Origin of the sequence: Actinocatenispora comari (assembly GCF_017312725.1) — a bacterium.
Taxonomy (GTDB): Bacteria; Actinomycetota; Actinomycetes; order Mycobacteriales; family Micromonosporaceae; genus Actinocatenispora; species Actinocatenispora comari.
The window spans coordinates 1-115343 of sequence record NZ_BOPO01000002.1 but is presented as its reverse complement, the minus strand read 5'-3'; the positions used below and the strand labels follow the sequence as shown (position 1 = coordinate 115343).

The 115343-nt window shown below is 74.6% G+C and carries 95 protein-coding genes (1 of these 95 running past the window's edge); 47 read left to right on the top strand and 48 right to left on the bottom strand.

The window, feature by feature from the left end:
• Positions 1-73: the start of a 2-phospho-L-lactate transferase gene (gene cofD, locus NUM_RS00955; protein WP_207122546.1), read on the bottom strand. Its footprint begins 887 nt before the window's first position; the window shows 73 of its 960 coding nt (coding positions 1-73); it begins with the start codon at positions 71-73; its stop codon lies off the left edge, out of view.
• A 224-nt stretch (positions 74-297) separates the two neighbouring features.
• Between cofD and NUM_RS00950 the strand changes: the two genes are divergently transcribed.
• The gene (locus tag NUM_RS00950) at positions 298-1461 is read left to right on the top strand and encodes a hypothetical protein (protein WP_207122545.1); all 1164 of its coding nucleotides are present in this window, start codon (positions 298-300) and stop codon (positions 1459-1461) included.
• Between the two features lie 485 nt (positions 1462-1946).
• Positions 1947-2204, top strand: a complete 258-nt coding sequence (locus NUM_RS00945; RefSeq protein ID WP_030445781.1) for a WhiB family transcriptional regulator — start codon at positions 1947-1949, stop codon at positions 2202-2204.
• Between the two features lie 186 nt (positions 2205-2390).
• Here NUM_RS00945 and NUM_RS00940 read toward each other — a convergent pair whose 3' ends face one another.
• Positions 2391-2765 (bottom strand): metallopeptidase family protein, encoded by a 375-nt coding sequence (locus NUM_RS00940; protein WP_225918244.1) that lies wholly within the window; start codon positions 2763-2765, stop codon positions 2391-2393.
• Positions 2766-2976: 211 nt separating this feature from the next.
• On the opposite strand from NUM_RS00940, the gene NUM_RS00935 reads away from it, so the two are divergent.
• The 7 genes from NUM_RS00935 to manA all read left to right on the top strand — a co-directional run bounded on the left by NUM_RS00935 (position 2977) and on the right by manA (position 9630).
• On the top strand, positions 2977-3333 hold the full coding sequence (locus tag NUM_RS00935; protein ID WP_030445779.1) for a DUF3499 domain-containing protein: 357 nt from the start codon (positions 2977-2979) through the stop codon (positions 3331-3333).
• A gap of 167 nt (positions 3334-3500) precedes the next feature.
• Positions 3501-4223 carry an N-acetyltransferase gene (locus NUM_RS00930; RefSeq protein ID WP_207122544.1) on the top strand — a complete coding sequence of 241 codons (723 nt, stop codon included), beginning with the start codon at positions 3501-3503 and terminating at the stop codon, positions 4221-4223.
• A 114-nt stretch (positions 4224-4337) separates the two neighbouring features.
• Positions 4338-5699, top strand: coding sequence for a phosphomannomutase/phosphoglucomutase (locus tag NUM_RS00925; protein WP_207122543.1), 1362 nt, complete (start codon positions 4338-4340; stop codon positions 5697-5699).
• A gap of 190 nt (positions 5700-5889) precedes the next feature.
• Positions 5890-6096 carry a Trm112 family protein gene (locus NUM_RS00920; protein ID WP_030445776.1) on the top strand — a complete coding sequence of 69 codons (207 nt, stop codon included), beginning with the start codon at positions 5890-5892 and terminating at the stop codon, positions 6094-6096.
• Between the two features lie 49 nt (positions 6097-6145).
• On the top strand, positions 6146-7354 hold the full coding sequence (locus NUM_RS00915) for an SIS domain-containing protein (RefSeq protein ID WP_207122542.1): 1209 nt from the start codon (positions 6146-6148) through the stop codon (positions 7352-7354).
• Positions 7355-7409: 55 nt separating this feature from the next.
• Complete coding sequence (locus tag NUM_RS00910) at positions 7410-8351, top strand: cation diffusion facilitator family transporter (protein ID WP_207122541.1); 942 nt, start codon at positions 7410-7412, stop codon at positions 8349-8351.
• Positions 8352-8463: 112 nt separating this feature from the next.
• On the top strand, positions 8464-9630 hold the full coding sequence (manA, locus tag NUM_RS00905; protein ID WP_207122540.1) for a mannose-6-phosphate isomerase, class I: 1167 nt from the start codon (positions 8464-8466) through the stop codon (positions 9628-9630).
• A gap of 103 nt (positions 9631-9733) precedes the next feature.
• Here manA and NUM_RS00900 read toward each other — a convergent pair whose 3' ends face one another.
• The 3 genes from NUM_RS00900 to NUM_RS00890 form a co-directional block, all read right to left on the bottom strand.
• On the bottom strand, positions 9734-10315 hold the full coding sequence (locus NUM_RS00900; RefSeq protein ID WP_207122539.1) for a dihydrofolate reductase family protein: 582 nt from the start codon (positions 10313-10315) through the stop codon (positions 9734-9736).
• Between the two features lie 64 nt (positions 10316-10379).
• Positions 10380-11180 (bottom strand): class I SAM-dependent methyltransferase, encoded by an 801-nt coding sequence (locus tag NUM_RS00895; protein ID WP_207122538.1) that lies wholly within the window; start codon positions 11178-11180, stop codon positions 10380-10382.
• 36 nt (positions 11181-11216) lie between these two features.
• Positions 11217-11789: a TetR/AcrR family transcriptional regulator gene (locus NUM_RS00890; RefSeq protein ID WP_207122537.1), complete on the bottom strand. Its 573-nt coding sequence runs from the start codon at positions 11787-11789 to the stop codon at positions 11217-11219.
• A 145-nt stretch (positions 11790-11934) separates the two neighbouring features.
• Between NUM_RS00890 and NUM_RS00885 the strand changes: the two genes are divergently transcribed.
• Positions 11935-13251, top strand: coding sequence for a cytochrome P450 (locus tag NUM_RS00885; protein WP_370466915.1), 1317 nt, complete (start codon positions 11935-11937; stop codon positions 13249-13251).
• A 73-nt stretch (positions 13252-13324) separates the two neighbouring features.
• Here the strand turns inward: NUM_RS00885 and NUM_RS00880 are convergent, their stop codons facing one another.
• Positions 13325-13726, bottom strand: coding sequence for a nuclear transport factor 2 family protein (locus NUM_RS00880; RefSeq protein WP_207122536.1), 402 nt, complete (start codon positions 13724-13726; stop codon positions 13325-13327).
• A gap of 143 nt (positions 13727-13869) precedes the next feature.
• Here NUM_RS00880 and NUM_RS00875 point away from each other — a divergent pair, with 143 nt between their 5' ends.
• Positions 13870-14406, top strand: a complete 537-nt coding sequence (locus NUM_RS00875) for a TetR/AcrR family transcriptional regulator (protein WP_207122535.1) — start codon at positions 13870-13872, stop codon at positions 14404-14406.
• Between the two features lie 41 nt (positions 14407-14447).
• Here NUM_RS00875 and NUM_RS00870 read toward each other — a convergent pair whose 3' ends face one another.
• The 4 genes from NUM_RS00870 to NUM_RS00855 all read right to left on the bottom strand — a co-directional run bounded on the left by NUM_RS00870 (position 14448) and on the right by NUM_RS00855 (position 18338).
• A complete protein-coding gene (locus tag NUM_RS00870; RefSeq protein ID WP_207122534.1) occupies positions 14448-15332 on the bottom strand; it encodes an MBL fold metallo-hydrolase in 885 nt (294 codons plus the stop codon).
• 79 nt (positions 15333-15411) lie between these two features.
• Positions 15412-16203 carry an ABC transporter permease gene (locus tag NUM_RS00865; protein WP_207122533.1) on the bottom strand — a complete coding sequence of 264 codons (792 nt, stop codon included), beginning with the start codon at positions 16201-16203 and terminating at the stop codon, positions 15412-15414.
• Entirely contained in the window at positions 16200-17177 is a 978-nt protein-coding gene (locus NUM_RS00860) for an ABC transporter ATP-binding protein (RefSeq protein WP_225918243.1), read from the bottom strand. Before NUM_RS00860 ends, NUM_RS00865 begins: the two co-directional genes overlap by 4 nt.
• Positions 17178-17453: 276 nt before the next feature.
• A complete protein-coding gene (locus NUM_RS00855) occupies positions 17454-18338 on the bottom strand; it encodes an RDD family protein (protein ID WP_207122532.1) in 885 nt (294 codons plus the stop codon).
• Positions 18339-18432: 94 nt separating this feature from the next.
• Here NUM_RS00855 and NUM_RS00850 point away from each other — a divergent pair, with 94 nt between their 5' ends.
• The gene (locus tag NUM_RS00850; RefSeq protein ID WP_207122531.1) at positions 18433-19428 is read left to right on the top strand and encodes a stage II sporulation protein M; all 996 of its coding nucleotides are present in this window, start codon (positions 18433-18435) and stop codon (positions 19426-19428) included.
• Between the two features lie 5 nt (positions 19429-19433).
• Here NUM_RS00850 and NUM_RS00845 read toward each other — a convergent pair whose 3' ends face one another.
• A complete protein-coding gene (locus NUM_RS00845; protein ID WP_207122530.1) occupies positions 19434-20582 on the bottom strand; it encodes an epoxide hydrolase family protein in 1149 nt (382 codons plus the stop codon).
• A gap of 190 nt (positions 20583-20772) precedes the next feature.
• On the opposite strand from NUM_RS00845, the gene NUM_RS00840 reads away from it, so the two are divergent.
• The gene (locus NUM_RS00840; RefSeq protein WP_207122529.1) at positions 20773-21312 is read left to right on the top strand and encodes a TetR/AcrR family transcriptional regulator; all 540 of its coding nucleotides are present in this window, start codon (positions 20773-20775) and stop codon (positions 21310-21312) included.
• A gap of 125 nt (positions 21313-21437) precedes the next feature.
• Here the strand turns inward: NUM_RS00840 and NUM_RS00835 are convergent, their stop codons facing one another.
• The 3 genes from NUM_RS00835 to NUM_RS00825 are packed head-to-tail and all read right to left on the bottom strand — an operon-like array spanning position 21438 to position 24514.
• Positions 21438-22082 (bottom strand): response regulator transcription factor, encoded by a 645-nt coding sequence (locus NUM_RS00835; protein WP_207122528.1) that lies wholly within the window; start codon positions 22080-22082, stop codon positions 21438-21440.
• Entirely contained in the window at positions 22073-23227 is a 1155-nt protein-coding gene (locus tag NUM_RS37575; RefSeq protein WP_207122527.1) for a sensor histidine kinase, read from the bottom strand. Before NUM_RS37575 ends, NUM_RS00835 begins: the two co-directional genes overlap by 10 nt.
• A gap of 9 nt (positions 23228-23236) precedes the next feature.
• Entirely contained in the window at positions 23237-24514 is a 1278-nt protein-coding gene (locus NUM_RS00825; protein WP_225918242.1) for a VTT domain-containing protein, read from the bottom strand.
• A 278-nt stretch (positions 24515-24792) separates the two neighbouring features.
• Here NUM_RS00825 and NUM_RS00820 point away from each other — a divergent pair, with 278 nt between their 5' ends.
• Positions 24793-25545: a DUF2306 domain-containing protein gene (locus NUM_RS00820; protein ID WP_207122526.1), complete on the top strand. Its 753-nt coding sequence runs from the start codon at positions 24793-24795 to the stop codon at positions 25543-25545.
• Positions 25546-25659: 114 nt separating this feature from the next.
• Here the strand turns inward: NUM_RS00820 and NUM_RS00815 are convergent, their stop codons facing one another.
• Positions 25660-26289 (bottom strand): VOC family protein, encoded by a 630-nt coding sequence (locus NUM_RS00815; protein WP_207122525.1) that lies wholly within the window; start codon positions 26287-26289, stop codon positions 25660-25662.
• 136 nt (positions 26290-26425) lie between these two features.
• Here NUM_RS00815 and NUM_RS00810 point away from each other — a divergent pair, with 136 nt between their 5' ends.
• Complete coding sequence (locus tag NUM_RS00810) at positions 26426-29278, top strand: ATP-binding protein (protein ID WP_225918241.1); 2853 nt, start codon at positions 26426-26428, stop codon at positions 29276-29278.
• 14 nt (positions 29279-29292) lie between these two features.
• Here NUM_RS00810 and NUM_RS00805 read toward each other — a convergent pair whose 3' ends face one another.
• The 3 genes from NUM_RS00805 to NUM_RS00795 all read right to left on the bottom strand — a co-directional run bounded on the left by NUM_RS00805 (position 29293) and on the right by NUM_RS00795 (position 30907).
• Complete coding sequence (locus NUM_RS00805; protein ID WP_207122523.1) at positions 29293-29772, bottom strand: hypothetical protein; 480 nt, start codon at positions 29770-29772, stop codon at positions 29293-29295.
• A gap of 9 nt (positions 29773-29781) precedes the next feature.
• Complete coding sequence (locus NUM_RS00800) at positions 29782-30270, bottom strand: peroxiredoxin family protein (RefSeq protein WP_207122522.1); 489 nt, start codon at positions 30268-30270, stop codon at positions 29782-29784.
• A gap of 76 nt (positions 30271-30346) precedes the next feature.
• On the bottom strand, positions 30347-30907 hold the full coding sequence (locus NUM_RS00795; RefSeq protein ID WP_207122521.1) for an RNA polymerase sigma factor: 561 nt from the start codon (positions 30905-30907) through the stop codon (positions 30347-30349).
• 134 nt (positions 30908-31041) lie between these two features.
• Here NUM_RS00795 and NUM_RS00790 point away from each other — a divergent pair, with 134 nt between their 5' ends.
• Positions 31042-31953 (top strand): sigma-70 family RNA polymerase sigma factor, encoded by a 912-nt coding sequence (locus NUM_RS00790; protein ID WP_225918240.1) that lies wholly within the window; start codon positions 31042-31044, stop codon positions 31951-31953.
• 51 nt (positions 31954-32004) lie between these two features.
• Here the strand turns inward: NUM_RS00790 and NUM_RS00785 are convergent, their stop codons facing one another.
• Positions 32005-32994 (bottom strand): hypothetical protein, encoded by a 990-nt coding sequence (locus NUM_RS00785; protein ID WP_225918239.1) that lies wholly within the window; start codon positions 32992-32994, stop codon positions 32005-32007.
• Positions 32995-33277: 283 nt separating this feature from the next.
• Here NUM_RS00785 and NUM_RS00780 point away from each other — a divergent pair, with 283 nt between their 5' ends.
• Positions 33278-33748 (top strand): carboxymuconolactone decarboxylase family protein, encoded by a 471-nt coding sequence (locus NUM_RS00780; RefSeq protein ID WP_207122520.1) that lies wholly within the window; start codon positions 33278-33280, stop codon positions 33746-33748.
• A 143-nt stretch (positions 33749-33891) separates the two neighbouring features.
• Here NUM_RS00780 and NUM_RS00775 read toward each other — a convergent pair whose 3' ends face one another.
• Positions 33892-35262, bottom strand: coding sequence for an MFS transporter (locus tag NUM_RS00775; protein WP_207122519.1), 1371 nt, complete (start codon positions 35260-35262; stop codon positions 33892-33894).
• 62 nt (positions 35263-35324) lie between these two features.
• Entirely contained in the window at positions 35325-35708 is a 384-nt protein-coding gene (locus NUM_RS00770; protein ID WP_207122518.1) for a YybH family protein, read from the bottom strand.
• Between NUM_RS00770 and NUM_RS00765 the strand changes: the two genes are divergently transcribed.
• The 3 genes from NUM_RS00765 (at position 35707) to NUM_RS00755 (ending at position 37618) form a co-directional block, all read left to right on the top strand.
• Positions 35707-36135 carry a VOC family protein gene (locus NUM_RS00765; RefSeq protein WP_207122517.1) on the top strand — a complete coding sequence of 143 codons (429 nt, stop codon included), beginning with the start codon at positions 35707-35709 and terminating at the stop codon, positions 36133-36135. The genes NUM_RS00770 and NUM_RS00765 overlap by 2 nt on opposite strands.
• A 74-nt stretch (positions 36136-36209) precedes the next feature.
• Complete coding sequence (locus NUM_RS00760; RefSeq protein ID WP_207122516.1) at positions 36210-37082, top strand: alpha/beta fold hydrolase; 873 nt, start codon at positions 36210-36212, stop codon at positions 37080-37082.
• Between the two features lie 89 nt (positions 37083-37171).
• Positions 37172-37618 (top strand): hypothetical protein, encoded by a 447-nt coding sequence (locus NUM_RS00755; protein ID WP_207122515.1) that lies wholly within the window; start codon positions 37172-37174, stop codon positions 37616-37618.
• Here the strand turns inward: NUM_RS00755 and NUM_RS00750 are convergent.
• On the bottom strand, positions 37528-39861 hold the full coding sequence (locus NUM_RS00750) for a HelD family protein (protein ID WP_225918256.1): 2334 nt from the start codon (positions 39859-39861) through the stop codon (positions 37528-37530). The two genes, NUM_RS00755 and NUM_RS00750, sit on opposite strands and share 91 nt — an antisense overlap.
• A 430-nt stretch (positions 39862-40291) precedes the next feature.
• Between NUM_RS00750 and NUM_RS00745 the strand changes: the two genes are divergently transcribed.
• Complete coding sequence (locus tag NUM_RS00745; RefSeq protein WP_370466913.1) at positions 40292-40906, top strand: NADAR family protein; 615 nt, start codon at positions 40292-40294, stop codon at positions 40904-40906.
• Here NUM_RS00745 and NUM_RS00740 read toward each other — a convergent pair.
• Complete coding sequence (locus NUM_RS00740) at positions 40869-41543, bottom strand: DNA alkylation repair protein (protein WP_207122514.1); 675 nt, start codon at positions 41541-41543, stop codon at positions 40869-40871. The genes NUM_RS00745 and NUM_RS00740 overlap by 38 nt on opposite strands.
• 116 nt (positions 41544-41659) lie before the next feature.
• Positions 41660-42007: an RNHCP domain-containing protein gene (locus NUM_RS00735; protein ID WP_207122513.1), complete on the bottom strand. Its 348-nt coding sequence runs from the start codon at positions 42005-42007 to the stop codon at positions 41660-41662.
• Positions 42008-42271: 264 nt separating this feature from the next.
• Between NUM_RS00735 and NUM_RS00730 the strand changes: the two genes are divergently transcribed.
• The 4 genes from NUM_RS00730 to NUM_RS00715 all read left to right on the top strand — a co-directional run bounded on the left by NUM_RS00730 (position 42272) and on the right by NUM_RS00715 (position 45648).
• The gene (locus NUM_RS00730) at positions 42272-43129 is read left to right on the top strand and encodes a CPBP family intramembrane glutamic endopeptidase (protein ID WP_225918238.1); all 858 of its coding nucleotides are present in this window, start codon (positions 42272-42274) and stop codon (positions 43127-43129) included.
• On the top strand, positions 43126-44403 hold the full coding sequence (locus NUM_RS00725) for a sensor histidine kinase (RefSeq protein WP_207122512.1): 1278 nt from the start codon (positions 43126-43128) through the stop codon (positions 44401-44403). The genes NUM_RS00730 and NUM_RS00725 overlap by 4 nt, the downstream gene beginning before the upstream one ends.
• Positions 44400-45059 (top strand): response regulator, encoded by a 660-nt coding sequence (locus NUM_RS00720; protein ID WP_207122511.1) that lies wholly within the window; start codon positions 44400-44402, stop codon positions 45057-45059. Before NUM_RS00725 ends, NUM_RS00720 begins: the two co-directional genes overlap by 4 nt.
• A 145-nt stretch (positions 45060-45204) precedes the next feature.
• A complete protein-coding gene (locus tag NUM_RS00715) occupies positions 45205-45648 on the top strand; it encodes a nuclear transport factor 2 family protein (RefSeq protein ID WP_207122510.1) in 444 nt (147 codons plus the stop codon).
• A 19-nt stretch (positions 45649-45667) separates the two neighbouring features.
• On the opposite strand, the gene NUM_RS00710 is transcribed toward NUM_RS00715, so the two are convergent.
• The 11 genes from NUM_RS00710 to NUM_RS00660 all read right to left on the bottom strand — a co-directional run bounded on the left by NUM_RS00710 (position 45668) and on the right by NUM_RS00660 (position 58591).
• Entirely contained in the window at positions 45668-46954 is a 1287-nt protein-coding gene (locus NUM_RS00710) for an RNA polymerase sigma factor (protein ID WP_207122509.1), read from the bottom strand.
• Positions 46955-46968: 14 nt separating this feature from the next.
• Positions 46969-47388: a YciI family protein gene (locus NUM_RS00705; RefSeq protein ID WP_207122508.1), complete on the bottom strand. Its 420-nt coding sequence runs from the start codon at positions 47386-47388 to the stop codon at positions 46969-46971.
• Positions 47389-47792: 404 nt separating this feature from the next.
• Positions 47793-49169: a lipopolysaccharide biosynthesis protein gene (locus NUM_RS00700; protein WP_207122507.1), complete on the bottom strand. Its 1377-nt coding sequence runs from the start codon at positions 49167-49169 to the stop codon at positions 47793-47795.
• A 6-nt stretch (positions 49170-49175) separates the two neighbouring features.
• Positions 49176-49979 carry a DUF1616 domain-containing protein gene (locus tag NUM_RS00695; protein WP_207122506.1) on the bottom strand — a complete coding sequence of 268 codons (804 nt, stop codon included), beginning with the start codon at positions 49977-49979 and terminating at the stop codon, positions 49176-49178.
• Between the two features lie 149 nt (positions 49980-50128).
• Positions 50129-51991: a hypothetical protein gene (locus tag NUM_RS00690; protein WP_207122505.1), complete on the bottom strand. Its 1863-nt coding sequence runs from the start codon at positions 51989-51991 to the stop codon at positions 50129-50131.
• A complete protein-coding gene (locus tag NUM_RS00685; protein WP_207122504.1) occupies positions 51988-53391 on the bottom strand; it encodes a glycosyltransferase family 2 protein in 1404 nt (467 codons plus the stop codon). Before NUM_RS00685 ends, NUM_RS00690 begins: the two co-directional genes overlap by 4 nt.
• The gene (locus NUM_RS00680; RefSeq protein ID WP_207122503.1) at positions 53388-54344 is read right to left on the bottom strand and encodes a glycosyltransferase family 2 protein; all 957 of its coding nucleotides are present in this window, start codon (positions 54342-54344) and stop codon (positions 53388-53390) included. Before NUM_RS00680 ends, NUM_RS00685 begins: the two co-directional genes overlap by 4 nt.
• A 1-nt stretch (position 54345) precedes the next feature.
• Entirely contained in the window at positions 54346-55149 is an 804-nt protein-coding gene (locus NUM_RS00675) for a glycosyltransferase family 2 protein (RefSeq protein ID WP_370466912.1), read from the bottom strand.
• 414 nt (positions 55150-55563) lie between these two features.
• Positions 55564-56793 carry a hypothetical protein gene (locus tag NUM_RS00670; protein WP_207122501.1) on the bottom strand — a complete coding sequence of 410 codons (1230 nt, stop codon included), beginning with the start codon at positions 56791-56793 and terminating at the stop codon, positions 55564-55566.
• Positions 56790-57785, bottom strand: a complete 996-nt coding sequence (locus tag NUM_RS00665; RefSeq protein ID WP_207122500.1) for a glycoside hydrolase family 26 protein — start codon at positions 57783-57785, stop codon at positions 56790-56792. The genes NUM_RS00670 and NUM_RS00665 overlap by 4 nt, the downstream gene beginning before the upstream one ends.
• The gene (locus NUM_RS00660) at positions 57782-58591 is read right to left on the bottom strand and encodes a polysaccharide deacetylase family protein (RefSeq protein WP_207122499.1); all 810 of its coding nucleotides are present in this window, start codon (positions 58589-58591) and stop codon (positions 57782-57784) included. Before NUM_RS00660 ends, NUM_RS00665 begins: the two co-directional genes overlap by 4 nt.
• Positions 58592-58945: 354 nt before the next feature.
• Between NUM_RS00660 and NUM_RS00655 the strand changes: the two genes are divergently transcribed.
• Together NUM_RS00655 and NUM_RS00650 are read left to right on the top strand one after the other, a co-directional pair.
• Positions 58946-60010, top strand: a complete 1065-nt coding sequence (locus tag NUM_RS00655) for a questin oxidase family protein (RefSeq protein WP_225918237.1) — start codon at positions 58946-58948, stop codon at positions 60008-60010.
• Between the two features lie 141 nt (positions 60011-60151).
• Positions 60152-62101 (top strand): aconitate hydratase, encoded by a 1950-nt coding sequence (locus NUM_RS00650; protein ID WP_207122498.1) that lies wholly within the window; start codon positions 60152-60154, stop codon positions 62099-62101.
• A gap of 57 nt (positions 62102-62158) precedes the next feature.
• Here NUM_RS00650 and NUM_RS00645 read toward each other — a convergent pair whose 3' ends face one another.
• Entirely contained in the window at positions 62159-62776 is a 618-nt protein-coding gene (locus NUM_RS00645; RefSeq protein WP_207122497.1) for a TetR/AcrR family transcriptional regulator, read from the bottom strand.
• Positions 62777-62814: 38 nt separating this feature from the next.
• On the opposite strand from NUM_RS00645, the gene NUM_RS00640 reads away from it, so the two are divergent.
• Together NUM_RS00640 and NUM_RS00635 are read left to right on the top strand one after the other, a co-directional pair.
• Positions 62815-63558, top strand: coding sequence for a VC0807 family protein (locus NUM_RS00640; RefSeq protein ID WP_207122496.1), 744 nt, complete (start codon positions 62815-62817; stop codon positions 63556-63558).
• A 55-nt stretch (positions 63559-63613) separates the two neighbouring features.
• On the top strand, positions 63614-64036 hold the full coding sequence (locus NUM_RS00635) for a DoxX family protein (RefSeq protein ID WP_207122495.1): 423 nt from the start codon (positions 63614-63616) through the stop codon (positions 64034-64036).
• 55 nt (positions 64037-64091) lie between these two features.
• On the opposite strand, the gene NUM_RS00630 is transcribed toward NUM_RS00635, so the two are convergent.
• Both NUM_RS00630 and NUM_RS00625 read right to left on the bottom strand, forming a co-directional pair.
• The gene (locus tag NUM_RS00630) at positions 64092-64817 is read right to left on the bottom strand and encodes an alpha/beta fold hydrolase (RefSeq protein ID WP_207122494.1); all 726 of its coding nucleotides are present in this window, start codon (positions 64815-64817) and stop codon (positions 64092-64094) included.
• 32 nt (positions 64818-64849) lie between these two features.
• Complete coding sequence (locus NUM_RS00625; protein WP_207122493.1) at positions 64850-65596, bottom strand: SDR family oxidoreductase; 747 nt, start codon at positions 65594-65596, stop codon at positions 64850-64852.
• 17 nt (positions 65597-65613) lie between these two features.
• On the opposite strand from NUM_RS00625, the gene NUM_RS37875 reads away from it, so the two are divergent.
• Complete coding sequence (locus NUM_RS37875; RefSeq protein ID WP_207122492.1) at positions 65614-66201, top strand: FAD-binding protein; 588 nt, start codon at positions 65614-65616, stop codon at positions 66199-66201.
• On the opposite strand, the gene NUM_RS00615 is transcribed toward NUM_RS37875, so the two are convergent.
• Positions 66179-66547, bottom strand: coding sequence for a VOC family protein (locus NUM_RS00615; protein ID WP_207122491.1), 369 nt, complete (start codon positions 66545-66547; stop codon positions 66179-66181). The two genes, NUM_RS37875 and NUM_RS00615, sit on opposite strands and share 23 nt — an antisense overlap.
• A 63-nt stretch (positions 66548-66610) precedes the next feature.
• Between NUM_RS00615 and NUM_RS00610 the strand changes: the two genes are divergently transcribed.
• From NUM_RS00610 to NUM_RS00595, 4 genes are all read left to right on the top strand, one after another.
• The gene (locus NUM_RS00610) at positions 66611-67060 is read left to right on the top strand and encodes a MarR family winged helix-turn-helix transcriptional regulator (RefSeq protein ID WP_207122490.1); all 450 of its coding nucleotides are present in this window, start codon (positions 66611-66613) and stop codon (positions 67058-67060) included.
• 150 nt (positions 67061-67210) lie between these two features.
• Positions 67211-67786, top strand: a complete 576-nt coding sequence (locus tag NUM_RS00605) for an ArsR/SmtB family transcription factor (protein ID WP_207122489.1) — start codon at positions 67211-67213, stop codon at positions 67784-67786.
• 11 nt (positions 67787-67797) lie between these two features.
• Positions 67798-69042, top strand: coding sequence for an MFS transporter (locus tag NUM_RS00600; RefSeq protein ID WP_225918236.1), 1245 nt, complete (start codon positions 67798-67800; stop codon positions 69040-69042).
• 35 nt (positions 69043-69077) lie between these two features.
• Positions 69078-69998, top strand: coding sequence for an alpha/beta fold hydrolase (locus NUM_RS00595; RefSeq protein ID WP_207122488.1), 921 nt, complete (start codon positions 69078-69080; stop codon positions 69996-69998).
• A 15-nt stretch (positions 69999-70013) separates the two neighbouring features.
• Here NUM_RS00595 and NUM_RS00590 read toward each other — a convergent pair whose 3' ends face one another.
• Positions 70014-70646, bottom strand: a complete 633-nt coding sequence (locus NUM_RS00590) for a TetR/AcrR family transcriptional regulator (protein WP_225918235.1) — start codon at positions 70644-70646, stop codon at positions 70014-70016.
• A gap of 69 nt (positions 70647-70715) precedes the next feature.
• Between NUM_RS00590 and NUM_RS00585 the strand changes: the two genes are divergently transcribed.
• The 3 genes from NUM_RS00585 to NUM_RS00575 all read left to right on the top strand — a co-directional run bounded on the left by NUM_RS00585 (position 70716) and on the right by NUM_RS00575 (position 74568).
• Positions 70716-71891 carry a serine hydrolase domain-containing protein gene (locus NUM_RS00585; protein WP_207122487.1) on the top strand — a complete coding sequence of 392 codons (1176 nt, stop codon included), beginning with the start codon at positions 70716-70718 and terminating at the stop codon, positions 71889-71891.
• Positions 71892-72024: 133 nt separating this feature from the next.
• The gene (locus NUM_RS00580; RefSeq protein ID WP_207122486.1) at positions 72025-73362 is read left to right on the top strand and encodes an aspartate aminotransferase family protein; all 1338 of its coding nucleotides are present in this window, start codon (positions 72025-72027) and stop codon (positions 73360-73362) included.
• Between the two features lie 141 nt (positions 73363-73503).
• The gene (locus NUM_RS00575; RefSeq protein WP_207122485.1) at positions 73504-74568 is read left to right on the top strand and encodes a potassium transporter TrkA; all 1065 of its coding nucleotides are present in this window, start codon (positions 73504-73506) and stop codon (positions 74566-74568) included.
• A gap of 318 nt (positions 74569-74886) precedes the next feature.
• Here NUM_RS00575 and NUM_RS00570 read toward each other — a convergent pair whose 3' ends face one another.
• Together NUM_RS00570 and NUM_RS00565 are read right to left on the bottom strand one after the other, a co-directional pair.
• On the bottom strand, positions 74887-76161 hold the full coding sequence (locus NUM_RS00570) for an ATP-grasp domain-containing protein (protein ID WP_207122484.1): 1275 nt from the start codon (positions 76159-76161) through the stop codon (positions 74887-74889).
• 442 nt (positions 76162-76603) lie between these two features.
• A complete protein-coding gene (locus NUM_RS00565) occupies positions 76604-77164 on the bottom strand; it encodes a TetR/AcrR family transcriptional regulator (RefSeq protein WP_207122483.1) in 561 nt (186 codons plus the stop codon).
• 80 nt (positions 77165-77244) lie between these two features.
• Between NUM_RS00565 and NUM_RS00560 the strand changes: the two genes are divergently transcribed.
• Complete coding sequence (locus NUM_RS00560) at positions 77245-78192, top strand: NADP-dependent oxidoreductase (protein WP_207122482.1); 948 nt, start codon at positions 77245-77247, stop codon at positions 78190-78192.
• Positions 78193-78207: 15 nt separating this feature from the next.
• On the opposite strand, the gene NUM_RS00555 is transcribed toward NUM_RS00560, so the two are convergent.
• The 3 genes from NUM_RS00555 to NUM_RS00545 all read right to left on the bottom strand — a co-directional run bounded on the left by NUM_RS00555 (position 78208) and on the right by NUM_RS00545 (position 90302).
• On the bottom strand, positions 78208-83733 hold the full coding sequence (locus NUM_RS00555) for a non-ribosomal peptide synthetase/MFS transporter (protein ID WP_207122481.1): 5526 nt from the start codon (positions 83731-83733) through the stop codon (positions 78208-78210).
• A gap of 73 nt (positions 83734-83806) precedes the next feature.
• Positions 83807-90103, bottom strand: a complete 6297-nt coding sequence (locus tag NUM_RS00550; protein ID WP_207122480.1) for a non-ribosomal peptide synthetase — start codon at positions 90101-90103, stop codon at positions 83807-83809.
• A complete protein-coding gene (locus tag NUM_RS00545) occupies positions 90096-90302 on the bottom strand; it encodes an MbtH family protein (RefSeq protein ID WP_207122479.1) in 207 nt (68 codons plus the stop codon). The genes NUM_RS00550 and NUM_RS00545 overlap by 8 nt, the downstream gene beginning before the upstream one ends.
• 297 nt (positions 90303-90599) lie before the next feature.
• On the opposite strand from NUM_RS00545, the gene panD reads away from it, so the two are divergent.
• From panD to NUM_RS00510, 7 genes are all read left to right on the top strand, one after another.
• The gene (gene panD / locus NUM_RS00540) at positions 90600-90959 is read left to right on the top strand and encodes an aspartate 1-decarboxylase (RefSeq protein WP_207122478.1); all 360 of its coding nucleotides are present in this window, start codon (positions 90600-90602) and stop codon (positions 90957-90959) included.
• 53 nt (positions 90960-91012) lie between these two features.
• Complete coding sequence (locus NUM_RS00535) at positions 91013-92362, top strand: DUF6002 family protein (RefSeq protein ID WP_207122477.1); 1350 nt, start codon at positions 91013-91015, stop codon at positions 92360-92362.
• A complete protein-coding gene (locus NUM_RS00530) occupies positions 92359-95445 on the top strand; it encodes a non-ribosomal peptide synthetase (protein WP_207122476.1) in 3087 nt (1028 codons plus the stop codon). Before NUM_RS00535 ends, NUM_RS00530 begins: the two co-directional genes overlap by 4 nt.
• 130 nt (positions 95446-95575) lie before the next feature.
• A complete protein-coding gene (locus tag NUM_RS00525) occupies positions 95576-97015 on the top strand; it encodes a beta-ketoacyl [acyl carrier protein] synthase domain-containing protein (protein ID WP_207122475.1) in 1440 nt (479 codons plus the stop codon).
• The gene (locus NUM_RS00520; RefSeq protein WP_207122474.1) at positions 97005-102506 is read left to right on the top strand and encodes a type I polyketide synthase; all 5502 of its coding nucleotides are present in this window, start codon (positions 97005-97007) and stop codon (positions 102504-102506) included. The genes NUM_RS00525 and NUM_RS00520 overlap by 11 nt, the downstream gene beginning before the upstream one ends.
• Complete coding sequence (locus tag NUM_RS00515; protein ID WP_207122473.1) at positions 102503-105712, top strand: thioesterase domain-containing protein; 3210 nt, start codon at positions 102503-102505, stop codon at positions 105710-105712. The genes NUM_RS00520 and NUM_RS00515 overlap by 4 nt, the downstream gene beginning before the upstream one ends.
• Complete coding sequence (locus NUM_RS00510) at positions 105705-109061, top strand: non-ribosomal peptide synthetase (RefSeq protein ID WP_207122472.1); 3357 nt, start codon at positions 105705-105707, stop codon at positions 109059-109061. Before NUM_RS00515 ends, NUM_RS00510 begins: the two co-directional genes overlap by 8 nt.
• Before the next feature lie 25 nt (positions 109062-109086).
• Here NUM_RS00510 and NUM_RS00505 read toward each other — a convergent pair whose 3' ends face one another.
• A complete protein-coding gene (locus tag NUM_RS00505; RefSeq protein WP_207122471.1) occupies positions 109087-110211 on the bottom strand; it encodes a phospholipase D-like domain-containing protein in 1125 nt (374 codons plus the stop codon).
• 106 nt (positions 110212-110317) lie between these two features.
• Positions 110318-110848, bottom strand: a complete 531-nt coding sequence (locus NUM_RS00500; RefSeq protein WP_207122470.1) for an NlpC/P60 family protein — start codon at positions 110846-110848, stop codon at positions 110318-110320.
• A gap of 190 nt (positions 110849-111038) precedes the next feature.
• Here NUM_RS00500 and NUM_RS00495 point away from each other — a divergent pair, with 190 nt between their 5' ends.
• Positions 111039-111578 carry a hypothetical protein gene (locus NUM_RS00495; RefSeq protein WP_207122469.1) on the top strand — a complete coding sequence of 180 codons (540 nt, stop codon included), beginning with the start codon at positions 111039-111041 and terminating at the stop codon, positions 111576-111578.
• Between the two features lie 348 nt (positions 111579-111926).
• Here the strand turns inward: NUM_RS00495 and NUM_RS00490 are convergent, their stop codons facing one another.
• Positions 111927-114944 (bottom strand): AfsR/SARP family transcriptional regulator, encoded by a 3018-nt coding sequence (locus NUM_RS00490; RefSeq protein WP_207122468.1) that lies wholly within the window; start codon positions 114942-114944, stop codon positions 111927-111929.
• A 208-nt stretch (positions 114945-115152) separates the two neighbouring features.
• Here NUM_RS00490 and NUM_RS00485 point away from each other — a divergent pair.
• Positions 115153-115343: helix-turn-helix domain-containing protein (locus tag NUM_RS00485; RefSeq protein WP_207122467.1), on the top strand; the 191-nt coding region annotated here is incomplete at its 3' end.

Below are 115343 nucleotides of genomic sequence, written 5' to 3'. Positions count from 1 at the left end.
CCGCGGCGAAGGCACGCACCCCCGCCAGGAACCGGGCGCCACCGATGCCACCCGCGAGTACCACGATGCGCATACCGGCAATCCTCCCGCATGCCCCCGGCGCTGCACCGATGCGGTCCGGCGGCGGCGCGGTCGAGCGTTGCGCGCACGTCCCGGTACGGTGCGTGTACCACCGGCGTGGCGCCGCGCTGGCCATGCTGGGTACCGCGTGATACCACGGGGGGCGCGCCGCGGTTAGTCTCGTCGGGACACGGATGCCCACGAAACCACTGCGCTGTGCTACCCGAAGGGGGAGCTGTGACAACCCAGACGGCGGCCGACGAGAAGGACCCGACGGCCAGTCAGTACACGAAACCCATCCGGCTCATCGCCGCGTTCATTCTGCTCGGCGCCGCTGCTCTGCTGCTGCTGGCGAACATCATCCAGCTCGTCCCGACCGACCAGACCTCGTTCACGGTCCGGGCCGGCAGCGGCGTGTCCGGCTTCCTCGGCTGGGCGACGGTGCTGCCGCCGGTGCTGGCGGTGCTGCTGGTCAGCCACTGGCGGCCGATGCTCGCCCAGACCAAGATCGTCGCCCTGATCGCCATGATCGAGTACGGCGTGATGCTGCTGCTCGGCCTGATCGGCACGATCGCCGGTGCCTACCACAACTTCACCAACACCGGGGCGTACGCGGGCATCGGAGACGCGGCCGGCATCCTGCTCGGTGACCTGGCACTGCTCGCCCTGGGCGGCGCCGGCGGGCTGGTGACGTTCCTGGTGTTCCGCGGCCTGGCGGCGCCCAAGCCGGCGGCGCTCGGGCAGTACGGACAGGCCGGCTACGGCCAGCAGGGCTACCCGCAGCAGGGCTACGGCCAGCAGCAGTACGGCCAGGCCCAGCAGCAGTACGCGCAGCAGCAGGCCCAGGCCGCGCAGTACGGCCAGGCGCAGCAGGCGGCCGACCCGGCGGCGCAGCAGGCGGCGGCCCAGCAGGCGGCGCAGCAGGCCGCCCAGCAGCAGGCCGCCCAGCAGGGTGCGGCCCAGCAGTACGGCCAGCAGGCGTACGGCCAGCAGGCCCAGGCCGGGTACGGCCAGCAGGCCGGCTACGGCCAGCAGCAGGGCTACGGCCAGCAGCAGTACGGCGCGGCGGCGCCGACCTCGGGTGCGGCCGCGCCGACCTCGGGCGCCGCGGCCCCGACCTCCGGTGCCGGCCAGGCCCAGCAGGGGCAGCACGCCCAGCAGGGTGGGTACGGCTGGCCGAACCAGTCCGGCGGCGCGTCCTGGCCGGCGGGCCAGCAGGGCCAGCAGGCCCAGCAGCAGCCGCCGGCCGCGCAGGGCCCGGCGACCGCCGCGTGGCCGACCACGCCGGCGGCCGGCAACTGGCAGCAGCAGGCCGAGCCGGCGGAGCCGGAGAACCCGGACGAGGGGCAGCGCACCCAGCTGATCACTCCGGAGATGCGGCAGCGCCAGCAGAACCAGTGACCTGGGGCGGGGCGGCCCGAGGCCGTCGCGTCGAACCTTCGTGGCCCGGCCGGGATCGGCCGGGCCACGCTCGTTGCCGGCCGGACCCGGTGATCCGCGCCAGCCGTTGCCGGCCGGACCCGGTGATCGACGATGCTGACGGCCGGACGGGGTCCGCGGCCGTCCGTTGCCGGCCGGTCCGCGAACTCGGTGAATCTCGTCCGGAAACGGCCGCGACTGGGTAGCCTGGTTGCCGCTCCTACCCCAGTTCCTGTCGGTCCGCACGAAACGCACGCCGAACGGGCCTATTTATCAGGTTCGGCTTGACGACGCACGCATTACACGCGTGTAATTTTGGTGGCGGACATTGGTTGGCCCGGTGCCGTGGTGGGACGCGGCGTCGCGTCCGGCGGCAAAAGTCCGTGCGCAACAACTGAACGGGGCCTTCCGCGTGGGGGGTGAGCATCGGTGTTCGTGGCCGATGCGCGGAGCTAGGAGGCACGTAGATGGACGGCCGGGAGACGGTGGCCGACCTGATGGAGGACGCACCGGAGTGGCAGGAGCGGGCCTTGTGCGCGCAGACCGATCCGGAGGCGTTCTTCCCGGAAAAGGGGGGGTCGACCCGGGAAGCGAAGCGCATCTGCTCGCGCTGCGAGGTGCAGGCGGAGTGCTTGGAATACGCATTGGGCAAGGACGAGCGGTTCGGCATCTGGGGCGGATTGTCGGAGCGCGAACGGCGAAAGTTGAAGCGCCGGGCCGGCTGAGGTCGACCGCGGCGAGATGCAGAAGGCCCGGTGATGGCGGGGGCGCCACACCGGGCCTTGCCGTATCCGAAACGGCACGGAATCCGAGCCGTGCAATTCCCGGCGCGGCCCGGTCCGGCGCGGCCCGGCGGTCCGGGGCGGCACGTGCCGGGGCGGCCCGCACCAGGGCGAACTCAGCCCGGGGGATCAGTCCGGGTCGACGTCCTCCGGGTCGAGCCCGAGCAGGTTCGCGACCTGCTCCACGATCACGTCCTTGACCAGATCGGCCAGATCCTCCCGGTCCACCGCGCGCAACTCCAGCGGCCGGCGGTACAGCACGATGCGGGGCGGGACGCTGCCGGACCCGCCGGCCCGGCCGGGCAGCAACCGGGCGATCGGGACCTCGCCGTCCTCCAGCACGTCGGCGTCGTAGACGTTCAGCGCCGGCGGCACGTCCTCGACGGCGAACTCGACGCCGCTGAGCTCCTGGGTGAACCGGTGATCGAGCAACTCGACGGCGTCCCGGACCATCTCGTCGAACAGTTGCGCGCGGGTGCGCGACAGCGGCAGCGAGGCCGGCACCAGGCGTCCGCGCAGGCCACGACCGCGCCGGTCCCGGTGCGGGCCGGCCGGCCGGCTGGTTTGACGTGGTCGCGTGCTCACGCAGTCAGCGTAGTGCGCCGGTCGCTCCCGGCGGCACACCGGCACGGCCGGAGCGGGTGGGCATTGTCGCTCGGCGTGTCGAGGGCCAACCGGACGAACGACGCAGCGGCGGGCGTTAACGTGATCGGTCGTGAGGTCTCCACGGCGTTGCACCAGAACCGGCTGCCCCAACCCGGCCGTCGCGACGCTGACCTACGTCTACGCGGACTCCACCGCGGTCGTCGGCCCGCTCGCGGCCTTCGCCGAACCCCACTCGTACGACCTGTGCGAGCAGCACGCGTTGCGGCTGACCGCGCCGCGCGGCTGGGACCTGGTCCGACACGAGGGCGAGTTCGAGGCGCCGGCGCCCACCACGGACGATCTGGTCGCGCTGGCCGAGGCGGTGCGCGAGGCGGGCCGGCCGGTGCGGCGGGAGGAGCCGGAGCGGGACGACGAGCGCGAGGTGGGGCGACGTGGCCATCTGCGGGTGATCCCGCCGCCCGCCTGAGCCACCGTTCCCCCCCCGGCGGCCCCCGGGACGGAATTGCCCGGGCGACAGGGCTGCCCGAGTGGCCCGGGTTCGTGCCACTCTGAATTCATGAGCGAGCGCGAGCGAGCGAATCATGGGCATCGTGTGTCGTGCCTCGTCGGTGTTCCGACGAAGGAGGAACGCCGATGAGTATCGAGCCCGCTCCGCTGACGGTCACCGAGGTGCGGCGCACCGGTCCGCTCGTCGACGCGGTGTACACGGACATCCTGCAGCCCTCGTTCCCGCCGGCGGAGCTGGTGTCGCTGGCCGGGTTGCGGGACGCGATCACGGCCCGGCGGGCCACGCTGACCGTCGCGCTGGACCCCACCGGCGTGCCGTGGGGCGCGGCCGTCGGCGAGTGGTACGAGCCGGCCCGGGTGATGCTGCTCGGCTATCTCGCGGCGCGGCCGGGCAGCCGCGGTCACGGGGTCGGCGGCCAGCTGCTGGAGCAGGCGATCCGCACCTGGTCGCAGCGGTACGACCCGTGCGTGGTGCTCGCCGAGGTGGAGCGGCCGGACCGGCACCGGGCCTCGCTGGCGCACGGCGATCCGGTCGGCCGGCTGCGGTTCTACCAGCGGTACGGGGCGAGCGCGTTGGACCTGCCGTACTTCCAGCCGGCGCTGCGGGCCGACGAGGACCGGGCGTACGGGATGCTGCTGATCGCGCTGCACGTCGAGCAGCGGTACCGGCGGGAGGGGCAGGCGGTCGACGCCGAACCGGTGCGCCGGTTCTGGTTCGACCACCTGAGCGCCACCGAGGGCGCCCCGGTCGACGGCGCGGCCCGGCGGATGGCGACCGCGCTCGCCGCCGAGCGGGTCACGGTGCGCCCGCTCGACGAGTACCGGCACATCCCGGTGGCCGCCGGCTGACCTGCCGGTGCGCCCGCATTCGGCGGTCGGTGCCGCACACCTACGTCGTGGCCGGTCGGCCCGGGTCGGTACCCTTCGGTGCATCCGACTCCGCAGGACGGACGGGAGCGTGCGGTGGACCTGACCGAGATCGTCAAGGCGTACGACGTGCGCGGTGTGGTGCCCGACCAGCTCGACGAGCGGGTCGCGCGGGCGGTGGGTGCCGCGTTCGTCCGGGTGACCGGGGCGGACCGGATCGTCGTCGCGCACGACATGCGTACCTCGTCGCCGCTGCTGGTGGCCGCGTTCGCGGCGGGCGCGACCGGCCAGGGCGCCGACGTGGTGGACGCCGGGCTCGGCCCGACCGACATGCTCTACTACGCCTCCGGGTCGCTCGACCTGCCCGGCGCGATGTTCACCGCGAGCCACAACCCGGCCCGGTACAACGGCATCAAGATGTGCCGGGCGGGTGCCCGGCCGATCGGCCAGGAGACCGGGCTGGCCGACATCCGCGACCTGGCGCAGCAGTTCCTCGCCGAGTCGCCGGAGCCGGCCGCCACGACCGGCACGGTGACCGAGCGCGACCTGCTGACCGACTACGCGAAGCACCTGCGGTCGCTGGTCGACCTGTCCGGGATCCGCCGCCTCAAGGTCGTGGTGGACGCCGGGAACGGGATGGGCGGCTACAGCGTGCCGACGGTGCTCGGTGACGAGAAGCTGGCGGCGCTGCCGCTGGAGATCGTCCCGATGTACTTCGAGCTCGACGGCTCGTTCCCGAACCACGAGGCGAACCCGCTGGAGCCGAAGAACATCGTCGACCTGCAGGCGAAGGTCCGCGAGGTCGGCGCCGACGTCGGGCTGGCGTTCGACGGTGACGCCGACCGGTGCTTCGTGGTCGACGAGCGGGGCGAGCCGGTGCCGCCGTCGGCGATCACCGCGCTGGTGGCGACCCGGGAGCTGGCGAAGGTGCCGGGCGCGACGATCATCCACAACCTGATCGTGTCGCACGCGGTACCGGAGATCGTGCGGGAGCACGGCGGGGTGCCGGTGCGTACCCGGGTCGGACACTCGTTCATCAAGGCGGAGATGGCGTCCACCGGCGCGGTGTTCGGCGGCGAGCACTCGGCGCACTACTACTTCAAGGACTTCTGGTTCGCCGACACCGGGATGCTGGCCGCGATGCACGTGCTGGCCGCGCTGGGAGGGCAGAGCCGGCCGCTGTCGGAACTCGTGGCCGAGTTCAGCCGGTACGTGGCGTCCGGCGAGGTGAACTCGACCGTGGACGACCAGGCCGCCCGGGTGGCCGCGGTCAAGGCGCGGTTCGCCGACGCCGAGCTGGACGAGCTGGACGGGCTGACCGCGCAGTTCGACGACGGGTCCTGGTTCAACCTGCGCGCCTCGAACACCGAGCCGCTGCTGCGGCTCAACGTGGAGGCCCGGGACGAGCAGCGGATGGCGCAGCTGCGCGACGAGGTACTGGCCGTCGTCCGCGACTGACCAGGCGACCGCCGGCCGACCCGGCCGGTGAAGCGGCGGCGCCAAACGGGCCGGCCGAGCCGGTGGTGAGGATCAGCCGGCGCGGCCGGCAACGAGAAGCAGCGGCGCGGCCGGTGACGAGGATCAGCCGGCGCGGCCGGTGAGGACGATCCGCCGGCGGTGCCGGCGGGAACAACGGGAGGTGAGCGTCATGTCCGAGACCACCCCGGCGGTGCTGGACGATGACCTGCTGTCGATCCTGGCGTGCCCGGACGAGCATCACGCGCCACTGACCTACGACGCCGCGGCGCAGACGCTGACCTGCACCGAGTGTCACCGGGTCTTCGACGTGGTGGACGGCATTCCGGTGCTGCTGCTGGACGAGGCGCACGGCGGCCCGGCCGAGTCCGAGTCGTGACCGCGCAGCCTGGTGGCGCGCGACGCCCGCGCGCGGCGGAGGTGGCGGCATGACCGAGCCCGGTACGGAGGGGGTCAGCGGCTACCGCGACATCGACGAGGCGCTGCTGGACGACCCGGCCCGCATCGACGCCGCGGATCCGGGGTTCATGCTGCGGGCGATCGCGTCCGGCGGACCGCAGCTTCGGGAGGCGATGTCGCTCGCGGCCGAGGCCGACCTGGCGTCGCTGGCCGACGAGGGCCGGCCGCGGTCGCTGGTGGTGGCCGGCGCCGGTACCGCCGCGCGCACCGGTGACGTGCTCGCCGCGGTGGCCGGTCCGCGCTGCCCGGTGCCGGTCGTCGCGCACCGCAGCGCCGGCGTGCCCGGCTGGGTCGGCGCCGCCGACACGGTACTGGCGGTGTCGGCGTCGGGCCGCAGCCCGGAGGCGCTGGCGGCGGCCGAGGCGGCGGCGCGGCGCGGGGCCCGGCTGGTGGCGATCGGCGCGCCCGGCTCCGAGCTGGCCGCGGTCGCCGAGCGCGCCCGGGCACCGTTCATCCCGGTACCGCGGCGGGCACCGGCGCGCGCCAGCCTGTGGGCGCTGACCGTACCGGTGCTGCTGGCCGGCCGGGCGCTGGGGCTGCTGCGGATCGCGGAGGCCGATCTGGCCGAGGCGGCGACCCGGCTGGACGACGACGCGGAACGCTGCAAGGTCGGCAACGACGCGTTCACCAACCCGGCGAAGGCGCTCGCCCTGGACCTGGCCAACTCGCTGCCGGTGGTGTGGGGGTCCACCCCGCTCGCCGCGGTGGCGGCCGGCCGGTTCGCCGAGATGCTGGCGGCGAACGCGCGGTACCCGTCGGTGGCCGACTCGCTGCTGGAGGCCGGGCGCGGCAGCGTCGGCCTGCTCGACGGGGTGTTCGGCGCGCTGGCCGAGTCGCAGCGCGACATCTTCGCCGACGAGCCGTCGGGCGGCGGGACCCGGCTGCGGCTGGTGATCCTGCGCGACGACGGTTTCGAGTCCGGTACCCCGGCGGAGGACAGCGACGGCGAGGAGCCGCCGGCGGTGGAGAGCCGCCGCGCGGAGGCGGTGCAGTCGCTGGCGGAGCGGCGCGGGGTGCGCTGCACGGTGCTGCGGGCCGAGGGTGCGTCGCCGCTGGAGCGGCTGGCGTCGCTGACCGCGATACCCGACTTCGCCTCGGTGTACCTGGCGCTGGCGCACGGGTTCGACCCGATGGCGGTGCCGGCGGTGTCGGAGATGAAGGACTTCGTCACGCCATGATTCGTCACCCGATGACTCGTCACTTCGTGGCTCGTCACCCGAGGAGAGGCAGCTCGTGAGCTCGTCCGGCGGTACCAAGGCGGTGTTGGCGGCGCTGGGAGCCAACCTGGGCATCGCGGTGGTGAAGTTCCTCGCGTTCCTGCTGACCCAGTCGTCGTCGATGCTGGCCGAGTCGATCCACTCGGTGGCCGACTCGGGTAACCAGGTGTTGCTGCTGGTCGGTGGCCGGCGGGCGCGTCGCGACCCGGACCCGGAGCACCCGTTCGGGTACGGCCGGGAGCGCTACATCTACGGGTTCATCGTGGCGATCGTGCTGTTCGCGGTCGGTGGCCTGTTCGCGCTGTACGAGGGCTACCACAAGGTGATCCACCCGGAGGCCATCCACTCCTGGCAGTGGGTGCCGATCGTGGTGCTGGTGGTCAGCATCGTGCTGGAGGGCAACTCGTTCCGGACCGCGTTGAAGGAGTCGGCCACCGAGCGGCGCAAGGTCGGGTTCCTCGGCTACATCCGGCGGGCGAAGAACCCGGAGCTGCCGGTCGTGCTTTTGGAGGACTCGGCGGCGCTGCTGGGCCTGATCTTCGCGCTGTTCGGGGTCGGGTTGACGCTGCTGACCGGCAACGGCGTGTTCGACGGCATCGGTACCCTCGCGATCGGCGCGCTGCTGGTGTGCGTCGCCGCGACGCTCGCGGTGGAGACCAAGAGCCTGCTGCTCGGCGAGTCGGCGACGGTGGCGAACGTGCGGGCGATCGAGGCGGCGGTGCTCGACGGGCCGGAGGCCGAGCGCATCATCCACATGCGCACCATGCACCTGGGCCCGGAGGAGTTGCTGGTGGCGGTGAAGGTCGCGGTGCACCACGACGACACGGCGCGCGAGGTGGCCCGCGGCATCGACGCGATCGAGGCTCGGATCCGGGCAGCGGTGCCGATCGCGCACGTCATCTACATCGAGCCGGACCTGTACCGGACGGCCGCCGCGAAGCAGTCGGAACAGTCCTGAGGCCGGCGGCGTCGGAGCGGGTACCGGCGCGGGCGGCGTGGCGGGTCGTGACGTCGGAGGCGTCGAGGCCGCGCCGGCGCCGGGCGGCGTCGGCGTCGAGGGGGAGCGGAACATGCGGGCACTGACCGGCCGGATCCAGCCGTACGCGTGGGGGTCGCGCGCCGCGATCGCCGCGATCCAGGGCCGGCCGGTGCCGTCCGAGACGCCGGAGGCGGAGCTGTGGCTCGGTGCGCACCCGGCCGCCCCGTCCACAGTGGATGGTGGCGACACGCTGGCGGACCTGATCGCCGCCGAGCCGGCCGCGATGCTCGGCCCGGCACAGCGGTTCGGGCGCTTGCCGTTCCTGCTCAAGCTGCTCGCCGCGGACCAGCCGCTGTCGCTGCAGGTGCACCCGAACGCGGACCAGGCGCGGGCCGGTTTCGACGCAGAGAACGCCGCCGGGGTGCCGCTGTCCGCGCCGCAGCGCAACTACAAGGACCCGTACCACAAGCCGGAGATGATCGTCGCGCTGACCGACTTCGACGCGCTGTGCGGGTTCGCGCCGCCGCAGCGGTCGGCGGAGCTGCTCGCCGGGCTGGCCGTACCGGAGCTGGATGCGGTGGTGGCGGCGCTGCGGTCGGACCAGGCGGCGAACGGGATCCGGGCCGCGGTCGCCGCGCTGCTCGCGGTGCCGGTGCGTACCGTCGAGGTGGCGGTGCACGCCGCGTCCGGCCGGACCGACCGGGCACCCGGGTACCGGCTGATGGTGGAGCTGGCGCGGCGGCATCCGGGTGACCCCGGCGTGCTGGTCGCGGTGCTGCTCAACCAGGTGCGGCTGCGCCCCGGGCAGGCGCTGTACGCGCCGGCCGGCTGCCTGCACGCCTACCTTGCCGGGGTCGGTGTCGAGCTGATGGCGGCCAGCGACAACGTGTTGCGCGGCGGCCTGACCCCCAAGCACGTGGACGTGTCCGAGCTGCAGCGGCTGCTGCGCTACGAGCCGGCGCCGCCGCCGATCGCCGACCCGGTGCCGGTCGCCGGCGGGCTGGAGAGCTACCCGCAGCTGCTGCCGGGGGTGGCGGAGTTCGCGCTGTCGGTGGCGCGGGTGGGTGGGCCGCACCGGCGGGTCGAGCTCGCCGCGGACGGGCCGCGGGTGCTGCTCTGCGTGCACGGCCGGGTGATCGCCGACGACGGTGCGGGCGAGCTGTCGCTCGGCCCGGGCGAGGCGGCGTTCGTCGCGGCCGACCACCGCACCGTCCGGCTCTCCGGGTACGGTGCCGTCTTCCAGGCGACCACCGCCTGACGCCGCGCCGGCCGCGGCCACCGGTACCACCCGGGCGGCGGTGCGGGTGCTGCGCGGCGAAGACGGGCCCGACCGGCACGCGACCGGGTCGCGGGCCTACCGGCTACGCCGCCGGCAGCGCACCGGTGACCTGGTACCGGCTCAGGACGACCCCGGCGGGGGTGGTCGTGGTCTCGGCCAGCGCGAGTGACCGGCCCGGCGTGCCCTCGGCGACGAAGCGCTTCCCGGTACCCAGCACGATCGGGTAGACGATCAGCAGCAGCTCGTCGACCAGCCCGTTCCCGAGCAGCGTCGAGGTGAGCGTGGAACTGCCGCAGAGCACCAGATCCGGGCCGTCACTCGCCCTGACCCGACGCACCCCCTCGGCCACGTCCGGCCCCAGCGGCTCGACCGGGCCCCACTCCAGGCTCTCCGGCCGGTGCGTGGCGACGAACTTCGTGGCCGCGTTGATCCGGTCCGCCATCGGGTTGCCCGACACCGTGGACCAGAACCGCGCCCACAGGTCGTAGGTGTGCCGGCCGAGTACCAGGTCGAAGCGGTCGCCGTGCATGGCGAGCACCGCGTCCCGGCCCTCGGGTGTCCGGAACGGCACGTTCCAGTCGGGGTACGGGAAGTCGTCGCCGTCGACGGAGTGCTGCACCACCCCGTCCAGCGAGACGTGTTCGATGACCTTGAGCCTTCGCATGTGAGCCCCTCGGGTTCCGGCATTCGGGTGCGTCCGGCGGGTAGACGCCACGCCGGAGCGAAACTCATCGCCGCTGCGGGCCCGGTGCGGTGGCCGCTTCGGCGCGGGCGAGCAGGTGGAAGACCCGGCTGAGCCGGCGGTACGGGTCGCGCCGGCTCGCCGCGAGCTCCACCTCGGCGATGTCGGGCAGCTCGGGGTCGTCGGCATCGAGCGTCAGCCAGTCGCTGAACAGCCAGAGCCCGTACCAGGCCAGCGGGCTGGCGCCGTGCCCGGTGAACAGCGCGGACAGGCCCTCGACGGTGTCGGCCCGGGTGTCGAGCCCCAGCACGCCGCGCTCGCCGGCGGCGTCGAACGCCGCCAGCGCGTCCCGCCAGCGGTGCGCGAGCGCCGGCCGTACCGCCAGGGTCGCGGCGTTGAGGCCGAGCACCGAGACGATGCCGCCGGGCGCGACGCAGCCGCACAGCGCCGCGATCATCGGCGCCGGGTCGGGCAGGTACATCAGCACGCCGTGGCAGAGCACCGCGTCGTAGCGGTGCGCGCCGGCCAGCGTCACCGCGTCCTCACCGCGGCCGGGCAGCAGTCGGACCCGGTCTCGTACCGCGGCGGGTTCGGCGGCGAGCCGCCGCCGCGCGGCGGCCAGCATGGCCTCGGACGAGTCGAGCAGGGTGATCCGGTATCCCCGGCGGGCCAACGGAAACGACTGGTGACCGGCGCCGCCGCCGACGTCGAGCACGGTGGCCGGTGGCGGGGGCAGGTGGGTGAGCAGGTGCCGGTGCAGCACGTAGGTGCGCACCGTGCCCTTCACCGTCGCGTACGCGCCCTCGACGAACGGATCGGCCAGGCTCGCCCACACATCGTCGACCATCCCGCCATCCTCCCGTACGCGGCGACGGGGTGGCGGTCACGGCGTGGCGGCGAGGCCGGCGAGGGTGGCGCGGACCAGGCGGCGTACCGCGGCGGCGCTTCGGCCGCGGGCGGCCTCCAGCGCGTGCAGGCAGAAGCCGGCGAGCTCGTCGGCGTGCACGTCACCGGGCAGGTCGCCGGCCGCGGCGGCGTCGACGATCAGCTCCCGGACGAACTCGTGCAGGCGGTGGTGCGCGGTGGTGACGTGCGCGCCGCGGTGCAGCATCGCGGCGGCCGGATCGGCCGGCGGGTGCCCGGCGCGGTTCGCCTTCGCGTATGCGGTCAGGACGGCGTCGAGGCGGGGGCCGGCGCCCTCGGTGCGGTCGCGCACCCGGACCAGCTCGGCCAGCTGGGCGTCGATGCGCCGGTCGTGCCAGGCGACGAGGATCGACTCGACGTCGGGGAAGTACTTGTACAGCGTGGCGCGGCCGATGCCGGTGTCCTTGGCGATCTGCGACATCGTGACGCCGCTGAGCCCGTGCTCGGCGACCAGCGCGGCGGTGGCGGCGATGGTCGCCTCGCGCACCGCGTCGCGGTGTGCCTCGATCGTCTGGCTCCAGATCTTCGGCATGCCGGTAGCGTACACGATGGACAGGTAGAAGACATCTGGCTTGACAGAGACAATGTGTATTGAAAAACTGGGGTGACCAGGGCGGTGCGTCGCCGCCGAACCCCGATCGTGCCGAGGTGCCGCCGTGTCCCAGCCCGAACCGCAGATCCCCGACGGCTCCGCCGCGACCGCCTCCCGAGGCCCGAGCGGTGCGGCCGCGACGCTCGTCGAGCGGTTGCTCGCGCCCGCCGGCCGGGCCGACCCGTACCCGCTCTACGCCGAGGCGCACCGGCTCGGCCCGGTGGCCCGGATCGCCGACACGCTGTACCTGGTCACCGGGTACCAGGCGGTCGACCAGCTGCTGCGCGACCCGGGCTTCGGGCTGTACACGATGGCGACCGGGCAGGGCGGCGACGGCCCCCTCGACCTGCTGAACCGCTCGATCCTGCGCGCGAACCCGCCGGACCACCCGCGGATGCGGTCGCTGATCGGGAAGGTGTTCACCCGGCGCCGGGTGGCCGCGCTCGCCCCGCAGGTCGAACGGGCGGTCGACGACCTGCTCGACGAGCTCGCCGCCGAGCGCGGGCCGGTCGACTTCATGGACCGGTTCGCGTTCCGGTTGCCGGTCACGGTGATCTGCGCGCTGCTCGGCGTCGAGGCGCGCGACCACGCCCGGTTGCGGCCGCTGGCCGCCGACCTGACCGAGGTCCTCGAACTGACCGGGCCGACCACGCCGGCGGCCGAAACGGCCGCGAAGGACCTCGCCGGACGGTTCGCCGGGCTGGTCGCCGCGCGCCGGGCCGAGCCGCGGGACGACCTGGTCAGCGCGCTTGTCGCGGTACGCGACGCCGACGACGGGCGGCTGTCGGACGCCGAGCTGCTGGGCAACCTGATCCTGCTGCTGGTCGCCGGGTTCGAGACGACCACCAGCCTGCTCGGCAGCGGCCTCGCGCTGCTGCTCGACCGCCCGGAGCTGCTCGCCACCCTGCACGCCGCCACGTCGGCCGCCGCGACCGCTCCCTCGACCGGCGCCGCAACCGCTCCCTCGGCCGGCGCCGCGACCGAGCCTGGTACCGGCGACGCGGCGGTCGCCGGGTTCGTCGAGGAGGTGCTGCGGTACGAGTCGCCGGTGCAGGTGCTGACCCGCACCGCGCTGGTCGACGGGCGGTCCGTCGCCGACCAGCCGGTACCGCGGGGTGCCGACCTGATCGCCCTGGTCGGCGCCGCCAACCGGGACCCGGCCCGCTATCCGGACCCGGACGTGTTCGACCCGTCCCGTGCCGACGTGCGGCCGCTGAGCTTCGGTGCGGGGGCGCACGTCTGCCTGGGCAACAGCCTGGCCCGGCTGGAGGCGACGGTGGCGTTCACCCAGCTGGTACGCCGGTTTCCGGCGATCCGCGCCGCCGGCGATCCGGTGCGGCGGGACCGGCTCGTGCTGCGCGGCCTGCAGTCCCTGCCGGTCCGGCTCGGCGCCGCCGGCTGACGGTCGGTGCGGCACTGCTCGCCGGTACGGGTCGCGGTGCTCGCCGGCACGCGTCGGTGCCGCGGGCCGACGCTCAGGGCTGCAGCGGGACGCGGCGGGCGCGCACCGTACGGTGGCTGATCCGCCAGCCGTCCGCGGTGCGCACCACGGTGTCCTCGTAGGTGGCGCTGCCGCAGCTGTGGTCGGTGTGGATCGCGATCGCCTTGGACCACGCGCGTACCTGGCCGTCGGCGAACTCGGTGAGCACGGTGTTGGTGACGTGGTGGCCGAGCGGGTTGGCGGCGCCGAGGGCGTACCCGGCGTCGATGACGGCCGTGACGCCGTGCAGCACGCCACCCCCGACGTCGCTGACGTCGTACGCCACGTCGGCGGTGAACAGCTCGCGGAGCCGGTCCAGCTGTCCGCTGTCCGCGTACAGCCCGTGCAGGTTGATCAGGTCGGTGATGGCGACCCGGTCGTCGGTGGTCAGGCTCATCGGCGTTCCTCCTGCCCCGGCACGCCGCCGCGGGCACGACGCACCATGCTGATGATTCGCTCGGTCATGGCTACACTGGCACTATCCGGGGAACTCCCCGTTTCAACGTACTGGGGAGATCCCCACTTGTCCAGGAGGCGCCCGTGGCCGCACGCCGGGTCGACGCGACCCGCAACGCCGAGCGGCTGCTCGCGGCCGCGCGGGAGCTCTTCGACGAGGCCGGCCCGGACGTACCGCTGGACGAGGTGGCGCGGCGGGCCGGCGTCGGCAACGCCACCCTCTACCGCAACTTCCCGACCCGCGGCGACCTGCTCGTCGCGGCGTACGCCGACGAGGTGGCGCAGCTGTGCGCCCGCGGCGACGCGGCGACCACCGCGGACCCGGCGGAGGCGCTGTTCGACTGGCTCGGTGAGTTCGTCGCGCACGTCGCCACCAAGCGCGCGCTGGCGCACGCGGCCACCAGCGGCGAGCAGCGCACCGAACGGTTCGACGAGTGGCACGCGGCGATGCACCGGACCGCGGCCGGGCTGGTCGACCGGGCCCGCCGGTCCGGCGCCGTCCGCCCCGACCTCGACCCGGCGGACCTGCTGGCCCTGGCCAGCGGGGTCGCACTGGCCAGCGGATCGCCCGCGCGGCTGCTCGACCTGGTCCGGTACGGCGTCGAGACCCGGCCGGGCTGACCGGTCGGCGCGCGGCGGCGACGTGCCGCCGCGGTGACCGGTCAGCGGGACAGGCGACGAAGCGGGCAGCGGGTGGTGGCCGGCAGCGCGACCGGCCGGTGCGCGGTCGGGGTCAGGTCGGCGGCGACGTCGAACGGGTCGCGCAGGTGCGCGGGGGCGAGCGGCACGCCGTGCTCGGCCGCGTACCGCAACACCCGGCGCCGGCTGTCGGCCGCGGTGCCGGGCCGCGTCTCGTACCGGTAGGGCAGCTCCGGCCAGCGCGCCTGGGCCGGGTGCACCAGCACGTCGCCGGCCAGTACCGCGCCGTCGGTGAGCACGCTCTGGTGGCCCGGCGTGTGGCCGGGCGTGGGCAGCAGCCGGTAGCCGCCGGGCATCGTGGTCTCGCCGTCGACCACCCGCAGCTGGCCGGCCGCCCGCACCGGCGCGACCAGCCGCGCGTACGTGCCGGTCCCGGCGACGTGGTCGAGCTCGGCGCGCTGCACCACGTACTCGGCGCGCGGGAACAGCGGCCCGCCGGCACCGGCGTCCCCGCCGGCATCCGCGTTCCCGTCGGCGTCGGAGCCGGGGGCGGGGTGGGGAGCGACGTTCCAGCCGGCGTGATCGAGGTGGACGTGGGTGAGGACCACGGTGTCGATCTCGGCCGGGCGCACACCGGCCTCGGCCAGCAGCGCCGGCAGCCGCCCGGTGGTACCCAGCCAGTCCGCGCCCGGTGCGCCGGCCGGCCCGACGCCGGTGTCGACCAGCGCGGCCCGGCCGCCGTCGGTGAGCAGGAAGCAGTGCACGTGCAGTACCCAGCCGGCCGGTGCGGCGTTGCCCGGTGCGGCGCCGGCGGTCCAGTCCCGGTGCCGCGCCGCCCATCCCGGCAGCGCCTCCTCGACCGGCTCGGGAAACACCGCGACCGCGTCGCACAGCATCGTCACGTCCACGGCCCGTTCCTACCGCAGGCGCGGGCGGGCCGGCATCCGCCGTGCGGCTCCTGCCGGACCCCGGGACACGTCCCGGCGGTCAGGTGAGGCGGGTGGTGCGGGTGGCGACCGCGGCCGGCAGCACCGTCCAGAACGCCAGCACCAGGTACGGGCCGGGGCCCGGCGCGGTGCCGGCGGCGAGCGCGTCGGTCAGGCCGTTCGCGAGCGCCCCCGAGGGCAGCAGGCCGACCACGTCGGCCAGCCCCGCCGGCAGCGACGACGCCGGCACCGCGATGCCACCGGCGAGCAGCAGGACGAACCACACCGCGTTGGCGACGGCCAGCACGATCTCGGCCCGTACCGACCCGCCGAGCAGCACGCCGAGCGCGCCGAACGCGAGGGCACCCAGTACCAGCAGGGCGATCGACTCGCCGACCCCGGCCAGCTGCGGGGACCAGCCGAGCAGCGCGGCCACCGCGCCCAGCACGATCAGCTGCACCACGATGACCAGTACGCCGGACAGCACCCGGCCGGCGACCAGCAGCCAGCGCGGCAGGGCGGTCGCGGCGAGCCGCTTGAGCACCCCGTACCGCCGGTCGAAGCCGAGCGAGATCGCCTGGCTGGTGAAGCCGGTGGACATGATGGCGAGCGCGATGACCCGCGGGGTGACCCAGTCGACCCGGGGCGTACCGACGTCGATGATCGGCAGCTCGGTCAGCCCGACCAGCAGCGCCAGCGGGATGATCAGGGTCAGCAGCAGCTGCTCGCCGTTGCGCAGCGCCAGCTTCGTCTCGGTCGCCGTCTGCGCGAGCAGCATCCGGCCGAGCCGGCCACGTCCCGGCGCCGGCGTGAACGTCCCCACCGCGAACCGTGGCTGAACATGTTCGGTCATCGCAGCTCCCGGCCGGTGAGGTCGAGGAAGACGTCCTCCAGGCTGCGGTACGCCACCCGCAACTCCTGTGCCAGCACGTCGTGCTCGGCGCACCAGGCGGTCACCGCGGACACCTCCGCCGGGCCGATCGGACCGACCAGCTCGTATCGGCCGGGGGCGGGTTCGGTGCCGGTGCAGCCGGCCGGCAGCCGGTCCAGCAGTTCGGCGATCGGCAGTCCGGAACTGGCGCGGAACGCCAGCCGCTGCCGGCCGCCGCTCTCGCCGGTCAGCTCGGCCGGGGTACCGGCGGCGACCAGGCTGCCGTGGTCGATGATCACCACCTGGTCGGCGAGCGTCTCCGCCTCGTCCATCAGGTGCGTGGTCAGCAGCACGCCGACGCCGTCGGTGCGCAGCGCGTCGACCAGCTCCCAGACCAGCCGGCGGGCCTGCGGATCGAGCCCGGCGGTCGGCTCGTCCAGGAACACCAGCTCGGGGCGGCCGACCACGGCGCAGGCCAGCGACAGCCGCTGCTGCTGCCCGCCGGACAACCGCTTGTACGGGGTGCGCAGCGCGTCCCGCAGGCCGAGCACGTCGAGCAGCCAGTCGGGGTCGAGCGGGTGTGCGGCGCAGGCGGCGACGAGCCGCAACATTTCACCGGCCCGTACGCCCGGGTAGGCGCCGCCGCCCTGCGGCATCACGCCGATGCGGGGGCGCAGCGCGGCGCCGTCCCGGTTCGGGTCCAAGCCGAGCACCCGGACCCGGCCGCCGTCGGGGCGCTGGAAGCCCTCGCAGATCTCCACCGTGGTGGTCTTGCCGGCGCCGTTGGGGCCGAGCAGGGCGAGCACCGTACCGCCGGGCATGGTCAGGTCGAGCCGATCGACCGCGGTGCTGGTACCGAACCGTTTGACCAGGTTGGACACGGCGAGGGCCGGGGTGTCGGTGGAGTCCGGCCCGGCGTGGACAGTCGCGCCGTGTGGCGTCGCATCCTCGCTCACCGTCGCAGCGTATGCCGGTGCGTACCGGTGACCGGCGTCGGGGAGCGCCGGGTGCCGACCTGGTCACTCGGGGGCCGGCTCGACCGGACCGCCCGGTCGGCGCCCCGTTCGCGTGGCGAGAGTCTGCAATCCGCGCCGTGAGCCGCAACAAATGGTGGAAGATCGGCGAACCCGCTTGACACCATCATGATTCTCAGTAACTCTACGACTACGGAACGTGAATCGGTGGTTCGGGTGCGGCACGAACCACGGTGAAGGCGCGGGGCGGACGAGGTTTCACGGTACGGGGGGCACTGTGAAGCCACGACCGCCCCGCGCGCCGCTCCCCGCCCCGGCCAGCTCGGCCGCCGGATCCGGCGCCGGCTCGGCCAGGATCCGGGCCGCGATGCCCCGGCGCACCGCCTGCCGGTGCAGCGACCGCCGATGCCGCTCCGCCACCACCGCGGCAAGGTACGCCCAGCCCGGGGTGCCGGGCGGCGCCGGCGGCGTCGTCTGCGCCGCCACCTTCGAGGCCAGCGCCAACCCGAGCCTGGTCCGCGCCGGCTCACCGATCCGCCGGTTGCGGGCAAGGTAGTGCCGCACTGTGTTGGCCAGCTGGTCGTCCAGCCCGGTCAGGTCCAGCCGCTGCGCCCAGCCGGCCAGCCGCGGCGGCATCGTCGGCACCCACCCCCACGACTGCGGGCTGCGCTCGTGCACCACCAGGGTGCCGGCGGCGAGATCGCCCAACCGCCGGCCGGACCGCTCGCCGACCATCACCGCCAGGCACAGCAGCCAGCTCAGCGGCGGGACCAGCAGCCCCGGCCACTCCACCGCGAGCCCCACCAGCGCCCGGGTCAGCGCGTGCCGGAACCCGATCGGGCCGCCGTCGACGCGCACCACCCGCAGCCCGAGCGCGAGCTTGCCGACCGACCGGCCACCGGTGAGCGTCTCCACCAGTACCGGCGGGGCGAGGAAGACCAGCACCGTGGCGACCACCACCACGCCGTGCGCGAACGCGCTGGAGCGCGACAGCATCAGCGGCACCGCCACCGTCGCCACCAGCAGAGCGAACGGCACCTGCAGCGACAGGTCGAGCACGAACGCGAGCGTCCGGGACCCGAGCCGGGCCGGCCGCAGCTCGACCGCGACGGCCTCGCCGTCCACCACCGTCCCGTCGCCCATCCGCACATCCTGCGGCATCCCGTCCAGTCCCGACAACCGCCGCACGGCCGATCGGCGGCGGCCCGGCATGGCGGTGCGACCGTATGCTGCCGGGGTGGATCTGGACGCCTTCGTCACCGAGCACCGGGACGAGTGGCGCCGGCTGGAGGCGCTCTCCGGCCGGCACCGCCCGGACGCCGGCGAGGCGGACGAGCTGATCGCGCTCTACCAGCGCACCGCCACCCACCTGTCGATGGTGCGCAGCCAGGCGCCCGACCCGGCGCTGGTGGCGCACCTGTCCCGGCTGGTGCTGCGGGCCCGGGCCAGCATCACCGGCGGCCGCTCGTTCCACCCGAGCGACCTGCTGCGCTTCGTCACCGTCACCTTCCCCGCCGCGGTGTACCGCACCTGGCGCTGGTGGTGCACCGTCGCGGTGTCGTTCCTGGCCGTGTCCACCGCGCTGACCGCGTGGTTCGTCGCGCACCCGGAGGCGCTGCGGGCGCTGATCGGTGACGGCGGCGCGCGCAGCCTCGCCGACCACGAGTTCGCCGACTACTACCGGGCCGCGCCGGCGCAGGACTTCGCGTTCGAGGTGTGGACCAACAACGCGCTGGTCGCCGGGCTGTGCCTGGCCGGCGGCATCCTGCTGCTCCCCGTGCTGCTGGTACTGGCGCAGAACGCGCTGGTGGTGGCCGTCGACGGCGGCGCGATGCTGGGGGAGGGGCGCGCCGACGTGTTCTTCGGACTGCTCGCCCCGCACGGGCTGCTGGAGCTGACCGCGGTGTTCGTCGCCGCCGGTACCGGGCTGCGCATCGGCTGGTCCTGGGTGGCCCCCGGGCCGTACCTGACCCGCGGCCAGTCGCTCGCCGGCGCCGCCCGGTCCGGGATGGTGGTGGCGCTCGGGCTGGTCGGAGTGCTCGCGGTCAGCGGCGCGATCGAGGCGTTCGTGACCCCGTCACCGCTGCCGACCGGCGCCCGCGTCGGCATCGGCGTACTCGCGCTCGCCGCCTTCCTGGGCTACGTGGTGGTGTTCGGCCGCCGCGCCGCCGCCGTCGGCGAGACCGGCGACCTCGCCCCCCACCTCCGCGAAGCCACCGCCCCGGCCGGCTGAGGTCGTCACCGGAGCGGGCGGAAGAACGCGCGGATGTCCGCGGCGAGCAGCTCGGGCGCCTCCCAGGCGCCGAAGTGGCTGCCGCGCTCGATGGTCTGGTAGCGGGTGACGGTGAAGACCCGTTCGAGCCAGGAACGCGGCGGGACCGGCTCGCGCGGAAAGCCCACGAAGCCCAGCGGTGGGGCGACCCGCTGCCCGGATGCGTACCGGTTGGGGCGGAGCCGATTCTCGTAGTAGAAGCGCATGGACGATCCGATCGTTGCGGTGAACCAGTAGATCGAGACGTTGGTCAGGATCTCGTCGAGGGTGAACACGCTGGTCACGTCGCCGTGTGAGTCGCTCCAGGCACGCAGTTTCTCCACCATCCAGGCGGCGAGGCCGCTCGGCGAGTCGGTCAGGCCGTACGCGGCCGTCTGCGGCTTCGTCGAGTGCAGCCGGTGATAGCCCCCTTCGGCATCGAACCACCTTGCCATCGTGGCCGCGAACTCCCGCTCCTCGGGGCTCAGCGGCGGTTCGCCGTCGCCCAGCGGCGGTTGGTAGAAGCCGGGGACGAAGTTGAGGTGCATGCCGGCCAGGCGGTCGGGGGCGCGGCCGGCAATCCACATGGCGACGGCGGCACCCCAGTCGCCGGCCTGCACGCCGAACCGGTCGTAGCCGAGTGCGGTCATCAGCTGCGTCCACATGTCCGCCACCCGTTCCGGGCCGGTTCCGGGCCGGACCGGGGGTGCGGAGAAGCCGTAGCCGGGCAGCGAGGGGGCGACGACGTCGAAGGCGTCGGCCGGGTCGGCTCCGTGACCGGCCGGATCGGTGAGCAGCGGGATGATGCGCCGCAGGTCGAACCCGGTGCCGGGCCAGCCGTGCCCGATGAGCAGCGGGAACGGCCGGGGCCCGGTGCCGCGCTGGTGGATGAGGTGGGTGCGGAGCCCGTCGAGCCGGGCGGTGAACTGCGGTAGCTGGTTCAGCTCGGCCTCGGCGGCGCGCCAGTCGAAGCCGGTACGCCAGTGCTCGGTGAGGCGCTGGAGAAACGCGAGGTCGGTGCCGTCCTGCCAGTCGCCGACGGGCGACGGGTCGGGCCACCGGGTCGTGCGCAGCCGGCGCTGCAGGTCGTCGAGTTGATCTTGTGCGATGGCGATCCGGAACGGTGTCACGTGCATGACCTGGACACTTCGATTCTGTGACGGCGGTGGAACGGGGCCGGTCCGGCGCAGTCGGTGGTCTGGTGCTCTCCCACCAGGGCCGCGGCTAGACTTTCGGACCATGGGTCCAGAGCGTAGCACTGTTTCGGACCGCCGGTCCGAAACTAGGTCGGCCCGCACCGGCCGGCCGCCGGCGTCGCGGGCGGCGATGCTCGACGCAGCGGCCACGGTGTTCGCGACCACCCCCGCGCCGGAGTCGGTCACGATGGGCACGATCGCGGCTGCCGCGGGGGTCGGCAAGGGAACGCTCTTCCGGGCGTTCGGAGACCGGGACGGGTTGCTGGACGCGCTCGCCGCGGAGCGGTTCCGCCCCCTGCGTACCGCCGTCGAGCACGCCGAGGGCGACTTCGCCACCGGTCGTCCCGCCGTACGGCGGATCGTCTCGTTCCTCGATGCGGTGTTGAGGTTCAAGCTGGAGAACCACAACCTGATGCGGGCGCGCGAGGCGGCCTCGGTCACCAGCCGCTCGTCCGACCGGTACCGCTGGACATACGACGTGCTCTGCGGCATGCTCGCCGACGCGCTGCCGGCCTCGACGCACCGATCACCGCACTACCTGGCACACGCCCTGCTGGCCCTGGTGCAGATCGACCTCGTCGACGAGCTGCTCGCCGGCGGGTTGTCCCCCGACGAGCTGCGCCGACAGCAGGCCGCCCAGGTCACCGCGGCGCTCGCCATCCGGTCCTAGCCGCACCACGACCCGCCCGCGCCGCGTCGCCGTCAGCCATCGCCTGCGCCCGGCTCGGCGCCGGCGAACCGTACGGGCGCGGTCGGTGGGCCGCGGCCGGAGAGCGGGCCGGAACGTGCCGGTGGTCAGGTGTCGAGGTAGCGGAGGATGGCGAGGATGCGGCGGCTGTGGGTGGGGCTGTCGGGCAGGTCGAGCTTGGCGAAGATCGCGTTGACGTGCTTCTCCACCGCGCTGCGGGAGACGAACAGCTGCCCGCCGATCGACGCGTTGGTGTGACCCTGCGCCATCAGGTCCAGTACCGAGCGTTCCCGCTCGGTGAGCCGGGACAGCGGGTCGGTGTGCGTGGTGGCGGCGAGCAGCTGACGGACCACCTCCGGGTCGAAGGCCGTGCCGCCGGTGCCGACCCGTACCAGCGCGTCGAGGAACTCGCCGACGTCGACCACCCGGTCCTTGAGCAGGTAGCCGACGCCGGCCGGGTCGCCGGTGAGCAGCCGCGTCGCGTACCGCTTCGCCACGTACTGGGAGAGCACCAGCACCGCGACCTCGGGCCACTGCTGTCGGATCGTCAGCGCGGCGCGCAACCCCTCGTCGGTGTGCGTCGGCGGCATCCGTACGTCCAGCACGGCCACCTGCGGCCGGTCCTCGGCGACCGCGGCGAGCAGCGCGTCCGCGTCGCCGACTGCGGCGACGACCTGGTGGCCCTCCTCGGCCAGCAGCCGGACCAGCCCCTCGCGCAGCAGCGCCGAGTCCTCCGCCAGCGCTATCCGCACGACGGCTCCGCGGTGGGGGTCGGGATCTCGGCGGTGACCAGGGTGGGTCCGCCGGGCGGGCTGGTCACCGAGAGCCGGCCGTCGACCGCGGCGAGCCTGCGGGCCAGCCCGGACAGGCCGGGGCCGGCCGGGTCGGCGCCACCGCACCCGTCGTCGCACACCTCGATGCGGATCCTGCCGGCCGCCTCGGTCAGCCGTACGGTCGCGGCGTGCGCGGCGGCGTGTTTGGCGGCGTTGGTGACCGCCTCGCACACCACGAAGTAGCAGGCCGCCTCGATGCCGGCCGGCGGGCGGGCACCGAGCCGGTGGTCCAGCCGTACCGGCAGGCCGGCGCGCTCGGCGACCGACTCCAGCGCCGCGGACAGGCCGGCGGAGTCCAGCGCCGACGGGTACACCCGCCAGGCCACCTCGCGCAGCTCCACCAGCGCCTGGCGGGACTCCTCGTGCGCGGCGCGCAGCAGGTCGGTGGAGCGCTGCGGGTCGGTGGCGCGGCGGGCCCGGCCGAGCAGCATGCCGAGCGCCACCAGCCGCTGCTGCACGCCGTCGTGCAGGTCGCGTTCGATCCGGCGGCGTTCGCCGTCGACCGCGGCGACCACCTCGGCCCGGCTGACCGACAGCTCGTCGATGCGGTGCTCCAGGGCGGCGCGACCGGGCCGGACGGCCCAGTTCGCCCAGCGCAGTTCCAGCGCGGCGACGGCGATCATCCCCTGTACCGCGAGGAACGCGAGGACCAGCCCGGCCACCGTGAGGTAGCCGACGACCGGCAGGGACGGCGTGATGTCGTCCAGCGGGTGGCCGGTCAGCCAGCCCGTCACCAGCCGCGCGCCGGTCACCAGGCCGGCGCCGAACAGGGTCAGCACGGCGCCACCGAGCAGCCCGAGGCCGAGCCGTACCAGCAGGTAGCCGACGCTGCGGGCGAGGTGCGGCGGCACCGGTGGAGTGGCGGGCCAGCGGGCGGCACGGGACAGCTCGGCGGCGGTCAGCCGGCGAAGCGCGGCGGCGATCGTCCGGCGCGGTGCCGGCCGGCCCAGGGTGACCAGCACCGCGAGCCCGGCCACCGCCAGCGCCAGCGCCTCCACCGGTACGGTCAGCGCGCCGACCAGCAGCGCGGCGACGGCACGGGCCGGCCGGGACAGGTACCGCACGGGGGCAGCCTAGGCCCGGCCGTCGGGCTCGGTGGGCCGGGACGAGCCGTAGACCGTGCCGCGGAACCGCTTCACCAGCGTCGGCTCCCCGTCGGCCGCCGGCCGCCCGTCCGCGGTTCGATCGGAGCCCGGGTACGGGTGGGCCTCCGGCGCCGGGCCGGCCGCGTGGCGTGGCGTGGCGGGGTCGGCCGACGCGTGCTGCGGCGGTCCGGAGGTGGCGCCGGCCGGCGGGAACCCCGCCGGCGAGTGCGCGCCGGAGTAGCCGGACCCGGCGGACGGACCGCCGGACCGGTGTTCGGGCCGCTGGTACCCGCCGCTCTCGTCCGGGTGGTTGCCGTCGCGGCCGTCCGGGCCGTACCCGGCGCGGTACCCGGTGCGCCCGGCCGGCGGTTGCCCGGCGCGGCCGTACGGGTCGGGACGGCCGTATGGGTCGGGACGGCCGTACGGCTCGCGGTGGCCGGCCGGGTCGCGCTGTCCGGCAAGGTCGCGCTGGTCGGCAGGCTCGCGGAGGTCGGCAGGCTCGCGGTGGTCGGCCGGGTGGCCGGTGGGCAGGCCGTAGCCGGCCGGGCCGGGGTCGTCGTCGACCGCCAGCGCGGCGAAGCCGGGATGGTCGTCCGACTCGTCGGGGCCGGCGGCGGCGCGCCGGCGGCGCAGCAGCCGGGAGATCACGAAGTACGCGATGGCGGCCACGATCAGCACGATGATCGCCTTGGAGAAGTAGCTGCCGTACTGCTCGACCTTCTCCCAGTTGGCCCCGAGCGAGTACCCAGCCAGCACGAACACGGTGTTCCAGATCGCCGAGCCGGCCGCGGACAGCAGCGTGAACTTCAGCAACGGCATGCGTTCCAGCCCGGCCGGCAGCGAGATCAGGCTGCGGAACACCGGGATGAACCGGCCGAAGAACACCGCCTTGGTGCCGTGCCTGCGGAAGAACGCCTCGGTGCGTTCCACCTCGTGTACCTGCACCAGCGGGATCTTCGCGGCCCAGCGCAGCACCCGCTCGCGGCCGAACGCCGCGCCGATGTAGTACATCGCGATCGAGCCGACGATCGAGCCGATCGTGGTCCAGACCAGCGCCGCGTACAGGTTGATGCTGCCGCGGCTCGCGGCGAACCCGGCCAGCGGCAGGATCACCTCGCTCGGCAGCACCGGGATGATGCTGTCCAGCGCGTTCGCCAGGCCCGCGCCGGGGCTGCCGGCCACGTCCATGATCTTGGTGGCCCAGTCGGCGACGGTACCGGCGAGGCCGCCGCCGGTGCTGCCGTCCGCCAGCAGGATCAGGCTCACGCGCGCATCCCCCTCGTCGCACCGCCGAGTCGGCGTCGGTTCATGCGGACCAACGCTACGGGGCCGGACTGTGCATCCGCCATGTGGACGCGCTCCCGGTCCACCTGTGGACAACCGCAGTACGCAGCGTTCACCGTGCCCTTGCCGTGCCCGGACACGGGGGCTGACCCGACCCCGGGCGGGGTGAAGGCGTCAGGTCGGGTTGGGGAGGTGACGCCAGGGTGTCGGGCCGCGATCCGGACGAAAGTGGTGGCGAGCCCAGCGAGGAGGAGACCCCGATGAGTCAGACCCAGGTGCGTCCCGCGCCGACCCCGGCCCGGCGCCGGTCGCGCGGCTGGTGGCTGGTGCCGTTCGCGGCGGTGTGGCTGCTGATCCTGTCGTACATGCTGTCGGCCTACCTGCCGCCCGAGATGCGCACCAGCCGGATCCCGGTGGCCGGCCACCCGGTGCACTACTGGCTGCTGGTGGCACACATCGGTACCGCCACCATCGCCACGCTGACCGGGTTCGGGCAGTTCTGGCCGTGGCTGCGGCGCACCCATCCGCGGGTGCACCGCTACGTCGGCCGGGCGTACTTCTTCGCCGGGGTGTTCCCGTCGCTGGTGCTGGCGGTGCCGGTGGCGCTGCTGAGCTCGTTCGGGTTCGCCAACATGGCCGGGTTGCTGGCGCTGGACGCGGCGTGGGCGGTCACCGCGGTCGCCGGGCTGCGCGCCGCCGTGCAGGGCCGGTACCCGGATCACCGCCGGTGGATGATCCGCAACTTCGCGGTGACCCTCGCCTCGCTGGCGTCCCGCCCGTGGCAGCTGCTGATGTCGGTACTGGTGTTCGGGTTCGCCGACAGCCCGATCTACCACGGCAACACGCTGGCGATGATCCACGACGTGGCGAGCTCCAGCGTGTGGCTCGCACTGGCCGGCAACCTCGTGGTGGTCGAGATCTACCTGGCCCGCCGGTACCCGCACCGGGTGGCCCGGGCCGTGCCGCGGGTGCGCCGGGAGAAGGCACCGGTGCTGGAGTCGGTGTCGCGCTGAGGTACCACCGGACGGTCGGACGGCGTCGAGGGGTCGCCGCCCGGCCGCCGCGGCCTGCGGGCCGGCGCCGCCGCCCGGCGCCGCGGCCTGCGGGCCGGCGCCGCGGCCCGGCGGTCAGTGCCCGTGGGCCGGGGTGGGCGCCAGCGCCGGGGCCCAGGCGAAGCCGTCCGGGTCGGCGAAGGTACCGGCGTCGGCACCGATGGTGAGCCGGTGCGAGCCGGTGCCGCCGGCGTCGACCCCGAGGTCCTTGGCCGCCGCGCGCCGGGTGTACAGGGCGAGCTTGATCGGCGCGGTGCCGAACTCGACGTACTTGCTGCCGAAGCTCTTGGTCAGCGGCAGGCCACGGCCGAGGTAGTACTTCTTGGTCGCGCCGACGTCGGAGGCGCCGAGCAGCAGCACGATGTCGTCCACCGCCCGGCTGTCCGGGCCGGTGTTCTTCTTCTCCGAGGTGGCGATCTTCCAGATCACCCCGTACGGGTCGCGCAGCACGCTGCTGTAGCCCCAGAAGCCCTTCGCGGCGGGCTTGAGCGCGGTCGCGCCGCCGTCGATCGCGGTACCGGTCAGGCTGTCCACGATGCTGGGCTGGGCCACCACCAGCGACACCGCGAAGCCGCGGAAGCCGGTCGTGGGCGGCTGCCCCTCGCGTACCCGGATCCGGTCGCCGACGCCGAACGCGGCGGCGTAGTAGGCGTCGGCGGCCGCGGTGTCGGCGACGTCGATGGTCAAGTGGTGAATCGCGGTCATGACAGGCTCTTCTCTGTACGGATCGGGCCGGTCCGGAGGCGAACCGGAAGTGGTTTTCAGCCTCCCGCCGTGGCGGTCGACGCACATCCGTGCTGACCACGGATCCGGCCCGGAGCGGTACGGGAGAATGGCCGGCGTGAGCGCACCGGTGGAGGTCTCGGCTCGGGAAGCCGAGGTGTTGCAGCTGATCGGGCGGCATCTCAGCAACGCCGAGATCGGGGCACAGCTGTTCATTTCGGTGCGTACCGTCGAGAGTCACGTCTCGTCGCTGCTGCGCAAGCTGGGCGCGCCGGACCGGCGGGCACTGGCCCGGCGCGCGGCCGAACCGGCGCGGCCGGCGCTGCCGGCGCCGGCGACCTCGTTCGTCGGCCGGGTGACCGAACGGGCCGAGCTGGCCGCGGCGCTCGCGACGCACCGGCAGGTCACCGCGCTCGGCGCGGGCGGCGTCGGCAAGACCCGGCTGGCCCTGGCGGTCGCGGCGGACGTGGCCGGGTCGTACCGGGACGGGGTGTGGTTCGTCGACCTGGCGCCGACCGGCGACCCGCGGATGGTCGCCGCCGCGGTGGCCGGTGCGCTCGGGCTCGGCGAGCAGCCGGGCCGGGGCATGGCCGAGTCGGTGTCGGCCGCGCTGGCCGACCGGCAGGCGCTGCTGATCCTGGACAACTGCGAGCAGGTACGCGACGGGGTGGCGGACCTCGCCGACCGGCTGCTCGCGGCCTGCCCGCAGGTCACGGTGCTGGCCACCAGCCGGGCCCGGCTGCTGGTGCCGTTCGAGCACACCTACCCGGTGCCGCCGCTGTCGCTGTCCGGCGACGGTACGTCGGAGGCGGTGGCGCTGTTCGTCGACCGCGCGGCCGCGGGCGGTGCCCGGCCGGAGCCGGCGGTCCGCGACGCGGTCGCGGCGATCTGCCGCCGGCTGGACGGGATGGCGCTGGCGATCGAGCTGGCCGCGGCGCGCTGGCCGGCGCTCGGACCGGACGGCCTGACCGCCGCGCTGGCCGACCCGCTGCGGACGCTGGCCGGCGGTTCCCGCGCGCACGACCGGCACCGTTCGGTGCGCGCCGCGCTGGACTGGAGCCACGACCTGCTCGACCCCGATGCCCAGGCGTTGCTGCGCCGGATCTCGGTATTCGCGGCGCCGTTCACGGTCGCGGCGGCGGCCGAGGTGGCCGGGGTCGAGGCCGGCACCGCCGCCGACGGGCTGGCCCGGCTCGCCGAGCAGAGCCTGCTGGTGGTGTCGCCGGCGCCGGCCGGCACCCGGTACCGGGCGCTGGAGTCGATCCGGCAGTACGGGGCCGAACGGCTCGCGGTGGCCGGCGAGGAGGCCGACACCCGGGCCCGGCAGCTGTGCTGGTGCCTGGCCGCCGCGGCGGAGCTGGCCGCGGGCGGAGACGACTGGCGGGCCCGGTTCGACGCGGTCGCCGACGACCTGCGTGCGGCGCTGGGCTGGGCGGCCGACCGCTGCGCACCGCCGCCGAACACCGCCCGGCCCGGCACACCCGGAGACGCCGCGCCGGCGGGTCCGCACCCCGGCGGCGACCGGGCGGCGTTGCGGGCGGACGCGTACCTGCTGGCGAGCCGACTGGCGGAGCTGGCGTTCACCCGGAACCTGACCGGCGAGTCGCAGCAGCGGTACGAGCAGGCCGCCGGGCTGGCGGCCGAACCGGCCCGGGCGGCGCCGATGCTGCGGCGGGCCGCGGCGGTGGCCGGCTGCCGTACCCGTGGCGACGATGCGTACCGGCTGCACCGGGCGGCGGCCGGGGCGGCCCGCCTGGCGGGTGACGTCGCGGGCGCGGCGAGCGACCTGGCCACCGCCGCGACCTGCGCGTACCGGTTCTCCACCAAGTTCGAGCGGCTGCCGGCGCCGGCCGAGGTGCTGGCGCTGCTGACCGAGGCGCGGCAGCTGGCCGGCACCGACCCGGCGGCGTGCGCGGCGGTGGCGCTGGCCGAGGCCGCGGTGCTCGCGGACGCGTTCGGGGCCGCGCAGGGCCCGCCGGACAACGCGGTACCCGACACGATGGCCGCGGCAGAGCGGGCGGTGACGCTGGCCCGCCGTACCGGGGATCCGATCGCCGAGTCGGCCGCGCTGGACGCGCTGACCGGGGCGCAGAGCTGGGCCGGCGACACGTTCGGTACCGCCGCCACCGCGCGGCGCCGCATCACGCTGCTGCGGTCGCTGCCGGAGACGCCGGCCAGCGCGCACGAGCTGGTCGACGCGCTGGGCATGGCGGTCGAGACCAGCCTGGGCGTCGGTGACCTGCCCGGCGCGTACCGGTGGGGGCGACAGCTGGCCGACCACCCGTTGCTGGCCGAGGTCGGGCACCGGGCGACCGCCTGGCTGCTGGTCGCCGACGCGCTGGCCGGCAACGTGGCCGAGATCGGTACCCGGGGCGACCGGTTCCGGGAGGGGTGGCGACGGGCCGGCAGCCCGGCGACCGCGGTGTTCACGCCGGCCGCGACCGGGGTGGCGACGATCCACGCGTTGCGCGGCGACGAGGCGGCCCGGCGCGAGTGGGCGGAGATCCGGGACCGGCTCGGCACGCCGCCGGAACACACCTACGGCTACGGCGCGGTGTTCGACGCGCTGCGGCTGCTGCACGAGGGCGATCCGGCGGCCGCGGTCGACCGGACCGCGCCGCAGCCGGACGAGGTGTGGAAGTGGGTCACCTGGATCTGGCTGCACTGGTACGTGGCGCTGCGGGCCGAGGCCGCCGTGCTCGCCGGTGACCCCGCCGCGCGCGACCGGGTCACCGCTGCGCGGGCGGTCGTGGCCGGCAACCCGGTGGCGACCGCGCTGGTCGACCGGGCCGCGGCGCTGCTCGACCGCGACCGGGACCGGTTGCTCGGTGCGCTGCCCGCGTTCGAGGCCGCCGGTTGCCACTACCAGGCGGCGCGCACGCTCGTCCTGGCCGGTGGCGAGCACGCCGAACGCGGCTCCCGCCTGCTTGCCGACCTCGGCCTGGTCCCGATGGCCCGGCCGGCGGTGTGAGTGCCGCTCGCCGGTCAGTCCATCGTCTCGGTGCGGGCGATCTCGGCCAGCGCGGCGCGGAGATAGCCGGTGAGCGGGTGCGGCGCGCCGGTGGCCAGCCGGGCGATCAGCAGCGGGCCGTGCCCGGCCGCCCCGGCCGGATCCAGCGGCAACGGTTCGCCGTCGGCCTCGTGCACGCCCAGCGCGCCGGCGATCAACGTCATCGCCACGGTCGGATCGAACTCCGGGTACCAGCCGGCCGCGCCCGCGCAGTCGGTGAGCACGGCGCGCAGGTCGTCGCCGGTCAGCCCGTCCGGGTAGCGGTCCTCCAGCAGCAGCCGCACCGTCTCGCCGGCCACGATGCCGACCTGCTCGGCCTGGTGCCCGGCCAGCCGCGCGGTCGCCACCCGGTACCCGTCGGCGTCGGTGTCGCGGGCCGCGGTCACCGCGGCGACGGTCGCCTCGGCGATGCCGCGGGCCGGCTGGGGCAGGTCGTACCACTCGGAGCTGCGCACCCCGCCGTTCTAGCAGACCGTCCCGTCCCGCGCCCCGGTGGCGTCGTCGGTGCGCAGCGCGTCGACCGCGGCGAGGACGCCGGCCCGGTCGTACCCGCCGGTCGGGACCGTGGCGGCACGCAGGTGGCGAACCGTGCCGGCAGCGTCCAGCAGTACCGTGCCGGACTGCTGCAGGGTGCCGAAGAGCCTGCGGTCCAGGCCGACCCGCTGGTGCGGGCGGTCGCCGCGGCCGACGAGCACGGGGAACCCGACGTCGCGTCGGGCCCGCCACGCCGCGGCCGTGCCGCGGTCCTCCGGTACCACCAGCAGGACGCGGACGCCGGCCAGCCGCGCCGCGTGCGCGGCCAGGTCCCGGACGTGCCGGTTGCACACCGGGCAGGTGGTGGAGCGCAGGAAGTACAGCAGGACCGGGTGTCCGCGGTGGTCCGACAGGCGGACGGGGCGGCCGGTGGTGTCCTCGAACGTCAGGTCCGGGGCCGGCGATCCGATGGCGAGCATGACGAGCTTCCTTCCCTCGATGGCGGCCCGCCGCGGAACGCGGGCGGCGGGCCGGGTACGACGACGGATCGGGCGGTCAGCCGCGCCCGGCACCGGTGCCGCTGTCGCGCAGGTTCCGGCGCAGAGCCGTACGGGCCCGGTGCAGCTGGGACTTCATCGCCGCGGTGCTGAGCCCGAGCGACTCGGCGACCGCGCCCCCCGGGTGGCCCAGCACGTCGCGCAGGATCAGTACCCGCCGCTGGGTCTCCGGCAGCGCCCGGATCGCCGCGGCGACCCGCTCGGCGTCGAGCCGGTCCAGCGCCTGCTCCTCGGCCGAGCCGACCGGCGCGGGCCGGTCGACGGCCTCGGCCGGGATCTCGCGGCGCCAGGTCCGGGCCCGGCGCAGGCACTCGTTCCGGACGATCCGGAACATCCACGACGTGAGGGCCGCGGTGGCGCGCAGGGTGCCGATCCTGCGGTACAGCACGATCAGCGCCTCCTGCGCCGCGTCCTCGGCGTCCTGGCTGGTGGCGCACAGGTGCTCGGCGAAGCGCCGGACGTGCGGGTGGGCGCCGTGCACCACGGCGGTGAGCGAGTCGAGGTCACCGGCCTGCGCGGCCTCGATCAGCTGCCTGCTTGCCCAACCCGGCCCGGCCAACGCCGCCTCCCGTGCCCCGTGCGCGCCGCCCGGCGACCCGCGTTCGATCCGTCCGGGACAAGAGCGCCCGGGGCCGGGAAAGGATTCGCGTTCGGCGAATCCGTTACCTTCGCCGGCCGGTACCCGTCATGGTCATGACGGAACGTGCGGAGGAAGGTAACACCATGGCGGGGACGGGGCCGGAGACGCTCGCGGCGGCCTTCGAGCGGCAGCGCGGGCGGTTGGTGGCGGTCGCGTACCGGATGCTCGGGTCGCGGGCCGACGCCGAGGACGCGGTGCAGGAGGCGTGGCTGCGGCTCGGCCGGCAGGACGCCGAGGCGATCGACAACCTGGCCGGCTGGCTGACCACCGTGGTCGGCCGGATCTGCATCGACCTGCTGCGCGCCCGCACCGCGCACCCCGAGCTGTCGTACGAGCAGCGGCTGCCGGAGTTCGTGGTGACCGAGGACGACGACGAGCAGCCAGCGGACGAGGCGGTACTGGCCGAGTCGGTCGGGCTGGCGCTGCTGGTGGTGCTGGACACGCTCGGCCCGGCCGAGCGGTTGGCGTTCGTACTGCACGACATGTTCGCGATGCCGTTCGACGAGATCGGCCGGATTCTCGACCGGTCCGCCGACGCGGCGAAGATGCTGGCCAGCCGGGCCCGGCGCAAGGTGCAGGGCACGCCCCGGCCGACCGACGACCGGCGGCGGCAGTGGCAGGTGGTCGACGCGTTCCTGGCCGCCTCCCGGGACGGTGACTTCGACGGGCTGCTGCGGGTGCTCGACCCGGACGTGCGGTGGACCGTGCACTCCAGCCGCGGCGTGGCGGTCCGGCACGGCGCGGCCGAGGTCGCCGAGCGGGCCCGGCTCGGCGGGCGTACCTCGGTGGACGCCAGCCGCGCGCTGGTCAACGGCGAGCCCGGCATCGTGGTACGGGCGCCGAACGGGCGGCTGGTCGGGGTGATGGCCTGCACGGTCGCCGGCGGCCGCATCGTCGAGATCGTGTCGGTCAGCGATCCCGCCCGGCTCGCCACGATCGACCTGCCCGGCGGCCGGGACGGGTGACGATCGAGCCACGTGATCGACACGGCGTCGCGGCCGCCGGCGCGGGGGCCGTCAGGCGGTGTAGCCGTTGAAGTAGTGCACGCCGTCGTGCGAGGTGTCGCTCGACGACGTCTTCCGGTTGGTGGCGAACCAGAGATGGTCGTTGGGGCCGACCCCGACGCTCTCGATCTCGAAGAGGGTCGGGTAGGCGCTGGAGGTGATCCGGAACGACAGGTCACTGGCCGCGTTGATGGTGCCCGACGCGGAGGAGATGTTGCGGTACACGAGAACGATGCTGACGTTCTTGTAGGTCATCGGGAAGTAGATCGCGTTGCTGCGGTAGCTGTACCCCTGGGTCACGAACGAGGAGATGTTCGAGATGGTCTTGCCGTTCACCTTCGCGTGCGCGACGTCGAGGGTGAACGCGGAGGTCAGATTGATGGTCCCGGTCGAGGCGTTCAACGGCAGCGTGCCGCGGTAGAAGTTCCGGCCGCTCTTGAACAGGAAGTTGATGGTGCTGGAGGTCTTGCTGGTGATCTTCACCCCGGACATGGAGTGGTTCGTGCCGTTGTACTTGATCGTGTAGCTGCCCACCTTGTAGAAGGTGGTGCTGACGTACTTGAGCTTCACCACGCTGGTGCTGCCGGCCTTCATCGTCACGATGAACATGTAGTAGTTACCGTTGGTCGAGCTCAACACGACGTCGTTCGCGTGGCCCAGATAGGTCGCGTACGTCGTGCCGTTGTCGCCGTTCTTCATCAGCGTGGTGCTGCCGTCGCTCATCCGGGTGCGGTAGATGACGGCCCTGTTCTCGTCGCCGTTGATCTTCACCGAATAGGTGTAGCTGGACCCGACGGCGAACCCCTCGGTCGCGTAACAGCTGTTCGCGTTGCCGAGCGTCGCCATGGTCGTGTAGGTGTTGAAGTAACCGGTGCTGGCCGCGGGTCGCACGACCGAGGCGTTTCGGGCGGCCGTCGTCGAGCCGGAGTGTGCACCGGCCCCCTCGGCCGAGGCCGGGGACATGCCGGCGAATCCGACCGCGACCAGCGCAGCGGCCGCCACCGCCGCGGCACCTGCGCGTCCGAGTATTCTCATTCCTGGTCCTCCTGCCCTGTTTCTGGTGCGGTCATGCTACCCGCGCGGTGCATTCCGATTGGTCCCGAGAATCGACGTCGGTCGATGGTGAGTGCCGCCATCCGGCGCGGGAACCCGCGCCGGATTCCCGGCGCGAGCGGTGATCCGTCGGCCGGGCCGGAGCCGAACCCCGCCGCGCAGGGTGCCGGCGTTACGTCTCGGGTCGCTGCTTCGTCGGGTAGTTGAAGCACATCGAAACGAGGAGATCATCATGCAGGCACGACTCGACATCATGGCCACCGAACTCGGTCCGAAGCTCGTCAAGCACTTCGTCGCGTCGCACCGCGCCATCACCGAAACGTCGGTACCGGAGGCGACGCTGAACCTGGTCGACATCCGGGCCAGCCAGATCAACGGGTGCGCGCCCTGCCTCGACATGCACACCAAGGAGGCGATCGCGGCGGGGGAGACCTCGGTACGGCTCAACCTGGTCGCCTGCTGGCGCGAGGCGAGCGTGTTCACCGAGGCCGAACGCGCCGCGCTGGAACTCGCCGAGCAGGGCACCCGGCTGGCCGACAGCGCCGGCGTCGACGAGGAGGTGTGGCGCAACGCGGCCAAGCACTACGACGACGAGCAGCTGGCGGCGCTGGTCGCGCAGATCGCGTTGATCAACACGTTCAACCGGCTCAACGTCATCACCCGCCAGGTCGGCGGCAGCTACCAGGCCGGCCAGCTCGGCTGACCGAGCGGCGCGGGACGGCGACCGCCGTCCCGCGCCGTGTCGGGCGTGCGGCGACCAGGACCGGGTCGTACCAGGATCGGGCGGCCGCCAGGTCCGAGACCGGCATCGCGACCGTCACGCTCGCAACGCCCATCGGCCCATCATCACCGCCCGACATCAACCCGGGCGGGTGTCGCGGCCGGTCGGGCCGCCGCGGTCAGCAGCAGCATCAGCGCCGTCGCGGCGGCACCGATGCTCACGCAGGTCACGAACCCGCCGGTGAGGTCGGCGCCGGCGCCGAGCAACGGACCGAACGTCGCGACGCCGATCGCGGCGCCCACCTGCCGGGAGGTGTTGAAGGCCGCGGACGCCGCGCCGTGCAGATCGGGCGGCACCGCGGCGATCGACTGCGAGGTCATCGTCGGTACGAGCAGCCCGGCGAAGAACCCGGCCGGCAGCAGCGCGACCGCGAGCGGCCAGAGCCCGCCGGCGGTACTCGCCCAGGCCACCGCGAGCAGCGTCACCGTGAGCGCGAGCTGCCCGAGGCCGAGTACGCCGCGGCGGCCCAGCCGCTGCGCGAGCGGCGCGGCGCACAGGCTGCCGATCGAGATGAGGCCGGTCAGCGGCAGGAACAGCAGCCCGCTGCGCAGCGGGTCGAGCCCGCGGCCCTGTTGCAGCAGCAGGCTCAGCGCGAACAGCAGCCCGTAGAAGGTGAAGTTGAACAGCGCGCCCTGGCCGGCGCTGGTGGCGAAGCCCCGGTCGGCGTACAGGCGCGGCGGCAGCAGCGGGGTGCGTGCGGTCCGCTCGGCGCGGACGAAGCCGACCAGCCCGGCCAGTGCCAGCGCGGCGGCGGCGACGACCGCCGGGTTGGCCCAGCCGCGCGTCGGCGCCTCGATGAACGCGTACACCAGAGCGCCGATCGTCACGGTGGCGGCGAGCATGCCGGCGGTGTCGAAGCGCCGCCCACGGCGCGGTACGGCGGGCATCGTGCGCAGGCTCCAGAGCACGGCCGGCACCGCGATGACCACGTTGACCGCGAACACCGCGCGCCAGCCGGCCGCCGCGACCAGGACGCCGCCGAGCAGTGGCCCGGCCGCCATGCCGACGCCGCCGGCGGCGGTCCAGGCGCCGACGAGCCGGTGCCGGGTCCGCTCGTCAGGGGCGGACGCGGTCGCCAGCACCAGCGCGCTGGGCAGCAGCAGCGCGGCGCCCGCACCCTGGGCCAGCCGGGCCAGGTCGAGCGCGGTCATCGACCCGGCGGCGGCGCAGACCGCGGAGGACGCGCCGAAGACCAGCAGTCCGGCGACGAACGTGCGCTTGGCCCCGAGTACGTCGGTGATCGCACCGGCGGCGAGCATCGTCGCGGCGAACGACAGCGTGTACGCGTTGACCGCCCATTCCAGTTCGCTGCGGGAGGCGTGCAGGTGCGCGGCGAGCTGCGGCAGGGCGACGGTCACGATCGTCCCGTCCACGAAGACCATGAACGCCGCGACCAGCGCGAGCAGCACGACACCGCGTCGATGTTCGAATTCCATGGAACTAACCTAGAGCAAGGTTCGACAAATATCGAACCACTTGCGCGAGGTGCGCTCCGGGTTCAGCTCGGCTGGGCGATGCGGGGATGGTCGATGGCCCACAGCCAGGTGCCGTCCGGTTGGCGGCGGGCGACCTCGGCGGTCACCGCACCGTCGGCCAGTACGGTCGAGGTCAGCGCTAGGTCGTCGCGCAGCAGCGTGGGCGACGGGCGGCCCGGCTCGAACCGCGGCCGGTCGGCGAGCAGGTCGGCGTAGACGCGGCGGATCGCGTCCCGGCCCACCGTGGTCGCGCCGGCCGGGAAGGCCAGCACCGCGTCCGGCTCGTACAGGGCGGCCAGGCCGTCCGCGTCGCCGGCGTTGGCGCGCTGCAGAAACAGCCGGCCCAGCTCGTCCGGCGTCGTCGCCCCTGTCACGGCGGCCACCTCCTGCTGCGATGATCGGGTCATGTCAGCATCGCACCGGCCCGGTTTCCACCTGGCCATCCCGGTCGACGACCTCGCCGCCGCCCGCCGCTTCTACGGCGAGGTGCTCGGCCTGCCGCGCGGCCGCGACAGCGACCACTGGATCGACTGGGACCTGCACGGTCACCAGCTCGTCACCCACCTGGTACCGGATGCGACCGGTCCGGCCGGCCGCAGCGAGGTGGACGAGCACCGGGTGCCGGTGCCGCACTTCGGGCTGATCCTGCCGGCCGAGGAGTTCCACGAGCTGGCGGGACGGTTGCGGGACGCGCACGTCGCCTTCGTCATCGAGCCGTACCTGCGGTTTCCCGGCCAGCCGGGGGAGCAGTGGACGATGTTCCTGCGCGACCCGGCCGGCAACGCGCTGGAGTTCAAGTCGTTCGCCGACGAGTCGCAGATCTTCGCCCGCTGACAGCTGGCGCACAGCTGCCTGTTCGTGACCAGGGAGACACCGGGGCAGCCGCGGTGAACTGCGAGAATCATCCGATGACCGAGTCCTTGCGGCTGCCCGACGGCCGGACCCTCGATGTGGACGTCAGTGGCCCGGCCGGTGGTACCCCGCTGGTCTTCCACCACGGCACCCCCGGCTCGGTAGTACCGATCCGGGCGTTCGCCCGCGCCGTGCACGCTCGCGGCCTGCGGCTGGTCACGTACTCGCGCGCCGGGTACGGCGGGTCGACCCGGCGGCCTGGCCGCAACGTCGCGGCCGTCGCCGGTGACGTCGAGGCGATCCTGGATCGCCTGAACGCCGACCGGTGCGTGACGGCCGGCTGGTCCGGTGGCGGCCCGCACGCGCTCGCCACCGGAGCGCTGCTGCCGGACCGCGTCGCCGGGGTGCTGAGCATCGCGTCGGTCGCCCCGTACGACGCCGAGGGGCTGGACTTCGACGCCGGGGCCGGCGAGCAGAACGTCGAGGAGAACGCCGCCGCGCTGCGCGGCGAGGCGGTGCTGCGGCCGTACCTGGAGAACGAGGCGGCCGGGCTCGCCGACGCCGACGTGGACGGCCTGATCGCCGGGATGTCGACGCTGCTGCCGCCGGTGGACCGGGCGGTGCTCACCGACGAGTACGGCGAGGACATGGCCACCGGCTTCCACGAGGCCCTGCGTACCGGCGTGGACGGCTGGCTGGACGACGATCTGGCGTTCGTCACGCCGTGGGGCTTCGCCCTGGACTCGATCGCCGTTCCGGTGTCGCTGTGGCAGGGCAGCGAGGACCTGATGGTGCCGTACGCGCACGGCGAGTGGCTCGCGGCGCACGTGCCCGGCGCCCGCGCGCACCTGCGGTCCGGCGAGGGGCACCTGTCGATCGGCCTGGGCGCCACCGACGCGATGCTCGACGAGCTGACCGCCGCGCTCTGACCGCACGCTCTGACCGACCCGGTCGCCGGGCCCGCCGACCGCCCGCGGTCGGTGCGACGCGGTGGCCGTGGTGACCGCTGGCGATCCTGATGCTGTCGGGGCTGACCGTCCCCGCCGACGTCGACACCGTCCTCGGCCAGGACGGGCGGTTGCCGATTCCGGTCGCGGCGGCCGCGCTGTTCGTCGGCGGGTACGCCAGCTGCCACACGGCACGTCGGGCCGGGCCCGGTCGGCGGTCGAACCGGTTGGGTGCGGCGGGCGCGGTGCTGGTGGTCGCGGCGGCGGTGGCGGCCCCGGTCTCGTACGGGCTGTACGGCGACGACGGCGTGGTCACCGGTGCCGCGCTGCCGGTGCCGTTCCTGCTGGTGTGCGGGACGATCGCCGGCCTGACCGCGTGGCGTGGTGGCGGCGACAAGCGCGTCGCAGCACCGGTCGCGCTCCCCGGTCAGGCTTCCAGGCCGGCCGGCAACTGTCCACTGTGGATGACGCCGAGCCGGTTGGTGGTCCGGGTCAGCGCCACGTACAGGTCGGAGTAGCCGCGGCGGGACTCGGTGACGATCTCGTCCGGCGCCACCACCAGCACGGTGTCGAACTCCAACCCCTTGGCCTGGCGGGCGGTCAGCACCGCGACCCCGCGCTCCAGGTCGGCGTCGTCGCCGCTGGCCGCGTCCGGCACCACCGTGCGCACCGCGGCGGTGACCGCGGTGGCGCGCCCGGCCGGTACGATCACGCCGACCCTGCCGTCGCCGACCTCGGCGGCCTCCGTGCGCACCGTGTCGGCCACCTCGGTGGCGATCAGATCGCTGGGTACGCAACGGAACCACGGCTCGTCGCCGGTGTCTCGAACGGCCCGCGGCGGGGTCAGCGTGGGGTCGATGTGGGCGAGCAGCCGGGCCGCCACCGCCAGGATCTCCGCCGGGGTGCGGTAACTGGTCGCGAGCTCCGCGGTGCGCAGCCGGCCGTCCACGTAGGGCGCGAAGGTGTCGGCCCAGGTACGGGTGCCGGATTCGTCGGCGGTCTGCGCCACGTCGCCGACCACGGTCAGCGACCGGGTGGGGCAGCGGCGCATCAGCGCGCGCCACGCCATCGGCGACAGCTCCTGCGCCTCGTCCACGATCACGTGACCGAACGTCCACTGCCGGTCGACCGCCGCGCGCTCGGCCGCGGTACGCCGGTCGGCCTCGACCTGCCGCTCGGCGAGCTGCTCGGCGGTCAGCGCGTCGGTGACCTCCAGTACCTCGGTCTCCTCGTCCTCGAACTCCTGCGACATGGAGCCCGCGGCGACCTCCAGCACGCCCTCCGCGTACTCGATCCGGCGGCGCCGGAGGCGTTCCTCGCGCTCCCGCCGGGCCCGGTCGTCGACGCCGAGCAGCTCGGCCGCCTCGTCCAGCAGCGGTACGTCGGAGACCGTCCACGGTGCGCCGGGGTCGCGGCGCAGCAGCGCACGCCGCGCCTCGGGCAGGGCGGGCGCGGCGGCGGCCAGCCGGTCGTCGGACGCGTACAGGTCGGTGAGCAGTTGCTGTGGCGTCAACGTCGGCCACAGCTCGTCCAGCGCCGCGGCGAGCCGGGAGTCGGTGGCGAGCTCCCGGCGGATCTCGGCCACGTCGCCCTCGTTGAGCAGCAACGTCCCTTCGCCGGGTGCGTCGTTGCCGCCGAGCGCCTGGTCGGCGTACGGGTCGTCGCCGAGTCGCTGCGCGACCTGCCAGCCGAGCGAGTCGACGACCTCGGCGACGAACACCTCGCGGGCCAGGTTGTGCGGCCGGGTGGTACGCCGGGCACGATCCCGCGCCGCCGCAACGGTTTCCGGCTCCAGCACCACGGTGTCGTGCTGGAAGCCGAAACCCTGGTGGCTGTCGTCGATGAGCACCTCGACCGGCTCGTCCGGTACCCGCTGCCGGTCGGCGACCGCCGCCCGCAGCACCTCGACCATCGACGTGGCGCCCTTGACCAGACCGGCCTCCGGCTCCTCCTCGACGGCGGTGGCGACACCCGGGAACAGCTCGCCGACGGTGCGGGCCAGCACGCCGGTCTCGGCCAGCGCCGGCAGCACGTGCTCGATGTAGCGCAGGAACGTCCGATGTGGACCGACCAGCAGCACGCCCTGCCGGGTCAGCTGCTCGCGGTAGGTGTAGAGCAGGTACGCCGCGCGGTGCAACGCCACCGCGGTCTTGCCGGTGCCGGGGCCGCCCTGCACGACGAGCATCCCGGCCAGCGGCGCCCGGATCACCCGGTCCTGCTCGGCTTGGATGGTGTCGACGATGTCGCGCATCCGGCCGGTACGGCTGCGGGACAGTGCGGCGAGCAGCGTCGCCTCACCGGTCAGCCCCTCGTGCCCGGCGTGCGCGGCGTCGTCGAGGTCGAGCACCTCGTCGGTGACCTCGACGACCCGCCGCCCGCGGGTGTCCAGGTGCCGGCGGCGCCGCACCCCGTCCGGTGCCGCGGCGGTGGCCAGGTAGAACGGCCGGGCCGCCGGCGCGCGCCAGTCGACCAGCAGCGGCTCGTACCCGTTGGCTTCGTCGAAGATGCCGATCCGGCCGACGTAGCGGGGCGGTTCGGCACCGTCGGCGAAGTCGAGCCGGCCGAAGCACAGCCCCTGCTCGACCGCGCCCAGCATGGCGACCTGGTCGTTGGCGTCACGGACCACGCTCTCCCGCTCGGCCCGCTCCGACGGCGTGTTCCCGACCTGCCGCAGCGCGCCGGACAGCCGCCCCTGCGCGTCGCCGCGCAGCTCGTCGAGCCGCCCGTACAGCCGGTCGAGGTAGCTCTGCTCGACCGCCACGGCGGCCGCGTCGCCCGCCGCGGCGTCGGCACCCGCGCTACCGTCGGGGGCGGTCACCGCCGCGTCCCGGGTGCTGCCCGGTGCCGGTTGCTCTGCCACCGTCGATCGGTCCCTGTCTGCCACGCGCCTGCCACCTTCGCCCCGGGGATCTGCCGGCCGGTCGACGCCGCGGCCGCCCTCAGGGCAGCGCGCACCGTGCACCGGAGCCGAGGGCCTAAGCTAACGCGTGCGGGCGCGCTCCGCCCATCATCTGCCGACTGCCTCACCATTCCGCCGGATGACCCCGGAAACGGCCGTTCCCCCTGTTAGAATGGCTCGTGACGGCGCCGCCGGGTCTCCGAGCCGGCCGCCGTTTTTCTGTGCAATCCTCCCGCGCCGTGGCCCTGCGCCACGGGTGGTGCCGGCTGTGGCCGCTTGGCACGATGGTGGGGTGCGGAGCAACGACGCGGCGGCGGCACTCAGTGTGACGGAGTTGGTGGCGGCCCTCGATGCGGGCGCGACACCGAAGTGGCTGTTGTTCTGGGGGCACCGGCCGGCCCGCGACGGCGGCGTCGGCCCGGGCTGCCTGAGCCAGTGGTGGCCCTGTCGGTTCACTGTGGACGGTGTCGGGTACGCCTCGGCCGAGCACTGGATGATGGCCGGCAAGGCCCGCTTGTTCGGCGACGGTGTGGCACTGGAGCGGATCCTGGCGGCGCGGACGCCGGCCGAGGCGAAGAAGCTGGGCCGGTCGGTCCGCGACTTCGACCAGCAGGTGTGGGAATCGCGCCGGTTCGGGCTGGTGGTGGACGGGAACGTGGCCAAGTTCGGCCAGGACCCGCGGCTGCGCGAGTTCCTGCTGGGCACCGGGTCGCGGGTGCTGGTCGAGGCCAGCCCGTACGACCGGATCTGGGGGATCGGGGTTTCCGCCGCCGACGAGCGGGCCACCGATCCGGCCCGCTGGCCCGGCGCCAACCTGCTCGGCTTCGCGTTGATGCGGGCCCGGGAGGCGCTCGCGGCGGAGTCCGGGCTCAGGAGTTCCCGGCCTGCCGGCGGACCATCTCGGTGATCCAGGTCGGCGCGTACGGCGAGGTGCAGCCGCGCGGGGTCGGGTAGTCGCGGAACACCCCGAGCCGCTCGCCGATGGCGAGGGCCCGGGCCCGGTGGTCGGGGTGTTCGATGCCGATCTGGGCGAGGCAGTGGTTCATCGCCCACTGCAGCCGGTCCGGTGCCTCGCTCAGCCGTGCCTCGATCGTGTCGAGCAGCGCCGTCAGGTCCAGCCCGTCGGGGCTCTTCGCGACCCGGGTGGTGGTCAGGGCCCAACCGGCGCTCGCGACCACCGGGTCGGGGTCGGCCAACCACTGTTGCCGCAGCGTCTCGGCGTGCGGGCTCCTGGTCACCACGGTGCCGACCAGCCAGTCGTGCACCTTCGGGGTGCGCGCTGCGCGCAGCATCGCGTCCAGCTCGTCGGCCTGGTACTGCGTGGGCCGGCTGATCTGGATCGCCAGCAGCCGGGCCGCGCTGTCCCCGGTGGCCCACAGCTCGCGGGCCAGGTTGGGTCGGGTCCCGAGCCGCTTCGCGATCGCGCGCAGCGTGGTGAGGTTCACCCCGTGGTCGTCGCCGTGCCGCTGGTTCACCGCGCGGATCTTCGGGTCCTCCAGCGCGGCCAGCTCGGCCAGCACCTCGGTCGCCGTCGCCTCGACCACCGCAGCCTCCCTCCCGCCGGTCGGCGTCCAGCCTACGGGGCCGCGCGTCGCGGGCTCCGGGTGAACGAGCGATCGCGGGCGGGGCCCACCCGTACGGGCGCGGGCCCCGCCCGGCGTCAGTCGTCGTCCTGGAGGCGCTGGACCGGGAAGGGCGGCATGGTCAGCGGGAGCGCCGCGAGCCGCAGCAACAGCAGCGGGTTGTCGTCCCCGGCGGTACGGTTCAGGCGCAGCCGGCCGCAGCTGAGACAGCGGTGGACGAGCACCCAACTTCCCTTGCCGCGCACGGTGACCGCGATCGGTTCCATCCCGGCCGAACAGGTGGCCTTGCGGTCGCCGGGCGTGTTGCGGTCCAGGTGCCGGGACCACAGGCAGCGCGGGCAGTGGTTACGGTGTGTTGTTCCGGGTGCGTCGAGCGAGACCGCCGCGCCGCACTGGGTGCACTGGAACGAACGTGCGAATGCCAAGTCGTGAGACCTTTCTCAGCGAGTGGGCAGGGTGGACGGACATCCGACTCGCCTCCTTCCGGTCTCGACGATGGGCCGGGATCAGCAGACCAACCCGGTGCGGCGCGGTCAAGTCAAATAACCGGCAGCGGCCGGCTGCCGGCTCGTCCCCCGTGCGAGCTACGGGGAAGTGTCCGCTCGATGGTGACGATTCCGACCGGCCCCATCCGTAGCGTTCCGGGCAGTTGCGGCGCATTGGCCGCGCGTTTCCGGTGAGGAGTCGTCGTGAAAGTGTTCTTCGGGACCGTCCTGCAGCTGGTCGCCGTGGTGGTGGTGGCCGCCGCCGGTGGCCAGGCGCTCACCGCGGTACAGGGGAACCCGTGGCTCATGCTCGCCGTCGGTGGCGGCAGCGCGGTCGTCGCGTTGTTCGTCTACAAGGGACTGGTCCGGCTGACCGAGCGTCGCCGGGTGGTCGAGGCCAGCGCCAAGGGCCTGGTACCGGGGCTGCTGCTGGGCGCGGCCGTGGGCATCGCGATCTTCGGTGGCGTGATCGTGAACATCTGGTTTCTTGGCTTCTACCACGTGCACGGGGCGGCCGCGAACGTCGGCATGATCGGGCTGTTCGGCTACATGGCGGCGGCCGCGGTGACCGAGGAGCTGATGTTTCGCGGCATCCTGTTCCGGGTGCTGGAGCGGGGTACCGGCACCTGGCTCGCGATGCTGATCTCCGGGCTGCTGTTCGGTGCGTACCACCTGGCCAATCCGGACGCGAGCCTGTGGGGTGCGGCCGCCATCGTGGTCGAGGCCGGCGGCATGCTGACCGCCGCGTACGTCGCGACCCGCAAGCTGTGGGTGCCGATCGGGCTGCACTTCGGCTGGAACTACGCCGCCGCCGCCATCTTCAGTACCGAGGTCTCCGGCAACGGCGGCAACCAGGGGCTGCTGGACGCCACGATGCAGGGCCCGGCGCTGGTCACCGGCGGTGACTTCGGCCCGGAGGGCAGCCTGTACTCGATGGTGTTCTGCGTGCTGACCGCGATCGTCTTCCTGGTCATCGCGTGGCGGCGGGGGCGGCTGGTGCCGCTGAGGAAACGGGCGGCCCGTCTCGCCACCCTCGACGCCGTTCCTACACTTTCGCAGTGATCGCTCTGCCCCGAATCCCCGGACCGTGGCGCCGCATCGGCGCCGCGGTCTGGTACGTACCGCTCGCGCTCGCGCTGTTCGTCGCGTCGCTGGTTCCCGAGTTCCACCACTACGGCACCCGGCTCGGCGGCGTGCCGACGCACCGGTTCGACCTGTGGGCGCTGCTCGTGGTCGCGTTGCAGTGCCTGCCGCTGATCAGCCGGCGCCGCTGGCCGCTGGCGAGCCTGGCGCTGGTGTCCGCCGGGTTCGCCCTCGACCAGCTGCGCGGCTACCACACGGTGGCCGGGACCGCGCTGCCGTTCGCGCTGATCGGGGTCGGTGCCGCGCTGGATCGCTTCCGGCGTACCACGGTGCTTGCCGGTTCGGCGGGCTTCGTGGCGCTCGCGGTGGCGCTGGACCGGGTCGGTACCGGCGAGACCGTGACCGAGTTCGTCGCCTTCTACCTGGCGTTGGCGCTGTGCTGGGGGATCGGCGCCTGGTGGCGGACCGCCCGGTTGGCCGAGAGCGAGCGGCGGGACCGCGTCGCCGCGGCCACCCGGGCCGCGGAACGGACCCGGATCGCGCGGGAGCTGCACGACGTGGTCACCCACCACGTGACGGCGATGGTGGTACAGGCCGAGGCGGCGCGCTACCTGACCGCGGCTCCGGAACGGTTGGAGGAGACGCTCGGTGCGGTCTCCGACACCGGCCGGCGGGCCATCACCGACCTGCGGCACCTGCTGGATCTGCTCGACCCGGAGCACGACGTCGAGGCGCGCACGCCGACCGTGGGGCGGCTGCGTACGCTGGTCGAGCAGACCCGCCAGGCCGGCCAGCCGGTGACGTTCGACGAGGTGGGCACGCCGGCCGAGTCGACCGGCAGCGCCGACCTGGTGGCGTACCGGGTGGTGCAGGAGGCGCTGACCAACGCCCTGAAGTACGCGCACGGGCGGCGGACCGCGGTGCGGGTGCACCACGGCGAACGGGAGATCGGCGTGCAGGTCACGACGGACGGGCCGGAAGCGCCGGTCGCGGACGGGGCGACCGCGCGCCCGGAAGCCGCACGGACCCGGGCCGCCACGGCGACGGTGCCGGCAGGCGGCACGCGGCTCCTGGCGGGCGGTGCCGCGGCGGCGTTCCCGACCGGCGCACCGGTGGTGTTGCCGGCCGGTGGTCGCGGGCTGGCCGGCCTGCGCGAGCGGGTGGACGTGCTCGGCGGCGAGTTCGACGCCGGCACCCGGCCGGACGGCGGTTTCCTGGTACGGGCCCGGATCCCGGTGGGGAAGGTGTCGTGACCGCGCCGATCCGGGTACTGGTCTGCGACGACCAGGTGCTCATCCGCACCGGGCTGGCGACGATCATCGACGCGCAGCCGGACCTGTCCATGGTCGGCGAGTGCGGCGACGGCAGGGCCGCGGTCGAACTCGCCGGCCGGCTGCACCCCGACGTGGTGGTGATGGACGTCCGGATGCCGGTGCTCGACGGCATCGCGGCCACCCGGCTGCTCGCCGGCGCCGGCGTCGAGCAGCCGGTGAAGGTGCTCGTGGTGACCACGTTCAACCTGGACGAGTACGTCTACCAGGCGTTGCGGGCCGGGGCGAGCGGGTTCCTGCTCAAGGACGCGCCGCCGGCGCAGCTGCTGCACGGCATCCGTACCGTCGCGAGCGGCGCCGCGCTGCTGGACCCGGAGGTGACCCGCCAGCTCGTCGGCCGGTACGCGGCACGGATCCGGCCGGTGGACGGCGCCGCGCCGGACCGGCCGTTGACGCCGCGCGAGCTGGAGGTGCTGCGGCTGATCGCGGACGGGCTGTCCAACGCGGAGATCGCCGCGACGTTGCGGATCAGCCAGGAGACGGTCAAGACGTTCGTCTCCCGCATCCTGACCAAGCTCGGCCTGCGCGACCGCGTCCAGGCCGTCGTGTACGCCTACCGGCACGGCCTGGTCACCTGATCACACCGGCCTCGCGCCGTCAAGCGCGCCACGCGCGGGCCGGGAAGCTGCATCCCTTCCGTGACAACGGAAAGCGGAAAGTGGCCGGGCGCCGTACCGCGGTGTTAGCGTCGGCGTCCGTTGCCGGGCGACGGAGGGGTGCGCGATGCGGCTCAGCGCCGAGGACAAGCTGGAGATCCACGAGGTGATCGCGCTGCACGGTCACCTGTGCGATGCCGAGGCGTACGACCGGTTCGACGAGGTGTTCGCGCCGGATCTGGAGGTGGACGCCAGCGCGCTGGGGCTCGCGCCGCTGCCGCCGCGGGATCCGTCCCGGCCGTGGCTGGAGACCTACATCGCGGTGGCGCACGAGCGTGGTGCCGGCAGCACGGTGGCCATGCACGTCACCAGCATCATCGTCCGGGCGGACGGCGAGGCCGGTGCCCGAGCCTGGTCGAAGGGGTTCACGGTGGCGCCGGACGGGACGATCGCCAGCTACACCTACGAGGATCGGCTGGTCCGGGCCGCCGGCGGCTGGCGCATCCGGCACCGGACGATCGCCCCGCGCCGCACCCCGGGTGGCGGGGCTGAACCGCTCGCCAGGCACTGACCGGCCCCGTCGCGGCGACTCAGTCGAGGGCGGCGAGCTTGCGGGACAGCACGCTGCGGTCCCGGTCGTTGTCGCTGCGCCGCAGGGCGAGTTGCAGCGCGGCGCGGGCCTCGTCGGTACGGCCGAGGCGGGTGAGCAGCTCGCCGCGGACGCTGGGCAGCAGGTGCGAGCCGGCGAGTGCCGGGTCGCTCGCCACTTTGTCCACAATGGACAGTGCGGCGGCCGGCCCGTCGGCCATGCACACCGCCACCGCACGGTTGAGCTCGACCACCGGGGAGGGCGCCAACCGGCCCAGCGCCTCGTACAGCAGCACGATGCGTGGCCAGTCGGTCGACCGGACCGACTCGGCGACCGCGTGGCACTCGGCGATCGCCGCCTGCAGCCCGTACGCGCCGAGCCCGCGACCGGCGCGCCCGGCGCGGGCCAGCGCGGCCCGGCCGCGGCGGATCGCGGCGCGGTCCCAGCGGCGCCGGTCCTGCTGCTCCAGCAGTACCGCCTCGCCGTCCGGCCCGGTGCGGGCCGGGAACCGCGCCGCCGTCAGCTCCAGCAGCGCGAGCAGCCCGTGCACCTCGGGTTCGTCCGGCATCAGCCGGGACAGGACCCGGGCCAGCCGCTGCGCCTCGCCGGCCAGGTCGAACCGGATCGCCGCGCCGCCCGTACTGGCCGAGGACCCCTCGGTGAAGATCAGGTAGACGACGTTGAGCACCGAGCCGAGCCGCTGCGGGCGTTCGGCCGGTGGCGGCACCGCGAACGGTATCCGGGCCGCGCCGAGCGTCTTCTTCGCCCGGGTGATCCGGGCCTGCACCGTCGCCGTCGGTACCAGGCCTGCCTTCGCGATCTCGTCGCTGGTCAACCCGCCGAGCACCCGCAGGGTCAGCGCCACCCGCGCCTCCCGGGACAGCACCGGGTGGCAGGCGACGAACATCAGCGCCAGCGTGTCGTCGTCGATCCGGTCCGGGTCCCACAGCACGTCGTCGGCGTCCCGGGCCGGGTCGGCCGGTACCGGCCCGGACGCGGCGCCGCCCTCGCCCAGGTCGTGGCCAAGGGCGGCGTACCGGTCGTCCAGGGCCGAGCGGCGGCGGTACGTGTCGATCGCCCGCCGCCGCCCGACCGTGAGCAGCCAACCCGCCGGGTTGCGCGGCACGCCGTCGCGCGGCCAGGACACCAGCGCCTCGGCCAGTGCCTCCTGCGCCAGGTCCTCGGCCAGCGCGAAGTCGCCGGTGTAGCGGGCGAGCGCGCCGACGATGCGGGCGGACTCGATCCGCCACACCGCGGCCACCGCCTCCCGGCCCGTCGGGTCGCTCATCGGTTCGTACCCGCTCAGAGCTGGCCGGTGGACTCGCGCCAGACGCGCTCGCGCTGGATCCACTCGTTGTCCTGCGGGAACTCGTCGATGGTGGGGACCCGGCGGATCTCGGTCTTGAAGCCGGGGCCGGTGATCGGCATCCGCTTGGCCCACTCGACGGCTTCCTCCTTCGACGCGACGTTGAGCAGGTAGAACCCGCCGAACAGCTCCTTGGTCTCGCCGTACGGCCCGTCGGTGACGAGCGGCGGCTCGCTCGAGTGGTCGACGACCACGCCGTCGGCGGCGTCGGCCAGCCCCTCCGCGGCCAGCAGCACCCCGGCCCGGATCAGTTCCTCGTTGAACCGGCCGACCGTGGCCAGCATCTCGGTGAAGTCGACGTCGCCCATCTGCGCCAGCGCCGTGTCGTCCGCCCGCATGATCAGCATGTACTTCATGGCGTTGCCTCCGTGTTCGTCCGGGCCGCCGTCCGGCCCGTTCATCCGTAGGTCGAACGGCGCCGCACCGGGATCGACACGTCGCCAGATTATCTTCGAGAATCTTCCGCGCCTGGCCCCGGACTGAGGAAACCGCAGGTCAGCAGGGTGCTACCGGGCCGCTCGGTCCGCTTTCGCCGGGCGGCGCCACCAGCGGACCGGGCGGTAGCGGGGGCACACCTCGGGGCCGCACACGGCGCAGTCGCTGCCGCGCCGGTAGTGCCGGTGCGCGGTGCGCGGATGCCCGCACACGCACGGCCGCTCGCCGCTCACCGGACGGCCCGTGCCGCTCTCCGCTGCCGCTCTCGCGCCGTCGGCGCCGGGTGCCGGGCCGTCGGCGGCGGGCGTCGGGCGGTCCGTGCCGGTCACCGGGCGCCCCGCCCGGGCCGCCCGCTTCGGTCGGGCCGGTCGGGCCGCTCGGGGTGCTCGCGCCGGTCGCCGGGGCGGGCGGTCGCGGCCCACAGCACGATCGGCGCGGTGATCAGCGCCTCCAACGCGAACACGCCGACCAGCCACAGCACCATCGTGGTCAGCCCGCCGTGGGTCCCGCCGTACGCGGCGGCGGCGATCTCCAGGCAGCCGGCGAGCACCGCGCCGACGGTGGCGAGCCGTACCTTGTCGAGCACCCGTACCACGCCGACGACGAGCTGGCGGAACACCGCGAACAGGTAGCTCAGCGCCAGGATGCGCAGCGCGCCGGTGGCGACGTCGGCGTACTCGGCGCCGAACAGCGACATGATCGGCCGGGCGGCGACGGCCACCAGGACGGTGGCGGGCACACCGACGCCGAGCGCGACCGCGAGCGCGGTACGCAGCTTGGCCCGCAGCACCGCACGCTGCCCGGTCGCCACCGCGAACAGTGCGGTCGCGAGGTTGCCGGGCAGCATCACCGCGACCGTGTAGACCATCCAGGCAGTGTAGAAGGCGCCGGTCACCCGCACGCCCAACACTGCCGTCACCACCAGCGGCAACGTGATGTGCGGCAGGTACAGGGAGAGGTTGAGCAGGTTGTAGTCGAGGGCCCGGCCGGTGCGGCCGCGCAGCATCGACAGCGCCGGGCGCAGCGAGCCGAGCCGGCCGCGTCGGCGCAGCAGCTGGGCGAGCAGCAGCAGCGACAGCAGCAACCCGGCGAGCCAGCTGGCCAGGATCGGGGCACCGGTCGCGGTGGCGGGCAGCAGCGCGGCGGCACCGAGCAGCACCAGCTTGGCGACCGCGAAGTACAGATTGCGCAACATCTGAAACGGGCCGGCGGCGAGGCCGACCAGCCCCTCGTCGACCACCAGCGCCATCGCGGTCAGGACGATGCCGGCCGCGACCAGGACGACCATCGTCGGCCCGGGCAGCGCGGTGCGCAGGCCGGGGATGGCGACCCAGGCGAGGCCGAGGTAGATCAGCGCGCCGACGGCGGCGATCGCACCGGCGGTGAGGGCGGCGGCGGACAGCAACGGCCAGCGGTCACCGGGCAGCCGGGGCAGCTCGCCGATCAGCATCGTGCCGAGGCCGAACATGCCGAGCGTGCCGACCAGTGTCATCGCCGACACCGCCGCCGACGCGGTACCGACCGCCTCCGGGCTGAACAGCCGGGCGGCGACGAACCAGTAGAGGAAGCCGGTGGCGGAGGTGATCAGGGTGGAGGCGGTCAGCGAGCCGGAGCTGGTGAGCAGGTCGCCGTCCCGGCGGGCCAGGCGGGCCAGCCGCGCCGTGGGCCGGGGCAGGGTCGGGGTGCCGCGCTGGTGGGCCACGCCGCCTCACCCCCCGGCCAGGAACACCGACCGGTACGGGGTTCCCCCGTCACCGGTGTACAGCCGTGCGGTGACCCGGCCGACCGCCGGTACCGAGAGCTGCCAGGTACGGGAGTGTCCGGGTGCGAGCCGCACGCTGCGGTGCGCCGCGTACCCGTCCGCACCGGTCACCCGGACCGTGTAGCCGGTCGGGGCGGACTCGTTGCAGGACACGGTGACGCGTACCGACCGGTCGAGCGCGACGGCCGACCCGACCGGCGTGATCGACAGCGCGGTGTAGTGCTGCACCGACCCGGTCCGCGCCGCCCGCAACGCCACCACGCCGGCGCCACCGAGCAGCGCGATCGTCAGTACCGCCGGCAGGACGACCCGCAGCGCCCGGCGCGCCGTCCAGCGGCCCGCGGGACCGCGCCGCGCCGGCCGGCCACCGTCCTCGGTCGTGGGATCGTCGGCGGGGCGCCCGGCCGACCGGGTCGCGCGCGGGCCGAGCCCGACGTGCAGGCCGCAGAGCGCGAGCGTGACGATGGTGGTGAGCGCGACCCACACCGGCGTGGTCAGCCGGACACCGGCGGCGTAGCAGCCGATGCCACCGACGACCGGTACCGCGATGCTCAGCAACGGCACCAGCGCGATCCGCTCCATTGTGGACAGTCGGGGCCGGAGCGGGCCGATGGCGGCGAGGCCGGGCAGGGCGAACACCAGCGCGAGGCCGGCCGGCACCCGCAGCACCGGTACCGGCAGCAGCACCGCACCGGCGGCGACCAGCGCGGCGCCCGCGATCCCGATCGGCCACCGCGGCCCGCCGGCCACCGCCCGACGAAGCGTGCGTGCGGCCGGCCGCCCCGGCCCGCCGGCGACCCCGGCCGACCGAGCTGCCCGGCCGGCAACCGGTGGACAGGGTCCGTGTGCCGCCCCGCCCGGCCGGCGCCGGCCGCGGCCGGGAGAACGGTGTGCGCCGGTCATCGCCGGTCCACCGTGTAGATGCGGACCGCGCCGTCGTCGTACCGGCGGTCGCTGCCCGGCAGCCGGTCGAACTTGGTGACCGCGGCCCGCGGCAGCGGCCGGTTCCGCTGCCCGGCGCGCGGATCGGTCGGGAACAGGCTGCCGGTCGGCGGCGTGTCGGTGCCCAGCCGGCGGTCGACCCACAGCAGTGACACCGCCTGCTGCCGCAGCAGCGCCTCGGTGCCGGGCGTCCAGCGGGGCGTGGTGTACACCCGGTCGACGTAGCCGACCGGATCGAGCCGCCCGTACGCGGCGGCCAGCGTGCAGCCGGTCAGGTCGCAGCCGATCCGGGTACCGGGCGGGTACTGCCGGCCCAGCCACTGCGCCGCCGCGACCGACCGCGCGTCCAGCCCGCTCTCGTAGCCGTCGAGGCGGAAACCGCCGGGCAGCCGCTCGAACGCCGGCGGCCAGCCGTCCAGCCGCGCCCCGGCCAGCAGCAACAGCAGCACCGCGGTACCGGCGGCGACCCGCCAGCGGTGGTGAACGGTCGGCGGCCCGCTGTCGAGACCGGCGCCGCCGCGGCTGGTGGCACCGACCAGGACGCCGGCGGCCAGCAGCGACAGCGGCAGGTAAGTGAACGTGGTGGCCCGGCCGGCGATCTCCGGCCCCTGCGCGCCGACGAACCGGATCGCGGCGACGGCGAAGAACGTGCCGCCACCCACCAGCAGCGCCCACCGCCACGGGTCGCGGCATCGGGCCCGTACCGTCGCGCGCAGCGCCACCATCAGCACGACGAACAGGGCCAGCAGCCCGGCCGCCTGGACCGCCGCGGCCGCCGGGTCGGTGCCGGTCGAGCCGCTCGACCGCCCGGACAGCAGCCCGCTCGCCGCGTCGCCGAACTGCCGCAGCTGCGGGCCGAAGTAGTCGACCACCGACCGCGCCGGCCCGAGCGTCCAGGCACCCACCAACACCGCACCGGCCGCCGCCAGCAGCAACGTCTCGTACCGTCGCGGCACCGTGCCGGCGCCGGGCCGGGCCGCGCGGCGCCCGCCCAGCACCGCCTCCAGGGCACCGAGCAGAGCGAGGACCGCGACCGCCAGGTACCCGGTGACGTGGTGGGTGACCGTCATCGTGGCCAGCGCGACCAGCCCGATCGCCGCGTACGGCAGGGTGTCCGTCGAGTGCAGCCGCCAGCGCCGGCTGGCCCACAGCACCAGCGGCAGGAACGGCAGCGCGACGGTCTGGTACAGGTACATCGAGTCGAAGAACAGGTAGTGCAGGCCGGTCGCGTACAGCACGCAGGCGAGCGCCGCGGTGCGCGGGCCGGCGCCGGTCCGTCGCGCCAGGACGAACAGCGCCGCCACGAACGCCAGATGGCAGACGCCGGCGACCAGCAGACCCGCCACGGTGGCCGGCAGCCCGGTGAGCCCGGCCACCGCGGCGCCGACCTCGGCGATGCCGGGATAGTGCGCGGCGATCGGCAACGCCTCGTTGGGCCGGTACAGCTGACCGGTGTGCAGCAGGTCGGTGGTGCCGGCCCAGTGCTGCAGCTCGTCAGGAAACCGGAACCGGTCCGGGCTGTACATCCACTTCAGCAGGTACTGCAGCACCGCCAACCCGAGCACCAGGGTGCCGGCCTCGGCGGTACCGACCGTGCGGGCTGCGAGCAGCCGCACCGCGACCGGCACGAACACCAGCAGCTGGCCGCACCAGTACGCGACGCTGCCGTCGGCGCCGGCCCAGCCCTGCGCGTACGAGACCGCGACCAGCGCCACGCCGACCGCGCAGACCGTCAGCGTCACCGGCGCGTGCCCGAGGGCCGGCGCCCGCGGTACGGCGGGCGCCACCGTGTCCCGGTGCCGGTCGGCGGTCAGCGTCATGGTGCCCCGCCCACCGCCTGCTTCACGTCCACCGTGCCTGCCGCCGGCGACCGGTCCCGCCGGCCCCGCAGGTACCAGAGCGGGCCGCGGAGCATGCCGTGCCGGTTGGCGGTGAGCAGCTCGCGCGGGAAGTCCGGACCGATCGTGGCGACCCGCGGGCTGTCGGTGGCGAACAGGTCGTGCAGCGCCCTCGGCGCCAGCCGGGCCAGGGTGAGCAGGCTCGCCGGGTGCCGGCACACCAGCGCGGTGTACGCGGCGGTCAGGCCCGAGCCGTAGCCGACCAGCTGGCTGCGCAGCCCGGCGAGGTCGTCCCGGTGCCGGTGCCGGACCAGCGCGCCGGGATGGTAGACGACGGTGCCGCCGGCGGCGAGCAGCGTCATGAACGCCAACGTGTCCTCGCCGCCCAGCGCCGGCGTGCCACCGCCGAGCGCGGGGTCGAACCGGCCGATGCGCGCCACCGCGGTCGGCCGCAGCGTCATGTTGACGCCGCTGCCGACCGGCGGCAGCGGGTAGAGCGGATGCTGCCGGTCGGCGCCGTTCGGGCCGAACACCCACTCGCGGAAGCCGCGGCCCTTGCTGAGCCCGCCGTACTGCTCGAACCACAGCTGCGCGGGGCTGTCGAGCACCAGCGGTACGACGGGGCCGGTGACCGCGTCCGCCGTCGGGTGGTCGGCGAACGCCCGGGCGATCTCGGCGAGCCAGTACGGGTCGGGTTGCGCGTCGTCGTCGACGAACGCCACCGTCCGGCCCCGGGTCGCCGCCAGGGCCACGTTGCGGGCGTTCGACGCCCCGCCGCGCGGGGCGACCAGATACTCGATCTCGACCGGGTACCGAGAGCGGGCGGCGTCGACGCAGCGGCGGGTGGCGTCGGTGCGGGGGGCGTTGTCGACCACCAGCACCCGGAACCGGGGGTGGTGTTGCACGGCAACGGCTTCCAGGCACTGCGCCAGCAGCTCGGCCCGGTCCCGGGTGCAGATCGCCACCGTCAGTTCCGGTGCCGCGCGCAGCACCTCGGCCCGCCGCCGCAGGTACTGCTGGCCATCCACAGTGGACGGATCGGTGACCGGCGGGACGGGTTGGTCCGCAACGGAATGGCCGGTGTGATCGGGCGGCGGGGCCGCCGCGACGACGGCGTCGGCGATGCATCCGGGGCCCAGCGCGGTGGTCAGCGCCGCGGCCAGCCGCGCCGGTGCGAGCCCGCCGTCGGGCACCTCGACCGGTACCAGCGCCAGCGGTGCGGTGTGGCTTCGCAGCAGCAGGAAGGCCCGGTCGGCGCGGCGCCCGGTCGCGTCCCGGGGCGGCAGGGCGGGCAGCGGGTCGGACAGCTCGACATCCCGTACCACGGCGGGGATGCGCGCCGGCCCGGTCGTCGCCGTGTCCCGGGGGGCGAGGCCGGTCATCGCCGCCGCCCGCGGGTCGCGGCGACCCGTCGGCCACCGGTCAGCTCGACCAGCGCGCCGCAGCCGGCGGCGCCGACCCCGGCGAGCATCGCGGCGGTCGGCAGCAGCGCGGCGGCGTTGCCGCGCAGCGGTGCGGTCGCGCCGCGCAGCACCGCCCGCGGTACCGTGCCGAGCAGGTAGCCGCGCTCGCTGGAGAGGCTGGCGGGGCCGCGGTTGAGCCGGGCCAGCGCGATCTTCCCGCGGCCCTCCTGGTAGCAGCGGCCGAGGAAGTAGCGCAGCAGCGCCTTGTCCGCGCCGACCGGGTGCCGCACCCGCGCATCCGGTGCGTACCACCAGGTTCCGCCGGTGGCGTGGCTCATCCGCAGGCACAGGTCGGTGTCCTCGGGTCGGGCGAGGTCGCCGACCTTGCCGAAATCGACCCGGAACCCGCCGACCGCGCGGAACGCCGCGGTGCGTACCGCCATGCTGGCCGACCAGACGTTGCGCACCGGACCGGCGGCGGTCGGCAGTCCGGCGTAGGCGCCGCCCCACGCCCACAGGAACTCCTCCGGTACCCACCGGGGTCGCGGCCCGGCCCAGACCGGGGTGATGGCACCGCCGACCCCGCACACGGACGGGTCGGTGAACGGTGCGGTCAGCGCGGCGAGCCAGCCGGGTTCGGCGGCCGCATCGCCGTCCAGCAGCGCGATCAGCGGGGTGTCGAGCAGCCTGGCGCCGCTGTTCCGGTTGCCCGAGACGCCGCGCCGCGGGTACCGGTTGGCGACCACGGTGACCTGCGGGTAAGTGTCCCGCAGCCGGGCGCGCAGCGGTTCGTTGTGGTCGACGGCGACGATCACCCGGGCGGGCGCGGGCCGTTGCGCCAGTACCGATTCGATCGATCGGCGCAGCAGTGGCCACTGCCGGTCGTGGTGGCAGGGCACCACGACGCCGATCTCGGCGTCCCTCGTGGACATCTCAGCGCTCGCCCGGGTCGCGGTCGCCGGACGGTGCCTCCGAGGCGAACCGCGCCGCCACGGCGACCGCCACCGCGGTCGAGCGCCGGTGCCGCGGTGGCCGCGCCGCACGGCGAGCCCGCCGGTACTCGGTGACGATCGTACCGAGGATGCGCCGGCCGTCGGCGAACACGTGCAGGTTGCTCTCCCCGTGCAGCCGGCGTGCCTCCACACTGGACACCTCCTGGATGGACAGTCCGGTGCAGGCGGCGCGGATGTTGAGCAGCGTCTCGATCTCGAACCCGTCGCCCCAGACCCGCTGCCCGTCGGCGGTGGCGAGCTGCACGTCGGGCAGTTCCAGCCCGGGGATCACGTCCCGCCAGAACGCGTTGTAGCCGTAGCACAGGTCGGTGAAGCGGGTGCCGAACAGCCGGTTGACGATGCCGTTGAGGACCGCGTTGCCCAGCCGGCGTACCGGGGTGATGTCCTCGCTGCCGCCGCCCGAGCGGAACCGGGAACCCTTGGCGTAGTCGGCGCCGCCGCGCAACGCGGCGACGAACGCCGGGATCTCCATCGGATCGGTCGAGCCGTCCGCGTCGATCATCACCACCACGTCGCCGGAACAGACCGCGAACCCGCACGCCAGCGCGTTTCCCTTGCCGGTACGGGTCTGCCGGACGATCCGGATGTCGGGCCGCAGCGTCCGCGCCACCTCGACCGTGTCGTCGACCGAACCGCCGTCGACGAGGACCACCTCGGCGAGGCCGGGAGGCAGCCGGGCGAACACGTACGGCAGGTTCCTCGACTCGTTGAGCGTGGGGATCACGACGCTAACCCGCGGCGCGCCGGCCGGTGACGGCTGGCTGCGGCCGTTGATGGCAGTAGGCAATGCCATGGTTCCCCCGTGTCGGCGCCGCGCGGCTCCCGATGCACTGCCGCGACGGGTATCGACGTAGCGCAGCCGTTCCGACACCCAGAAGCTATCCCCAGCCTGACCTGCAAGAATCCACCAAATGGCCACCGTTGGCCGGCGTCTCGCCAGCCGCCGGCACCGACCGGTGGCCGGTGCCGGCCCGACGGGGCGCGGCCGGCACCGCGTGGTTGCCGGTACCCGTCGGTAGTCCCGCGGGAAGCGGTTGCCGCCGGCCGATCCGGCCGCCCCGGCTCGGGACGGACCCGCGGCGGACCGTCCGCGCCGGTGCCCTTTCGGCGGTCCCGCAACGGGAAGCGCCGCGGCCGGTCACCGCGGCAGCAGCTCGACCGCCCGGTCGCGGACCAGCTCCAGCGCGTGCCGCACGTCGGCGGCGGCGAAGCTGGTGGCGTGGAACGACGCGTCCAGGTGCAGCACGCCGGACAGTTCGGCCACCGAGACCGTGACGGCGTCCGGCCCGGCCGGCGACAGCGCCGTCACGTTGCGCCGGTCCGGTGGTGGCGCCGCCCAGGGCAGCGACACCAGCGGCTCCGCCCGGCCGAAGTGGGTGAGGGTGATGGCGGGAGCGCCCGCCCAGCGGTCGGCGGCCCGGGACGCGTGCGGCGCGAGCATGACGTGCGCGGTACGGGCGGCCATCATCGACAGGGTGCGGCCGGCGGCGAGCTCCGCGCGTACCGCGGTGTCGATGGCGACCGGATCGTCCAGCGGATCGGGCCGCAGGTACTGGCCGAAGGCGAAGTTGCCGCTGACCACCGTGGTGGCGGGCAGGTAGCGGCGGGCGTCCACCAGGATCGTCACGCCCGGCCCGCGGGCGGGCAGCCCGGCGGCGGCGAACGCCCGCAGGATCGCCGCGAACAGCGCCGACGCGGTGCTCACCGCCGGCGCGGCGGTCGAGCGCCACTCCCGCAGCGCCGGCAGCAGCCGCGCGGACCGTACCGAGGCGTGGCTCGGTTCCGGCCGCCACCCCGCCGGCAGCTGCTGCCGCGGTACCGGTGGGCGCGCCAGCCGCAGCGCCGCGGGTACCGACCGCGGGTGGCGCCCGAAGTGGCCCAGCAGCGCCCGGGCCAGCGGTGCGCCCAGCGGAGTGGTGGAGTGGTCCGGGTCGCCGCCGGTCGCGTCGGCCGCGAGCACGCCGAGCAGGGTGTTGAAGCCGCGGCCGTCGGCGACGCAGTGGTTGACCGCGGCGGCCAGGTACCCGCCGCAGACCGCGAGCCGCAGCGGTGCCTCGTCCACGTCGGCGGCCAGTACGGCGGCGAGCGCCTGCCCGGCCGGGTCGCCGGCCGGTGCCGGGGTCGAGACGAGCGCGGCCACCTGGGCGGCGACCCCGAGCCCGGTACGCGGCACCCAGCGCCGGCCGTCGACCAGCCGGCACAGCGGCGGCCAGTACGGGTCCGCGGCCTGCCGGCGGATCAACGCGGTGCGCAGGTCGGCCGGGCACAGCCCGTGCAGCGGGCCGATCAGCCGCACCATCCGTACCGCGGTCCAGGCCCGGTCGCGGTAGGCGACCCGGCGCCCGCCGCCGGCCTGGTGCGTGCTCATCCCTGGAACCTCGGATCGGCGGCCATCGCCCGGACCGCGGCGAGCAGCTGCGGCGTGGCGTCGATCCGCCAGCTCAGCGCCGTGCCCTGGGAGGTGTCGGTGTCGAACCAGATCACCGCCCGGGTGCGGGGATGCTCCGCCACCCACTGCCGCAACTGCCCGACCCAGCGCGCGGCGAACCTCCCGTCGGCCCGGACCCCGGTCTCGGCGAGCATGAACGGCTTGTCCGTACCGAGGCCGTACACCTGGTCGAACAGCTGATCCGGCGACTTGGTGCCGTAGCTGTAGCCGGACACCGCGATCCAGTCCACGTACCGGTCGCCGGGGTAGTAGCGGCGCACGTCGTTCCAGGCCGCGTCCGGGTTGGAGTTGCGGTTGGGGCCCCACACCCACCGCACGTTCGTCGCGCCCTGCTGGGCGAAGATCGCGTGCAGGTGCCGCCAGGCGGCGACGAAGCCGGCCGGGTTCCTGCCGTTGGCCGCGCCGCCCCAGAGGAACCAGTCGCCGTTCATCTCCCACCCCCAGCGCAGCAGCACCGGTTTGCCGTACCGCCGGAGCCGGTCGGCCTGCTCGGCGATCCAGGTGTCCTGCGACCCGTCCAGGATCTGCCGGTAGTACGTGCCGCGCCACGACACCATCAGCAGCTGGCCGGGTTCGGGCTCGGGCGAGCCGACCAGCAGCGAGTCCTTCCAGGCGAAGAACTCCTGGTCGATCCGGTACGGGTGGCCCAGCTGCCGGCGCCGCAACGCTTCGGCCTGCGCGTGCGTGTGCCCGGACAGATCCAGGTACGCGCCGAGCATCACCCGCTGCGGCGCCTTCGGGCTGGGGGACGCGGACGGCGACCGCCGCGCCGCCGCCGACGAGCCGCCGTCCCGGCCCGACGGTTCGGCCGCACCGCCACCGGACCCACCGGTACCGCAGCCGGACAGCACCAGGACGGCCGCCAGCAGCGCGGCGAGCGTCGCGCGCAACCGTCCGGTACGGCCGGTCATGTCAGCGTCCGCCCGGAGATGCGGAAGACCTGCCGCCGGGCGAGCCGCCAGGCCGGCTGGGCCAGCGCCCGCAGCCGGGCCGCCCACGCCGGGCCGCCGGTCTCCACCAGCTCCACCACCTGCTCGCCGGTCTGCTCCGGGGTGGGCAGCAGCCGCGGTACGGCGAACCGGTCGGCACCGACGGTGTGCAGTTGACGGCCGACGACGCAGGCGTTGTCGTAGCCGTGCCGCGCCACCGCGGCGCGCACCGCGGCGTCCTGGTACCCGTGCGGGTAGCAGAACGACCGGATGCGCCGCCCGTACCGGTCGGTCAGCCGCTCGCGGGCGATCCGCAGTTCCTCGTCGACCTGGCCGCGTGGCAGGACGTCCAGCGGCCGGTGGGTGAGGCCGTGGCAGCCGATCTCGACGCCGGCCGCGGCCACCTCGTCCAGCTCCGGCCAGTCCAGCAGCCGGCCGAACAGCCCGGCCCGCTCGCCGAGCCAGTCCGCCTCGCGGCCGACCTGCCCCACCACCGGGTACAGGGTGGCGCCGGCGCCGACCGCACGCAGGATCGGCAGCGCGTCGAGGAAGTCCGCGTACCCGTCGTCGAACGTCACCGCGACCACCGGGTCGGTGAACCCGCCGGACACCAGGTCGAGCGCGTCGCTGAGCCCGACCAACCGGTACCCGGCGGAGGCCAGCGCGGCGAGGTGTTCGCGCAGCCGCCGTTGCGGGACGCCCAGCTCGGCGAGCGGTCCCGGCGGCACCGTGGACACCGAGTGGTACATCAGCACCGGCAGCGTGGCCGGGCCAGGCTGGTCTGCCACGATGCCTCTTCTCGTCGTGGTGCCGGGCGCGAACCCGCCCCGAGTATCGGCACCGGCCGGGTCCGCAGACATCCACCACTCAGCCCGTACCCTCCGCCGCTCGGGCGCGCCGGGCCGCCCGAACCGCGCCGCCCCACCCACCTACCAGCCACCGGCCGGGGCCGGTACGTGACACCGGGCACCGGTGCCGTACCGCGCGGAGCGGCGGACAAACCGGAGGCTGCCGGGCGGCTCGGCGCGCCTGCCGTGGCCCGGTGGGCGCGCGGGATTGGTCCGGTTGGATTTGCCGGCGATGGCCCTGTTCGAGCCGCCGTGGGCGAACGAGCCTGGGCAGCGAGGCGGAGGGAGATCGCGGTGAGCGGCGGAGAGCTGGACGACGCGTACGAGCGGCTGCATCGGATGGGCCCGGAGTACGAGGGGGACGCCCGCGGCAACAACGGGCTGACTAATCATGGTCCGATGGCAGCGGAAGTGCTGGCCCGGCGCGGGTACGGCGACCGGATCGGTCGCTGGGTCGACGGGTACCTGCCGCGGTTGGTCGAACTGCCCGCCGCCCGGCGGCCGATCAGCGCGGCGAACTGGACCGCCGCGCTCGGCGACGGCAGCCGGGTCGCCGACTGGGTCGACCACTTCCGGCGGGAGCTGGCGCACCGGCCGTGGCAGCAGGTGCTGGTGGAGTGGTGGCCGCGGCTGCTGCCCGGGGTCGTGGCCGGGTCCACCCACGGCTTGATCCGGGTCGGCCACGCGGTACGGGCGTTGCAGGGCGGCGTGGCCGGCCCGGCCGGGCTGGACGAGTTCGGGCACGGGCTCGCGTTCTGGGCGGCGCGGTCGCGTCCGGTACCGGGGGCGCGGCGGCCGGCCGGGCGGCTGGAGCCCGACCGGGCGCTCGCCGGCGTCCCGCATCTGGCCGACCAGAGCGGGTTGATCGTGCAGCGGCTCGGCCGGCTCGCCGAACTGCCCGGGTGGCCGGCCGCGCAGGCCGCGCTGCGCGCACCGGCCGGACCGGCCGACGTACCGGGCCTGCTGGAGCGGCTCGTCGACGCCGCGACGCTGCGGTACCTGTCCCGCGGCCACGGCAGCCCGGTGCTGCTGGTACACACGGCGACCGCGCCGAACGCGGTGCTGCACACGCTGCCGCTGCTGCCCGCCGAGCTGTGGGCGCCGAGCCTCGCCGCCGTGTGGTCCGCGTCGGCCGCGATCGTCTCGGCGTACGAGCCGGCGCGGCCGCTGCCGCGTGCCGACCTGCCGGCCGCGCCGCGCGGCGACGACCCGGTGCCGACGATCGTCGAGCGCGCCACCGACCACGGTGACGAGCACGTCATGAAGTTCACCGACACCGCGGTGGAGGTCTACGAACGCACCGGTGACCCGGACGCGCTGGCCGCCGCCCGGCACATCATCGACCTGACCCGCCGCTGAGCGCCGGCCGGCGGTTCGTCCCGGCTCCGGGTTTCGGCCCGCCGGGACCGGGTACCCGCCCGGTGGGCCGGCCGCGCCGGGACCTGGACACCCGCCCGTACCGGTCGACGGCCGGGCCGAACGCGCTCGGGCGGAGGTGGCATGAGCGGAACCGTGGCGGAGAAGCTGATCGCCGACCACCTGGTCGACGGCGAGGCGACACCCGGTGCCGAGATCGGCATCCGGGTGGACCAGACGCTGACCCAGGACGCCACCGGCACCCTGGTGATGCAGGAGCTGGCGGCGCTGGGCCTGGACCGGGCCCGCACCGAGCGCAGCGTCCAGTACGTGGACCACAACCTGCTGCAGGCCGACGAGCGCAACGCCGAGGACCACGAGTTCCTGCGTACCGCGGCGCAGCGCTTCGGCCTGTGGTACTCCCGGCCCGGCAACGGCGTCTCGCACCCCACGCACATGCAGCGCTTCGGGATACCGGGCAAGACGCTCGCCGGCTCCGACTCGCACACCTGCGCGGCCGGGTCGCTCGGCATGCTCGCGATCGGCGTCGGCGGCCTGGACGTGGCGCGGGCGATCGCCGGTGAACCGCTGTACCTGCGCATGCCGCAGATCTGGGGCGTCGAGCTGACCGGTGAACTGCCGCCGTGGGTGTCGGCCAAGGACGTGATCCTGGAACTGCTGCGCCGGCACGGGGTCGCCGGCGGCGTGCACCGGATCATCGAGTACCACGGGCCCGGGCTGGCCGGGCTGACCGCGATGGACCGGCACGTCATGGCGAACATGGGCGCCGAGCTGGGCGCCACCACCACGGTGTTCCCGGCCGACGACGCGGTTCGGGAGTTCCTGCGCGCCGAGGACCGGGCGGACGACTTCGTCGCGATCGCGGCCGATCCCGATGCCCGGTACGACCTCGACGAGCAGCTCGATCTGTCCACTGTGGAACCGTTGGTGGCTCGGCCGTCCTCGCCCGGCGACGTGGTACCGGTGCGTGCGGCCGCCGGTACCCCGGTGGGGCAGGTGGTGCTGGGGTCGTCGGCCAACCCCGGGCTGCGCGACTACGCGGTGGCCGGTGCGATCGTGTCCGGCCGGCGCATCGCCGAGTCCGTCTCGTTCGACGTCAACCCGACCTCGCGGGAGATCCTCGTCGACCTGACCCGGATGGGAGTGGTCGCCCGGCTGATCCAGGCCGGCGCGCGGCTGCACCAGACGGGTTGCCTCGGCTGCATCGGGATGGGGCAGGCGCCCGCGGCCGGCACCAACTCGCTGCGCACCTTCCCGCGCAACTTCCCGGGCCGCTCCGGCACCCCCGACGACCAGGTATGGCTGTGCTCGCCGGAGACCGCCGCCGCGTCGGCGCTGACCGGCACCATCACCGATCCGCGCGAGCTGGCCGACCGGCTCGGGCTGGCCTACCCGGAGCTGCACCCGCCCGCACACGCCAGCGTCGACACCGGGATGGTCGTGGCACCGCCGCCGCGGGAGCAGGCGCTCGCGATCGAACCGGTGCGCGGCCCGAACATCTCCGAGCTGCCCGAGCTGGATCCGCTGCCGGACACCATCGAGGCGCCGGTACTGCTGGTGCTCGGCGACGACGTGTCCACCGACGAGGTGTCGCCGGCCGGCGCCGCGGCCCTGCCGTACCGGTCGAACATCCCGAAGCTGGCCGACTTCACCTTCACTCGGCTCGACCCGGACTACCCGAGCCGGGCCCGCGAGACCGGTACCCACCTCGTGGTGGCCGGCGCGAACTACGGCCAGGGCTCGTCCCGCGAGCATGCCGCGATCACCCCCCGGTACCTGGGGATGCGGGTGGTGCTGGCCCGCTCGTACGCGCGGATCCACGCGCAGAACCTGGCCAACTTCGGAGTGTTGGCGCTGGAGTTCGCCGAGCCGGACGACGCCGCCGGGATCCGGGTCGGTACCACCCTGCGGTTGACCGGGTTGCGCGATGCGCTGGCCGCCGGCGACCCGCTGACGGTGCACGACGTCGACGCCGACGCCGACTTCACGGTCCGGCACCGGCTCTCCGACCGGCAGGTCCGGATGGTCCTCGCCGGCGGACTGATCCCGTTGCTGCGCAACGAGTCCAGCTGAGCCGGGTCAGGTGGTGGCCCGGTCTCGTTGCTGCGCAACGAATCCGGTCGGGCCGGGTCAGCCGGCGGACCCGGTGGAGCGGCGCGCGGCGGCGGGGTCGTCGCCGAACCCGACGGCGAGCCGGTAGGCCATGTCGGCCAGCAGGAAGCGGATCTGCGCGCCGGGGACGACCTCGCCGAGCGCGAGCACCACCATGCCGTGCTGCATCGTCCAGAGCTCGGCCGCCCAGACCGGCGGCAGCGGGTCGTCGACGGCGTCGAACCGGCCGGCGTCGATGCACCGGCGCACCGTGTCGAGCAGCCGCTGGAACTGCGCGGCGCCCGGGTCCTCGGCGCCGGCCGGCGGGCGGTCGACGAACATCGCCCGGTACAGCTCGGGGCTGCGCAGGCCGAAGTCGAGGTAGGCCAGGGCGTCGGCGGTGAGGTCGGCGACCGGGTCGTCGGTGCGCTCGAGCGCGTCGAGCTCGGCGCCGAGCCGGGCGAAGCCGTCTCGCCGGACCGCCTGCCGCACCTGGTCCATGCTGCCGAAGTGGGTGTAGACGGCCATCGTCGAGGCGCCGACCTCGGCCGCGAGCCGGCGGGTGCTCAGCGCACCGGGCCCGTCGGCGGCGAGGATCCGGGCGGCCGCGTCGATCAGCGCGGTGCGGATGGCGGGGTCAGCGGATCGGGGGCTCACCGGTTGACCATACCATAACGCCGGTATATAACAGTGATATGAAACCACGACGGACCACCGCCACGCCGTCGCACGACCGCGCCGCCGGCGCCCGGTCGGTCGGCCCCTGGCTCGGCCAGCTCGTCGACGTCGCCCTCCCCGTCGCTGCCTACTACCTGCTGCGATCGTTCGGCCTCTCCGACTGGACGGCGCTGCTCGCCGGCACGGTGGCGGCCGGGCTGCGGCTGCTGGTGGTGGCGCTCCGATCGCGGCGGATCACCTGGTTCGGCACGCTGACGCTCGCCGTGTTCGGCGTCGGCCTCGCGCTGGCGTTCGTCGGCGGCGATCCGCGTTTCCTGCTGTGGAAGGACTCCGCGGCCACCGGCGCGGTCGGCGTGGTCTTCCTGGCCAGCGTCGCCGCCGGCCGCCCGCTGACGCTGTCGGCCGCGCAGACCTGGCGGCCCGGTCGGGCCGCGGCCCTGACCGCGGCGTACCGGGACGAGCCGGCGGTGCGGCGGGCCTTCCGGGGCAGCGCCGTCGGGTGGGGTGTCGGCCTGGTCGCCGACGCCGCGGTGCGGATCGCGGTCGCGTACCTGCTGCCGCTCGACGTCGCGGTCGGGCTCACCGCCGCGCTGCCGGTCGTGACCCTGGTCGGGATCGGCGGCTGGAACCTCGGGTACCTCACCCGGGCCGTTCGCCGCTCGCCCCGGCTCGCCGCGTTCCTGCCCGGCGCCCGTGCCGCGGTTCGGCGGCCCCGGGACGAGATCGCGCCCGACCACCGCACCGGAACCGTCCCGTGTTGAGCCGTCGCAGCCGGCGCGCGGGATGCCAGCACGACCGAGAAGAGGGGAAACCGTGATGAGCCAGACGACCGCGCCGCGCGCCGAGGTGTCCCGCGCCGGCAACCGCATCCTGTGGGTGCTGCAGGTGGTGACCGCACTCGGCTTCGCCGGCGCGGCGGTACAGAAGCTCACCGGTGCGGAGCAGGTGATGGCCACGTTCCAGGCGATCGGGCTGGGCAGCTGGTTCCGCTACCTGCTCGCGGTGCTCGAACTGCTCGGTGCCGCCGCGCTGTGCGTACCGCGGCTGGCCGGGTTGGCCGGGTTGGCGTTCACCGCGCTCGCGGTGGGCGCGGTGGCCACCCAGCTCGGCACCGGCGGCAGCCCGGTACCGGCACTGGTGTTGCTGGTGACCTCGGCGGTGATCGCCTGGGGCCGCCGGCCGAGTACCCGCCGGTTGTGGCGCGACGTGCGCCGGCGCCCCGCCGCCGACCCCGGGTGAGGAGGAACGGCCGCCGCCCCTGTGCTTCGCTGGGCGGCGGCCGTGGCCCGGGACGTCAGGCCCGGTCGGACACCGCGGCGAGCGCCTCGACGATCGTCTCGGTCACCGCGCCGGCCGCCCCGACGCTGATGGCGTGCGAGGCGCCGGCGACCTCGCGGGTGCCCTTCGACCCGGCGCGTTCGGCGAAGAACCGCAGCAGCGCCGGCGGGATGTTCAGGTCCCGGTCGCCGAAGACGAACCAGGACGGCAGCTGCCGCCACGCCGGCGTCTCGGTGGGCAGCGGCTCGGTCAGCGCGGCCTGGGTGACCGGCCGCTGGGTCACCGCCATCAGTTCCGCCTCGTCCGCCGAGGCGTCCGCGACGAACTGGTGGTGGAACAGCTCCGGCCGGATCCGGAACTCGGTGCCACCGCCCGGTACCGGCGAGGGCACGAGCGCGTCGCCGAGCGTGCTGCCCGGGAACCTCGCCGACAGTTCGAGCGCGTTCTCGCCGTGGTCCGGGGTGAACGCGGAGGCGTAGACGAGCCCGGTCACCTGGTCGTTGTCGGCGCCGGCCTCGGTGATCACCATCCCGCCGTACGAGTGGCCGACCAGCAGCACGGGGCGGCCGAGGCCGGTGACGACGTCGCGCAGGTAGGCGGCGTCGTCGGTGACGCTGCGCAGCGGGTTGGCCGCCGCGACGACGTCCACCGACCGTGCGTGCAGCTGCGCGATCACCGGGTTCCAGCTCGCCGACTCGGCGAACGCGCCGTGCACCAGCACGACGGTGGGTTGGTCCGACATGACGTCTCTCCTTGCTGGTACCGGGTTTCGGGTCACTTCTGCTGCGCGGCCCACTGGGCGTACGTGACGGCGCCGAGCTGGGCGTCGTCGCCCGGCACCAGGCTCCGCTCGGTGACCTGGACGCCGAAGTACGGTGCCTGCTCGTCGGCGACGACCGGGCGCGGGTCGCCCCTGTCGGCCAGCGCGGTACGCACCATCTCGTCCAGCCGGAACTGCTCCGGCCCGGCGATCTCGCGGACCGCGTTCAGCGGCGCACCGGCCGCGGTGCGGGCGACGCCGGCGGCCACGTCGTCGGCGGCCATCGGCTGGAACAGCACCGGCGGGAGGTGCACCTCCCCGTCGACGGTACTGAAGTCCGAGATGGAACGGACGAACTCGAAGAACTGGGTGGCGTGCACGATCGAGTACGGCCGGCCGGACGCGGCGATCATGTCCTCCTGCGCCTGCTTCGCCCGGAAGTAGCCGGAGTCCAGCAGCCGGTCGGTACCCACCACCGAGAGCGCGACGTAGTGCCCGACGTTCGCCTTCGCCGACTGTTCCAGCAGGTTCGTGGTGGCGGTCCGGAAGAACTCCATCGCCGGCTCGTCGTCGAACGACGGCGAGTTCGACACGTCCACCAGGACGTCGGCGCCGTCCAACGCGTCGGCGAGGCCCTCGCCGGTCAGGGTGTCGACGCCCGTGCTCGGGGCGGCGGCGACCGCCTCGTGGCCGTGCTCACCGAGCTTGGTGACCACCTTCGAGCCGATCAGCCCGGTACCACCGATCACAACGACCTTCACGATGTTCCCTCTTCTCCGTGGTTGTTTCCGTCGCGGCCGTGCGACGGTTCCTCGTCAGGGGAGACAGTGCGGCGGCGCGCTTTGTGACAGCGGCGAGCTCCGGACGGTACGACCCGAGGGCGGGCGCGGTGCGGTTCGGCGAGCAGCACCTCGCCACCGCGGTACTCGTGATCGGTACCGGCGGGTCCGGCCTGCGCGCGGCGATCCGATCGGCCGAGCGCGGCGTCGACGTCCGGCTGGTGGGTGAACGTCCCGGTTCCGGCGCGCGCTCCACGCTCGCCGCGGGCGGCATCGACGCCGCCCTCGGCACGGTGGATCCGGCCGACTCATGGCAGCAGCATGCCGCGGACCGGCTGACGGAGGGCTGCTTTCTCGGAATCCCCGCAGCGTGTGGATCGTCACCGAGAACGCGCCCGCGGGGGTCGCCGACCTGGAACGACGGGCTCGCGTGGCGGACGGGCGGATCTCGCCACGGTTCTTGCTGGCCGCCTGCACCGCCGCGGCCCGGACCGGTGCGAGGGCCGGGCCGCTGGCGGTGTTCGCGCGGCGTGGCGCCGGCTCCAGCGTGGTGCTCGTGCGGCGTCAGGCGCGATCGTGCAGCGTGACGTGGTAGCCGTCGGGGTCGGCGAAGGTGAACGTCCGCCCGAAGGGGCCGTCGATCGGCGCGGCGACGATCGGGTGCCCGTCGGCGGCGAGAGCGTCGTGGATGGCCTGGACGTCGGTGGCGTGCAGCCAGATCGCGGTGCCGATGCCGGGCCGCGGCGCGGCATCGAGATCGGTGCCGGGAACGACGTCGCGCAGCGCGAAGGCGATCGGTTTGGTGTCGAACACGACGGCGTGCGCGGGTCCGGCCGGCGAGCGGACGAGGCCGAGGTAGCGCTCGTAGAACGCCTGCGAGGCGCCGAGGTCGCTGACCTGGAGCGAGATGAAGTCGGGACCGGTGACGGGCATGCTGGTACTCCTCTATCTCGTGTCAGTCTTCTGACATGAAGCAATGTATGTCAGAATGCTGACATGAGTCAAGACGGCACCGGCGTCGACCTGGACAGATCACTGGGCTACCTGCTGAAGGAGGCGTCGAGCGCGCTCCGGATCGCGATGGAGGAGGTGCTGCGACCGCTCGGGATGAGCGTGACCCACTACTCCTGCCTCGAACTGCTCGCGCAGCGGCCCGGTCTGTCGAACTCCGAGCTCGCGCGGGGCGCGTTCGTCACCCGGCAGTCGATGAACGTGCTGCTCCAGGCGCTGGAACGGGACGGCTACGTGACCAGGCCCGCGGCGGCGCCGGTGGGCAAGGCGCTGCCTGCCCGGCTGACGCCACGGGGCCGGCGGAGCCTGGCGAAGGCCAGTGCCGCGGTCCGGTCCGTCGAGGTCAGGATGCTCGCCGGGATGACCGAGGCCGACCGGTCGGAGGCGTTCCGGCTGCTGCGAAGCATGGTCCACTCGCTGCGCGACGGCTCCTAGCCGGTCCCCGGCGCGCACCGTCGCCCGCTGCCGGGGCGGGCCGGCGGAATCCGGGCAGGTACCCACGGAACGGACTCGGCCGGTTCGCGCACCGGTTGACAGCCCTGCTTTGAGAGAACACTATCGATACAGTTCTCTCAAAGGAGCGGCATGGCGAACAGGCTCGGCGACGTCGAACTCGACGCCCGCGGGATGCGCGCACTCGCGCACCCGGTGCGGCTGGCGATCCTGCGCACGCTGCGGGAACGCGGCCCCTCCACCGCGACCCGGCTGGCGCCACTGGTCGGTGCCAGCCCGTCGGTGACCAGCTGGCACCTGCGGCACCTGGCCGAACACGGGCTGGTCGAGGACGCGCCGCACGACGGTGGCGGCCGCAGCCGGTGGTGGCGCGCGGTCGGCCGCGGCTTCCGGTACCAGGTCGACCCGGCCGACCCGGAGGCGGCGAGCCGGCTGTTCGACGTGCTGGAGGCCACCGAGGGCGACCTGGTCGGGCGCTGGCGCGAGCAGGTGCGCCCGCACCTGGACGCCGACTGGATGTCGGCCGCCAGCCGCCGCAACACCGGCCTGCTGGCCACCGCCGAGGAACTGCGCGCCCTCGACGACGCGATCGAGCAGCTGCTGCTGCCGCTGGCCCGGCGCGACCCCGCGGAGGCGCCGCCGGACGCGCGCAAGACCAGGCTGCTGCTGTACCTGCTGCCCTCCGCCGATCCCGGCGGCGAGCGGTGAGCCCACCCGCCGTGGCGACCGTCGAGGCGGGGCCGATCCGCCGCAACGGGCGGTTCCTGCGCTACTGGGTCGGGCACGCCACGTCCATGTTCGGCGACCAGATCTCCGCGCTGGCGATGCCGTACCTCGCGGCGACCACGCTGCACGCGGGCTCCGGGCAACTCGGTGTGCTGACCGCGGTGCTCTGGGCCCCGCAGCTGCTGTCGCTGCTGGTGGGTACCGGGGTGGACCGGCTGCGCCGGGTGCGCCGCCCGCTGATCGTGGCGAACGTGGCGCAGTGCCTGACCGTCGCGGCGGTACCGGTCGCCGCGGCGTTCGGCCTGCTATCGATGCCGCTGCTGTACGGGGTGGGGCTGGTGCTGGGTGCCGGCGCGGTCCTGTACGGCACCTCGCACCAGCGGTTCTTCGTCCGGGTGGTGCCGCGCAGCCAGTACGTCACCGCGAACTCGCTGCTGTCCACCACGAACTCGGCCGCGAACATCGCCGGTCCGGCGCTCGGCGGCGCGCTGGTCCAGCTGCTGACCGCGCCGTTCGCGATGCTCGCCGACGCGGTGACGTTCCTGGTCTCGGCGGTCGCGATCGGTACCGTGCCGGTCGCGGACGCCGGCGCCGGCGCCGCCGACTCCGAGCCGTACCTGCGGCGGCTGCGCGCCGGCGTGCGCTACCTGCGACGCCATCCGTACCTGCGGGCCAGCCTCGGCTGCTCGACCACGATGAACTTCGCCGCGTTCGTGGTGCAGGCGCTGCTGGTGCTGTACGCGACCCGCGGGCTGCACCTGGGCGCCGGGCCGATCGGCGGCGCGCTCGCCGTCGGCGCGATCGGCGGACTGCTCGGCGCGCTGGTGTCCGGCCGGATCGCCGCGCTGCTGGGCACCGGACGCACCATCGGGCTGGGTGCCGTGCTCTACTGCCTGCCGTTCGCCGGCCTGGCGCTGGCCAGCCCCGGCCTGCCCGGCCTGCTGGTACTGGCCGGCGTCGAGGCGGTGTCGAGCTTCGGGGTGATGCTGTTCGACGTCAACAACAACGCGGTACGCACCACCGTCACCCGCGACGACATGCGGGCCCGGGTCGCCGGCGCGTACTCGACCGTCAACTACGGCATCCGGCCGGTCGGTGCGCTGGTCGGCGGTGTCGCCGCCGCACGGCTCGGCCTGACCCCGGTCCTGGTCGGCGCCGGCCTGCTCGGCGCGCTGTCGGTGCTCTGGCTGTTGGCCAGCCCGTTCGTACGCCTGCGCGCGCTGGCCGAGCTGGACTGATCGCGAACCGGCCGGCGATCGGGTACACCAGTGGCATGGTCGTTCCCACCGAGGTCGTCGCGCCGGTCCGGATCGAGGTACGCGAGGGGCACCGGCTCGCCGTGCGCCGCCGCGGCGCGGGCGGGGTGCCGTTGCTGCTGGTGCACGGCTTTCCGTGCACCAGCCGGATCTGGTCGCACAACCTGCTGCCGCTGGCGGCCGCCGGGTTCGACGTGGTGGCGCCGGATCTGCGCGGCTACGGCGACTCGGACTTCGCGCCCGACGGCTGGTACGACTTCGCCGCGTTCGACGCCGACCTCACCGCCCTGTTCGACCGGCTCGGCTGGCGCTCGGCGGTGGTCGCCGGGCATGACCTGGGCGCGATGGTCGCCATCGACCTGGCCAACCGGTACCCGGACCGGGTCGATCGGCTGGTGATCCTGGACGACTCGATGCCCGACCTGCCGGAGGCGTACGCCGCGGCCGGGATCCCGCCGAGCCCGCCGAAGCCGGCCGTGTACGACTACCAGCGCCGGCAGGGGCACCACGCGGACGAGCTCGTCGCCGAGCTGAACACACCGGAGCGGCGCCGCCGGTACGTCGGGGAGTTCTACGGCCATCGGCTCTGGTGCCCGCCGGACGCGTTCGACGAGGCGGACCTGGCGTTCCTGACCGAGCCGTACGCCGACGCGGCCCGGCTGCGCGCCGCGTTCGCCGACTACGAGGTGCTGGCGGGCACGCGGCCGGTGTCCGCGCCGGAGCTGATCGACCGGCCGGTACGGCAGCCGGCCCTGGTGCTGATCGGCGCGGACCAGGTGACCCGGGGCGAGCACGCCGAGCAGCGGTGCGCGATCGCGTTCCCCGAGGCGGTCGGGCCGTTCTGGGTCAACGGGGCCGGCCACTTCCTGCCGTGGGAGCGCGCCGAACTGGTCAACCGGTCCATCCGCTCGTTCTGCGGCGATCTGCTGCACCGCTGAACGGGCGTACCGCCCTCACTCCGGCGCGGCGAAGAAGCGGCGGACCATGGCGACCAGCGCGTCGACGTCGGTGTCGGACATCGGTTCGCCGGTCATGCCCAGCCGGTGCAGCAGGGTGCCGACGACGGTGTCGATGAGGAACAGCACGCGCTGCTCGGGCTCGCCGAGCGCCTCCTGCAGGGCCTGCCGGTACGGGTCCTGGAAGCGGCTGGCGAGGAGCTCGCGCAGCGCGGGGTCGCTCACCGCGTCACTGAACACGCCGGCGAACGCGTCGCCGACACCCGGTTGGCCGATCCTGCCGGCGATCCAGCGGATGCCGGACTCGATCAGCGCACCCCGCTCGGCGGAACCGAGATCCGTGCCCGACTCGGTGTTGCCCCCGGCGGTGCCGGTCGCGGTGCCCGGGTCGGTGGCGCCCAGCGGTGCCGGGCCGAACGCGTCGAGCAGGCAGTCGACGATCAGCGCGCCCTTGGTCGGCCAGCGCCGGTAGACGGTGGTCTTGGCGATGCCGGCGGCGGCGGCGATGCGCTCGACGGTGGCGCGGGCGTAGCCGACGTCGTGCACCGTGCGCAGGGTCGCGGCGTACACCGCCTGGTTGACGCCGGCGCGGGGTCGGCCTGGTGATCGACGGGCTGTGGTCGGCGTCATGGCTGCACCCTACCTCGAGTTGCGCTACCTTAGGTATCGAAACTCGAAGTAGCGAAATCAGGGGGAGAGATGACCGAGCAGACGGCGCCGCGGGTGCGCTCCGGCAACGACGCGGCGACGATGGGCGCCACGCTGCAGGCCGCCCTGGACGAGGTGCATCGCGCCGGCATGCCCGGCGTGTTCGCCGAGGTACGTGACGGCGACCAGGTGTGGCGTGGCGCCGCCGGCGTCGCCGACCTCGACACCGGCCGCCCGGCCAGCCCCGACCTGCGGCACCGGGTCGGCAGCATCACCAAGACCTTCACCGCCGCCGCGGTGCTCCAGCAGGTCGAGCAGGGCCAGCTCGGCCTGGACACGCCGATCGGCCACTACCTGCCCCGGCTCGTGCCGGGCGCCCGCGGCGAGGCGATCACGGTGCGGATGCTGCTCGGCCACACCAGCGGCCTGCGCGACTACCTGCCGTACGCGTACCCGTCGCTGCGGGCGTTCCCGGCGATCGGCGAGACGAGCCCGGCCAGCCTGGACGAGCACCGGTTCACCCGGTTCGATCCGGTCGAGCTGATCGGGATGGGTGTGGCGGCGCCGCCGGTGGGCGCGCCGGGCGGCTCGCCCGGCGTGTACTCGAACACCAACTACCTGCTGCTGTGCGAGCTGCTCGGGCACGTCACCGGCACCAGCGCCGAGCGCTACATCACCGAGCAGGTGATCGAGCGTGCCGGGCTGCGCGACACCGTACTGCCGGCCGGCACCGGCATCGACGGGCCGCACTCGAGGCTCTACGAGTCCTGGTTCGGCATGATCGACCCGCCCCGCGACTACAGCGTGTTCGACATGTCGTGGGTCGGCCCGGCCGCGTCGCTGATCGCCACCATGGCCGACCTGAACCGGTTCTTCGGTCTGCTGCTGGCCGGTGCGATCGTCGCCCCGTCGTCGCTGGCGCAGATGCAGCGCACCGGCCCGGTGATCTCCTTCGAGGGCAGGACGATCCGGTACGGGCTGGGCCTGCACCGGGTCGAGGTGCCCGGGCACGGCACGTTCTGGGGCCACGACGGTTCGGTCTGGGGCGGCGGGGCGATCTCGCTGACCCGAGCCGACGGTGGCCGGCAACTGTCGATCGCGGTCAACCTGATGCGCCCCAACCGACTCGACGCCGCCGGCCGCCCGCGGCACCATCCGCTCGACGACGCGCTGCCCGCCCTGTACCGCGCGGCGATGACCGGCGCACCGGCACCGGCCGCGCGCTGACGGGGCGCCGTCGTACGCCGGGAAGCGTTGCGGGTCCGACGATTGCCCTGTTTCGGGCCGTTCCGAGGTCACGGGGCTGCCCGCGGTGGCGCAGGTCGTTACCGTGGGGGCACCGTCGAGCCGGGGAGGGCGCATGGTGGACCGGACCAGCCGCGAGATCGATCGCCGACACGTGTTCTATCCGTGGGCCGCGCAGGCGCGGATCGAGCCGGTCGTGGTGACCGGCGGTGCCGGCGCCCGGTTCACCGACGACACCGGCGCCAGCTACCTGGACTTCGCCTCGCAGCTGGTGCACGCCAACCTCGGCCTGCAGCATCCGCGCCTGGTGGCCGCGATCCACCGGCAGGCCGACCGGCTGTGCACGGTGTCGCCCAACCACGCCACCGACGTTAAGGCCGAGGCGGCCCGGCTGATCGCCACGCACGCCCCGGGTGAGCTGGACACCGTCTTCTTCACCACCGGCGGCGCCGAGGCGGTGGAGAACGCGATCCGGCTGGCCCGGCTGCACAGCGGGCGGCACAAGATCCTCGCCGCGTACCGCTCGTACCACGGGGCGACCGCCGGCGCGGTCACCGCCACCGGCGAGCCGCGGCGCTGGGCCAGCGAGCCCGGCATCCCCGGCGTGGTGCACTTCTTCGGGCCCTACCTCTACCGCTCGGCGTTCCATGCCACCACCGAGGCGGAGGAGCGGGACCGGGCGCTGGAGCACCTGGAGCAGGTGATCTGCTTCGAGGGGCCGGACCAGGTGGCGGCCATCCTGCTGGAGCCGGTGGTCGGTACCAACGGCGTGCTGGTCCCGCCGGACGGCTACCTGGCCGGCGTCCGGGAGCTGTGCGACCGGTACGGGATCCTGCTGGTCGCCGACGAGGTGATGGTCGGGTTCGGTCGGGTCGGGGAGTGGTTCGCGGTCGACGCCTGGAACGTCGTGCCCGACCTGCTGACCTTCGCCAAGGGCGTCAACTCCGGCTACGTGCCGCTCGGCGGGGTGGTGCTGTCCCCGGCGATCGCGGCGAGTTTCGCCGACCACGCGTACCCGGGCGGCCTGACGTACTCGGGGCATCCGCTGGCGTGCGCGGTGGCCGCCGAGTCGGTGCGGGTGTTCGAGGACGACGACATCCCGGCCCGGGCCCGCCGGCTGGGCGAGACCGTGGTGGCGCCGGCGCTGGCGAAGATCGCCGCGGCGCACCCGTCGGTCGGCGAGGTTCGCGGGCGCGGCCTGTTCTGGGCGATCGAGCTGGTCGCCGATCGGGACAGCCGGCGGATGCTGGTGCCGTACAACGCATCCGGGCCGGCCGCGGAGCCGATGTCGCGGGTGCTCGCGGCCTGCAAGCGGCGCGGGGTCTGGCCGTTCACCCACTTCAACCGGCTGCAGCTGGCCCCGCCGCTGATCATCGACGAGGCCGACCTGGCGGAGGGGCTGGCCGCGGTCGACGAGGCACTGGCCGTGGCCGACGAGTACGTGACCGGATGACCGCGCTGTTCGTCATGACCGCGTTGCTCGTCGCGGCGGCGGAATGACCGACGACGTGCCCGACGACGTGCTCGACGGCGTGTCCGACGGCGTGTCCGACGACTTGCCCGATGGCGTGTCCGACGATGCGGAGGAGACCGGGTGACCGACACGCTGGTGATCCTCGGTACCGGTTCGCTGGCGGGTTCGGTGTGCGGCTCGATCGCCGTGCTCGCACCGGAACCGCTGCGGCTGGTGCTGGTCGGCCGCGACCCGGACCGGGCCGCCCGGCTGGGCTACCTGACCGCCACCCGCGCGCGGCTCGCGGGCCGACCGGTGACCGTGCAGGTCGAGGTCGGTGACGCCACCGACCGGGCGACGCTGGACCGGCTGGCCACCCGGTACCGGCCGGTCGGCGTCGCCTCGATCACCTCGCCGCAGTCGCCGTGGGAGCCGCAGCGGGCCCGGTCGGCCTGGACGGATCTGCTGGCGGACGCCGGCTTCGCACTCACCGTACCGTTCCAGGCGGTGGTCGCCGCGCGGGTCGCCGAGGCGCTCGCCGAGCACGGCGGCTGGCTGGTCAACGCGAGCCTGCCCGATGCGGTCAATCCGCTGCTCGCCGCCCGTGGCACCGCGCCGCTGTGCGGGGTCGGGAACGTCGGCATCCTCGCCGCCTCGCTGGCCGCGACGCTGCCCGCCGGCGGGCCGCTGCGCGTGGTCGGGCACCACTGGCACCTGCACGCGCCGGACGACCCCACCGCCGAGGCACGGGCCTTCGTTGGTACCGAACGGATCCCGGACGTGTCGGCCCGGCTCGCCGGGCAGCGTGGCACCCCCCGGGAGATGCTCAACGAGGTCACCGGGCTCGCCTCGGCCCGGGTACTGCTGGGCCTGCTCGGTGCCACCGAGTCGACGGCGAGCGTGCCCGGCCCGCTGGGCCTGCCCGGGGGCTATCCGGTACGGCTGGGCCGCGGCACCGTCGCCCTCGACCTGCCGCCGGCCCTCGACCGGGCCGGGGCCGTCGCCCTCAACGAGGACTGGAGCCGCCGCGACGGCGTCTGGGTCGACGGATCCCAGGTGGTGTACGGCCAGCGCGTCGCCGCCGCGCTCGCCGGCCACGCTCCGGATCTCGCCGCCGGTTTCCCGGCCGCCGCCCTCGACGACGCGCACACCGCGCTGTCCGCCCTGCGCGCCGCTCTTCGCGCCCGACCACCCCGGCCCGAGTGATCCCCGAACGCTTGCCGTTCGACCGGCCGGCGTGGCAACGAGGCGACGCGGGAGGGTGGCGGAACGACACCGGCGGGCGCGCCTCGCCGCCCGCGGCTGGCCGGCCGACCAGATGGACGGCGCCGTCCGGGATGCGCGGGAACGTCGGCTCGCGGTACGACGGGAGTTCGCGAGCGACGGCGCTGCCGTCGCGACCGCGGCCGCCGTGGCGCGCTGGCTCCTCGACGACGTCGATGGCGCTCGCTGGTGGGGCGCGGCGGGCGCTGCCATAGGTGTGCGGCCGTGAGCGCGGGTCCCGGGGCGCCCACGGCCGGGGCGTCACGGCTCGACGACGAGGTGCACGGTGTCGGCGAGTTCCTGGTACGTCTGGGCCAGCTCGTCGCGCGTCTCCAGCCCGGCGACCAGGAAGTTGATCGGGAACGTCTCGTAGCTGTGGTCGAGGTGTTCGCCGATGGCGGTGGCGACCACGGTGCTGATCACGTCCGGGTGGATGCGTGCCTCGTCCAGCCCCTCGATCGCCACCAGCCGACCGGACTCGCGGCCGAAGACGGTGAGGGTGGCGAGCGGTGGCGGCAGCGTGGGCGCCGATCGCTGCGGCCGCGGCCCACCGGTGGCGAGCGCGATCAGCTCGGCCCGCGGGTCGACGCCGGTCGCCACCGCGGTCAGCGGGCCGATCAGCTGGCCGCCGCCACGACCGGCGTTGACCTCGACCACGGTCGGCCCGAGCCGCGGATCGTCGTACAGCTCGACGTGCGCCAGGGTGCGGTCGAGCCCGAGGGCCCGCGCCGCGGCGACCGCCGTGTCGGCCAGCGCGGTGACCCGGTCGGCGGCCAGTTCCAGTGGCGGCCAACAGAACCCGCACTCGAAGTGGTCGCCGTCGACCAGGAACTTGTCCAGCACCAGCACCGGTTCCGGCTCGCCGTCGCGCAGCACCAGCTCGACGCTGTACTCCCGACCGGTCAGCATCGACTCGACCAGGAACACCCGGGTCGGATCCAGCCGCGTCTCGGTGTCCGGGTCGACCAGCTTCTGGTCGTACATGCCGCCCAGCGCGCCGGGTGCGGCCGCGGCGAGCTCCCGGTACGCGGCGGCCAGGCCGGCGACGTCCGAGACCCGGCGCACCAGGTTGCTGCCGCTGCCGTTGACCGGCTTCAGCACCGCGGGCAACCCGACCTGTTCGGCCACCGCGGCCGCGGCCTCGGCGGAGTCCAGCAGCGCGAAGCGCGGGCCGGTGAGACCCGCGGCGGCCAGGGCGCGCCGCGCCGCGTACTTGTGCCGCGCGCGGGCCAGCGCGGCGGGTGGCGCGGCCGGCAGGCCGAGCAGCGTGGCCGCGGCCGCCGCGGCGACGATCGTGCCGTCGTGTACCGACAGGACGGCGGCCGGTGTACCGCCGCACAGCGCGGTCGCGGCGTCGGCGACCGCCTGCGGATCGGTCGGATCGTCGATCTGGGACAACTTGTCGAGCTGTGGCCGCAACCGCGTCACCACGTCGGGCGCCGCGGCCCGCCCCAGCACCGCCATCGGCGCCAGTCCCGCGTCGCGTACCGCCTCCGGCAGCATCGAGATTCCGGGACCGTGACTGGAAACCAGCACCACACCTCGCGTCCGCGAGGACGAGAAACCCTCCATCGGGCAGCCTCCGATCGCCGCGGAGGTCGGGACCGGAAGGCAGATCGGTGCGAGCGCCTTTCCGTCGCGGCCTCCTGGGGTTGAGCACACGTGTCGGACCGCGCTGTTCGTCGCATCGTCCGTCGGTCCCGATCCGCTGCGCACGCACGGCACCGACGGCACCAGGTGTGCGTCGTTTCGCGGTCGCCCACCCACTCGCGTTCCGCGCGAGTGGGAGACCTTCCGTCACGCTAGGGGCTGCGCCGCCGGGGAATCCCCGGAAGACGAGCCCGCCGGACCGCGGTGGCTCGATGCGCCGTGTTCGTCAACAGGTGCGGACGCCGACACGGTATGCCGGCACCGCAACCCGCCCGGAGCTCGACAGGCCGCCGGGCGGGGCGGTGCGGTGCGGTGCGGTGGGCGGGCCTCAGTTGCCGCCGAGGGTGCGTACCTCGTCCGCTGCCCGGACGATCAGGTCGGCCAGGTCGTGCCGGGGGCTCCCGGACCAGGAACGGTTGGCGCGCTCGAAGACCGCCATGCCGACCTGCGCGGTCAGGCGTGCGGTCGGGCGAGAGATCCCGCGCTCGGCGAGCGCGTCGGTCAGCGCGTCGACGAGGCCCGCGGTCTTGGCGTGGGCGCGTTCCTGCAGGGCAGGGGTCACGGCGATCACCTCGGCCCGCTGCCGCGCCACCGTGCGGTTGGCCACGATCAGCGGTACGGCGGCGGTGAATGCCCGGACGACCAGGTGCAGCGGCGCCAGCCCGTCCGGCGCGGCGGCGATGGCGTCGACGAGGATCGCGCGCAGCTCGGCCTCGCCGTCGAAGAGCACCTCACGCTTGTCGGCGAAGTGGCGAAAGTAGGTGCGCTCGGTCACACCGGCCCGCGCGGCGATCTGCGCGGTGGTGGTCTCGTCGTAGCCGTGCTCGCGGTACAGATCGAGGGCCGCCGCGCGCAGCCGGGCGCGCGCCGGCGATCCGTCTCTGGGCATGCGCCCATCGTACGTAGTGTCGGTCACTGACGTTATGGTAGCGTCAGTGACTGACGCTACGGACGCCGCGAGGAGCAGCCATGAGTCCCGTTCCAGCCACCGCACTGCGCTTCCACGAGTACGGCGAACCGGCCGACGTGCTGCGCCTGGACACCATCGAGGTCGCCGACCCCGCCGCCGGCCGCGTCCGGGTCCGCGTCACCGCGGTCGGGCTCAACCCGGCCGACTGGGAGCTCTGCCGCGGTTTCCGGGCGAGGAGCCTGCCGCGCGGCGTCGGCTACGACGTCGCCGGGGTGATCGAGGCGTCGGGTACCGGCGTCGACGACGTCGCGGTCGGCGATCTCGTCTTCGGTACCGCGGACTTCCTCGGGCAGCCCAGCGCCGGCGCCGCCGACGTCGCGATCCTGGACAGCTGGTACCGGGTGCCCGACGGCCTCGATCCGGCCCGGGCCGCCGTGCTGCCGATGGCGGTCCAGACCGCGGTCTGGACCCTCGACGCGATGAACGTCGAGCCCGGGACCACCCTGCTGGTCAACGGCGCGGGGGCGATGGTCGGGTTCGCCGCGGCCCAGATCGCCCTGCGCCGCGGCGCCCGGGTCGTCGCCACCGCCGGCTCGACCTTCGCCGCGGAACTGACCGCGATGGGCGCCCGGGTCACCGGCTACGGTCCCGGCATGGCCGACCGGGTCCGCGAACTCGCCGGCGCGGTCGATCTCGTGCTCGACGCCCCGCCGCCCAGCCCGGGGACGCTGCCCGAACTGATCGGCCTGGTGGGCGACCCGCAGCGGGTCATGACCATCAGCAACCACGACGAGGCGCGGCAGCTCGGTGCCCGCGTCAACCTCGACCACCTCGCCGCGCCGGCTCCGGCCGGTACGTTCCTGCCCCGCTACGCCGCGCTCGCAGCCGACGGCGCGTTCGGCCTTCCGATCGCCCGGACCTACCCGCTCGCCGAGTGGCGGGCCGCCGTCGAGCTCAGCAGGTCCGGCCGCCCGCACGGCAAGGTCGTCCTGCGCCCCGAGCCGTGACCGGGACCGTACGGCTCAGGCGGCCTCCCGGACCGGTGCGGCGGGGGTGGTGTCGCGCTCCTGGGCACCGACCAGGTCGTCGGGCACCGCATCGGGCACCAGCTCGTCGAACCGGGCCAACCGCCGCACCACCATCGCGCCGCCCGCGAGCAGGGCCATCGCCAGCCCGGCCAGCAGGTACACCAGGGCGATGCCGCGGCCCGGCCCGGTGCCGAGCAGCAGGCCGGCCGAACCGGCGAGCGCGCCGTGCCTGGTCATCAGCGGCTCGACCAGCCGTACCGCGAGGGGCACCAGCAGGCCGAACCCGATCGGCAGCGTGGACCAGGCGACGAGCTGGTTGATGGCGAAGACCCGGCCGTGGAACCGCTGCGGCACCTTGACCTGGATGATGGTCAGGTAGATGCCGTTGACCACGGTGAGGCTCAGCGCGAGCCCGGCGACGCCGGCGCCGATCAGCCAGGCGGACGGCCGCAGCGCGGTGACCACGCAGCTCGCCGCGAGCAGCAGCATGGCGACCTGCACGCCGCGCATCCGGCGGTTCGACGGGCCGCCCCAGGCGGTCATCAGCAGCGCGCCGAGCACGCCGCCGATCGCGCTGGCGAACGAGACGCGCCCGACGGTACCGATGTCGCCGACCGTCAGCACCAGCGGCGAGATGAGCATCATCGGTGCCGCCAGGAACAGGTTGAACAGCGCGAACATCGCCAGCATGGCGCGGAAGCCGCGGTTGTGCCAGACGTAGGTGAAGCCGTGCGCGATGTCGCGGACCAGCGTCTCGCGGCGCCGCCAGCCGAGCGTGGCCGGGAACCGGACGACCAGCACGACGCCGATCGCGGCGAGGTAGCTGACCACGTCGATGGCGAGGATGCCGCCCAGGTGGATCGCGGCGAGCAGCCCGGCGGCGACCAGCGGTACCAGCAGCTGCGCCACGCCGGTGGCCAGCTGGGTGATGCCGGTGGCGTGCCCGAGGTACGCCTTGGGCACCAGCTGCGGCAGCGCCGCGGAGAACGCGAGTCGCTGGAAGGTGGCGGCGACCGACAGCAGCGACAGCAACGGGTACAGCGCCCACAGGTGCAGGTGACCGCTCCACACCAGGATGCCGAGGGTCAGCTGGATGGCCATCGCGGTGCCGTCGCCGGCGATCATCACCGCCCGGCGGTTGACCCGGTCGACGATCGCGCCGGCCAGCGGTGACACCAGCAGCCCCGGCACCAGGCCGAGCACGCCGAGCAGGCCGAGCTTGGACAGCGACCCGGTCGCCAGGTACACGAAGATCGGGATGGCCCAGCTGGTCAGCGACGAACCGAGCAGCGACACCAGCTGGCCGGCGGCGACGGCGACGAACCGGCGCAGGTCGGGCTTGACGGCCCGGCGGGCCGGTGGCGTGTCGGCGCGGCTGGCGACGCCTTCCAGGTACCAGCCGTCGGCGGGGCCGCGGGCCGGCTGGGCGAGCGGCGCGGTGGCCTCGGTCTCGATCGCCGGGTGCACCCGGGTGAGGATCTCGGCGAGCTCGGTGGCGCGGTACTTGAGGAAGAAGTGGCCGGCCTGGTCGAGCACCACGGCGGCGGTGGTGTCGGTCAGGAACTGCCATTCGGTGTAGCGCTCGGCGAAGAACTCGGTGGCCGGGTCCTGGTCGCCGACCACCGCGACGACCGGTGCGCCGATCGAGGCGAGCTCGCCGTCGGTGTCCAGCAGGCTGGTGAAGTACTCCTCGGCGCTGCGCGAGTCGTGCCGCATGTTGCGGATGATCCGGCGGGCCTGGTCGGGGTCGAGGTCGTCCATGCTGACGCCCATCGACTTGAGCCAGTTCTCGTGGTTGCGGTCGGCCGACAGCCGGTCCATCGCGGCGACCTTGGCCAGCGTGCGCAGCACCCCGCGCGGCTGCGCGAACGGGAAGATGGCGCCGATGTACACGGCGGTCAGCGGTCGGCGGGCGGCGTGCAGGGCCCGGGCGAGCGCCACGGTGAGCGCGCCGCCGACGCCGCAGTGCCCGTACAGCACCAGCGGTCCGGTGATGCGTTCCCGGATCTCGGTGACGCACGCGTCGACCAGCTCGTCGAACGGCATCGAGTCCTGGTCCAGGCCGACGTCGTGGCCGGGGATGGCCAGCGCGTACAGGGCGTGCCCGGCGGGCAGCGCGTCGGCGAGCGGCTGGTACACGATGGCGCTGCCGCCGCCGTACGGGACGCACACGTACGTGATCGTCGCGGGCCCGGCCGGGGTCAGCTCGTGCAGCAGCTGGTCGGACCGGTCGGTGTCGCCGTCGAGCAGCGCGGCGAGCGCCCGGATCGTCTTGTGCTTGAACACGTCCAGCACGCCGACGCGGGGCCGGTCCGGCAGCGCGGTACGCAGCCGGGCGACGACCTGGGTGGCGAGCAGGGAGTGACCGCCGACGTCGAAGAAGTCGTCCTCGACGCCGATCGTCTCGACGCCCAGCACCGCGGCCCACACCTCGTGCACGGCGTGCTCGGTGTCGGTGGCCGGCGGCCCGGACGCGGCGCCGGCGGTGGGCGCGGCGGGCGCGGGCAGCGCGGCACGGTCGAGCTTGCCGTTGGCGGTGACCGGCAGCGCCGGGACGGCAACCAGCGTCGCCGGCACCATGTAGTCGGGCAGCATCGTGCCCAGCGCGGTACGCAGCTGCGCCGGGTCGGCGTCGCCGACGAGGTAGCCGACCAGCCGCTGGTCGCCGGGCCGGTCCTCGCGCACCAGCACGGCGGCGTCGCGTACCCCGGGTTGGTCGCGCAGCGCCGCGGCGATCTCGCCGAGTTCGATCCGCAGGCCGCGCAGCTTCACCTGGTCGTCGAGCCGGCCGAGGAACTCGATCGCGCCGTCCGCGGTGCGTACGCCGAGATCGCCGGTGCGGTAGAGCCGGGCGCCGGGCGCCCCGTACGGGTCGGGCACGAACCGTTCCGCGGTCAGCCGCGGCCGGTCGTGGTAGCCGAGCGCCGGTGCGGCGCCGCCGAGGTACAGCTCGCCGGGCAGCCCGGCCGGGCAGGGCGCGCCGGCCGGGTCGAGCACGTGCACGGTGACGTTGTCGATCGGGGTACCGATGGGCACCCTGGACCGGCCGGCGAGCGACTCGGTGGTGCAGTCGTGGGCGAGCACGTCGATCGCGGCCTCGGTCGGGCCGTACAGGTTGTGCAGGGCGGTGTCCGGGTGCCGGGCCAGGAAGTCGCGGGCGACCGTGACGGGCAGCTCCTCGCCGCTGCAGATCACCCGGCGCAGCGACGTCGGGCCGGGTGCGGCGTCGTCGGCGAGGTAGGCGGCGAGCATCGACGGCACGAAGTGCGCGACGCTCACCCGGTGCCGGTCGATCGCGGTACGCAGGTAGGCCGGGTCCTTGTGGCCGTCGGGCGCAGCGAGCACCAGCCGGGCGCCGGTGCGCAGCGGCCAGAAGAACTCCCAGACCGACACGTCGAAGCTGGCCGGCGTCTTCTGCAGGACCGCGTCGTCGGGCCCGATCGGGTACGCGCGTTGCATCCAGTCGAGCCGGTTGACCACCGCGCGGTGCGCGTTCAACACGCCCTTCGGTTTGCCGGTGGAACCGGACGTGTAGATCAGGTACGCCGGGGTGTCGGGGCCGCCGTGCCAGTCCGGGTTCGCGGCCGGCTGGTCGGCCCAGCTCGCCGGCTCGTCGACCAGCAGTACGGGCACCGCACCGGCTGCCCGGACAGAACCGTCCCCGCCGGCCGTTGCGGCCCCGCTCGTCGTTCCGGTCGGGTCGGCGGTACCGGCCGGGTCGGTGCGGGTGAGGTCGGCGTGCGCGCGGCGGCAGAGCAGGGCAGCGGCGCCGGAGTCGGTGAGCTGGTACCGCAGCCGGTCGCGCGGGTGACCGGGGTCCAGCGGCAGGTAGGCGGCACCGGACTTGAGCACGGCGAGCAGCGCGACGGCCAGCTCGATCGAGCGTTCCATGCACACCGCGACCACGTCGCCGGGCCCGATGCCGTTGGCGCGCAACCGATGCGCCAGCCGGTTGGCCTGCTCGTTGCACTGCCGGTAGGTCAGCGTGGTCGCGTCGGTGACCAGGGCCGGCGCGTCCGGGTGGGCGGCGGCCTGCGCCTCGATCGCGGCATGCAGCGGCTCGGCCGGGATCGGTGCGGTGGCACCGGTCGCGGCGGGCAGCTCGGCCTGCGGGTCGGTGAGGGGGAGCCGGGAGACGGGGGTGGCCGGTGCGGCGAGGGCGGCCGCGAGCAGGGTCGGCAGCCGCTCGGCGAAGCCGGCGATGCGGTCGGCGTCGAACAGGTCGGTGTTGTACACGAACAGGCAGTCCAGCCCGGACTCCGCCTCGAAGACGTACAGCTCCAGGTCGAACCGGGTGGACTCGGGCTCCATGGTGAACCAGCCGACGTCGAGGCCTTCGGCCTCCGCGGCGGAGCCGGCGCGGGCGTAGTTCTGCATCGCCAGCGTCACCGAGAACACCGGGGGACGGCTCACGTCGCGCGGCACGTTGAGTTCGGTGACGATGTGCTCGAACGGCGTGTCCTGGTGCTCGTACGCGTTGAGCGCGGTGCCGCGCACCTGCGCCACCAGGTCGGTGAACGTCGGGTCGGCGGCCAGCCGCATCCGCATCGCCAGCACGTTGGTGAACATGCCGACGAGGCCTTCGAGTTCCGGTCGGGTGCGGCCGGCGATCGGGGAGCCGATCGCGAAGTCGTCCTGCCGGGCGTACCGGCCGAGCAGCGCGGCGTAGCCCGCCAGCAGCGTCATGTAGAGGGTGGCGCCGTGGCCGCGGGCGAACTCGCGGATCGCGTCGGTCAGCGACCCGTCGACGTGGAACCGGTGGGTGTCGCCGGCGAAGGTCTGCTCGGCCGGCCGGGGCCGGTCTGTCGGCAGCTCCAGCGGCGGCACCGTGGCGAGCTCGGCCCGCCAGTAGTCCAGGTCGCGGCGGGCCGGTGCGCTGCCCTGCGTCGCGCGCTGCCAGGCGGCGAAGTCGCGGTACCGGACCGCCGGCTCGGCCAGCGGCCCGCCGGTGCGGTAGGCCCGGAGCAGGTCGGCGACCAGCACGTCGGTCGACCAGCCGTCGATCGCGATGTGGTGCACGTCGAGCACCAGCAGGTGGTCGTCGGCGGCGATCCGCACCAGGCAGGCGCGGATCGGCGGCTCGGTGGTCAGGTCGAACGGGAATGCCAGCTCGGTGCGGACCGCGGTCTCCACCGCGCGCTCGTCGCCGTCGACCGGGATCACCGGCAGCGGCACCGGTTTCGGCGGGTCGACGAGGATGCGGGGCCGGCCGTCGTCGGTGGCGGGGAAGCGCATCCGCAGCGTCTCGTGCCGCCGGCACACCTCGGTCAGCGCCGCGGCCATCGCCTCGACGTCCACCGCACCGCGCAGTCGCAGCACCACCGGGACGGTGTAGGCGGTGCTGCCGGGCACCAGCTGATCCATGAACCAGAGCCGTTCCTGCGCGTACGACAGGATCGGCTCGGCGTCGTCGGCGCAGCGCTCGATGGTGCCGGGCGCCTCGGCGTGTGCGGTGCGGGCCCGGCGCAGCCGGTCGGCGAGCAGCGCCCGCTTGGCGTCGGGGAGCCTGGCGGTGGTCATCGGCGCACCTCCCTGATCGTCCACCCGTGATCCGACCGGATGAATCCCCGCCGCCGCAACGGATCTGGCGCGGTCATCGGGGCTCGGCGAGTTCGGCGTCGGCCAGCTCGTCGATGTCGTCGAGCAGCAGCCGTTCCAGCTCGGCGGCGAACTCGCGCACGGTCGGATGACCGAACAGGGTACGGATCGGGATCGGCAGCTCGACCGCGGCGCTGAGCCGGGCCACCGCGCGGGTGGCGAGCAGCGAGTGGCCGCCGAGGTCGAAGAAGTTGTCGGTGGCGGCGAGCGAGCCGCGGCCGAGCGTCTCGGCCCACACCTGCGCGACCAGCTCCTCGGCGTCGCCGTCCGGCGGTACCGCGTCGGCGGCGTCCGGCGCGTCCGGTGCGGGGAGCGCGGCACGGTCAAGCTTTCCGTTGGCGGTCAACGGAAGCCGGTCGAGCACCACGATCGCGGCGGGCAGCAGGTGGGCCGGCAGCACGGTGGCCAGGTCGGCCCGCAGCGCCGTCGCGTCGACGGTACCGACGACGTAGCCGACCAGGTAGGGCTGGTCGCCGGGGTCGCGGTGGACGAGCACCGCGGCCTGCGCGACGCCCGGCCGGGCGGCCAGCGCCGCCTCGACCTCGCCCGGTTCGACCCGGTGGCCGCGCACCTTGACCTGCTCGTCGAACCGGCCGAGGAACTCCAGCTGGCCGTCGGCGCGCCAGCGGACCCGGTCGCCGGTGCGGTACCAGCGCTCGCCGTTCGGCGCCGGCACGAAGGCGGCGGCGGTCGCCGCGGCCCGGCCGAGGTAACCGCGGGCGACGCCGGCGCCGCCGAGGTACAGCTCGCCCGCGACGCCGATCGGGACCCGCCGGCCGGTCGGGTCGAGCACGGTGACCCGGGTGTCGCCGACCGGCCGGCCGATCGGCAGCCGGTGCGACAGCTCGACGTCGGTCAGGTCGGCCGCCGTGGCGATGATCGTCGCCTCGGTCGGCCCGTACGTGTTGAGCACCCGCACCCGGTCACCGACCCGCCGCCAGGCCGCGAGCGCCTCGGTACCGGCCTGGTCGCCGCCGAGGATCAGCAGCCGCAGCCCGGCCGGCCAGTCGACCAGCTCGGTGCCGACCAGCTCGTGCCAGTACGAGGTGGGCAGGTCCAGCACCGTCGCGCTCGCGCCGTCGCCGCCGCGCAGGTAGTCGGGCAGCTCGGCGGCGGGGCCGTCGGGTACCAGCGTGGTGGCGCCGCACGACAGCGCCGGCCACAGCTCCTCGGCATGCGTGTCGAAGCTGGTGGAGGCGAACTGGACGACGCGGTCGTCGCCGGTGATCCGGTAGTGCTCGGTCATCCAGGCGACGCGGGCGGCGAGCGCCCGGTGCGGCACGCCGACCGCCTTGGGCGCGCCGGTGGAGCCGGAGGTATAGCAGACGTAGGCGAGCTCGTCCGGCCCGCTGGCGGCCGGCAGCGGCGCGGTGCCCGCCTCGTCCGGTCGGACGACCGTGACCTCGGGCCAGGTGTCGTCGGTGCCGATCACGTGCCGCACCCCGCTGTCGGCGACCATGTACGCCAGCCGGGCGGCGGGGTAGTGCGGGTCCAGCGCGAGGTAGCCGGCGCCGGCCCGCCAGCAGGCGAGCATCCCGGCGATCGCGTCCGGGCCCGGCCGCAGGTGCACGCCCACCACCGCGCCGGGTGTCACGCCGGCGTCGACGAGCCGGGCGGCGAGCCGGTCGGCCTGGCCGAACAGCTCCGCGTAGCGCACGTCGCGGCCGGCGTGCCGGATCGCGACCCGCGCCGGGTCGGCCGCCGCCACCCGCGCCGGGACCAGCTCGTACGGCGGCAGGGCCGGGCCCTGTTCGGCTGCACGGAGCCGTTCCCGCTCGTCGTCGGTCAGAAGATCCACTGTGGACAGTGCTGCGCCCGGTGCGCCGGCGACGGCGCGCAGCAGCACCTCGAACCGGGCGGCGAGCCGGTCGATGGTGGACCGGTCGAACAGCTCGGCGGCGTAGGTGAACCGGGTGTGCAGCCCGCCACCCGCCTCCCGCCACGCTTCCAGGGTCAGGTCGCAGGTGGCCGGGTGGTCGCCCTCGTCGTACGAACTGGTGGTCAGGCCGGCGAACTCGGCCCGCGAGGTGCCTTGGTTCTGGAACGTGAACACCGCCTGGAACACCGGGGTGCGGCTGGTGTCGCGGGGCAGCTTCAGCTCCGCGGTCAGCGTCTCGAACGGCACGTGCTGGTGCTGGTAGGCGGCGAGCGTCGTGGCCCGGGTGCGGCGCAGCACGTCGACGAAGGTCGGGTCGCCGCGCAGCTCGCCGCGCAGCACCAGGGTGTTGGTGAAGTAGCCGATCAGCGGTTCGAACTCCAGCCGGTCCCGGCCGGCGATCGGCGCGCCGACCAGCACGTCGTCCTGCCCGGCGTGCCGGCCGAGCAGCACCTGGTAGGCGGCCAGCAGCAGCATGAACATGGTGCTCTGCTCGGCCGCGGCCAGCTCGGCGAGCCGGTCGGTCAGCTGCGGGTCGAGATCGCGCACCACCCGGCCGCCGGCCGAACCGCGCACCGCGGGCCGGGGCCGGTCGGTCGGCAGCTCCAGCGTCGGCGGGTCGGCCAGCGAGTCGCGCCAGTGCGCGAGTGACGCCTCGGCGTCCGCTCCCGTCAGTACGGCCTGCTGCCAGGCGACGTGGTCGCCGTAGTGATGCGGCAACGCCGGCAGCGCGCGGCCCGAGTAGGCGGCGGCCAGCTCGTCCAGCAGTACCGTCATCGACCAGCCGTCGGCGACGATGTGGTGCAGCACCAGGCACAGCACGTGCTCGTCGTCGGCGACGGTGAACAGGCTGGGCCGCAGCAGCGGGCCGGCGGTCAGGTCGAACGGGCGGCGCAGCCGGTCGGCCACCGCGGCCGCGGCGGCGCCGGCGGGGTCGGCTTCGCCGCGGCAGTCGAGGTGTTCCCAGTCGACCGGTGCGGGCGGCGCCACCAGCTGCCGGCCCTGCCCGTCGTGGTCGACGAACCGGGTGCGCAGCGGCGCGTGCCGGGCGACCACGGTGTCCAGCGCGCGGTGCAGCGCGTCCCGGTCGAGCGGGCCGTGTAGCCGCCGCACGATCGGCACGTTGTACGCCGGGTCGGCCGGGTCGAGCTGGTGCAGGAACCACAGCCGCTGCTGCCCGGCCGACAGCGGCAGCTCGCCGAGCTCGTCGGTGTGCGGCACCGCGATGCTGCCGGAACCGGCACGGGCGGCGGCCACCGCGCGGGCCAGCCCGGCGACGGTCGGGTCGGCGAACATCGCGCCCAGCGTCACCTCCACGCCCAGCACGGCGCGGACCCGGGCCAGGATCGCCGCGGCGCGCAGCGAGTGGCCGCCGAGCGCGAAGAAGTCGTCGTCCGGCCCGATCGCGGCCACCCCGAGCACCTGCGCCCAGATGCCGGCCACCGCCTCCTCGTCGGTGCTGCGGTAGCGCACCTGCTCGGTACCGGACGGGCCGGTCGGGGTGGGCAGCGCGGCCCGGTCGAGCTTGCCGCTGGGCGAGACCGGCAACCGGTCGACGGTCGTGATCACGGCCGGCACCGCGGCCTCCGGCAGCGTCGCCCGCAGCGTGGCCCGGTCCGGTGCGGTGCCGACCACCCAGCCGACCAGGACCCGCTCGCCGGTCGCGTCCGGGCGCAGGTCGGCGGCCGCGGCGCGCACCCCCGGCACGGCCCGCAGCGCCGCCTCGACCTCGCCCAGCTCGATCCGCTGGCCGCGGATCTTCACCTGCCCGTCCCGGCGGCCGCGGAACTCCAGCACGCTGCCGTCCGGCCGCCACCGCCCCAGGTCTCCGGTGCGGTAGAGCCGGGACCCGGGCGGCCCGTACGGGTCGGGCACGAAGCTGGCCGCTGTCGCGGCCGGGCGGTGCAGGTAGCCGATCGCCGGCGCGACGCCGCCGAGGCAGATCTCGCCGACGGTGCCCGGCGGTACCGGCCGGAGCTGCTCGTCGAGCACGTACACCGCGACGTTGTCGATCGGGGTGCCGAGCGGGACGGTGGCCAGCCCGGCCAGCGCGTCGGGCGCGCAGTGCCAGGCGGTGACGTCCACCGCGGCCTCGGTCGGGCCGTACAGGTTGTGCAGGGCGGCGGCGGGCAGGGTGGCCACGCAGCGCCGCGCCAGCGCCACCGGCAGCTCCTCGCCGCTGGTGACGATCCGCCGCAGGCTGCGCCCGGCAACGGCCGGGAGTGGTTCCGGGCCGGCGGTCGCCGACACCGCGTCGAGGAACGGGGCGAGCATCGACGGGACGAAGTGCGCGGTGGTCACCCCGGCCCGGTCGATCAGCTCGGCCAGGTAGCCGGGATCGCGGTGCCCGTCGGGCCGGGCGAACACCACCCGCGCCCCGGCCAGCAGCGGCCAGAACAGTTCCCACACCGACACGTCGAAGCTGATCGGCGTCTTCTGCAGGACGGCGTCGTCGGCGCCGAGCCCGAACCGGCGCTGCATCCAGCACAACCGGTTGACGATGGCGCGGTGGCTGGTCAGCACGCCCTTGGGTCGGCCGGTCGAGCCGGACGTGTAGATCAGGTACGCGGCGTCGCCCGGATCCCGGCCCGCTCCGGAGCCGGGTCGCGCCGGATCGGCGCCCGCTCCGGCGCCGGGGACCGCGGGGCCGGGGTCCGCTCCGGCGTCGGGATCTCCCGAGCCGCGGTGCGAACCGGGCTCGCCCGGGGTGCCGTCGGGTGACGCGATCGGGTCGTCCAGGCAGCGGATCCGGGCGCCGGTGGCCGGCAGCCGGTCGAGCCGGGCGCGGTCGGCGAGCAGCACCGGCGCCGTGGCGTCGTCGAGCATGAACCGGATCCGCTCGGTCGGATAGCCGGGGTCGACGGGCAGGTAGTGGCCGCCGGCGCGCAGCACCGCGAGCAGCGCGACCAGCAGGTTCGGTCCGCGGTCGGCGCAGACCGCGACCGGCACGCCCGGCCCGACGCCGGCCGCGGTGAGCTCGGCGGCGAGCCCGCCGGCCCGCCGCCACAGCTGCGCGTAGCTCAGCTCGGCGTGCTCGGTGACCACGGCGGTCGCCTCGGGACTGCGCCGCACCTGCGCGCCGATCAGCTCGTCGAGCGTGCTGTCGGGGTAGGCGACCGCGACCGGCGGGGCGGTGGCCGCGGCGAACTCCTCGTCGGTGAGCAACGGCAGCGCCCCGATGCGCTGCCGCGGCGTGGCCAGCCCGGCGGCGAGCAGTCGCTGCCACCGGTCGGCGAACGTCGCGACGGTGGCGGCGTCGAACAGGTCGGTGCGGTACTCGATCCGGCCGGTCGTCGTGGCCAGCTCCAGCAGCAGGTCGTCGCGGGCGGTGCCGTAGCTGGCGTCCAGGCCGGAGTGCGGCAGGTGGTTGAACGACAGCTGGTAGAGCGGGCGCACCGCCGGGTCGCGGTCCAACCCGAGCCGGTCGACCAGCAGCTGTACCGGCACCTCGGCGTGCTCGTGCGCGCCGAGCACCGCGTCGCGGACCCGGCCCACCAGCTCGGCGAAGCTGGGGTCGCCGCCGGCGTCGACCCGGATCACCACCGGGTTGACGAACATCCCGATCAGCGGGGCCAGCTCGGGCCGGTCCCGGCCGTCGACGGGCAGCCCGACCACGATGTCGGTGCGGCCGGAAAGCCGGGCCAGCACCGCGATGTAGCCCGCCAGCAGAACCATCGCCTCGGTCGCCGACAGCGCCCGGGCGGTGTCGGCGAGCCGGCCGGTGACGCCGTCGGTCAGCGTGAACCGGTGCTCGGCGCCGACGAAGGACGCGTGTTGCGGGCGGGGCCGGTCGGTGGGCAGCTCGTGCACGGCGGGCAGGCCGGCGAGCCGGTCGAGCCAGTAGCCGACCGAGTCCGTGGCGCCGGTGACCTGCTCACGTTGCCACGCCGCCCAGTCCGCGTACTGGATGGCCAGTTCCGGCAGCGCCGGGGCGCGGCCGGCGGTGGCCGCGGCGAGCAGCTCGGTGAGGTCGGTGCGCAGCACCGCGAGCGAGCCGGCGTCGAACACGGCGTGGTGCACGACCATCAGCAGCAGGCGGCCGGACGCGCCCCGGTCGAGCACGGTGGCGTGCCACAGCGGCGCCCTGTCGATCGGCATCGGCCGGGCGACCAGGCCGCGGACCGCCTCGGTGAACGCGTCCTCGTCCGGGCCGATGGACAGCGTCGGGCATTCGACCGGCACGGTCGGTGCGATCTCCTGGACCAGGCCCTCGGTGGTCAACCGCAGCGCGGTGCGCAGCGGCTCGTGCCGGTCGGCCAGCCCGCGCAGCGCCGTGACGACGGCGGCCGGGTCGGCCTCGGCGGGCAGCGGCAGCGGCGCGATGACGTGGTACACCGGGGATTCCGGGTCGAGCTGGTTGGCCAGCCAGACCCGTTCCTGCGCGTACGACGCCGTGGTGACGAACGGGTCAGCCACGGTCGCCGGCCTGGTCGGTCGCCGCCCGCAGGCTGGCCGGCCGCAGGTCGGTCCAGACCTTCTCGATGTGATCCAGGCAGTCGTCCAACGAGCCGGTGACGTCCGACCGGTGCCAGCCGGACGGCAGCTCGCGGTCGGTCGGCCAGGTCGAGTACTGACCTTCGTCGTTGTGCACCACGCTGTGCAACTCGTTGGTCATGGCCAACTCCTGACTCGTCTCGTCCCGTACGCACCGCTACCGGGCATGCAGACGATAGCCGACCAGCGCAAGACCAAAACGGGCCAAATCCGTTATGTCCCAGGGGTTTGCGCCTGATGTGTTGACAGGGGTTGCCACTGCTTGACACCGTACCTACGATCGCCGCAGGTCACCGCGAGATCCACGATGACCGATTTCCTAGCGACTCGGTCCGACCGACGGGTGCCGCATCATTCCGGCGAAACGGATGCCGGTCTGCGCTGCGCCGTTGCCATTCGACGGGGAGTGAACTGGCGCATGTTCCGGACGATGCTGCGAGCCAAGATCCATCGAGCCACCGTCACCCGGGCCGACCTGCACTACGTCGGATCGATCACCGTGGACGCCGATCTGATGGCGGCGGCCGACCTGGCGCCCAACGAGCTGGTGCACGTCGTGGACATCAACAACGGTGCGCGGCTGGAAACCTACGTGATCGAGGGCGCCGCCGGCTCCGGCGAGATCGGGATGAACGGCGCCGCGGCCCGGCTGATCCAGCCCGGCGACCTGATCATCATCATCGCCTACGGCATCGTCGCCGACGGCGAGAAGGTCGAGCCGCGCATCGTGCACGTGGACGCCGCCAACCGGATCGTCGACCCGGCCCCGAGCGACTGAGTTTCCGCCCCGCCGAACGATCCACCGGCCCGCCTGCACGGGAGACGCCAACGATGTCGCACCCGCCGACCGCGAACCTGATCCTCGACTACTACGACCGGCTGCCCGAGGTGGTGGCCGCCCGGGTGCACGACCCGTCGCCGGTCGCCGACCCGGTCGCGTTCTCGCCCGGGTTCCGGTTCCCGGAGCTCGACGACGGGCTGCGCGAGTTCTTCTCGGTGGCGAACGCGTGCTGGTGGCAGTTGGGCGAGCACGACTCGCATCGGCTGCAGCTGCTGGATCTCACCCGCGCCCCCGGCACCCGTACGACCAAGACGCTGGCCTCGTTGCTGATCGTGGCGCGCGCGGTGGAGTTCATCCGGCAGACCGGCGAGCCGGTGCTGATCTTCACCCCGACCTCGGCGAACAAGGGCACCGCGCTGCGTGACGCGGTGCAGCGGGCCATCCGTTGCGGCCTGGTCACCCCCGACCAGCTGCGGATCGCGATCGTGGCGCCGGCCAGCTGCCTGCCCAAGCTGCGCGGCGGCCTGTCCACCGGCGACGCGGCGCTCGACCCGCACCGCAACCCGATCTTCCTGTACGACGGGGAGAGCCCGGAGGGGGTCAAGGCGCTGGCGCGCGAGTTCGCCGACCGGTACGCGGGCAAGGTCGGCGCACATCTGTGGTTTTCCCTAGAACTTCGCAACTACCTGGTCGCGGACGCGGCGCGGGCGTTCTTCGAGCACGACGTGGCGCCCACCGTCGGTGCCGCACCACGCTGGCACGCGCACGCGGTGTCCAGCGCGTTCGGGCTGCTCGGTTACAACCTGGGCCGCGACGTGCTGGAGGAGCGCGGCATGGCCGACGCGGCCCAGCGGCCCGGGTTCCTTCTGGTGCAGCACCTCGACACCCCGGACATGGTGCTCAGCCTGCGCCGCGGCGGGTTCGACCGCAGCCTGCTGCCGACCTACCGCTACGGCGGCGGGCTGCACCGGCAGGAGGCCGATCCGCACTTCCCGGCCGCCACGTTCGACCCGGACGAGGTGCTGGACCCGACGTTCTACTCGCACGCGCCGGCCACCTCGCCGGCGATGAACGAGCTGATCGCCCGGTACGGCGGCGACGGCATCGTCGTCTCGCTCTACGAGTGCCTGCAGCGCTACCCGCAGATCCGCGAGCTGCTGGCCGCGACCGACCGGCCGGTGCCCGCCGACCCGCGCCGGCTGCGGGAGTTCTCCCTGGTGATGGCGCTGACCGGTGTCCTGAATGCGGTGCAGCGCGGGCTGGTTCCGGACGGTACCGAGATCGTCGTGCACGCCTCCGGCAGCTACACCGTCGACGACTACCCGCCACTCACCGCGGCCGACACGGTGCCGGTGCGCAGCGTGGACGACATCGCCAAGGTCCTGCTGGGCACCTCGTGACCACGATCGGCTCCCGCTACCCGTCGGTACCGCCGGATACGTTGCGGCGCACCGCGATCGTCGAACCGGCGACGGTGACACCGCGGTTGCCGGCCTGGCACGAGACGCACCCCGGATGGCGGATCTCGTGGAGCGACGCGCATCCCGCCTGGCAGGCCGGCCCCGGCGCGGAGCAGCTCGACGTCGATCCCGACGGCGGGTTCGACCACCGGTCGCTCGCCGAGGCCTGGTCGGAACTCCTCGGCCGGCCACGCCCGCCCGCGATCTCGGCCGGGCCCGAGCCGCCGGTGCCGGCGGTGCGGCACGACTGGGTGACGCCGGAACTGGCGCCGGGGCGGGTGGTCGAGTCACGGTGCGGCGTGGACGGCTGGTGTGCGGTGCGCGCCGATCGCGCCGGCTCGGCGCACCAGGTGCAGCACGCGCTGCGGGCGGTGCTGACCCGCTACACCGGTACCGTCGGGTTTCCGATCGCCCGCGCGGTCGCCGGCGAGTCCGGGCTGCGGCTGATCCTGACCGGTGCCGACGAACCCGCCGCGGCCGATCCGAGCGGTGCCGTCGATGCCGGTGCCGTCGAGCCGGGCGATGCCGGTACGGGTGACGCCGGTACGGGTGACGCCGGTACGGGTGACGCCGGTACGGGTGATGCCGGTACGGCCGGGGCGATCGGGCCGGGGGCGGGCGTGCCGTACCGGGAGGCGCCGGCGGCGGCGTCGATCTGGCTGGTGACCGGCGACGCGGTGCTGCCGGGGTGCACCGACGACGTGGCCGAACTGGTCCTGGCCGCCGGCTGGTACCCGTGCGACCTGGTCGTGGTGGCCACCGGGAACCGGGTCTGGCTGGGCCACGACCGGCAGGTGGTCGACGACGCGCTCGCCGAGTGCCTGGCCGCCGACCTCGCCACCACGCTGGACACCGGCGAGCTACCCGACCGGATGACGATCGAGCGCCGGCAGCCGCCGGAGCTCGGTGACCGGCACCGGCCCTCGGCCGCATGGCGCCCCGCGCAGCGCACCGGCACGGTGCTCGGCAGGTTCGCCGAGCTGGTCGCCGCGCAGCCCGATCGCCCCGCCGTACTGGCCGACGACGGCACCCTCAGCTACGCCGAGCTGGCGGCCGCGGCGGGCGGCGTCGCGCAGGCCATCGCGGCCGGCGGGGCGGCCCCCGCTCGGGCTCCGATCGCCGGCGGGGCGGCGGTCGCCGGCCAAGCTTCGATCGCCGGCGGGGCGGTTGCTGGCCGGGTCGCGCTCGGAGCGGGGGCGCCGGTCGGTGGTCGGGTCGCGGTGCTGCTCGACCACGGCGCCGGTACGGTCGCGGCGATCCTCGGCACGCTCGCCGCCGGCGCCGCGTACGTGCCGGCCGACCCGTCCTACCCGCGGGCGCGGCTGGCGCACCTGCTGCGCGACTCCGGCGTGCACACCGTGCTGGTCGACGCCGGTACCCGCGGCCTCGCTGCGGAGCTGGTCGCCGAGGCGGCGGGCGGGCAGCCGGCGCCGGGCACTCTCCGACCCGCGGTCCGGGTGGTCGACGTGTCCGGGTTGCCCGCGGCGCCGTTGCCGGTGCCCGACACCGACCTGGACGCCGAGGCGTACGTGCTGTACACGTCCGGGTCGACCGGGCTGCCCAAGGGCGTGGTGCAGAGCCACCGCAACGTGCTGTTCGCCGCCGGCAACCACATCGACAACTCCCGCATCGATCCGGCCGACCGGGTCTCGGTGCTCAGCTCGTTCAGCTTCGACATGGCGATCACCGACCTGTTCTCGGCGCTGCTGTCCGGGGCGGCGGCGGTGCCGGTGGACATCCGCCGCCACGGGTTGCTGCACCTGGTGGAAGCGTTGCGGGACCGGAAGGTCAGCGTCTACCACTCGACGCCGACGGTGTACCGGCACCTGGTCGCGGCGCTGGAGGGCGGGCGGCTGCCGGCGATCCGGGTGGTACTGCTGGGCGGTGAGGCGGTGCACGCCGCCGACGCGGTCGCCTACTGGCGGCACTTCGCGCCGGACGGCGTGTTCGTCAACGGCTACGGGGCCACCGAGATCAGCTTCATCGCGCAGGACCACCTGACCGCGCCGCCGGTCGGCGGGGTGGTGCCGGTGGGGCACCCGCTGCCCGGCATCGACGTGACGCTGTGCACGCCCGAGGGTGCGCCGGCCGCGCTGGTCGGTGAGATCGTGGTGCGCAGCCGGCATCTCGCGCTCGGGTACGTCGGTCGACCGTTCCCGGCCGTCGGCGAGGTCCGCACCTACCGCACCGGCGATCTGGCCCGGCGGCTGTCCGACGGCCGGCTGGTGCACCTGGGCCGGGTGGACCGGCAGGTGAAGATCCGCGGCTATCGGGTGGAACTCGGCGAGATCGAGGCGGTACTGGCCGAGCTGCCCGGCGTCCGCCAGGCCGTCGCGGTGGCTCGCGAGCGGCTCACCGCCGGCGGGTTGCCGGCGGAGCGGGAGCTGGTCTGCTACGCGGCCGGTGCGGGCGGGCTCGACCCGGACCAGCTGCTCGCCGGGCTGTCGCAGCGGCTGCCGCACTACCTGGTGCCACGGGCGGTGGTGGTGCTCGACGAGTTGCCGACCACGCCGACCGGCAAGGTGGACGTCGCCGCGCTGCCCGCGGCGCCGGTCGCCACCGTGGCGGCGGAGCTGCCGGACGATCCGCTGGTACGTACGGTGGCCGCCGCGTGGTGCGCGGAGCTGGGCGTGCCGTCGGTGGAACCGGACCGCAACTTCTTCGACCTGGGCGGGCACTCGCTGGCGCTGGCCGGGGTGCAGCGCCGGCTGGAACGCGACCTCGGGGTGCGGCTGCCGCTGCTCGACCTGTTCGAGTACCCGACCGTGACGGCACTCGCCGCTCGCTGCGCCGAGGTTCGTGGCGACGCCGCAGTTCTGTCCACTGTGGACGACGTGCGCATACCGGCGGCCCGGGCGGCCACCGCGGACGCGTCGGCGTCGTCCATAGTGGACGACGCCGCCACCGAACCACCGACGGTGGATGTCGAGATGGCGCGACGGGGCGGGGTGGCCACGAGCGTCGGCGCGGACCGGCTCGCGACGCGGATGGCCCGCCGGGCCGCCCGGCGGAGCGCCCGATGAACGAGCGGACCGTGGTTGCCACGCGCCGAGCCCCGTCGTGCGTCTGCCGCAGTAGGCGTGAGCGTCGACGAGCGAACCAGGGGCACGGCGTGTCCTGCCTCGTCGGGCCTCCGGCGAAGGAGCGTGGCCGATGAGCGACGACGGGATCGCGATCGTCGGCATGGCGGCCCGGCTGCCCGGCGCCGCCGACGTCGCGGCGTACTGGGACAACCTGTGCGCCGGCATCGACACCATGCACCGGTACTCCGCCGCCGAGCTGCGCGCCGCCGGGGTCGGCGACGACCTGCTGGCCGACCCGCGGTACGTGCCGGCCGGCGGTTACCTGCCCGGCATCGAGGACTTCGACGCCGAGTTCTTCGGCTACACCCCGGCCGAGGCGGCGGAGATCGACCCGCAGCACCGGCTGTTCCTGGAGGTGGCCTGGCACGCGCTGCAGGACGCCGGCGAGCAGCCGGGGCGGCTCGACGGGCCGGTCGGGGTGTTCACCGGCACCTCGGTCAACCGGTACTTCCTGCGGCACCTGTACCGGCCGGAGCTGCTGGGCGCGGCGGACGAGCCGATGCCGCCCGGCCACGCGCCGGACTACCTGCCGCTGCGCACCGCGTACAAGCTGGGGTTGACCGGGCCGGCCGTGGCGACGCAGGCGGCGTGCGCGTCGTCGCTGGTCGCGGTCTGCCTGGCGGCGCAGAGCCTGCTCGACTTCCGGTGCGATCTGGCGATCGCGGGCGGATCGTCGGTGGCGGCGACCACGCCGTCGGGCTACCTGGCCCGCGCCGGGCTGTCGCCGGACGGCACGATCCGCGCGTTCGACGCCAAGGCGCAGGGCACCCGGTACGCCAGCGGCGCCGCCGGCGTGGTCCTCAAGCGCTGCGAGGACGTCACCGACGACCGGGTGTACGCGGTGCTGCGCGGCTGGGCGGTCAGCAACGACGGCGCGCGCCGCGGCGGCTTCGCGGTACCGGGGGTGGCCGGGCTGGCCGACGCGGTCGCCGAGGCGCTGGCCACCGCGGACCTGTTGCCGGCGGACATCGGGTACGTCGAGGCGCACGGCAGCGGCACCCCGCTGGGCGACGCGATCGAGGTTCGGGCGCTCGGCTCGGTGTTCGCCGGCGCAGCGCGGACCTGCCTGCTCGGCTCGGTCAAGCCGAGCATCGGCAACCTGGACGCGGCCGCCGGCGTGGCCGGGCTGATCAAGGCCGCGCTGGCGGTACGCGACGGGGTCGTGCCGGCGAGCCTGCACTTCGACGCGCCGCACCCGGACGTCGACCTGTCCGCCGGCCGGTTCGAGATCGCCGCCGACACCCGGGAGTGGCCGACGCCCGGCCCGCGGTACGCCGGGGTCAGCGCGATCGGGCTGGGCGGCACCACCGCACACGTGGTGCTGGGCGAGCCGGCACCGGCCGGCACGCCGCGCCGCGCGCCGCTGCCGCCACAGCAGTTCCACCGCCAGCGGCACTGGATCGAACCGGTACGGCGGCAGCGGGATCGAACCGCCGCCGGGGACGACACGCAACGGGATCGAGCGGCAACGGGGACCGAGCCGAGATCGGAGGTCGACGATGACCGATGACAACGTCGAACGCATCGCGCTGGTGGGCCTGGCCTGCCGGGTGCCGGGTGCCCGGGACGCCGGCCAGTTCTGGTCGAACCTGGTCGACGGCGTCGAGTCGATCCGGTTCTCCAACCGGGACGAGCAGCTGAAACTGGGGCTGCCGGTCGAGATGGTCGACCATCCCGACTTCGTCGCCGCCGCGCCGGTGATCGACGACATCGAGTACTTCGATCCCGGCCTGTTCGGGATGAGCCGCCGCGAGGCGGACGTCGCCGACCCGCAGCACCGGCTGTTCCTGGAGCTGTCGCACACCGCGCTGCAGGACGCCGGGTACGACCCGGCGCGCTACGACGGGCTGGTCGGCGTCTACGCCGGTACCGGTGCCACCGACTACCTGTGGAAGAACGTCCGGGCCAACCCGCGGTTGGCCGACTCGGCCGGCAACCTCGCCGTCAACATCGGCAACAACCCCGACTACGTCGCCACCCTGGTCTCGTACAAGCTGAACCTGCGCGGGCCGAGCTTCACCCTGCACACCGCCTGCTCCACCTCGATGGTGGCGATCCATCTGGCGTGCGAGGCGCTGCGTAACGGCGAGTGCGACATGGCGCTGGCCGGCGGGGTGTGCATCGAGCTGCCGCACGGCGGCGGCTACATCGCGCAGGACGGCGGGATCACCGCGCCGGACGGGCACTGCCGGCCGTTCGACGCCCGCGGCGCCGGCACCCTGTGGGGCAGCGGCGGCGGGGTGATCGTGCTCAAGCGGCTGTCCGACGCGCTGGCCGACGGCGACGACGTGCGTGCGGTGATCCTGGGCAACGCGATCAACAACGACGGCGCGGCCAAGGTCGGTTTCTCGGCGCCCAGCGTCGATGGGCAGACCGACGTGGTCGCGCAGGCGCTCGCGATGGCCGACATCGACCCGCGCACCGTGTCCTATGTGGAGGCACACGGCACCGCGACCGCGCTCGGTGATCCGATCGAGGTGGCGGCGCTGTCCGCCGCGTACGGCGCGCAGGCCGACGACACCGGCTGGTGCGCCCTGGGCTCGGTCAAGTCGAACATCGGCCACCTGTCCCAGGGCGCCGGGGTCGCCGCGGTGATCAAGACGGTACTTGCGTTGCAGCACAAGCTGATCCCGGCGAGCATCAACTACGAGACGCCGAACCCGGCGATCGACTTCGCGACCAGCCCGTTCTACGTCAACGCGGTGCTGTCCGGCTGGCAGCCCGGCGACGGGCCGCGCCGCGCCGGGGTCAGCTCGTTCGGCATCGGCGGTACCAACGCGCACGTGGTGCTGGAGGAGGCGCCTGCGCAGGCCGACCCGAGGCCAGCGGCGCCGGAGCGGGTCGAGCTGATCCAGCTGTCGGCCCGGTCGGAGGCGGCGCTGGCGACCGTGGTCGACCAGCTGTCCAGCCGGCTGACCGAGGCGCCGGACACGCCGCTGGCCGACGTCGCGTACACGCTGCGGGTCGGCCGCGAACCGCACCCGTACCGCACCGTTGTGGTCGCCGAGGACGCCGCCGGCGCGGTGCGGGCGCTGGCCGATCGCAAGCGGCACACCGATCACGTCGGCAAGTCTGCGCCGCAGGTGGCGTTCCTGTTCTCCGGCCAGGGCGCGCAGTACGCCGGAATGGCCGCGCAGCTGCGCGCCACCGAGCCGGTGTTCGCCGCCGCGGTGGCCGAGTGCGCCGCGGTACTGGGCGCCGACCCGCTCGCCGCCGACGCCGAGACGCTGCAGCAGACCCGGCACGCGCAGCCGGCGCTGTTCACCGTCGAGTACGCGCTGGCGAGGCTCTGGGAGTCCTGGGGTGTCACGCCCGCGGCGATGATCGGCCACTCCATCGGCGAGTACGTGGCGGCGACCCTGGCCGGCGTGTTCGCGCCGGCCGACGCGCTGCGGCTGGTCGCCGCCCGCGGCCGGCTGATGCAGTCGGTGTCGCCGGGTTCGATGCTCGCCGTGCAGCTGTCCGCCGACGAGGTGGCCGCGGCGCTGCCGGCGGGGCTGGACATCGCCGCGGTGAACGGGCCGCGCACCTGCGTGGTGTCCGGGCCGACCGAGCTGATCGACGCCTACGCCGAGTCGCTGACCGGGCAGGGCATCGGCCGCCGGCGGCTGCGCACCTCGCACGCGTTCCACTCCGCCTCGATGGAGCCGGTACTGGCCGAGTTCACCGAGCTGGTGGCCGCGGTCGAACGGCACGCGCCGCAGCGCCGGTACCTGTCCAACCGCACCGGCGACTGGATCACCGCCGAGCAGGCCACCGACCCGGCGTACTGGGCGGCGCACCTGCGCGAGCCGGTCCGGTTCGGCGACTGCGTGGCCCGGCTGCGGGCCGACGGCGACTGGCTCGCGGTCGAGTGCGGGCCGGGCAGCCAGCTGGTCGGGCTGGCCCGGATGCAGACCCCGCGCGAGGCCCGGCTGCCGGTCCCGAGCCTGCCCGGCCCGGACGCCCGGCAGGGCGACCTCGCCACCCTCTACGCGGCGGCCGGCCGGCTCTGGGCGGCCGGCGTCGAACTGCCCGGGTTCGGCACGCCGGGGCGGCGGATCCCGCTGCCGACCTACCCGTACGAGCGCAGCTACCACTGGGTCGACCCGGCGCCGTCGGCCGCGCCGGCGCCCGTCCCGCCGGCGCCGGTGGACCGCGGCATGGCGCAGTGGTGCAGCGTCCCGGTGTGGCGGCAGCTGCCGCCCGCGGTCGACGCGCCGGCCGCGCCGCGCTGCCTGCTGCTGGCCGCCGGCGAGTCCGGCGACGCGCTCGCCGGCGCGCTCGGCCCGGACACCGTTCGGGCGCCGGTGCTGGATCCGGCCGATCGCGCCGGCCTCGCCGCGCTGCTCGCCGAGCTGGCGGCCGGTTCCGGTGTCCCGCAACGGATCGTGCACGCCTGGACGCTGTCCCCGGACGCTGGCGTGGACGAGGCGGTGCACAGCGTCGTCGCGCTCGGCCAGGCGCTCGCCGAGGCGGCGCTGCCCGGCCCGGTGCACCTGGACGTGGTCACCGCCGGTACCCGCGCGGTGCTGGGCGACGACGTGACCGACCCGCTCGCGGCCGGTACCGCGGCGGCCGCCTGGTCGCTGCCGACCGAGCTGCCCGGCGTCGTCACCGTCCGGCACGTCGACGCGGCGCACCCGTCGGACGTCGCCGCGATCGCCGCCGAGCTGCGGGTACCGCCGTCCGGCGAGTACGCGCAGACGGTGGCGCTGCGCCGCGGCCGGCGCTGGGCGCCCGAGTTCGAGCCGGTGCCGCTGCCGGCGCGCACCGACCAGCTGCCCGACGGCGGCGTGTACCTGATCACCGGCGGTACCGGCGGGATCGGCGGCACCGTCGCCGCGGACCTGGCCCGCCGCTGCCGGGCCCGGATCGTGCTGCTGGCCCGTACCCCGCTGCCGCCGCGCGAGCAGTGGCCGGCGCTGGCCGGTGGTACCGACCGGGTCGGGCGCACCATCGCCGCGATCGAGCGGATCGAGGCCGCCGGCGGGCAGGTGCTGCCGGTCGCCGCCGACGTCACCGACGTGGCTGCGCTGCGGGCGGTGCGCGAGCGGATCCTCGACCAGTACGGCCGGCTGGACGGCATCGTGCACGCCGCCGGCGTGCCCGGCGGTGGGCTGATCGCGATGAAGACCCGCGAGGCGGTCGACGCGGTCCTGGCGCCCAAGATCGCCGGCACCCGGGCGCTGGCCGAGGTGTTCGGCGCGGACGAGCTGAGTTTCGTGGCGCTGTGCGGGTCGGTGACCGGTGTGGTCGGTGGGCTCGGTCAGGTCGACTACGCGGCGGCCAACGCCTACCTCGACGCGGTGGCCCAGCACGGCGGCGGTTTCGGCTGCCCGGTGCTCAGCGTCGACTGGGGCGCCTGGAGCGAGGTCGGCATGGCCGTGGAGACCGCGCGCCCGGCCGCCCTCGGCGGCCCCGGCACCGCGGCAACCGAAGCCGGCACCGCAGCAACGGGAGCCGGCACCGCGGCAACCGGAGCCGGCACCGCGGCAACCGGAGCCGGCACCGGCGCCAGAGCAACCGAAGGCGGCTCCGGCATCGCAGCGAGCGGGGGCGGCTCCGCCGCGGCCGGTTCGGGCGGCGCGGCGGTCACGGTGACGCATCCGGTACTGACCGAACGGGTCGACGACGGCACGAGCCGGGTGGTGCGCGGGCGGTTCGGGCCCGGCAGCCACTGGGTGCTGGGCGAGCACCGGATCGCCGGCGTGCCGGTGCTGCCCGGCACTGGGCACCTGGAGCTGGCCCGGGCCGCGTTCGCCGCGGCGGTACCGGCGCCCGACGAGCAGGCCGTGGTGGAGCTGCGCGACGTGGCGTTCGTGGCGCCGCTGGCGGTGCCGGACGGTACCGACACGACGGTGACGGTCCGGCTGACGCCCGGCGACGACGGGTACGACGTGCAGATCGTCACCGGCGCCACCACGCACGTGCGCGGGACCGCCGCGTGGGTGCGGTTCGCCGCGCCGGCGCCGGTCGCGCTGCCGCCGCTGCGCGAGCGGCTGGGAGCCGGTACCGAGGTGACGAGCCACCGGTCCCGGTCCGGGCTGGTCGAGTTCGGCGGCCGGTGGCAGAACCTGCGCACCACCCACCGCGGCCCCGGCGAGGTGCTGGCCCGGCTGGTCGCGCCGGCCGAGGTGGCGGCCGAGCTGGCCGACTGGCCGTTGCATCCGGCGCTGCTGGACGAGGCGACCAGCCTGCTCGATGTCGACGGCGGATCGTTCCTGCCCCTCGGGTACGGCCGGATCACCGTGCACGCGCCGCTGCCCCCGCGGCTGTGGGCGCACCTGGTCGGGCAGCCCGGCGACGAGATCACCACCGCCGACATCCAGCTGGTCGACGACGACGGCCGGGTGCTGGTCGACATCGCCGACTTCATGCTGCGCCGGGTCGACCCGACCGCGATGGCCACCGCCGTCCGCGCCACCCCGACCGCATCCGCCGCGCCGACCGCTTCCCCCGCGCCGACCGCCGCGCCGGCCGTGGGCGCGTCGGCCGGCGGTGTGGTCGCGGACGTCGCCGGGCCCGGCGGTACCGGTGGGGGAGGCTCGGCGGGCGGGATCGCGCCGGCCGACGGGGCCGAGGTGCTGTGGCGGCTGCTCGCCGGTGGGCTCGGGCCGCAGGTCGCGGTGTCGGTACGGCCGATGGACGAGCAGTTCGTGGCGGCCGCGGCGACCATCGAGACGCTCACCGGCCCGGTCGCCGACGATGCCGCCGAAGCGCTCGGCGACGGAGCGGCACCCGGTACCGAGCTGGAGGCGCAGCTGGCGGGGATCTGGGCCGACGTGCTCGGCGTGCCGGTGGTCGGCCGCGACGACGACTTCTTCGACCTGGGCGGCAACTCGCTGGTCGCGGTGCAGCTGATCGGCAAGGTACGCACCGCGACCGGGGTGAAGCTGCCGATGCGCAGCCTGTTCGAGACGACGACCGTGGCCGGCATGGCCGAGCTGGTCGAGCAGCGCCGCGACACCGCCGCCGCGGCGCCCGCCCCGGCGATCCCGCGCCTGGCCCGGCCGCGATGACCGGGACGGGCGGCCCGGCGGACGGCTGGTTCCCGCGACCGGTGCGCCGCGCCGACGCCACCTGGCAGCTGTACTGCCTGCCCTACGCCGGCGCCGGTGCCAGTGTCTTCCGCCGCTGGCCGGCCGCGTTCGGCGCCGAGGTGGAGGTGGTGCCGGTCAAGCTCCCCGGCCGGGAGGGCCGGTACGGCGAGCCGCTGGAGCTGGATCCGGTCGCGATGGCGGACGCGATCGTGGCCGACGCCGGCCCGCGGTTCGCGCTGTACGGGCACTCGCTGGGCGCCCGGCTGGGCTACGAGGTGGCCCGGGTACTGGCCGAGCGGGGTGACCGGTTGCCGGAGCGGCTGTTCGCGGCCGCCGCCCGGCCGCCGGACGAGCGCGGCGACGGGCCGCTGGACAACATCGCCGGGCTGCCCCGCGACCGGCTGGTGGCCCGGGTCGTCGCGGCCGGCGGGATGCCCACCGAGCTGCTCGACGCACCGGACCTGATCGACCTGCTGCTGCCGGTGCTGCGGGCCGACCTGGCCTGGCTGGAGGTGTACCGGTACGAGCCGCGGGCGCCGCTGCCGGTCCCGGTGACCACGTTCGCCGGTGAGTCCGACGTGGCCGTACCGCTGGGGCAGCTGGCCGGCTGGCAGCGGCACACCGACACCGAGGTCCGGGCGCACCGGTTGCCCGGTGGCCACTTCTTCCTGCACGACACGCTCGACCGGCTCGCCGCGCTGATCCGGGCCGACCTGCACACCGACCGTGCCGCGAGCCCGGCGCCGTCCCCACCCGACACGGCCCCGCCCCGCACACCTTCGTTCGCCACGGCCCCGTCCAGGGCGGTCCGGTCCGGCGCGGCTTCGGCTGGCGCTGTGGCGTTTCCCGGCGCGCCGGGCCCGGGTGCGGCGTCGGCGGCGCATCGCGTTCCGCTGGGGGAGACCGGCTGGTCGGTGTGGCGGGACGCGCTGCTGCGCGGCACCGGCTTCCCGGCGGCGGGGCTGAACCGGTTCGCCGCGCCGGAGCTCGCCGTGACCGCCGACGCGCTCGGTAAGGTCGATCCGCAGCAGGCGGTCACCGACGCCGGTTTCGTTGCCGCGTACCAGGATGCGGTGGAACGCGGCTCGCGGGTGGCGGCCGAGCTGGCGGCGGATCCGTTGCTGCGCGAGGCGGTCGGCTGGCAGAACCGCAACGCGCTGACCGGCCTGGACCACCTGCTGCCCGGCCGCGGTACCGGACGCCCGTCGAAGCGGCGGGAGCGGGAGACCGCGCTGATCCGCTACTGGCAGCGGTACTGCGGGAAGAACGACACGATCGGCTTCTTCGGCCCGACCTGTTGGGTCACCGTCGATCCCGACCTCGCCGAGGTGGCCACCGTCAAGCCGGGCCGCGGGTTGACCCGCCGCCGCCGGGTGCACTACGAGACCTGGGCCCTCGACGCGTACGCGCAGCGGCTGGCCGACGATCCGGCCACCCGGCGCTGGCTGCCGGTGGTCGTCTCGCCGGAGATCCACCAGGACGGGCGGCTCGCGTACCGGCCGGCGCAACCGCCGGTGCCGCTGTCCGCGGCGGCCGCGGCGGCGCTGTCGGCCGCCGACGGCCGGCCCGCCGTCGAGCTGGTGGCCGAGCTGTCGACCGCGCCGGAGCTGGGCCTGCGCCGGGACGAGGACGGGTACCTGCTGCTCGACGGCCTGGCCCGGCAGGGGTTGCTGCGCTGGGGTGCCGACCTGCCGCTGCATCCGGACGCCGAGCGCGTGCTGCGGCAACGGATCGCGGCGATCGGCACCGAACCGGAACGGACCGCCGCGCAGCGCGGGCTGGACCGGCTCGACGCAGCCCGCGACGCGGTTGCCGCCGCGGCCGGCGACCCGGACGCGCTGCGCGACGCGCTCGGTGTGCTCGCCGAGACGTTCGAGGCGGTGACCGGGCAGGAGGCGCAGCGCCGGGCCGGGCAGACCTACGCCGGCCGGTCGCTGTGCTACGAGGACACCGACCGCGACCTGACCGTGGTGTTCGGCCGCCCGCTGCTCGACGAGCTGGCCGGCCCGCTGGACATCCTGCTGCGGGCGGCACGCTGGCTCACCGTGGCGCTGGCCGACGCGTACGGGCAGGCGCTGCACGAGCTGTACCGGGAGCTGGCCGCCGAGCCGGGCCCGGTGCGGCTGTCGGACCTGTGGTACCTGGCGCAGGGGCCGCTGTGGGGCGGCGGGGACCGGCCGGTCGACGCGGTCGCGGCGCAGTTCGCGGCGCGCTGGGCCGGCCTGTTCGGCGCCACCGGCGACGGCCCGGTACGGCGCCGCGCGGCGGAACTCGCGCCCGCGGTGGCGGCGGCGTTCCCCGCCGACGCCCCGGGCTGGTCGGCCGGCTTCGTGCACAGCCCGGACCTGCAGATCTGCGCGACCGACGTGGCCGCACTGCGGCGCGGCGACTACCAGGTCGTGCTGGGCGAGATGCACGTCGCCTGGCCGACGTTCGACTGCGCGGTGTTCACCGAGTGGCACCGGGACGCCGACGCGCTGCGTGCCGCGCTCGCCGCCGATCTCGGGCCGGGCCGGGTGCGGCTGCTGTACCCGCCGGACTGGCCGCGGCACACCGGCCGGGTCGCGCACAGCCTCGCCGACGCCGACGACGTGCACCTGGGCGTCGCGCCGGGCCCGGTCGCCGCGACCGCCGGGCACGTACCCGCGAGCGGCATGCTGGTCACCGAGACCGATGGCGCGCTGGTCGCCACCGACCCGTCCGGCCGGCAGCGGCCGCTGGTGGAGGTGTTCTCGGCGCTGCTGGCGATGCACGCGGTGGACGGGTTCAAACTGCTCGCACCGGCCGAGCACACCGCCCGGCTGTCCATCGACCGGCTGGTGGTCAGCCGGGAGACCTGGCGTACCACGGTGGATCGCAGCGGCCTCGCCGCCGCCCGCGGCGACGCGGCGCGCTACCTCGCGGTACGGCGGTGGCGCGCCGAGCTGGGACTGCCGGAACGGGTGTACGTCAAGGTCGACACCGAGATCAAGCCGTTCTTCGTCGACCTGACCAGCCCGCAGTACGCGGTGGCGCTGTGCAACGCGGCCCGTGGGGCGCGCACCCGCGCCGGCCGGGACGTACCGGTGACGGTCACCGAGATGCTGCCCACCCCCGACGAGTGCTGGGTGCCCGACGCCGCCGGCCAGCGGTACTTCAGCGAGCTGCGGCTGCAGATCACCGACGCGGAGGCGACAGATGGCTGATGAGAGCCTGTTCGCGCTGGTCCTGGCGCAGGCGCGGGCCACACCCGCGGCGGTCGCGGTACGGCAGTGGGACCGGGCGGAGAGCTACGCGTCGCTGCTCGGCCGCGCCGGCGCGCTCGCGGCGACGCTGCCGGCCGGCGGTACCGGGCTGATCGGGGTGTGCACCGAGCGCAGCGTCGAGATGGTCGTCGCGGTGCTCGGCGTGCTGGGTTCCGGTGCCGGCTACCTGCCGCTGGACCCGGCGCATCCGCGGGATCGGTTGCGGCACCTGCTGACCGAGTCGCGGGTGGACGCGATCGTGGTCGACGCGGCCGGCCGGGCGGCGCTGGGCCCCGTCGACGTACCGCTGGTGGAAGTCCCGGCCACGCCGCTGCCGCTGGCCGTCGTGCCGGCCGGGCCGCCCGGGCGGGACCGCCTCGCCTACGTCGCCTACACCTCCGGCTCCACCGGTACCCCGAAGGGTGTGCTGGTCAGCCAGCGCAGCGTGCTGGAGTTCGTCGACGCGTGCCGGGCGCTGACCGGCGCCACCGCCGCCGACCGGCTGCTCGGCCTCACCTCGCTGAGCTGGGACGCCTCGGTGATGGACCTGTTCCTGACGCTGACCACCGGCGCCACCGTCGCGCTGGTCGGACACCGGGACCGGATCGACCCGGCCCGGCTGGTCGCCTTCGCGGCCGCACACGAGACCACCTGGTGCGTGTGCACCCCGCCGGTACTGGCGCTGCTCGACCCGGTGGCGCTGCCGACGCTGCGCACGATCGTGGTCGGCGGCGAGGCGCTCCCGCCGCGGCTGGTGCAACGCTGGCGCGACCGGCACCTGTTCAACGTGTACGGGCCGACCGAGACCACCGTGTTCGTGCTGGCCGCCGACCTGCACGGAGCCCCGGACGGGGAACCGCCGATCGGGGCGCCGGTGGGGGCGCACGCGGCGTACCTGGTCGACGAGGCGCTCCGGCCGGTCCCGGACGGCGAGCTCGGTGAGCTGCTGATCGGCGGCCCCGGCGTGGCGTACGGGTATCTCGACGCGCCGCGGCTGACCGCCGCCCGGTTCGTCCCGGACGCGCTGTCCGGCCGGCCCGGCGAGCGGCTGTACCGCACCGGTGACCTGGCCCGGCGGCGTCCGGACGGCCAGCTGGAGTTCCTCGGCCGCCGCGACGGCCAGGTGAAGATCCGCGGGCAGCGGGTCGAGACCGGCGAGATCGAGGCGGTACTGCAGGCGCATCCGGACGTGACCCAGGCCGCGGTGCTCGCCCTGCCCGGCCCCATCGGCCCCGAACTGGTCGCCTACCTCGCCCCCGCGACCGCCCCCGCCGACGACGAACTCGTCGCGCACGCCGCCCGGCGGCTGACCGACGCGATGGTGCCCCGCCGGTACGTGCGGCTCGACTCGCTGCCGTTCACCGTGGTCGGCAAGGTGGACCGGGATGCGCTCGCGGCGCTGGCGCCGCTCGGCCCGGGGCCGACCCCGACCGATCCGGTCGCCGCCGCCTGGTCCCGGGTGCTGGGCGGCAGTCCCGGCCCGGACGACGACTTCTTCGCCCACGGCGGCCACTCGCTCGCCGCCATGCGGCTGGTCGCCGAGCTGCGCGACCTGTTCGCCCGCGACGTCACCGTCGAGGACGTGTTCACCGGCCGCACCCCGGCCGGCATCGCCGCCCGGGTCGCCGCCGCCGGGCCGCTGACCGGTCCGGAACCGACCACCGGCAACCCGCCCACGCTGTCGCCGTCGCAGCGCCGGCTGTGGTTCGTCGACCAGCTCGCCCCCGACTCCGCCGCCTACAACATCGCCTTCGCGGAACGCATCCGCGGCCCGCTGGACGTACCGGCGCTGGCCGCGGCGCTGCGCCGGGTCGCCGACCGGCACGACGTGCTGTGCTGGCGCATCGAGCAGCACGACGGCGTGCCGCGGCCGGTGTGCGACCCCAGCGGGGACGTGCCGCTGCCGGTCACCGACGTCACCGAGGCCGACCTGGCGGCCGCGCTGCGCGACCGCGCCGGTACCGTCGTCGACCTCGCCGCCGGCCCCGCCTGGCGGGCCGAACTGTTGCGGTTGGGACCGACCGAGCACGTGCTGTGCCTGGTGCTGCACCACGCCGTCGCGGACGGCTGGTCCCAGTCGGTGCTGTACCGGGAGATCGCCGCCGGGTACGCCGGCGCCGAGGTGCCGCCGCTGCCGGCCAGCTACGCCGACTACGCCGCCTGGCGCGCCGACCGGGACGCCGAGCGCGGCAAGGCCGATCTGGCCTGGTGGACCGAACACCTGGCCGGCGCCCCGACCGCACTTGACCTGCCCCGCGACCGACCGCGCCCGCCGGTACAGACCTACGCCGGCGCGGTGCTCGCCGCGCCGCTGCCGCCCGCGGCCGACGCCGACGTACGGGCCGCCGCCGCGCGGCACGGCGCCACCCCGTCGGTGGTGGTCCTCGCCGCGATCGGGGTGGCGCTGGGCCGGTTGACCGGCCGCACCGACCACGTCGTCGGCGCCGTCGTCGCCGACCGCCGGCGCACCGCGTTCACCGACCTGGTCGGGTTCTTCGTCGACATCGTGCCGCTGCGGCTGCGCGGCGACACCGGCGGCAGCTTCGCCGACGACATCCGGTACTGCCTGGGCGAGGTGCTCGCCGCCGAGGCGCACCCGGGCGCCCCGCTGGAGGAGATCGTCGCCGCGCTCGGGGTGGCGCGTGAGGCGTCCCGCGCCCCGCTGGTGCAGGTGCTGTTCAACGTGTTCAACTTCGCCGAGCCGCGGCTGGAGCTGCCCGGCCTGGACGTCACCCGGGTGCCGCTGCCGGTGCCCGGCTCGCCGTTCGACCTCACCCTGTACCTGACCGAGCGCGACGGCCGGTTCGTGCTGGAGGCCGCCTACAACACCGACCTGTACCGGCCGGAGCGGATGCGGGCGCTGCTCGACGGCCTGGTGCAGCTGATCGGCGTGCTGGCCGCGGCGCCGGAGGCGGCCACCGCCGCGGCGGGACCGCGGTTCGACACCACCGGCGTCACCGACGCGCCCGCGGCCGCCCCGGCCCGTACCGGAGGATCGGTCGCGCCGGCCACCGACACCGAACGGCTGGTCGCCGAGGTGTGGCAGGCGCTGCTGGACCGGGCGGAGCTGGGCGCCACCGACAACTTCTTCGAACTCGGCGCGACGTCGATGGCGATGGTCGAGGCCAGCAGCCGGATCGCGGAGCGCATCGGCCGGCCGGTACCGGTGGTCGACCTGTTCCGGTTCCCCAACATCCGGGCGCTCGCCGAGCACCTGGACGGCTCCGCCGACACCTCCGCGCTCACCCGCGCCCGGCAACGCTCCGCGCTGCGCCGCCGCAACACCGCCCGCCGCCCCAACCCCCGCTGACCGGGGTTGGCGGCGGCGGAGCGGGTCAGGCGCCGGCGGCGATGCCGTAGATGTCCAGGAAGTGCCGGTGGAACTGGTCGTAGACGAAGGCGTCGTGCACCCGCAACAGCGCCTCGTCGTTGTGCCGCAACGAGTTCTCGTTCAGGTTGTGCGAGCCGGTGAACACCATCCGCTGCCAGTGCCCGGCGTACTTCGCGTCGATCAGGATGAACTTGTGGTGCAGCTTGAGGTGGCGTACTGCGGTGTCGGGCAGGTTGTAGCCGTCGGAGGTCGGTGCCTGCACCCAGTTCTCGTCGGCGGCCTGCTGGGTGACGACCTTGACCGTGCAGTGCAGCGTGTCGTGCAGGTACGCCAGCCGGTGCTTGACGCTCGCCCGCGCCGAGGTGAACTTGCTCTCCGCGACGTAGATCGTGGAGTCGCCGCTGCGGCAGTCGGTCACGTTGTTCAGCACGCCGAGCACGGGATCGCCGCTGCGGCGCGGGAACACGTACGCCTTGGTGCCGAGCGAGCCGGCGCCGTGCCGGTCGTCGTCGCTGGTCCAGCCGTGCCAGTCGTGATCGTGCAGCCGGTTCCAGTAGGCGAGGTAGTAGTCGTACAGCTTGGTGTCGCCGACGACGCGCACCATGTTGTTGTAGAGCTTGAGCTGCACACCGGTGTCGTTGAACGAGGTCTGCACGACCGACTTGGTGCCGCCGAGGTCGAACAGGAAGAACTTGTTGTGGTTGATGTGCGTGGACAGGCAGCTGCCGTGACCGGTGGTGCACCAGGTGATCGGCACCTTGCCGGCGTGCAGCGTGTCGTAGGCGGCCGAGCCCTTGATCTTGTCGTCGAGCACCAGTGACACGTGCACTCCGCGGTTCTTCGCCGCGACCATCTTCTTCGCCAGCGGGGTACGGGTCCACATGTACCAGGCGAGCCGGATGGTGTCGCCGTCGTGCGCCGAGTCGACCAGCTGCCCCAGCCGGTCCTCGATCACCGTCCCCTTGTCGTGCAACGGGTCGGTGAAGCAGACCTCGTAGTGCTTGCCGTCGCTGTGGCAGCCGGACAGGGTGGTCGCCCGCGCCGGCATCGCCGGTGCGGCAACGAACCCGAGCGCGGCTACCGCGGTCACGCCGAGACCGATCGCCCGGTGTAGCAGTGACTTCTTCATCGACTCACCTTCGTTCCGCCGCCCGCGTCGCCGCCGGCGGACACCGAGGTGCGACCGGCGGTGCCGAAGCACCGCCGGCCGCGCCGGATCGTCCTGTGTGGACGGTTCAGTCCTTGATCTTGTTGTAGCGGTAGGCCTTGAAGCCGCTGTACTTCGACAGCGGCGCGGAGTAGTGGTTCATGTCCTCGCTGGGGTTGGCCTCCTCGTACAGCCAGATCCTCGTGTGGGCCTTGTTCGCCCACTTCTCGAACAGCACGACGTGCGCCGCGCTGTCGAGGATGTCGCCCTTCTTGAGGTTCTTCTTGGCGATCTTGTGGGTGTACTTCGACGTCGACAGCGTGGTCGTGACCGGCGCGCTCATGCCGGTCGGCTTCAGCTTCCAGGCCATCGAGACGAAGCCGCTGCAGTCCCGGCGGTACGTCACCTTGCCCTTCGGCCCGGTCGCGGTGCCGCCCTGGCTGTACTGGATGTTGCGGTTCATCCAGTTGTGCGCGCGCAGCATGACCTCGTGCCGGGTGATCGGGTCGCCGGTGTGTGCCTGCGCCGGTGCGCTCGCGGCGATCGGCGCGGCGACGGCGGCCACGGCCAGCGCCGCGCCGGCCAGCAGCCGGCCGAACGTACGGGATGGACGCCTCACGGGGGTCTCCTTCGTTTCAGCGGATCGGTGCGGCAGACGCTAGGCGGCACACCTACTCGTCACCTACACGTTCGGCTGGCTCCGGGCCGGTGGTCGGCCTGTAGGTCACGTGTAGGTGGGGTGCCTAGCTTCGTCGCCAGCACGGCATCGGAGCCGTGGCACCGCCCCTCGATCTCGGGAGGAACCACCGATGACATCGATCCGTACCAGACGCCTCGCGGTACTCGCGGCCAGCGTGCCGGTGCTGGGCCTCGCCGGCCTGGCCACCGCGGTACCCGCGTCGGCGTCCGGCGCCGCGCACGTACCGGCGACCGCGGTGGCGCCGATGGCCTGCCACGTACCGGCCAAGGCGGACGACGCGGTACTGAAGAAGCTGCTGACGATCGGCCGCAGCCGGCACATCAACATCAAGGTGACGTTCGCCGAGTTCGAGACCGCCTGGGTGGAGTCGCACGCGAACAACCTGCCGTGCGGCGACGCCGACTCGGTCGGCGTGTTCCAGCAGCGGCCGAGTGCCGGCTGGGGCACCAAGAAGCAGTGCATGAACGTCAAGCACGCCACCAACGCCTTCCTGGACCGCGCGATCGCGGTCAACAAGGCGCATCCCGACTGGACCTCCGGGCACGTCTCCTGGTACGTGCAGCAGCCGGCGAAGCAGTACCGGCACCGGTACTCCGACTCGAAGGAGAAGGCGCGCAGCCTGATCCGCCGGGCCCGCAAACTGGTGTAGCCGGTCTCTCGTGCGCCCGGCGCGGCCGTCGAAGCACCACGGGTCTCGGGGCACCACGGGTCTCGGGGCACCCCGGGTCCCGGGACACCACGGGTCTCGGGGCACCACAGGTCTCGGGGCACCACGGGTCTCGGGGCACCCCGGGTCCCGGGGGCACCACGGCCGTCCGGGGGCACTGAGCATCACTGCCCGCCGGGTAGCACGGGCCTCGCGGCGTCCGGGCCGGCGCCGCGAGGTTCGCACCCCGCGCCTGACATCGATCCGGTCGGCAATCGAAGACCCGGTACCGGCGTGTCCACGGTGGACTGCCGGGGCGAGAAGGTGGTGGATCGGCGTGGTTGGGCCGGATCAGCGGTGCGGCAGGCGGGTGGCCTCGGTGTCGCCGGTGATCTGCCGGCGAAGTTCGAGCGCCTTCTCCCGTGAACTGGCGGCATCGCGGCTGCGGCGCTGGGCCGCGTAGACCTCGGCGAGGCCCTCCATCGCGGTGGCCTCGCCGCTGCGGTCGCCCAGCCGGCGGAACACCCCGAGCGCCCGGCCGAGCGAGCGGTGCGCGCGCCGTTCGTCCCCCGTGGTCAGCAGTACCCGGCCCATGGTCTGGATCGCGTACCCCGCGCAGTGCGTGTCGCCGAGCTGGTCGAAGATCTCGACGGCGGCGGTGAGCTGACGCAGCGCGGCGGTGGGCCGGCGCACGGTGAGGTTGAGCGCACCGATCTCGCGCAGCACGTTCGCCTCGCGGTGCCGGTCCCCGAGCCGCCGCGCGGTCTGCAGCGCCTGCTGGAACCGGTCGTGCGCCTGGTCGTACCGGCCGCGGTCGCGGTTGATCATGCCGAGGTTGTTGTGCACCTGGGCCTGCGCGTTCTCGTCGCCGAGCGCGACGAACCCCTCCAACGACCGGCGGAACCAGCGGGTCGCGTTGCCCCGCGGTACGGCGAGGCGTTCGACCGAGCCGAGCCCGGAGGCGGCGACCGCCGCGCCACGCACGTCGCCCAGCTCCCGGCTCAGCTGGTACGAGCGGAGCAGCAGCTCGCGCGCTTCGCCGTAGCGGTCCTGGTAGAGCAGGATCTGACCGAGGCCGCGCAGCAGCGCCGCCTCACCGTGCCGATTGCCGGCCCGACGCGCGGCGGCCAGCGCGGACCGGTGCGAGCGCCGCCACTCGTCGTACCGGTTGGAGTGGTCGAAGTAGGGGGTCAGCGCGACGGCGAGTTCCCAGGCAGGCTCGTGCAGGTCGGCCGCGGCGGCGACGTCGACCGCGTCGACCAGCGCGCCGAGCCGTTGGTCGAACCAGGCCAGCGGTGCGGTGCGCGGGGGCGTCGGCGCGCCCGGGGCGGAGCGGTCGGCGGTACCGGGTCGGGGCAGGAACACGCAGTGCGGCAGCGCGGTGGTCGCGTCCTCGGCACGGGCCAGCCAGCCGGCGCTGACGCGCCCGGCGACGCCGCGCCGCTCGTCCGGTGGCAGTTGGCCGGCCGCTTCGGTGGCGTGACAGTGCAGCAGTTCCGGCAGCCGGTAGCGCAGCTCGCCCGCGACCGGATCGGCGACCGGGCGCAGCAGGTTGGCCTCGACCAGCGCGTCCAGCGCGCGGTCGGACCGGGGCAGGTCGAACAGCGACCGCACCACCCAGTCCGGTTGGGTTTCGCTGGCGAACAGGCCCCAGCGGGTGACGGCGAGGACGGCGTCGTCCGGTAACCGCCGCAGGCTGGGCAGCAGCGCCTCGCGCACCGACCGGCCGTCGGCGTGCAGCTGGTCCAGCCGCCCCGGTCCGGGTGCCAGCAGCGCGGCGAACTGCGCGACGGACTGGTGCGGGTGCGCGGCGAGCCGGGCCCCGGCCAGCCGTACCGCGAGCGGCAGGTACCCGCAGGCGCGGGTGATGCGTCCGGCGGCCGCGGGGTCGTGCTCGATGCGTCCGTCCGGCACGATCCGGGCCAGCAGCGTCCGGGCGTCGTCGGGGGTCAGTGCCGGCACGCTGAGCAGGTGCGCGCCGGGCAACGTGGTCACCGTGCGCCGGCAGGTGACCAGCACCGCGGCGGTACCGGTGGCCGGCAGGAGCGGTTCGATCTGGTCGACGCCGGCGGCGTCGTCGAGCACCACCAGCACGCGCCGCCCGGCCAACAGCGACCGGTACTGCGCGGCCCGTTCGGCGGTGCGCCGGGGCAGCTGTGGCCGGGGTACGCCGAGAGCGCGGAGCAGTTCCCCGAGCACCTGGCCGGCGCCGCGCGGCCGGTCGGTGGAGCCGTGCAGCTGCGCGTACAGCTGGCCGTCGGGGAAGCGGTCGGTGACCCGGCTGCCGGCGCGGGCGGCGAGGGCGGTCTTGCCGACGCCGGCCATGCCGACCAGGCAGGCGACGGTCGGCGGCCCGGCGGGGTCCGGTCGCAGCAGCGCGTCGAGCCGGTCCAGTTCGACCTGGCGGCCGACGAAGTCGGCGGGGTAGGCGGGCAGCTGGTGCGGCACGGCCACCGGCGGTTCCGGCACCCCGGACGGCGGGTCCGCTGCCGCCGGCGCCGTGGCGGGGGACGGCGCGGCCGCTGCGGGCGTGGTGGCCGACACCGGTACGGGCTGCGCGGCGTCCGGCGCGTCCGGCGTGGCTGCCCCGGCTGGCGCCGGGGCGAGGTGGTCGGAGCCGGCGAGGATCGCACGGTGCGCCTCGACCAGCGCCGCGCCGGGTTCCACGCCGAGCTCGCCGACCAGCAGGTCGCGGGCCTGCCGGTAGGCGGCGAGCGCATCGGCGCGCCGGCCGGCCGCGGCCAGCGCGGTCATCAGGTGCAGCCACAGGCTCTCCCGGAACGGGTGGTCGGTGGCCAGCTCGCGCAGCTCACCGATGCCGGCACCGTGCTCGCCGAGCCGTACGTGCGCGACGGCGTGCTGTTCCCGGGCGTCGAGCCGCAGCTCGGTCAGCCGGCCCAGCGGCGCCGACCAGGCCGGTCGGGCCGGCAGATCGGCCAGCGGCGCGCCGCGCCAGAGCCGCAGTGCCTCGTCGAGCAGGTCGAGGGCGGGTCGCCAGCGGCCGGCGTGCCGATGCGCGGCGGCCTGGCGCAGCAGCGTCGCGAACACGGCGGCGTCCAGCTCGTCGTCGGCGACGTGCAGCTGGTACCCGTGCGGCGTGGTGCTGATCCGGGCCGGTTCCGGGCCGGGCGGCAGGCAGTGCCGCAACCCGGACAGGTACGTGTAGAGGTTGTCCCGGGCGGTGCGCGGCGGGTCGTCCGCCCACAGCGTCGCGGTCAGCTCGTCCGCGCTGACCACCCGGTTCGCGTGCAGCAGCAGGTGGGCGAGGACCATGCGGCGCTTGGCGCCGGGCACGGGCACGTCGACCCCGCCCGCCCGGACCCGTAGCGGCCCGAGCAGACCGAACGTCGTTCTCGGGGCTGGGGCCACGATCACTCTCCGGCGGTCCGTACGCGCGGAGCATCATGCTAGGAAGCGGGCGCAAACCGTGCCAAGTATGGCGTTCGTTCCGAATGGAACCACTAGATGTTGTGGTTCGTGAGGTTGTTGACACCGGCCTGGCGATGAGGGAGGGGTAGGTCCCGGCGGCAGGATGGAAGTGCGACCAACCGTCTCTGCCAGCAAGGACCTACCCCTCGTGACCCACGCTAACGCCCCACTCACACCGGCCGGAAGGCTGCGTCTGATCCAGCGGTGCGCCACCCGACCGCTGGCCCACGTTGCCGCGGAAGCCGGCGTGTCTCGCGCCTGCTTGACCAAGTGGAAACGCCGTTACCAGGCCGAAGGACCAGCCGGTCTACTCGACCGGCCCAGCGCACCCCACCGCCG

Coding starts and splice junctions, on each gene's coding strand:
- NUM_RS00945 (WP_030445781.1), top strand. CDS start 1,947: ATGGACGGCCGGGAGACGGTGGCCGACCTGATGGAGGACGCACCGGAG.
- NUM_RS00930 (WP_207122544.1), top strand. CDS start 3,501: ATGAGTATCGAGCCCGCTCCGCTGACGGTCACCGAGGTGCGGCGCACC.
- NUM_RS00920 (WP_030445776.1), top strand. CDS start 5,890: ATGTCCGAGACCACCCCGGCGGTGCTGGACGATGACCTGCTGTCGATC.
- NUM_RS00915 (WP_207122542.1), top strand. CDS start 6,146: ATGACCGAGCCCGGTACGGAGGGGGTCAGCGGCTACCGCGACATCGAC.
- manA (WP_207122540.1), top strand. CDS start 8,464: ATGCGGGCACTGACCGGCCGGATCCAGCCGTACGCGTGGGGGTCGCGC.
- NUM_RS00900 (WP_207122539.1), bottom strand. CDS start 10,315: ATGCGAAGGCTCAAGGTCATCGAACACGTCTCGCTGGACGGGGTGGTG.
- NUM_RS00895 (WP_207122538.1), bottom strand. CDS start 11,180: ATGGTCGACGATGTGTGGGCGAGCCTGGCCGATCCGTTCGTCGAGGGC.
- NUM_RS00890 (WP_207122537.1), bottom strand. CDS start 11,789: ATGCCGAAGATCTGGAGCCAGACGATCGAGGCACACCGCGACGCGGTG.
- NUM_RS00880 (WP_207122536.1), bottom strand. CDS start 13,726: ATGAGCCTGACCACCGACGACCGGGTCGCCATCACCGACCTGATCAAC.
- NUM_RS00865 (WP_207122533.1), bottom strand. CDS start 16,203: ATGACCGAACATGTTCAGCCACGGTTCGCGGTGGGGACGTTCACGCCG.
- NUM_RS00855 (WP_207122532.1), bottom strand. CDS start 18,338: ATGGGCGACGGGACGGTGGTGGACGGCGAGGCCGTCGCGGTCGAGCTG.
- NUM_RS00845 (WP_207122530.1), bottom strand. CDS start 20,582: ATGCACGTGACACCGTTCCGGATCGCCATCGCACAAGATCAACTCGAC.
- NUM_RS00840 (WP_207122529.1), top strand. CDS start 20,773: ATGCTCGACGCAGCGGCCACGGTGTTCGCGACCACCCCCGCGCCGGAG.
- NUM_RS00820 (WP_207122526.1), top strand. CDS start 24,793: ATGAGTCAGACCCAGGTGCGTCCCGCGCCGACCCCGGCCCGGCGCCGG.
- NUM_RS00815 (WP_207122525.1), bottom strand. CDS start 26,289: ATGACCGCGATTCACCACTTGACCATCGACGTCGCCGACACCGCGGCC.
- NUM_RS00800 (WP_207122522.1), bottom strand. CDS start 30,270: ATGCTCGCCATCGGATCGCCGGCCCCGGACCTGACGTTCGAGGACACC.
- NUM_RS00790 (WP_225918240.1), top strand. CDS start 31,042: ATGACGGAACGTGCGGAGGAAGGTAACACCATGGCGGGGACGGGGCCG.
- NUM_RS00780 (WP_207122520.1), top strand. CDS start 33,278: ATGCAGGCACGACTCGACATCATGGCCACCGAACTCGGTCCGAAGCTC.
- NUM_RS00775 (WP_207122519.1), bottom strand. CDS start 35,262: ATGGAATTCGAACATCGACGCGGTGTCGTGCTGCTCGCGCTGGTCGCG.
- NUM_RS00765 (WP_207122517.1), top strand. CDS start 35,707: ATGTCAGCATCGCACCGGCCCGGTTTCCACCTGGCCATCCCGGTCGAC.
- NUM_RS00770 (WP_207122518.1), bottom strand. CDS start 35,708: ATGACCCGATCATCGCAGCAGGAGGTGGCCGCCGTGACAGGGGCGACG.
- NUM_RS00760 (WP_207122516.1), top strand. CDS start 36,210: ATGACCGAGTCCTTGCGGCTGCCCGACGGCCGGACCCTCGATGTGGAC.
- NUM_RS00755 (WP_207122515.1), top strand. CDS start 37,172: ATGCTGTCGGGGCTGACCGTCCCCGCCGACGTCGACACCGTCCTCGGC.
- NUM_RS00715 (WP_207122510.1), top strand. CDS start 45,205: ATGCGGCTCAGCGCCGAGGACAAGCTGGAGATCCACGAGGTGATCGCG.
- NUM_RS00710 (WP_207122509.1), bottom strand. CDS start 46,954: ATGAGCGACCCGACGGGCCGGGAGGCGGTGGCCGCGGTGTGGCGGATC.
- NUM_RS00705 (WP_207122508.1), bottom strand. CDS start 47,388: ATGAAGTACATGCTGATCATGCGGGCGGACGACACGGCGCTGGCGCAG.
- NUM_RS00690 (WP_207122505.1), bottom strand. CDS start 51,991: ATGACGCTGACCGCCGACCGGCACCGGGACACGGTGGCGCCCGCCGTA.
- NUM_RS00685 (WP_207122504.1), bottom strand. CDS start 53,391: ATGACCGGCCTCGCCCCCCGGGACACGGCGACGACCGGGCCGGCGCGC.
- NUM_RS00680 (WP_207122503.1), bottom strand. CDS start 54,344: ATGTCCACGAGGGACGCCGAGATCGGCGTCGTGGTGCCCTGCCACCAC.
- NUM_RS00670 (WP_207122501.1), bottom strand. CDS start 56,793: ATGAGCACGCACCAGGCCGGCGGCGGGCGCCGGGTCGCCTACCGCGAC.
- NUM_RS00665 (WP_207122500.1), bottom strand. CDS start 57,785: ATGACCGGCCGTACCGGACGGTTGCGCGCGACGCTCGCCGCGCTGCTG.
- NUM_RS00650 (WP_207122498.1), top strand. CDS start 60,152: ATGAGCGGAACCGTGGCGGAGAAGCTGATCGCCGACCACCTGGTCGAC.
- NUM_RS00640 (WP_207122496.1), top strand. CDS start 62,815: ATGAAACCACGACGGACCACCGCCACGCCGTCGCACGACCGCGCCGCC.
- NUM_RS00635 (WP_207122495.1), top strand. CDS start 63,614: ATGAGCCAGACGACCGCGCCGCGCGCCGAGGTGTCCCGCGCCGGCAAC.
- NUM_RS00630 (WP_207122494.1), bottom strand. CDS start 64,817: ATGTCGGACCAACCCACCGTCGTGCTGGTGCACGGCGCGTTCGCCGAG.
- NUM_RS00615 (WP_207122491.1), bottom strand. CDS start 66,547: ATGCCCGTCACCGGTCCCGACTTCATCTCGCTCCAGGTCAGCGACCTC.
- NUM_RS00610 (WP_207122490.1), top strand. CDS start 66,611: ATGAGTCAAGACGGCACCGGCGTCGACCTGGACAGATCACTGGGCTAC.
- NUM_RS00605 (WP_207122489.1), top strand. CDS start 67,211: ATGGCGAACAGGCTCGGCGACGTCGAACTCGACGCCCGCGGGATGCGC.
- NUM_RS00595 (WP_207122488.1), top strand. CDS start 69,078: ATGGTCGTTCCCACCGAGGTCGTCGCGCCGGTCCGGATCGAGGTACGC.
- NUM_RS00590 (WP_225918235.1), bottom strand. CDS start 70,646: ATGACGCCGACCACAGCCCGTCGATCACCAGGCCGACCCCGCGCCGGC.
- NUM_RS00585 (WP_207122487.1), top strand. CDS start 70,716: ATGACCGAGCAGACGGCGCCGCGGGTGCGCTCCGGCAACGACGCGGCG.
- NUM_RS00580 (WP_207122486.1), top strand. CDS start 72,025: ATGGTGGACCGGACCAGCCGCGAGATCGATCGCCGACACGTGTTCTAT.
- NUM_RS00565 (WP_207122483.1), bottom strand. CDS start 77,164: ATGCCCAGAGACGGATCGCCGGCGCGCGCCCGGCTGCGCGCGGCGGCC.
- NUM_RS00560 (WP_207122482.1), top strand. CDS start 77,245: ATGAGTCCCGTTCCAGCCACCGCACTGCGCTTCCACGAGTACGGCGAA.
- NUM_RS00555 (WP_207122481.1), bottom strand. CDS start 83,733: ATGACCACCGCCAGGCTCCCCGACGCCAAGCGGGCGCTGCTCGCCGAC.
- NUM_RS00545 (WP_207122479.1), bottom strand. CDS start 90,302: ATGACCAACGAGTTGCACAGCGTGGTGCACAACGACGAAGGTCAGTAC.
- panD (WP_207122478.1), top strand. CDS start 90,600: ATGTTCCGGACGATGCTGCGAGCCAAGATCCATCGAGCCACCGTCACC.
- NUM_RS00535 (WP_207122477.1), top strand. CDS start 91,013: ATGTCGCACCCGCCGACCGCGAACCTGATCCTCGACTACTACGACCGG.
- NUM_RS00525 (WP_207122475.1), top strand. CDS start 95,576: ATGAGCGACGACGGGATCGCGATCGTCGGCATGGCGGCCCGGCTGCCC.
- NUM_RS00520 (WP_207122474.1), top strand. CDS start 97,005: ATGACCGATGACAACGTCGAACGCATCGCGCTGGTGGGCCTGGCCTGC.
- NUM_RS00515 (WP_207122473.1), top strand. CDS start 102,503: ATGACCGGGACGGGCGGCCCGGCGGACGGCTGGTTCCCGCGACCGGTG.
- NUM_RS00510 (WP_207122472.1), top strand. CDS start 105,705: ATGGCTGATGAGAGCCTGTTCGCGCTGGTCCTGGCGCAGGCGCGGGCC.
- NUM_RS00505 (WP_207122471.1), bottom strand. CDS start 110,211: ATGAAGAAGTCACTGCTACACCGGGCGATCGGTCTCGGCGTGACCGCG.
- NUM_RS00495 (WP_207122469.1), top strand. CDS start 111,039: ATGACATCGATCCGTACCAGACGCCTCGCGGTACTCGCGGCCAGCGTG.